Consider the following 115,343-nt stretch of genomic DNA (forward strand, 5'->3'; position numbering starts at 1 on the left):
TTCGCGGTCGACGAAGGGCCGGCCGAAGGCGAGTTTGCATACGGCAAACGTGCTGACTTCGTTGTAGCCGGTTTCGCTTTCGAGCCTCGGACGCCAGCCGCGTCGCTGTTTCTGCAGCCAGTCTTGCGCGGCGGGCAATGCTTCGCAGGAGGCGACCGGGTTGTCCCAGCGGCTGAGGCTGGCGCGCGGATAAGCGTGCAGCAGAATCGCGTCGTAACGCTGGCCGGCGTTCGCTTGCTCGACGGCTTGCTGCCAAGCGAGTTTGTCCGGACCGGGTTGGTCGGAGTGATAGGTGACGGTGCTGCCGGCCAGTACCAGATCCGCCGTCCACGCCGCAATGTTGCGCGACTCGGCGGAAGCAGGACGCGGGGCGACGCGCTGGCGATTGCTGCTGTCGTCGATGCTCAGGCAATCGCCGTTGCGCGTGGCGTTTTGCAGCAGATAGGTGCGGATCGCTACGGCCAGCGCTTTGGCGGCTTCGGCGGGTTGCGGTTTGGCTTCGCGCTCAAGGACGCGAGCGACATACTCCTCGCGATCAAGCCTTGCGACGAGTTTGTCGTTGAGCAGAAACAGTTCGCCGTCGCTGTGGATATCCAGCGCGTTGCCGTTGGCGAATTCGACGCGGTAATCGCCGCGCAATGGCCCGGACGTGGCAACACGATCCCCGGCCAGAACCTTCGAAACCGGATATTTCGAAAACAGCCCGACTTCCACACAGCGCCCTGCGTCCGCTGGCCAATCCGTCGGTAATACGCTGGCCAGCGCCTGAGCGTAATGACGCAGGACCATTTGACTGGTACCGCGCCCACCCGCCCAGATCGGCGCGCCGTCGGCGGTCCAGCCAGCGAATCCACCCTGGCGCGATTGTGCATCCTGGTCGCCGAGCCAGCTCCATGTTTTCACCCGCAGGCGCCCGCCCAACTCGCCGACGACATTGCCGTCCGCCGCGTTCAGTACGACATCGAGCAACACCCGACGCATCTGATCCTGCGCTGGCAGCAACGCCAGAACGCTCAACAACTCGGCAACTGAAACCCTTGTTGCCGGTTGCACGGCTGGCAAATCCAGCAACCACGACGGCGCCTGCCGCGCCTGCCAATACGCTCGCCAATCCGTCGCTGCGATGCCCAACCGCGCCGGTTCGAAATACAGACCGCAGGACTTCACCAGTGCCTGATCCCGCTCGATCCTGCCGCCCGCCGCGCAGCAATAAACTTCTTCTTTGGACTGCCCGCGACATTCATACGCCGGTTCCCGTGCACCGGTATCCACCAGCCACGCGTAGACGAACAACTTCCACAGACTGCCCAGCGGCGCATCCAGCGACGCTGGCAACGGTTCGCGCTTGATCAGTTGCGTCTGACTCAACGACAACAACTCGCCCTGATAGGCCACGCGCAATGGCTCGTCCTGCGCTGTCGCCAGCGCAGGCATCACACACATCAGCAGCCACAACAGCGGCCGGCGCATGTCAGTTGACCGTGACCTGACCGAGGGCGGCTTTCGCCTCCTGGGCCTGATGCTGCGGTGCATACACTTGCTTGAAGCGTACCGGTGGCAGATTGAACTGGCCCTTCTGCGAGAAGCGCACCAGATGACGCAGGCGCAACTCGCCACTCAGCGCGTCGACCGGCACCGCGTATGCCAACTGACCCGGTTCGAAACGCGCCTTCTCCAGCGCGGTCGGTTCGGTACCGTCCTTGCCCTGCAACTTGATGCCCCACGTCGTGCGCTCGACATCCGCGCCCGGTGGCAGCGGCACTTCAAGCATGCCGTAGCGCAGCGGTTTCGCTGCCTTGCTGGTGAGGATCACCTCGTCCAGGTACAGGCTGTCGCTGGACAGCGGCTTCGTGCCGACCGGCTCGAGTTTGAAGGTGAACGCTTCGTCGCCCGGCACCAGACGCGACAGGCGCCGGGTGATGGTCACGGCCATCGGATCGACCTGCGGCTGTTGAGTCTGGAAGCTCAGCGCCGCACGCAGCGGCCGCTCTTGCGTGCCGGACACGCTCAGCACATTCGGCAGCGGCGTTGCGCCTTGCCATGTCCAGTACATCTCGCCGCTGGCGCCGTAGTTTTTCTTCCAGCCCTCACCCGGCATCAACGCGATGGTTGGCGAGGCCTGAGCGATGCTGCGTTGCAGCCAGGTTAGCGCCAGTGCGCGTTCCAGCGTCGATTGCTGCGGCAGCAAGCGTTGCAGCAATGCCGTGGCGCGAGCCTGATCAAACGGTTGCAGCGACAGGTTCAGCGCTTCGACAAAAGGCTGCGAACTGGTCGCCAGACGTTGTTGCGCTGCGCCCAGTTGCCGATTGAACGCCTCCGGCAAAGCAACTTTCGCCTGCGTGGCCAACGATGCAGTGAGTACCCGCGCCGCCGCCAGACCGAGTGCCGAGGCCGGGTCGCCCATTACCAGACTGTCCTGGCCGTCATCAAGCAAGGTTTCGGCACTGCCTTCACCGGCCTTGACCAAATCGTCGATCAAACCGCTGAGCAGCGTGTTCACTGGCAACTGCATCTGTTTGGCGAACGACAGGATCAGCGCCCGTTGCAGCAACGGCGTGTTCGGCGCTTGCTTGGCGTACACCTCGAGTACCCGCTGCCAGTGTTCAGGCGGCAGGTTCAGCTCGAGTACGCGGCTGGCGTTCCAGTCGGCGTAATAGGCATAGGCGGTGAGAAATGCATCCGGCTCGCCGTCGTAGCCCCACCAGGTGAAGCTGGCCGACGGTCCGGCCATTTGCACCAGGCGCAGACGACTGTTCTGCATGATCAGACGCAAGCGATCGCGAGTCTGCGGGTTCGAGGCCAGCGATGGATAAGCGATGCTCAATGGCAACAAGCGACTGGCGGTCTGCTCGACGCCGCCGTACGGGTAGCTGAGCAGATCGTCGAGGGCGGAACGGAACAGCGCTTGCGGACTGTCATCCAGGCGCAGGCGAATATCCGTGGCATCCGCCGGCAAACTCAACGGCGTATCGCCGCTGGCCACGTCGAGGCTTTGCGTCTGAGTGACCTGCCAGCCGTCGCCGGTGGCACTCAAGCGCACAGCCAGGGCATCGGCCACTTTGCCGTCCTGCACCAGCTCCGCCGTCCACCCGCCAGAGGCCAAAGCGAACGCCGGCAGTGGCAGGTAATTGATGCCGCTGTTCAGGGTCACCGGCAGACGTTGTTCGGTACCGGCATAGTGAGTCACCAGTTCCGCCTTGACCGGTTTCTCCGCCTGACTGAACGCAAACACGCCCAGTTGCGGCTGGTCGCCCTTGCGGAATTTGCTCGGCCCGCTCCACTTCAGGTACAGCGGCTTTTCCGAACGGACAAACTGCTTCTTCTGCCCGACCTGACCGTCATCGGCAATCGCCCGCGCGGTGATGCGCCAGCGAGTCAGCGAGTCCGGCATTTTGAAGGTGAAGCGGGTTTTGCCGTCGGCGCCGGTCAACAATTCCGGCTGCCACGCAGCGGTGTCGACATCTTCACGGCGCGGACGCTCGAGCACTTTCACGCCGCGTTCGCTGCGATTGGCTTTACCGGGTGCGCCGGGGCTGCCCGGCAACGCCACGTCGTAACTAATAAACGACAGGCTGGCACTGGTACGCACGTTGTTGCGCCGTGGGTGATAGAAGAACTGGTCGATGGTCGGCGCGACTTCCGGTTGCAGCGCGTAGACCATTTCATCGACCACGCTGACCGTCAGATGCGCCGGAACGGCTTTGCCGGCGAACTGCGTGGTCAGGTCGACCGTCACCGTGTCGCCCGGCAGATACACAGCTTTATCGGTGCTGATCGCCACGTCGATTTGCGGCGCGACCACTTTGATCCCGGCGTTCTGGAAGCTGTACTGACCGCCCTTGGTGTAGAGCACGGAGAAGGTCAGGTTCGGCGCGAAGTTATCCTTCACCGCAATGCGCGCGCGGTATTGGGTGTCGCTGAGTTTTTCCAGCTTCAGCCAGTCGCCGCCCTTGGCCAACAGCGCGGTCGCTTCTACCTTGTCGCGCTCCAGCGACAGCAGTGCATCGCTGACCGGCTCGGGGAAGGTGATCAGCGCCAGCGCTTCTTCGCCCGCCTTGTACTCAGGCCTGTCGAGGACGATTTCCACGGTACCCGGCACCGCTTTCACACCGTCGCCGGTGACCGCATGGCCGGTGGCACCAAGAACACGACCGTGTTGATCTTTCAGCGTCAGGTTGTAGGTGCCCGGGCGCTCGAAGGCGAGGCTGAAGCCTTTATCCGTTGCGGCGAGTTTGCCTTCGCCAGTGCTCTGGTCCTCCAGGCGCACCCAGGCGTAGCTGCTCGGCGTCACGGCTTTGCTTTGTTCAGTGCCACCCTCGTTGGCGTAGCTGAAGGCAACCTTGTCGCCGACCGCGCTGAAACGCTGCGGTGCGCTCAAGCGAAAACTTGCCGCACCACGGTCGATGAGGATTTCCTTGGTGGTCTTGACCCGATACGCCGCGCCGTCGCTGGCGAATACGGTGAGCATGTAGCGGCTTGGCTTGTCGGCGGCTGGCAGGTCGAGGGTTGCGTTGCCCTTGCTGTCGGTGGTCAGTTCGGTGCTGGTCAGCTCCACCGGGAATTGCCCGAGGTATTGCAGCTCGTTGTCGACCATCGACAGTTGCTGGGCACGCAGGCTCAGGCTCAATTTCGCGTTGGCCACCGGTTTGCCGTCCGGGTAGAGCAACACCAGACTGCCTTTCACCGGCTCACCGGTGCGGTAATCCTGCTTGGCCAGATTCAGCGAGATTTCGAAGTGCGGCTTTATGTACTCAGCCACACGGAAAGCACTGCTGTAGGCCTGATCTTTGTAGTTGAAGCGGATTTCGTAACCACCGGCCACGGCGTTATCCGGTAACTGGAAACGGCCCTGGGTTCCTGCTTTCGAATCAAGCTTCAGATCGAGGGTTTGCAGTTCGGTCCCCGTGGCATCAAGCACGCTGACACTGACATCCGCCGCACCCGGCAGCACCGAATCACGGGCATTCTTGAACTCGCGACCGACGATTTTCAGCGACACCCAATCGCCCGGGCGATACAGCGGCCGGTCGGTGAAGGCATAGAGTTTGGTGTCGTAGATTTCACTGTCGTAGTAGAAGTTCTCCGAGACGAATACGCCGCCTTCTTCGTCCTCGCCGATGACAAACGAGCGCTCCGGGCTGACGTGTTTCAGACGCAGCAGACCGTCGGCATCGGTAGCTCCGCTGCTCATCACGCCGAGGCCATCGGTCCACAGCACATTGACCTTTGGCACCGAGCTGCCTTCATGCTTGCGTGCGGCCCAGACCAGCAGCTCATCACCGGCAATCTTGCTCACCGCGACGGTGTTGGAGACGAAAACCATGGTGGTCGCGCGGTACTTGCCGATCAGCGCTTCAACCAGATACAGCCCCGGTTTCAGGTTACCCAACGGGATGTACACGTTGCCCGGTGCGACGCTGACAAAGTCACTCGAAGACCCAGCCAGATTGACCCCGGCCGGTGGCTGGATCGGCTTGGCCTGCCACAGCGGATAGCGAAACTGGCTGACCACCGGCAAACCCGGAATCAAGGCAAATTGTGGCTGCGCGTCGTACGGCGTCGGCGCGGCCATGGCCTCGCCCATTTTCAGCTCAGGCACTTCTTCGGTGACCTGCTTGCGCGACTCGTAGGAGAACGCACGCTGCATCACCCGGCGGGATTTGCGATACCAGTTGTCCCACAGATACGCGAGGGTGTTGGACAAACCTTCACCCTTGAACTGGCCGTCACTGACGACGCGGTGCAGGTTCTTCTGGCGCTTGAGAAAGTCCAGCGGCTTGTCGATGCGATACACGCGGATGTCGGCGCCGCCGTACGGCTCCATGCGGAAACGCCGGTAGTCACGACCCGGGGCTTCGAGGCGGACCATCGCCGGCTCGTCGCTGGCAAAACTGCTGTCGGCGAGCAGGAAGAAACTCTCACCGGCCACCGGCGTGTAATTGCTCGGTTCCACCGAGTCTTCGGCGTTGACGCAGGTAAACGGTAGCAACAACGCCAACAGCAAGGAAATTCGCGAACAGATACGCAACATGCGGGCACCGGTCATTGGGAGAGAAAGTTCAGTCGATAGACGCCGATGAAGTTGGGGTTGGCTGCGTCGGGTATCCATCGGGTGTCCTTCCATGTCATGAGTTGCTGCAGGCTTGCCGAACGCATGCCGTTGTCAGTGGGGGTGGTGGTGCCGGTGTGATAGGCGATGTAGCGGCCCATCCAGATCATCAGGTGCTGGTCGTCGCCCTGATCGAAAAACATCAGGTCACCGGGCCGCGCCTGCGACACATCGCGGCCGACCAGATGGCTGTTGAACTGAATCAGTTTGATCGCGTTGACGTACGGCCCGATCTTGCCGCCGCCCTGCTGCCACTGTTGCGCGAGTTTGCGTTGCGCGTCGCTCAGCGCCAGTTCCGGCGGCAGATAGCGATTGGACAGACCATTGCTGCGCAGCCATTTGTCGTCATGGACTTTCAGCGCTTCGTTGGCGGCAAAGCGCACCAGCCCCGCGCAGTCCTGCTGATACCAGCGCGGGCTCGGGCCCTGGCTCAATTGCTCTTGAGCGATGCGCACAAACCAGGCGCGAAACACCTGGGATTGCGCCGGGTCGAGCGCTGGTGCTTCAACCGCACGGGCGCCTGCGCTCAGCAGCAACGCAAGCAGGCCGAGGCTGCGGATCAGTGCGCTCACAGCGCTTTCCATTCCAGCGGCAGCCATTGCCAGTGGCCGTCCGGCTCGCTGCCTTCGGGCAGGGTCAGGGCATATTTGCCGTAGCCGCCGAGGGTGCGCAGTTTCGGCATCAGGTAGGTTTGCGCAGCGTTGTAAAACACCGGTTCCATGTCCTGCGGCAGGCTGTCGAGGGTTTCGCGCTGCATCAGTTGCGCCATCGCGTCCGGGCCGAAGTAGATCGGCATCAGCACGTCTTTAGGCAGCACGTCGGCCATCGGCGGGAAGCGCTTGTCGAGGGTGCCGAGGGCTTTGTCGACGAGTTTGTCGTCGAGGGAAAACAGCAGCGTCGAGCCGTGACGGGCAAGGCTGACTTTCATGAACGCCTTGCCGGAAATCGCCTCCGGGTTCTCGGCGGTCTTCGCCGCGTACGGGCCGAAACTGGAACTGACCTGACGCTGCCAGACGTGGCTTTGGCCTTCCTGCTTGTCGATCACCGGGAACACGTTTTCGGCGACGTTGGCTTCGAACGCGCCGACCATCGAACCGAACAACTTGCCCAGATCAGCGTCGAGCTTGCTGCTGTCTTCGTCTTTGAGACTGGCAACCAGCAACGGCGTGTACAGCCGCGAATCGGCGTACCAGCACAGACCGGCCGCGCCAGCGACGTGTTCGGTCAGCGTTTGCGCAACAGCTTCATCGGCACCGAGTTTCATCAATATCGGTTTCTGCGGCTCGGCCGCCACCGGCAGGGTCACGCAAGCGCTCGCCCCCAGCGGCATCGCCTGCCAGACCGGTTTGAAATCGAAGTCCGGCTGGTTTTCCAGTTCATCCATGGCCAGATAGCTGTGCCAGCCCTTGTCGTCCATGTCGAAACGCAGGCCGGCGAAATTCGGGATGAAGCGCTGATAGCCCATGGCGAGCACGCTGGAATTGACCGACAGGCGCTGTTTGGTTTCCGGGCTCTTCGCTGGCAGGCCGAACGCTTCCGGAAAGAGTTTTTCACCGTTGAGCAACGCCGCCAGCGCTTGCGCGGAGACGCGGCCGGATTCTTCCGAGACGCCGCTCTCCGGGTCGTAGTACTTGGCTGGATTGGACAGCACCACCAGCTTTTCACCGCGCGACGCGAACAGCAGCGATTTGCTGGCGTTGTAGCTGAGTTGATACAGCGGCACGTCATCGCCGCCGACTTTGAGAGTGCCGAAGATGCTGAGCTGAGTGTCATCCAGCGCCACTTTCGCCAACGGCTCGAGCAGCTTGGCCAATCCGCCGCGATCCATCACCAGCAGGAAATCCTTCAAGCGGCCATCGGCGCCACGCCACAGCGCAACATCGGCCGGTTGATCGAAAAGCTGTTCGATCAGGCTGTCCTGCAACTTCAGGTCATGCTCGTAGATGATCCGCCGCAGGCTGCCGATCAGGCCAAGTCGGTCGGCGTGGGTTTCGTAATAGAAAACGAAATCCTCGGTGAGCGTGGCCTTGAGGAACGGCACCGTCAGCAGGTCCTTGGGCAACTGACTCAGCGAGCGGGTTTCGAGCAAGGCGTCCGGACGGCCGAGGCCGAGCTTGTCACTGGCAAGTGTCGCCGGCGGCGCTTTGGGCTTGAGCAGCAGCCAGCCGAAACCGCCCGCCACACCGGCCACCAGGCACAGGCCGAGCACGACCAGCGGCCAGCGCCGCGAAGGTTTGGCCGCCGGTGTCGCGGCAGTTGGAGTCACAGTGTTATCGCTCATGTTCACAACATCCGAGTTCATCCGTGGCGGGATGCTTAATAGTTGAAAGTCTTGACCAGCAACAGATCACCGATCGCCCGCAGGGGCACGATGAAGGTTTCGCGTTTTTCGTCGACGGTGTTTTCGTTGAGCACCAGGGTGATCTGCGAGGTGATCACCTCGTTCTGATTGCTGGTCTCCTCGAAGTTATAGCCACCATCGCCGTAGTTGCCCCAATAGTTGACGTAGACCAGATACGTGCCGTGCAGCGGCGCGGTCATGGTGAACATTTCCGGGCCGGGGCCGTCGACGCCATCCGGGTCGAGGCCGCCGCCATTGCTCAGCGCCGGCCGCGCCCAGAACGCATGCTGACCGTCGGGGGTGACAATATGCAGATCCAGTTCGGCTTTCGGGTCGTCCCATCCCAAGACAAGACGAATCTTCGCCGGCGTGCGCAGATTATTTGCTTCATAAAATTGCACGCGCTTGAGCGACTGGCCTTCGGCACTGATCACTTCAACGCTGTTGGAGCCGGCGCCGAACGCGTAAGGCCGGGCGAAGCGCCCCTGATCATCGGTGTACAGATTCAATGGATTGCCGTTGACGGCGAGGCTGTGCGGCGGGCGCATGTGCCCCAGAGCCTTGAGCTGGCCCTGGATCATCGTGCGATTGCGCTGGATGCCGCGATCGATCGGCGGCGTCGGGTAGGCGACCTGCGGATTTTCCGAACGATCGAGCAAGCCGTGATAACGCCAGCCGCCGACCGGCTCGGACAATTGCGCAGTCGGCGCGGCCCACAGCACAGGCGCGCAGGCGAAGCCGATCAGCAGCAAAAGAAATGAACGCATGTGACGCCTCCTGCCATGCCTTGAACGAAACCTCGCACCCGATCCTCGGTACTTCACAGCGGTGAACTGCGTTTCGTCTGAATGCCCCGCAACTGTCGGGGCCGTAGAAGCCGCGAAGATTAGCGATTCGGCAGTTTTTTAACAATCGGATACATGTGTGATTGCTGTAGGAATTGCGCTTTCGAGAGGGCGTGAGCCGAATAGCGAAGTTATTCGGCTCATAAAATGAGCCGAATAAGCCTCAGCCCCGAAACTTCTCATTAACTTTGTGACAAGGGGATTTATCCCAGCTCGGCTGCGCAGCAGTCGTAAAACCGGCGACTTCGATTTTCCTGAGAGTACCGGTTGTCTGGTTTTAGGGTTGCTACGCAACCCAGCGGGGATAAATCCCTCGCCACGGGGTCATGTGCGCGGCTTTGGGTGGGGCGTCTCATTTGCCCATACCCCCTATCTGCTAGTGTCGCGCCGGTTTAACGTCTACCGGAAATTGCCGCCATGGCCCGCAAAAAGCTGCACTGGATTTCGAACAATCCCTCGCCGACCTGCAAACACTGGTCGAGCGTCTGGAGAACGGTGAATTGTCGCTGGAAGACTCGCTGACCGCTTTCGAGCAGGGCATCGGTCTGACCCGTGACTGCCAGGCGGCGCTGGCCCAGGCCGAGCAGAAAGTGCAGGTGCTGCTGGAGCGCGATGGCGAGCTCGCCGAGGAACCCTTCGACGCGGATGAGCCAGAATGATCGCGGCGTATTCGGCGAGCAGTCAGGCCCGGGTCAACGCGGCGCTGGAGACGCTGTTCAACGCGCCGCTGCCGGAACTGGCGCGGCTCTACGAAGCGATGCGCTACAGCGTGATGAACGGCGGCAAACGCGTGCGCCCATTGCTGGCGTACGCCGCGTGCGAAGCCCTCGATGGCCAGGCTGAACAGGCCAGTGGCGCGGCGTGTGCGGTCGAATTGATCCACGCCTATTCGCTGGTGCATGACGATTTGCCAGCGATGGACGACGACGATCTGCGTCGCGGCCAGCCGACGACCCACAAGAAATTCGACGAAGCCTGCGCGATCCTCGCCGGTGACGGCTTGCAGAGCCTGGCCTTCAGCGCGCTGCTCGACCCGCGTCTGAGCGATTGCAGCAGCGAAATCCGTCTGCAGATGGTCACGGCGCTGGCCCATGCAGCCGGCCCGGCCGGCATGGTCGGTGGCCAGGCCATCGACCTCGGCTCGGTCGGTGTCAAGCTCGATCAAACAGCTCTCGAACAAATGCACCGGCACAAGACCGGCGCGCTTATTGAAGTCAGCGTCAGGCTCGGCGCCCTGGCCAGCGGCCACGCCCAACCCGATCAGCTACAGGCCCTGCAGACTTATGCACAGGCCATCGGTCTGGCCTTTCAGGTGCAGGACGACATCCTCGACGTGGAAAGCGATACCGCCACCCTCGGCAAACGCCAGGGCGCCGACATTGCCCGCGACAAGCCGACCTACCCGGCCCTGCTCGGTCTCGACGCCGCCAAGGCTTATGCGCTGGAACTGCGCGATCAGGCCCTGCAGGCGCTGCGACCGTTTGACGCGGCCGCCGAGCCGTTGCGGGAGCTGGCCCGGTATATCGTCGAGCGGCGCAACTGACGGCGTATCGGCCAAAAAAGACCAACGCGTGGGCAGGGGCCGATGCATCAGGTAAACTGCCGCATCTTTTATACCTATAACGATTCGCCTGATGCCCACGACGTTTCATGAGATTCCCCGCAAGCGCCCGACCACGCCCCTGCTCGACCGTGCGAACACGCCGGACGGCTTGCGCCGGTTAGGCGAAGCCGAGCTGGAAACCCTGGCCGATGAGTTGCGCCTGGAATTGCTCTACACGGTCGGCCAGACCGGTGGGCATTTCGGTGCCGGCCTGGGCGTGATCGAGCTGACCATCGCGTTGCATTACGTCTTCGACACCCCGGACGACCGTCTGCTGTGGGACGTCGGGCATCAGGCGTATCCGCACAAGATCCTCACCGGTCGCCGCGAGCGCATGGCCAGCCTGCGTCAGAAGGACGGCATTGCCGCCTTCCCGCGCCGCTCCGAGAGCGAGTACGACACCTTTGGCGTCGGCCACTCCAGCACCTCGATCAGTGCCGCGCTGGGCATGGCCATTGCCGCCCGCCTGCAGGATAGCGATCGCAAAGCCATCGCCGTGATCGGCGACGGCGCGTTGACCGCCGGCATGGCTTTCGAGGCGCTCAACCATGCGCCGGAAGTCAACGCCAACATGCTGGTGATCCTCAACGACAACGATATGTCGATCTCGCGCAACGTCGGCGGGTTGTCGAATTATCTGGCGAAGATCCTGTCCAGCCGCACCTATGCGAGCATGCGCGAGGGCAGCAAGAAAGTCCTTTCGCGCCTGCCCGGCGCCTGGGAAATCGCCCGTCGCACCGAAGAATATGCCAAGGGCATGCTGGTCCCCGGCACCCTGTTCGAAGAACTGGGCTGGAACTACATCGGCCCGATCGACGGCCACGACCTACCGACCCTGATCGCCACGCTGCGCAACATGCGCGATCTCAAAGGCCCGCAGTTCCTGCACATCGTCACCAAGAAAGGCAAAGGCTTCGCCCCGGCGGAAGTCGACCCGATCGGTTATCACGCCATCACCAAACTCGAACCTCTGGACGCCCCGGCCGCTGCGCCGAAAGTCGCCAGCGGGCCGAAGTATTCGGCAGTGTTCGGCGAGTGGCTGTGCGACATGGCCGCGGCTGACGCGCGTCTGGTCGGGATCACCCCGGCGATGAAGGAAGGCTCGGATCTGGTGGCGTTCAGCGAGCGTTTCCCCGAGCGCTATTTCGACGTGGCGATTGCCGAGCAGCACGCGGTGACGTTCGCCGCCGGCATGGCCTGCGAAGGCGCGAAACCGGTGGTGGCAATCTACTCGACGTTCCTGCAACGCGGTTACGACCAGTTGGTGCACGATGTCGCGGTGCAGAACCTCGACGTGCTGTTCGCCATCGACCGTGCCGGTCTGGTCGGCGAAGACGGCCCGACCCATGCTGGCAGCTACGACCTGTCGTACCTGCGCTGCATCCCGGGGATGGTCATCATGACCCCGAGCGATGAAAACGAACTGCGCAAGATGCTCACCACCGGCCACCTCTACAACGGCCCGGCGGCGGTGCGTTACCCGCGTGGCAGCGGGCCGAATGCAGTCATCGAAAAAGATCTCGAAGCGATCGAAATCGGCAAGGGCATCGTTCGTCGTCAGGGCAGCAAGGTCGCCATGCTGGTGTTCGGCGTGCAACTGAGCGAAGCCTTGAAAGTCGCCGAGAAACTCAACGCCACCGTGGTCGACATGCGGTTCGTCAAACCGCTGGATGAAGCGCTGGTGCGCGAGATCGCCGGTAGCCACGAGCTGCTGGTGACCATCGAAGAGAACGCAATCATGGGCGGCGCCGGCGGCGCGGTCAGCGAATTCCTCGCCCGCGAGAACATCCTCAAGTCGATGCTGCATCTGGGCTTGCCGGATATTTATGTCGAGCATGCGAAACCGGCGCAGATGCTCGCCGAATGCGGGCTCGATGAGGCCGGAATCGAAGCGTCGATTCGCCAGCGCCTGGCATTGCTCGCCCGCTAACTCGCTGAACACACAATACCTGTGGGAGCGGGCTTGCCCGCGAAGGCTTCGGCACATTCAACCTCGATGTTGAATGTACCGGCCTCTTCGCGGGCAAGCCCGCTCCCACAGTGTTTTGTGGAAGCATAAAATTTGTGTACATCTGCAATTTCTCACGGACCACCGATGAACCTCCGCCTCGCCCTGCCCTTCCTCCTGCTGCCAACCGCCAGCGCCCTCGCCGACACCTTCGAACGCGATCAGGCGCTGAAGCTGCCGGACACGCTGATCAGCGCCAATCGTCAGGTCGAAGCGCGCAACGACAGCAGCGCCGCCAACACCGTGTTCACCCGCGAAGACATTGATCGCCTGCAACCCAGCGACGTGCCCGATCTGCTGCGGCGCGTGCCCGGCGTGCAAGTGGCGCAGACCGGCGGGCGCGGCAGTCTGCCGGGGATCTACATTCGCGGCACACAATCGGCGCAGAGTCTGGTGCTGGTCGATGGCCAGCGCATCGGCAACTCGACTTCCGGCGACAGCAACCTGCAGCATCTGAACATCGAGCAGATCGAGCGCATCGAAGTGCTGCGCGGTTCGCGCTCGGTGATTTACGGCAGCGACGCGATTGGCGGGGTGATCCAGATCTTCACCCGGCGCGGCACCGAGCAAGGCTTGCAGCCACGCTTGCACCTCGGCTTCGGCAGTCAGCAGACATGGGAACGCAGCCTCGGCTTGTCCGGCGGCGACGAGAAAACCCGCTTCAACCTCGGTGCCAGCCTCGACGAAACGGCCGGGATCGACCGTACCCACGAGTCGTATCCAAGCGACCGCGACCATGATGCCTACCGCAACAAATCCCTCAGCCTGAGCCTCAGCCACGCGCTGACCGAAGACCTCGAAATCGGCGCCAATCTGCTGGATAACCGTGGCAGGAGCGAATTCGACAACCCGTTCGGCCGCTTCGATATGGACACTTTCGAGTCGGTGCAACAGCAGCCCTACAGTGATTTCAATGTCAGCAGCGTCAGCAGTTATGTCGATGCGCGGGTCAATGAAAGCTGGAAAACCCGCGTCGAATTCGGCCACAGCGAAAACCGCGAAAAGACCTTCGACAAGCTCAGCGACGAGCGCACGGTGTTCAACACCTATCGCGACTCGGTGAACTGGCAGAACGACCTGACGCTGGACGCGCGCAACAGCCTGATTCTGGGCGCCGACTGGTACGAAGACCGGGTCAACAGCAGCACCGCGTTTGACGAGGACAGCCGCTGGAACCGCGCAGCCTTCATCCAGCATCGCTACCAGGCGGACAGTTTCTCCACCGAGATCGGCCTGCGCCACGACGACAACCAGCAGTTCGGCAGCCAGAACACCTGGAGCGGCACCTTCACTTTGCCGCTGAATCCGGACAACGACGTGCTGCTGAGCTACAGCGAAGGGTTCCGTGCGCCGACCTTCAACGACCTGTACTACCCGGATTTCAGCAATCCCGACCTGAAACCGGAAACCTCGAAAAGCTACGAACTGCAATGGCGCAGCCAGTTGAGCGACAGCGCGCGGCTGGAAGCCTCGATTTACCGTACCGACCTGGAAGACGCGATCATCTTCGGCAGCAACTCCCGACCGCATAATGTTGCGTCAGCGCGGATCAATGGTTTTGAAGCGGCACTGAAGCAGGAGCTGTTTGGCTGGCAGAGCAATCTTGGCGTAGCAATCATCGATCCCCGTGATCGCGATACCGGGCATACCTTGGCGCGACGGGCGCGGCGCACGGCCAGTTGGGATGTGGATCGGCAATTCGATCGCTTGGGACTCGGCGCCAGTTGGCAGTTAGTCAGCAGCAGTTACGATGACTTGAACAACACCCAGTCGCTGGGCGGCTACGGCACGCTCGGGCTGCGCAGCAGTTGGGCGCTCAATCGTGAGATCAAGCTGGATCTGAAGGTGGATAACCTGCTGGACAAGGGTTACAGCCGGGCGAATTACAGCTATGACGGCGCGCAGTATGGCTATCGCGAGGAGGGCCGGGCGTGGATGTTCGGGGTGACGTGGACCCCTGAACTCTGAGCTGAGATCAGCGCTGTATCATCCGACCTCTTCGCGAGCAAGCTCGCTCCCACAGTTGATCTCTCTTGCACCCAGATTCTTGGTTAAAACCCGATCAAATGTGGGAGCGAGCTTGCTCGCGAATACAAGCACCACGGTTTCAACGGTCGGGCGCGATCGATTGGCAAAGCTTGGCGGTGGCGCTGATCATCTGCCCGCTCGGTCGCTCGAGGCCTTTGTCAGTGACCAATAGCAGTCTCCCCTGCCTGACTGCTGCCACCTGCGGCCATGCCTTCCACGCTTCAAGCTGCGCCTGATCACCGGCGACAATCGTCTCGGGATCACGCTGCAATACTGCCTCGATACTCACCTGCGGCGCTGGCAGATTCAGGTCGGCAAACACATTGCGCGCACCGCACACCTCAAGCGCATCGCTGATGATCTGCCCGCCACCGACGGTATACAGCGGCTTGTCCCAGACCTGATAGAACACCCGCAGCGGTTCATCACGACGATAACGCTGGCGCAGATCATTCAGCTGCTTGCGCAATTCGGCCGCTCGTTCCGCCCCACGTTCAGGACGCCCGAGCTGTTCGGCAATGGCTTCGATCTGCGCGGCGAGTTGCGTCAAAGTGTGCGGTTCGGCGACGAAGGTGGGAATGTTCAGGCGCTTGAGCTGATCACGCTGCCCCGCGCCAACACTTCCGGGCCAGAGCAACAACAAATCCGGTTTCAGGCTAAGCAAGCGCTCCATATCGAGCTGGCCATAGCGGCCTACTGATGGAACATCGGCAATCGCCGCCGGCCGCTCGCCGGCATCCAGCACGCCGACCAGCAGGTCGGCGGAATCCAGCTCAACGACGATTTCAGACAGCGACGGGGCGAGGCTGACCACCCGCAATGCAGCCAGCGCCGGGCTGCTCAGGGCGAGCAGCAGAAGCGCCAGCCACAGGCGAGGCATCAACCGAGTTGACGCGGAATACGGTAGAGGTAGAACAGCACGGCGGTGGACAGCGCCAGCAGCATCAACGGCACGGCTTCGAGGCCGATGAACACCGCCAGTGCGCCAATCCAGGCCGGCAAAGACGCCACCAGCAACGCCGCACGCCGACGCGCCGCAAGGGCGATCCAGGCAGCGGGTTCATCGGCGGTATCGAGGGCTTTTTGCGTGGCAATCAGTGCATGTTTGTAACGTGAGAAATACTTCAGGCTGACAAACATCGAGGCAACGCCGGCGATGAACAAAGGCATTGCCAGCACTGGCAACAGGCCCTGACCTTCACCGAACAACGCGTTGAGCACGAACAGCGGCAACAGCGCCAGCGCCAGGTATTGCCACCAGGCCACCGCCAACCGCCGCCGTACCTGGCCGCGGGTCACGCGCGGTCGACCTCGCCCTGATGTTCGTTGCCCATCATGTGGTCGAGCTTGCTGGCCTTGGTCGCCAAGTAGAGTTTGTTGTGCGGATTGTGCCCGGTGTGCAGCGGCACGCGCTCGGCGACGACGATGCCCATGTCGGTCAGCGCTTTGACCTTGCGCGGGTTGTTGGTCATCAGGCGCAGGGATTTCACGCCCAGATGTTCGAGCATCGGCAGGCACATGGCGTAGTCGCGCTGATCGGCGGCGAAGCCCAGACGTTCGTTGGCTTCCACGGTGTCGGCGCCGCCGTCCTGCAACTCGTAAGCGCGGATCTTGTTCAACAAACCGATGCCGCGCCCTTCCTGACGCAGGTACAGCAGCACGCCACGGCCTTCGCGGGCAATCGCCTGCAACGCGGCTTCCAGTTGCGAGCCGCAGTCGCAGCGCTGGCTGAACAAGGCATCACCGGTCAGGCATTCGGAATGCAGGCGACCGAGTACCGGGGCGCCGTCGGCAATTTCACCGAGGCTGAGCACGACGTGCTCACGCCCGGTGCTCTCATCGAGAAAGCCGTGCATGGTGAATTGCGCAAAAGGCGTTGGCAGCTTGGAAGCGGCGACGAAGACGACAGGCACCGATGTGCTCCTGATCTAGAAGACTGAAAATTCGCAGGCCGGCATTGTAACAGCAGGTTCCTGTAGACGCTTAGGCTGAATTATCGGGCATAACCATCAAAAAGTTTGATGACAGTTGCCATGCGCTCCCACAGGACATTGTGATCATTTTGGATCAAACGGATACGGCTGCTGCCACTTCTCGAAGACCGGCTTCAACTCTCCGCTCTTGACCAGCTCCGCCATGCGCCGGTCATACAGCGCCATCAACGCGCGAGCCTGTGGGGTATCGGCGAAACCGAGAAACAGCGGCAACTCAGCCAGATGCGAATAGCGATACTGCGCTGGATCCGCGGCATCGCGCACGACCGCTTCAATCTCGGTCAGCGCATCGATGTAGTAATCCGCCCGGCCCTGCTTGAGCATCAGCAGAATGCCGGTACGTCGTTCGATCTGGTTGAAGCGCTGGATGTTCGGCAAGTAGTTCTCGTAGCGGTAGCCGCGCACCCAGGCCAGACGATATTTGCCCAGGGTCGCCTGGGTCGGCGGCGGGCTGCTCGCCAGGCCCAGCGCGTAGATGTGATCAGAATCGAACTTCGATTGCGGGTACAGCACATGCTCGGCTTCGTCGCGGTAGGAGCCGACCAGTGCGTCGACCTCCTTCAACTGCACCAGCCCGATCGAACGGGTGTACGGCACCGTGCGAATATCCAGCTTGACCCCGGCCGGCTCGAACACTTTGCGCAACACGTCCCAGGCCAGACCACGGCCATCGGCGGCGGTGTAATCCTCCCAGTCTTCGCTGGCCAGATGGATGACCGCAGGCACAGGCGCGGCGGCCTGCGCGTGGGCGAACGTGCCCAGCAGAGCCAGAAGCAGCAGGGCCAACCCGCGTCGCAGCATTGCGTGTTTCCTCACGTGAGTCGAATCAGGCGAATACCCAGACCAGCCCTTGCATCGCCAGCCAGGCGAACACACCGGCCAGCACGTCGTCGAGCATGATGCCGACGCCGCCATGCACGTGCTTGTCGATCCAGCGGATCGGCCACGGCTTGAGAATATCGAAGAAGCGGAATACCAGAAAACCCGCGAGCAACCAGTACCAGCCTGCCGGCACCAGCCACAGGGTGATCCACATGCCGACCATTTCGTCCCAGACAATGCCTTCGTGGTCGTGCACACGCAAATCGTCAGCGACTTTGCCGCACAGCCAGAAGCCGAACAGCATGGTGATGCCGAGCATCAGCCAGTAGCCCCAGTCGGGCAGCATCTGCCACAACGGAATGAACGGCAGCGCCACCAGCGAGCCCCACGTGCCCGGCGCCTTGGGCAGGGTGCCGGAGCCGAAGCCGAACGCGAGGAAATGCCAAGGATTGCGCCAGACCGACGGAGGCACGAATTCGGCAGGGACCTGTTTCGGGTGATCTGTCACGGTGTCTCCTGAAAATGTTGGTAGCCGCGAATCTGCGGAGTGATGTCGCGCCCGTCGCGGTCCAGCAGTACCACGCCCTGGCCAGACGCCACGCGCCCGATCACATGGATCGGCCAGCCGTCGGCCAGCAGTGCCGGCAACCCGGCGGACGGCAAGGTGAAGGCCAGTACGTAATCATCACCACCGCTCAATGCCGCACGCTCGGCACCGGGCTGACCGAGAAATGCGACTAAAGCATCCGACAACGGTACACGCTCGCGTTCAATCTCAAGTCGCACCTTCGACGCCAGCGCGATATGCCCGCAATCGGCGAGCAAACCGTCGGAGATGTCCAGCGCCGCTGTGGCTTTGCCCCGCAAGGCCTGACCGAGGGCCAGTTGCGGCTGTGGCGACCAGTAATGATCGAGCAGCGGCTGGGCGATTTCGGCCGCGGCGTCGTGTTGCCCCAGCACCAGCGGCAGCGCCCCGGCGGCGTTGCCCAATTCACCGCCGACACAAAGCAGGTCGCCCGGTCGCGCGCCGCTGCGGGTCAACGCCTGGCCAGCGGGTACGCGGCCGAACACGGTGACCGTCAGGCTCAACGGCCCGCGCGTGGTGTCGCCACCGACCAGCGCGACGCCGCAGCTTTGCGCCATGCGGTTCAAACCACGGGCATAGGCTTGCAGCCAATCGGCAGTTACCGTCGGCAAGGTCAAGGCAAGGGTAAAGGCAACGGGCGCGGCGCCCATGGCGGCCAGGTCACTGACCGCGACGGCCAGCGAGCGCTGACCGAGCAGAAACGGATCGCAGGGGTCGGCGAAATGCACACCGGCCACCAGCGTATCGGTGGAAACCGCCAGCTGCTCCCCAACGGGAACCGCCAGCAAGGCGCAGTCGTCGCCGATCCCCAGAGCAACGCCTTCGCCGCCCTGCGCACAAGGCGCGGCGGCGAAGAAATTGCGGATCAGCTCAAACTCGCCCATGGCCGAGAAAAAGTATTCAAGCGCCGATCAGCGCTTGAACGCCTTCACTTCAGCTTCACGCAGGCGCGGGGCCAGCTTGTCGAGCACACCGTTGACGAACTTGTGGCCGTCGGTCGAACCGAACACCTTGGCCAGTTCGATACCTTCGTTGATCACAACGCGGTACGGCACGTCGACGCGCTTGAGCAGTTCCCAGGTCGACAGGCGCAGAACCGCCAGTTCAACCGGGTCGAGCTCTTCGATCGCCAGATCCAGGCACGGCGTCAGGGCGGTGTCGATTTCGGTCTTGAACTGCGGAACCCCGTGAAGGATTTCACGGAAGTAGGCGCCGTCGACATCGGTGAAATCGTTATCAACGCGAAACTGCGCTTCGATCTCGTTCAGCGATTGCCGGGCCATGTGCCACTGGTACAGCGCTTGAGTCGCGAGCTGACGGGCTTCACGACGCTTGGCGCTCTTCGACGGCTTGCCGGCATCCGCAGGTTTCGGATCGCGCGGGTTGAAACGATCGCTTTCGTCGCTAATCACTTGGCCTCCAACTGCGCCAGCAGGCTGACCATTTCCAGAGCGGACAGGGCAGCTTCGGCACCTTTGTTACCGGCCTTGGTGCCGGAACGTTCGATGGCTTGCTCGATGGAATCGACGGTCAGCACGCCGAAGGCGACCGGTACGCCGAATTCCATGGAGACCTGGGCCAGGCCTTTGGTGCACTCGCCAGCCACGTATTCGAAGTGCGGAGTACCGCCACGAATGACCGCGCCGAGGGCGATGATGGCTGCGAACTCGCCTTTCTGGGCAACTTTCTGCGCAACCAGCGGGATTTCGAAGGCGCCCGGTGCGCGGATGATGGTGATGTCGTTTTCGCTCACGCCGTGGCGAACCAGGGCATCAACGGCACCGCTGACCAGGCTTTCAACCACGAAGCTGTTGAAGCGGCCCACTACCAGAGCGTAGCGGCCTTTAGGGGCGATGAAGGTACCTTCGATGGTCTTCAGGGTCATTCGTCAGTTCTCTTAAAGAGCCGGGACGCGTCTGCTACGCGTCCCTCAGTGATTATTTGCCGCGAATTGGAGTCCGGAAACAGCCGGTCATTATTCGGAGGGCACGTATTCTACAACTTCCAGATCGAAACCGGATATCGCATTGAACTTCATCGGCGCCGACATCAAGCGCATTTTGCGCACGCCCAGGTCACGCAGTATCTGCGAGCCGGCCCCGACAATGCTGTAGGTGGTCGGCTTTTTCGGCGCTGCCTGCTCACCGGTTTCACGGATATGCGCCAGCAGCACGTCGCCATCGAGCGGGTGACCGAGCAGCAGCACCACACCGCTGCCGGCCTCGGCGACCGCAGCCATGGCGGCGCGCAGGCTCCAGCGACCGGGTTGCTTGACCATCAGCAGGTCGCGCAGCGGGTCCATGTTGTGCACGCGAACCAGCGTCGGCTCCTCAGCGCAGACAGTGCCCAGCGTCAGTGCCATGTGCACGTCGCCTTCCACCGAATCACGATAGGTCACCAGGTTGAATTGGCCCAGTTCGCTGTCCAGCGGCTGCTCGGCAATCCGCTGAACGGTACGTTCGTGGATCATCCGGTAGTGGATCAGGTCGGCGATGGTGCCGATCTTGATGTTGTGTTCGGCGGCGAATGCTTCGAGTTCAGCGCGACGGGACATGGTGCCGTCGTCGTTCATCACTTCGCAGATCACTCCGCTCGGCTCGAAACCGGCCATGCGCGCCAGGTCGCAAGCGGCTTCGGTGTGGCCGGCGCGAGCGAGGGTGCCGCCGGCCTGGGCCATCAGCGGGAAAATGTGGCCCGGACTGACGATATCTTCAGCCTTGGCGTCCTTGGCCGCAGCCGCTTGCACGGTGCGCGCACGGTCAGCGGCGGAGATGCCGGTGGTCACGCCTTCGGCAGCTTCGATCGAAACGGTGAACTTGGTGCCGAAACCGGAACCGTTGCGCGGCGCCATCAGGGGCAGCTTCAACAGTTCGCAGCGCTCGCGGCTCATCGGCATGCAGATCAGGCCACGGGCGTGCTTGGCCATGAAGTTGATGTGTTCGGCCTGGCAGCATTCGGCGGCCATGATCAGGTCGCCTTCGTTCTCGCGGTCTTCGTCATCCATGAGGATGACCATCTTGCCTTGGCGGATGTCTTCAACCAGTTCTTCGATGCTATTGAGCGCCACAAGGCACCCCTTCTTTTGAATTATTTAAGGTAGCCGTTTTGGGCCAGAAAGCTTTCGGTGATCGTGCTGCCGGCAGTCTTCTCGGCGGCCTTGTCACCCAGCAGCAGACGCTCCAGATAACGCGCCAGCAGGTCGACTTCCAGATTTACCCGGCGGCCCGGCTTGTACGCAGCCATGATGGTTTCGCTGAGGGTATGCGGAATGATCGTCAGCATGAATTCGGCGCCATCGACTTCGTTCACGGTCAGGCTGGTGCCATCGACGGTGATCGAGCCCTTGTGGGCGATGTACTTGGCCAGCTCTTTCGGCGCACGGATGCGAAATTCCACGGCGCGGGCATTGTCGCTGCGCGATACCACTTCGCCGACACCATCGACATGACCGCTGACCAGATGCCCGCCGAGGCGAGTGGTCGGGGTCAGGGCTTTTTCCAGATTGACCGGGCTGCCGCTTTTCAGGTCATTCATGGCGGTGCAATCAAGGGTTTCGCGGCTGACGTCGGCGGCAAAGCCGTCGCCCGGCAATTCGACGGCGGTCAGGCAAACGCCGTTGACCGCGATGCTGTCGCCGAGTTTGACGTCGCTCAGGTCGAGCTTGCCGGTTGCGACGTGAACCCGCACATCACCACCCTTTGGGGTCAGTGCGCGGATACTGCCGATGGATTCGATGATGCCGGTGAACATGCGGTTCTCCTTGAGAACGAGGCCAGCGCTAACGCGATGGCCGGGAATTATACGCGGGCTGCAGGGACAGGGATCGCAGTGACTCGCCAGTCATCGCCCACCGCGCGGATTTCAGTGATTTTCAGTTCCGGCGCATCTTTCATCTGCGCCAGCGGCCAGTCGAGCAGCGGACGCGCCGTGGAGCCGAGAAACTTGCCGGCAATGAAGATCACGAATTCGTCGACCAGCCCCAGTTGCGCAAAGGCTCCGGCCAGACGCGGGCCTGCCTCGATCAGCACCTCGTTGGTGCCACGATGAGCCAGTTCGATGAGTAATTGACGCAGATCGACCTGGCCGTCGTCACCCGGCACGATCAGGCATTCCGGGCCATTGGCGTATTGCTCTTCGACCGCGACACAGGTGGCGACCAGCGCCGGCCCGGCCTTGAAAAACGGTGCATCCAGCGGCACCCGCAGACGGCCGTCGATCAACACCCGCAGTGGCGGGCGACTCATGGCCAGCGCGGTTTGCTCGCCGTCCAGACCAAGCTCGTCCGCGCGTACGGTCAAGCGTGCGCCATCGGCCAGCACCGTGTCGGCGCCGGTCAGCACCACAGCCGCCTCAGCGCGCAAACGCTGTACCGCAGAACGCGCCGCCGGGCCGGTGATCCACTGGCTCTCGCCGCTTTCCATCGCTGTGCGGCCGTCGAGACTCATGGCCAGCTTGACCCGCACGAATGGCAAGCCATGCTCCATGCGTTTCAGAAAACCTTGATTGAGCTTGCGCGCTTCAGCCTCCAGCACACCACTTTCGGTGGCAATACCGGCCTCAGCCAGGCGCTGCAAACCGCGCCCGGCGACTTGCGGATTGGGATCACGCATCGCCGCCACGACGCGGGCAACGCCAGCGGTCACCAAGGCATCGGCGCACGGCGGCGTGCGCCCGTGATGGCTGCAAGGCTCGAGGGTCACGTACGCCGTGGCGCCCCGGGCCTGCTCGCCGGCGGCACGCAAGGCGTGGACTTCGGCATGGGGTTCGCCGGCGCGCTCATGCCAGCCTTCGCCGACAATCTGGCCGTCACGCACCACCACGCAACCGACTCGTGGATTGGGATGGGTGGTGTAGTGGCCCTTGCGCGCCAGTTCCAGCGCACGGGCCATGAAATGCGCGTCGAGGATCGCCTGCTCGGCGGCGGTGGTCATTCTTTCACCGGTTCGCGGGCGAGGCGGTCGATCTCTTCGCGGAATTCATTGAGGTCCTGGAAGCGTTTGTACACCGAAGCGAAGCGGATGTAGGCGACTTCATCAAGCTTTTGCAGCTCGGCCATCACCAGTTCGCCGACCACGAGGGACTTGACCTCGCGTTCGCCGGTGGCGCGCAGCTTGTGCTTGATGTGAACCAGAGAGGATTCGAGGCGCTCGACGCTGACCGGACGTTTCTCCAGCGCGCGTTGCATGCCGGCGCGGAGTTTTTCTTCGTCGAACGGTTGGCGGCTGCCGTCGGTTTTGATCAGGCGCGGCAACACCAGTTCGGCCGTCTCGAACGTCGTGAAACGTTCGCCGCAGGCCAGGCATTCACGCCGGCGGCGCACCTGTTCGCCCTCGGCGACCAGACGCGAGTCGATGACCTTGGTGTCGTTGGCACCGCAGAAGGGACAGTGCATGGTGGCTGGCAACAAAAAATGGGAGGGCCATGGTAGCGCATCCCCGTGGCAAGACAAGCCATAGGCTTTGCGGTATACAGAACGGCATGATCGTCTGATCCATGGAATTCATTCTGCCGGAGCCTCCAATGCCGTTACGTCCGCTCGTTCTGCTCAGTCTTTTCAGCCTGCTGGTGGCCTGTGGCAGCGACGCACCCAAGCCGCAACCGCCAACCCCGGGCCCCGCCCGCAGCAGGCGCAGAAAAAGCCAAAGAGGCCGCCGAACTGGGCCCGCTGCCCGCGCATCAGCGCGAACTGAGCGGCACCCTGCAAGGCGTGCCGGCCGGCGCCGAAGTCGAACTGGCGCTGCTGGTGATCGACGAAAAGGATCGCCCGCAACAATTGCTCGCCAGTTCCAGTCTGATCGGCAACAACCAGGTCCTGCCGTTTCACCTGCGCTTCAACCCCGAGGCATTTCCGGCCGGCGCACGGGTTGAGCTGCGCGGTCGCGCCAGCCAGTCCGGGCAGCTGATCCTGCACCTGCCGTCGCAGACCATCACGCAACCAACCACTCAGGCGTTGGGCCAGCTGCAATTCATCAAAGCGCCATGAAGGCACCGCTCGACCTGCAGCAGGCCTTGGGGAATTGCTCGGCGACGCCAGACTGAAAGCCTGCGCGTTGCCCGGCACTGATTTGCAGCTGTGGTTGATCGACGGCGACAACATGGCCCGCGAATTCAGCCAGGAAGAAACCCAGCGCATCCTGCATGAACCGCCCTATTGGAGTTTTTGCTGGGCCAGCGGCTTGGCCGTGGCGCGTTATCTGGCGCAGTTTCCCGACTGGGTGCGCGGCAAGCGCGTGCTGGATTTCGGTGCTGGTTCCGGGATCGCCGGCATCGCGGCGGTGAAGGCCGGAGCGGTGGAAGTGGTGGCCTGCGATCTCGATCCGCTGGCGATCGCCGCGTGCAAGGCGAACGCCGAGCTCAACGATGTGCAGATGAGCTATTCGACGGATTTCTTTGCCGAGGCCGATCGCTTCGATCTGATTCTGGTTGCCGACGTGTTGTACGACCGGGCGAACTTGCCGCTGCTCGACGCGTTTCTCAGTCGCGGACGCGAGGCGCTGGTGGCGGATTCACGGGTGCGGGATTTTCGTCATCCGTTGTATGAGCGAATTGAAATGCTCGAGGCGATGACCTTGCCGGATCTGGCCGAGCCTGAGGAATTCAGACATGTCAGCCTCTACCATGCACGGCGCTAGCTAAAGCTTCGCGGGCAAGCCCGCTCCCACAGGGTCTGAAGTCGTCCGCAGATTTTGCGTAATACCCAAAACACTGTGGGAGCGGGCTTGCCCGCGATAGCGTCCTTCCAGGCGACACATATCTCAAAACCCGCCCCGCTTCCGGCCACCCCCACCAAGCCGTATAGTTGCTCCATTCCAAGCTTCTTCGACGAGATCCCCCATGAGTCAGCAAACGCCGTACATCTTCGACGCCACGACTGCCGATTTCGACCAGTCGGTGATCGAAGCCTCCTTCAACAAACCGGTGCTGGTGGATTTCTGGGCCGAATGGTGTGCGCCCTGCAAGGCGTTGATGCCGATGTTGCAAGGCATTGCCGAGAGCTATCAGGGCGAGTTGCTGCTGGCCAAGGTCAACTGCGACATCGAGCAGGACATCGTCGCCCGCTTCGGCATTCGCAGCCTGCCGACCGTGGTGCTGTTCAAGGACGGTCAGCCGGTCGATGGCTTTGCCGGGGCACAACCGGAATCCGCCGTGCGCGCCCTGCTGGAACCGCATGTGCAGATGCCGCCACCGGCCGCTGCCGACCCGTTCGAACAGGCCCAAGCGATGTTCGACGAAGGTCACTTCGCCGAGGCGGAAGCGGTGCTGGTGACCATTCTCAATGAAGACAATACCAACGCCAAAGCGCTGATCCTTTACGCACGCTGCCTGACCGAACGCGGTGAGCTGGGCGAAGCGCAAACCGTGCTCGACGCGGTCAAGAGCGATGAGCACAAAGCCGCACTCGCCGGGGCCAAGGCGCAGATCCAGTTCCTCGGCCTCGCCCGCGACCTGCCGGACGCCGCCGACCTGAAGAGCCGCCTGGCGCAAAATCCGCAGGACGATGAAGCGGTGTATCAACTGGCGATCCAGCAACTGGCACGCCAGCAATACGAAGCGGCGCTGGACGCCCTGCTCAAACTGTTCATCCGCAACCGCAGCTACGGTGAAGGCCTGCCGCACAAGACCTTGCTGCAGGTGTTCGAACTGCTGGGCAATGATCATCCGCTGGTGACGGTGTATCGCCGCAAGATGTTTGCTGCGCTTTATTGAGAGCAAAAGATCGCAGGATGCCGCAGCTCCTACATCGGATCGGGTTCACCGCGTTTTTGTGGATGAACGCTGATTCGGTAGGAGCTGCCGAAGGCTGCGATCTTTAGCGGTTCACCCGATCCAGCTATAGAGCGGGGTATCCCCGCCGCTCGCCACTTTCACATCGGCACTGTGGCGCAAACGCACGAGCAAACGCTTGCCCGCCGCCGCACTACCGGTGAGCGCCTCCAACTGATCGAGCAGATCCGGCCCGCTAAGTTGCCCGGCGTTGCGCAACAAGTCTTTAGCCACCTGCCACAGCGCATCGTCCTGACTCACTGGCTTCGCCGCCGGAGCCGGCGCAACCGCCTCAGACTGCGCAATCGGCGCCTGCCCGCTTAGCGCGGAACCCAGCCTCGCCCAATCGCTGTCATCCAGCTCCACCGTCAAATCCACCGGCACCTCGCCGACCGTTCCGCGTATCCGCAACATCGAGTTCGCTCCTGCACTTTTCTGACCTGCATGCTCCCATGGGACTTGTGCAACGCCAAGTAAAGTCGTCCAGTGTGGCGGTTATCGGGCATTCATCTACAGTGTTCTTTTTCTCACAGCACCATGTAATGAAACGCCCTTATTCGCTCCTCCTCATAATTCCGTTTTTGCTCATCGTGGCATGGCGCATCTGGTTGCCTGCCGATCTTTCGGCTTGTCCCGCTGACGGGGAAACTGGAGGTCCACTGACCCTTGTTATTCGTGATTACTTTGAGCGCAATAGCCGGACCGACTGGCGAGACATGGATGATCGTTTCGACATACTTTCAACCCCCGAAGGCCAGAGCATAGCGAGTCAACCGAATTCACACACTTGCGAAGCATTGCGGGTACTGCAGAGTCCGGCGTTCAGTCAGAGTGAAAAAATCTTCACCATCGCACTGATGTTCAGACTGCCAATCGACCAGTACATGGCCCTGATGGATCGCAGTCATCAACTCTACACGCAGGGCAAAATGGATAAGGAGGTGCTGACTCTGGTGGTATTTCCGCGCGGAACAGCCATCAACTACTGGTGGCTTCCGGCTTGGCGACAGCGTTTCAGTCGCGATGCCCCGAGCGTGCTCGACGCAAATCTGATCAACGATGTTCTTTCGGGACACTATTGGTTCGACTATCCCGGCGCAGGCTTCTGATTCTGCAAGCATGACATCCAATCCCAGCACCGCCCGCGAACTCATCCCGGGCGGTGCTTAGCCATGTCTTGCGCAATCTCAAACGCACGGGCACACTCTGCGCACTTTCGTTATAAGATTACATAACAAACTTTTCATTTTTCGGAGTTCGTCATGCGTCGTTTGCTGCTTGCTTTGCCATTTGCCCTGTTGCCGCTGGCCGCTGCCCATGCGGTGGATGAGCACGATCACGATCATGAGCATGGCAGCCTCGGTGCGCATGAGCATGGTGTGGGCCGGCTGAACGCCGCGCTCGACGGGCAAACCCTGGAGCTGGAGCTGGAAAGCCCGGCGATGAATCTGGTAGGTTTTGAACACGCGGCCACGTCGGACGCCGACAAGGCCAAAGTCGCTGCCGCTCGCGCGCAGCTGGAAAAACCATTGGCCCTGTTCAGTCTGCCCGCTGCGGCCGGTTGCAAAGTGGTCAGCCAGGAACTGGAAAGCCCGCTGTTCGGCGACAAGCCGGACGCCGATGATCACGACGAAGATGAGGCAGACAAGGACGGTCACGAGCATCACCACGACCACAGCGAGATCCATGCGCATTACCAATTCAGCTGCGCCACACCGGGGGCGCTGAACACGCTGGATCTTGCGAACATCTTCAAGACCTTCCCGGCGACGCAGAAGATTCAGGTACAACTGATCAGCGCCAGCGGCCAGCAAGGTACCGAAGTGACGGCGAAATCGGCTGCACTGAAATTCTAGGATCCACCGAAATCCCTGTGGGAGCGAGCCTGCTCGCGAAGGCGGCGTGTCAGTTGACATGTGGGTGTCTGACCCAGCGCTTTCGCGAGCAGGCTCGCTGCCACAGGGTTATGTGTTCACTTCATGAAAATCGGTGCCATGACCCAAGCACTCATCGAACTTTCCGACCTTGGCTTCAACTGGCCCGGTCACCCGCCGCTGCTGGACATCCCGGCGTTTCGTCTGGAAGCCGGCGAAACCCTGTTTCTCAAAGGCCCCAGCGGCAGCGGCAAGACCACCCTGCTCGGCCTGCTCGGCGGAGTGCAGAAGCCCGGTCGCGGCAGCATTCGCCTCCTCGGCCAAGAGCTGACCGAACTCTCCGCTGGCGCCCGCGACACCTTCCGTGTCGATCACACCGGCTACATTTTCCAGCAATTCAACCTGCTGCCGTTTCTCTCGGTGCGCGAGAACGTTGAGTTGCCGTGTCACTTCTCGAAACTGCGTGCGCAACGGGCGAAACAGCGCCACGGCAGCGTCGATCAGGCCGCCGCCACCCTGCTCGCGCACTTGGGTCTGAAAGACGAAAGCATCCTCAGCCGCCGCGCCGACTCGCTGTCCATCGGCCAGCAACAACGGGTCGCTGCCGCCCGCGCGTTGATCGGCCAACCGGAACTGGTGATCGCCGACGAGCCGACCTCGGCACTGGATTACGACGCCCGCGAGAACTTCATTCGCCTGCTGTTTGCCGAGTGCCGCGAGGCCGGATCGAGTCTGTTGTTCGTCAGCCATGACCAGAGCCTGGCGCCGCTGTTCGACCGTCATCTGTCCCTGGCCGAACTCAATCGCGCCGCCACGTCCGCCGAGGTCTGAGATGTATCTGTTTCGTCTGGCCATGGCCAGCCTGGCCAACCGCCGCTTCACTGCATTGCTCACTGCTTTCGCCATTGCTCTTTCGGTGTGCCTGCTGCTCGCCGTCGAGCGCGTGCGCACCGAAGCCAAGGCCAGTTTCGCCAGCACCATCAGCGGCACGGACCTGATCGTCGGTGCCCGCTCCGGCTCGGTGAACCTGCTGCTGTATTCGGTGTTCCGCATCGGCAACGCTACCAACAACATTCGCTGGGACAGCTTCGAACACTTCGCCAACAATCCGAAAGTGAAGTGGGCAATCCCGATGTCCCTCGGCGATTCCCATCGCGGCTATCGCGTGATGGGCACCACCGAAGCCTACTTCGAGCACTATCAATACGGGCGCCAGCAGCACTTGGCATTGGCCGACGGTCGCGCGTTCGCGACCGATCCTTTGAAGTGGTGCTCGGCGCCGAAGTCGCCGAAGCGCTGCACTACAAGCTCGGCGACAAACTGGTACTGGCCCACGGCGTGGCGGCGATCAGCCTGGTCAAGCACGACGACAAACCCTTCACCGTGGTCGGCATCCTCCAGCGCACCGGTACCCCGGTGGACCGCACGTTGCACATCAGCCTCGGCGGTATGGAGGCGATTCACATCGATTGGCACAACGGTGTGCCGGCGCGCGGCAATGGGCGGATCAGCGCTGATCAGGCGCGCAACATGGACCTCACGCCGCAAGCGATCACTGCGTTCATGCTCGGCCTCAACAGCAAGATTTCCACCTTTGCCCTGCAACGCGAGATCAACGAATACCGTGGCGAGCCGATGCTGGCGATCCTCCCGGGCGTGGCGTTGCAGGAATTGTGGAGCCTGATGAGCACCGCTGAAAAAGCGCTGTTCGTGGTTTCGCTGTTCGTCGTGCTGACCGGGTTGATCGGCATGCTCACAGCGATTCTCACCAGCCTCAACGAGCGCCGCCGCGAGATGGCAATTCTGCGTTCGGTAGGCGCACGGCCGTGGCACATCGCAAGCCTGCTGGTGCTGGAAGCGTTCGCCCTGGCGCTGACCGGGGTGATTGCCGGGCTGGCGTTGCTGTACGTCGGCATCGCCGCTGCGCAAGGGTACGTGCAGGCCAATTACGGTTTGTACCTGCCACTTGCATGGCCGAGCGAGTATGAATGGACGCTGCTCGGTGGCATTCTGGCGGCCGCGCTGCTGATGGGCAGCGTGCCGGCCTGGCGCGCGTATCGCCAATCATTGGCCGATGGCCTGTCGATCCGTTTATGAGGATGTTCACCATGCCCCGCGCCCTGCTTGCGCTGCTGATGCTGGTCGCCCTGCCCGTGTGGGCGGCGGCGCCGAAAGACCTGACCTGGTCGGAAATGATCCCGCCGGACGCCGCGCCGGAAGTACCCAACATGACCCCGCTGCACGATCTGTCGAAGATGGGCGACGCGCTTTCCGCCGAGTCCGCGCCAGCGGCGAAGCAGGACATGCCCAATGCCCCGGTAGTGAAGAGCCTTGACGGGCAGAACATTCGCCTGCCCGGCTACATCGTGCCGCTGGAAGTCAGCGAGGAGGGGCGCACCACCGACTTCTTGCTGGTGCCGTATTTCGGCGCCTGCATCCACGTACCGCCACCGCCGTCGAACCAGATCGTCCATGTCAAAAGCGAACTCGGTGTGAAGCTCGATGAGCTGTATCAGCCGTATTGGGTTGAAGGACCGTTGCAGGTGAAAGCCTCGAGCAGTGAACTGGCCGATGCCGGGTATCAGATGGAGGCGGAGAAGATTTATGCGTATGAACTGCCGGAGTAAATACCGGTGGTTTTGTGCTGTTTGCAATGCCCCCTTCGCGAGCAAGCTCGCTCCCACAGGTTTCGGTGGTGAACATAAATTTTGTGGTCGACTCGATCACTGTGGGAGTGAGCTTGCTCGCGAAGGGGCCGGCAAGTGTTCCACAAAACCCCGCCCCTTACTGTTTCATTGAGCTGAGTCAAAACACCGTATCAGACGGCTTCGTACCCTAGGACATCGAATTTTTATGTCCTTTCGGAGCCCCCATGAACAAGTCCTTGCTCAGCGCCCCGCTGTTTGCCCTCGCGCTCGCAGCCCCGCTCGCCCACGCCCACGAAGCCGGTGACATCCTCGTGCGCGCCGGTGCGATCACCGTCAACCCGAAGGCCGACAGCTCCAGCGTCAAGGTCGATCAGGGCCCGCTGAGCGGCACCAATCTGGGCGGCAAGGCGACCATGAGCAGCGACACCCAACTGGGTCTGAACTTCGCTTACATGCTCACCAACAACATCGGCATCGAACTGCTGGCAGCCACGCCGTTCGAGCATGATGTCAAGCTCAAGGGCACCGCGCTGCCCGCCGCCAACGGCAAGCTCGGCACCCTGAAGCACCTGCCGCCGACCCTCAGCGTCGTCTACTACCCGCTGGATTCAAAATCGGCTTTCCAGCCCTATGTCGGGGGCGGCATCAACTACACCTGGATCTACGACGAACACGTCGGCAGCGAAGCCAGCGCCAACGGTTTCAGCAACTTCAAGGCGAAAAACTCCTGGGGTCTGGCCTGGCAGGTCGGCGCGGACTACATGATCACCGACAACATCATGCTCAACGCCCAGGTGCGCTACATCGATATCGACACCCGCGCGACCGTCGAGAACAACGCCGTCGCACCGGGCACCCGTGCACGAGTGAATGTGGATGTCGATCCGTTCATCTACATGGTCGGCCTGGGCTATAAGTTCTAAGCTGACTTTGACCGAACGTTCACGTGGTGGTGAATGAGGCCTGGTGGCGGGCAGGCTCAGACCTGACGACGACCGTACGCAGTTGATCGGGGATAACATTCCCTCGCCACAGGGATATCGATATTCCGGCCGTGAAAAAGGCGCCTTATGAAGGGCGCCTTTTTCATGTCCGAAAGCTTGTTTCATCCGCGCCCGAGCAAGCGCGCCAAGCCCACACTCATCGGCGTCTGCGGCGGCATTTCGAAGCGCTGCAGCAAACGTCGGTTATCCGCTCGCGAGTGGCGGATATCACCTGAACGCGCCGGCCCGTAGCTCACGGGCGGCAGTTCACCGACCACTGATTTCAATGCTTCGAGCATCTGCTTCAGACTCATCGCCTGATTCCAACCGACGTTGACCGCACCTTCCTGCACTTCAGGCTTTTCAAGCGCCTGCACCAGCAAATCGACCAGATCACCGACATAAAGAAAATCCCGGGTCTGCTCGCCATCGCCAAACACGGTGATCGGTAAACCTTTCGACGCGCGTTCGCTGAAAATGCTGATCACCCCGGAATACGGCGAGGACGGATCCTGGCGTGGGCCGAAGATGTTGAAGAAGCGAAAAATTGCCGGTTCCAGGCCATGCTGGCGACGGTAGAAATCGAAATATTGTTCACCGGCCAGTTTGTCCGAGGCATACGGAGTCAATGGCGCCTTCGGCGTGTCTTCGTCGATCGACTCGCCCTCGCCATTGTTGCCGTACACCGCCGCGCTGGAGGCGTACACCACACGCTTGACCCCGGTCAGGCGCATGGCTTCGCAGACATTCAGGGTGCCGATGAAATTGCTCTGATGGGTTTTCACCGGATCGTCCACCGAGGCCTGCACCGAGGCCACCGCCGCCAGATGCGCAACAGCGCTGCAGCCTTGCATGGCGCGGGCGACCAATGCGGCATCAGCGACATCGCCGACCACCAGTTCGACCTTAGGATTGTCCAGCGGCAGATTGCTGCGTTTGCCGGTCGATAGGTCGTCGAGCACACGCACCGCATAGCCCTTGGCGAGCAAGGCATCGCTCAGGTGCGAGCCGATGAATCCGGCGCCGCCGGTGATTAGAACCGTTCCTTCAGCCATGTCGGTAGAACCTGTCCAATAAGCCTGGGAGGGCGGCACGCCACGCGCGCGGCTTGATCCCGAAAGTGTGGAGAATTTTCTTGCAGGCCAGCACCGCGTGCTGCGGTTCTTCGGCGGCGTCCGGGCGCGCGGCGTGGGCCTGCGCGGTCGGTGCTTCGATCGCTAGCGGATGCAGGCTGCGTGCTTCGGTGAGAATCGCCTGGCCCAGCGCCAGCGGTGTGGTCGCTTCATGGCCGGCGTAATGGTAAGTGCCCCACAGCGGCGCGGCGCAGTCGAGTTGCTTGAGCACGGAGATGATCACCCGTGCGGCGTCATCGACCGGAGTCGGATTACCGCGACGATCATCGGCCAGCAACAACTCTTCGGGTTTTTCCGCACGGGCGAGGAAGCGTCCGAGAGTGCCGTCCGCGCTGTCATCGAGCAGCCAGCCGAAACGCAGCAGCACATGCTGCGGGCAGGTCGCGCGCACACTTTGCTCGATGCGCCACAAGGCCTGACCGCGCAGGCCCAGCGGCACCGGTTCGTCTTTTTCGCTGTAGGCCGTAGCACGTGAACCGTCGAACACGCGATAGCTCGACGGCTGCACGAGGACAATGTTGTGGTGCTGGCACAGTTCGGCCAGACGCTCGATGGCGCGTTCCTGGCCGGTCATGCGGCTTTCGCTGACACTTTCGGCCTGGAACCAGTCGAAATAGTAGGCGAGGTTGATCAACGCATCGGGACGGGTGTCGTCGAGCAATTGGGTGAGGCTCGCGGCATCCCAGCCGTTTTCGGGCGGGCGGGGGCGAGGAAACCGATGTCTTCTTCCGCACCGAGGCGAATCAGCGCCTGCCCAAGGGCATTTCCGCCGCCCAGTAACATAAGGCGCATTCGCATAGAGTCAGCAGGCCCAGTCTGATTGGAACGATGGCTTTAGCGACGGATCTCGTGGAACCGTCGTCGATAATTGCCGGAATCGTTGCATTTTGCGGGTTTAGTGCGCAACCGTCATCCGTAAAGTGTAGATGCGGGGATTTGTATTGAGGCAACCGGCCTCATCGCTGGCAAGCCAGCTCCCACAGGTTTTGTGCCAGGCATGAATCCTGTGGGAGTTGGCTTGCCGACGATAAGGGCCTGACTGTCTCTGAGATCCCCAGCGGTACTTGCATCTTCCCGCCCCCGCCCGCATAACTTCCGTCATGAATCTGCCCCTCCCTGCCAACAGCGCGCTGGCCGGCTTTCACCCCGCCGTCAGCGCCTGGTTCAACAAGACTTTCCCGGCGGTCACCGCCGCTCAGGCGCGTGCGTGGCCGTTGATTCGCCAGCGCCGGTCGACGCTGATCGCCGCGCCTACCGGCTCGGGCAAGACCCTGACCGCGTTCCTCGCCGTGCTCGATGAGCTCGTGCACCGAGGTCTGGAGCATCCTGACGGTCTGCCCGCTGAAACCCTGGTGGTCTATGTCTCGCCGTTAAAGGCACTGTCCAACGACATTCAGATCAATCTGCAGAATCCGCTCGCTGGCATTACGGCGCAGTTGCGCGAAATGGGCCTGCCGGAGCTGACCATCACCACCGCCGTACGCACTGGCGACACGCCACAGAAAGACCGCGCCGCGATGCGCAAGATCGCGCCGCACATTCTCGTGACCACGCCGGAATCGCTGTACGTGCTGCTTGGCTCGGAATCCGGGCGCGGGATGCTCGGCACCACGCGCACGGTGATCATCGACGAAATCCATGCGATGGCCGCCGGCAAGCGCGGCAGTCATCTGTCCTTGAGCCTTGAACGCCTGCAAGCGCTGTGCGCCGAACCGCTGACCCGCATCGGCCTGTCCGCCACGCAAAAACCGGTGGAAGCCGTGGCGCAGTTCCTGGTCGGTCACGATCGCCCCTGCGAAATCGTCGACATCGGCCACGCCCGCCCGCGAGACCTGGGCATTGAAGTGCCGCCGGTGCCGTTGTCGGCGGTGATGGCCACTGATGTCTGGGGACTGGTATATGACCGCCTCGCCGAACTCGCCCGCGAGCACCGCACCACGCTGATTTTCGTCAACACCCGACGCCTTGCCGAGCGCCTCAGCCGCCATCTGAGCGAGCGCCTCGGCAAGCAGGCGGTGGCGGCGCACCACGGCAGCCTCGCCAAAGAGTTTCGCCTCGACGCCGAACAACGGCTCAAGCGCGGCGAGTTGCAGGTGCTGATCGCCACCGCGTCGCTGGAACTGGGCATCGATATCGGTGAAGTCGACCTGGTCTGCCAGATCAGTTCGCCGCGCTCGATTGCCGCGTTTCTGCAAAGGGTCGGTCGCTCCGGACACCAGGTCGGCGGCACGCCCAAGGGTCGTTTGTTCGCCACCACCCGCGACGACCTGATCGAGTGCGCCGCCCTGCTCGACTGCGTGCGCCGGGGCGAGCTCGATACGCTGCACATTCCGGAAAAGCCGCTGGACGTGCTGGCGCAGCAGATCATTGCCGAGGTCAGTTGCCAGGAATGGTCGGAGGACGCCTTGCTGGCGATGTTCCGCCGTGCCTGGCCCTATCGCGATCTCGACGAAAAACACTATCAGGCCCTGCTGAGCATGCTCGCCGAGGGTTACAACGGCCGCCAAGGCATCCGCAGCGCCTACCTGCACCGCGACGCCGTCAGTCGCACCTTGCGTGGCCGGCGTGGTGCGCAGCTGACCGCCGTGACCAGCGGCGGCACGATTCCGGATAACGCCGACTACAGCGTGCTGCTCGAACCGCAGGGTTTGAACATCGGCAGCGTCAACGAAGATTTCGCCGTGGAAAGTATCGCCGGCGACGTGTTCCAGCTCGGCAATACCTCATATCGCATCCTGCGCGTGGAGAGCGGCAAGGTGCGCGTCGAGGATGCGCAGGGCATGCCGCCGACCATTCCGTTCTGGCTCGGCGAAGCGCCGGGGCGCAGTGATGAACTGTCGGCGGCCGTCGCGCGCCTGCAAGCGCAACTCGATGAGCTGCTCAGCGCCAGCCCCGGCAATCTGCAACCGGCGCTCGACTGGCTGACCACTACACTCGGCCTCAACCTCGCCAGCGCCGAGCAACTGGTCGAATATCTGGCGCGCGCACGGCAAACCCTCGGCGCCCTGCCCTCGCAGGACACGCTGTTGATGGAGCGGTTTTTCGACGAGTCCGGCGGCACCCAACTGATCATCCACACGCCGTTCGGCAGCCGCATCAACCGCGCCTGGGGTCTGGCCCTGCGCAAGCGTTTCTGCCGCACCTTCAACTTCGAGTTGCAGGCCGCCGCCAGCGAAGACGCGATCGTGCTGTCGCTGTCCACCAGCCACAGTTTCGAGCTCGATGAAGTCTGGCGTTACCTGCACAGCAACAGCGCCGAACACACGCTGATTCAAGCCGTGCTTGATGCGCCGCTGTTCGGCGTGCGCTGGCGCTGGAATGCCGGGGTGGCGCTGGCGTTGCCGCGCTTCACCGGCGGGCGCAAAGTCGCTCCGCAACTGCAACGGATGAAAAGCGAAGACCTGATCGCCAGTGTGTTTCCCGACCAGATCGCCTGCCTGGAAAACCTCGCCGGCGAGCGCGAAGTCCCCGAGCATCCGTTGGTGGAACAGACCCTCGACGATTGCCTGCACGAAGCGATGGACAGCGAAGGCTGGCTGACCCTGCTGCGGCGCATGGAGCGTGGCGAGGTGCGCCTGATCGCCCGGATTTGCCAGCGCCGTCGCCGCTGGCGGCAGAAATCCTCAGCGCCCGACCGTACACGTTTCTCGACGACGCGCCGCTTGAGGAACGCCGCACGCAAGCGGTGATCAATCGACGCTGGAGCGATCCGCAGTCGACCGATGACCTCGGCGCGCTCGATGCCGACGCGATCACCGCAGTGCGCGAAGAAGCCTGGCCGTCGCCCGATTCCCTGGATGAAATGCACGAGGCACTGATGAGCCTCGCCTGCATCAGCGACGCCGAAGCGCGTGCCAACCCAGGCTGGCCGGACTGGCTGCAAACGCTGATGGCCAGCGGCCGCGCCTGCCTGTTGCAGATCGACGCCGAGCATCAGTTGTGGCTGGCTCGCGAACGCTTGAGTTGCCTGCAGGCACTTTATCCACAGGCCACGTTGCTGACTGAGGCGGTGGCGCTGCCCGGCTTCGACGTCGCATGGGCATTCGACGAGGCGCTGGTCGAAGTGATCCGCGCCCGGCTCGGTGCGTTCGGGCCAACCCCGTTGCCGGCCATCGCCGAGCCGCTGGCCTTGCCAGCCGCGCAAGTCAATCAGGCCCTCGCGCAACTGGAACGCGAAGGTTATGTGTTGCGCGGCCAGTTCACGCCAAACGGCGCAATAGAAGAATGGTGCGAACGCCATCTGCTGGCGCGCATCCATCGCTATACGGTCAAGCGCCTGCGCCGGGAAATCGAACCGGTGGCATTACAGGACTTCATGCGCTTTCTGTTCGACTGGCAGCATCTGACGCCGGCCACCCAAGGTCAGGGCAGCGCGGTGCTGCCGGCGATTGTCGGCCAGTTCGAAGGCTACCCGGCGGCAGCTTCGGCGTGGGACAGCGACATCCTGCCGGCGCGCCTCAAGGACTATTCGCCGAGCTGGCTGGACGACCTGTGCCGCAACGGCAAACTGGTGTGGACGCGCATCAGCGCGCGGCAGAAGGTCGGCGGCTCGGCATTGCGCAGTACACCGATTGTGCTGCTGCCGCGTGGCCAAGTGGGTTTGTGGAGTGCATTGGCGGAACAGACGCCCGTAAGCGAGTTATCGCCGAAAACACAGAAAGTCTTCGAGGCGCTGAGCCAGCATGGCGCGCTGTTTTTCGATGAGTTGATTCATGAAGCGCGACTGCTGCGCAGCGAACTGGAAATCGCCTTGCAGGAACTGGTCGCCGCCGGGTTGGTGAACGCCGACAGCTTCGCCGGCCTGCGCGCGCTGATCACCCCGGCGAGCAAACGCCAGCAGCGCAGCAGTCGACGCGGACGCGGCGCGTTTATCGGCGGCATGGACGATGCCGGGCGCTGGGCATTGCTGCGCCGAGGTTCGTCAGCCGATGCCGCCGAGACGCTCGAACATGTCGCCATGACCCTGCTGCGCCGCTACGGCGTGGTGTTCTGGCGCTTGCTGGAACGCGAAGCCGACTGGCTGCCGAGCTGGCGGGAATTGCTGCGCACCTTTCATCGTCTAGAAGCGCGGGGCGAGATTCGTGGCGGGCGGTTTGTCAGTGGCTTGGCTGGCGAGCAATTTGCCTTGCCCGAAGCCATTCCCTTGCTGCGCGAAGTACGCCGACGCCCGCAGGACGGCAGCCTGGTGGCGGTGTGCGGGGTTGATCCGCTGAATCTCGCCGGGACGTTGTTGCCGGGTGCGAAAGTACCGGCGCTGGTGAGCAATCGGCTGGTGTATCGCGATGGGGTGCCGGTGGCGGCGATGGTTGCGGGCAAGCCGCAGATCTGGGGGGAATGGGATCAGGTGGTCGTTGAGCAGATAGGCAGGAAACTCATCCGCAATTGAGGGTGTCTGTTCTGGCCTCATCGCGGGCAAGCCCGCTCCCACAGGGTTTTTTGCGTTGTACACAAAACCAATGTGGGAGCGGGCTTGCCCGCGATGAGGCCGGGACATGCACCGCATAATTCAGATCAGGTCCGCGACTCGCGCGGCACCTCACCCGCAACCACCGCCCCCTCCTCCTGCCGCTTCGGCAACAGCACCTGCTGTGGATAAGTCTGCGCAAAATGCACATTCGGGGTGTTATCCACAAGCTTCTTCAAGCGCTGGTTGAACGCGCGGCTCACCGCATATTGCCCACCGGACACCGTGCGAAATTGCGCCGTCAACACCACGCCGTTGAGGTCCATCTTGTCCACCCCGAACACATCCAGCGGCCCTTGCAGGTTGTACTTGAGGAACGGGTCTTCGCGGATCGAATCGCCGGCCTCGCGGATCAGCTCGATGGCCTTGTCGACGTCGGTGTCGTAAGTGAACTGCACCGAGAAAAACGCGAAGGCGAACTGCCGTGATTGGTTGGTCACAGCCTTGATCTGACCGAACGGCACCGAATGCACAAAACCCTTGCCGTCACGCAGGCGCAAGGTGCGAATGGTCAGGCCTTCCACGGTGCCGGCGTGGCCGGAATCGAGCACCACCCAGTCGCCGATCGACAGGGTGTCTTCGATGATGATGAACAGGCCTGTAATCACGTCCTGCACCAGTTGCTGCGAACCGAAGCCGATGGCCAGACCGACCACTCCCGCACCGGCCAATAGCGGCGCGACGTTGATGCCGAGATTGGCCATGGTGGTGATCGCGCAGATCACCACGAGGATGATTTTGATCGCGTTGCGCAACAGCGGCAGGATGGTTTTCACTCGAGTGCTCGGCTGGCGTGCTCCGCGTTTGCTGACCGGTGGCTTCAGCGCTTCCTGAATCGCCGTGTCGAGCACCACCCACAGCAGCCACGTCACCAAAAGATCAGGCCGATGCTGCTCAAGGCATTGCTGATCGCTCGACCGACGGTGCTGCTCTGGGCGAAATCGAGCAACGACACGCCCCAGATCCGCCCGAGAATATCGATGAACACAATCGCCATGACGATCCGCAGCAACGCATGCAACAGGCTGAGAAAGCGTTCCTTGTAGGCACTGCTGCGCTGGATCGCCTCAGCTTTGCGCGACTTGAACAGGTGCTGCAACACGGTGCTGAGAAACACCGTGGCGATCAGCAGCACGGTGGTGAACAAGGCGCAGCGCAGGGCTTTCTGATTGTCCTCGCCGATGCCGATCAGGCTGACCGCCGAGACCAGCACCATCAGCACGATCGGCCAATACCACAGCCCGGAAAATATCCGCAGCGACTCCTGCAGCGACGGTTGTTTCAAACGCTGGGTCAACGGGCGATTGCGGATCAGGTGCGCCACCGGCCGGCGCAGGCGAATCACCAGCAAGCCGAAAATAACCGAGGCGATCAGCCCGGTGAACACGGCGATACTGCTGGTGATATTGCCGCCCAGTTGCCGGGCGATCTGCGGGCTGGTCAGGGCATCGCTGAGGGCGGCGAGAAAGCCGATCAGGAACAGCGGGCGCGGGCAGTATTCGCGGATGATTCGCGCGGCGGTGCGCTTGTGGCCGACGTTGAACATCACCACCACGCACAACAACATCGACGTGGAAAAATCCCGCTGCTGGTGGCGTAAGCCAGACACAGCGCCAGCGCCCGCCCCACCGAACCTTGCAGAAAATGGCTGACATACAGCGTCAGCGGCAAACAGATCAGTGCCGGCACGGTGTACGGCAGCACGTAGCCGAGCAGATCCTGACTGCGCTGGCGGGTGCGCAGCCAGCGCCCCTCACGCAGACGCTTGGCCAGCAAACTGCCGAGCACCGTCAGCAGGGCGAAACTGCCCAGCCATACGCCCGACAACGTGAGGAAATCCCCGGCCACGCTCCAGCCCGAGCGGTTCGATGGCTGCTTGACCAGCCTGTCGACCTCATCCGCCGCGCGGTCAGCGCGCAGACGCCAGGCATCGACCAGGTGTTCGTTGAGATCGAGTTTTTCCTGCACATCGTCGATGCTCGTACTGATCGCCCCGAGCAGACCACCCTGCACCAGCGGTTCCGGTTCGGCAGGTTTTTCCGCCGTATCGGCGGCGGCCGGAACGCCTGGTAGCGCGGCGGCTTGCGATGCGTTGACGCCGAAGCACAGCAGCGCTCCCAGCAGAATGGCGATCCTGAAATTGCGCAAAGCTCCGATCTCCCGTGGCTGACCCTGGTAAGGAACTGATCGGTAATTGCGCGGCAAGTTCAGCGACCAGAGCCACACACAGCCCCTGTGGGAGCGAGCCTGCTCGCGAAAGCGCTGGCTCAGTCAACGGATCATTTACCGACAGTCCGTATTCGCGAGCAGGCTCGCTCCCACAATGAGTCGCAAGCAATTCCCAATCGCGACCGTCCGTAACGCCACCGAAACTTTCCCGCCCCCGCCGCAGTCATCACAGAACATCGGCAACACGAGGACTTTCTACGGGAGGATGGGATGGCGACGATTCACATCGGTATTTCAGGCTGGCGCTACGCCCCGTGGCGCGGGGATTTCTACCCGAAGGGACTGGCGCAGAAGCGCGAATTGCAGTTCGCCTCCCGCGCAGTCAACAGCATCGAAATCAATGGATCGTTCTACGCTCTGCAACGCCCTGAACGTTACGCCCAGTGGTACGCCGAAACCCCCGATGACTTCGTGTTCAGCGTCAAGGCGCCGCGCTTCATCACCCATGTGCGCCGTTTGCGCGAAATCGAAAAACCGCTGGCGAATTTCTTTGCCTCGGGCGTGCTGGAGCTGAAGGAAAAACTCGGGCCGATCCTCTGGCAGTTTCCGCCGAATTTCAAATTCGACGCCGAGCGCTTCGACCAGTTTCTCGCGCAACTGCCCCACGATACCCAAGCCGCAGCCGCCCTCGCCCGCCAACACGATTCCCATCTGCCCGGCCACGCCAGCGTCAAAGCCTGGCGCAAAAAGCCGCTGCGCCATGCCGTGGAAATCCGCCATGAGAGTTTCATCGACCCGGAGTTCGTACGCCTGCTCCAGCGCCATAGCGTGGCGCTGGTGGTCGCTGACACCGCCGGCAAATGGCCGTACCGCGAAGACCTCACCAGCGACTTCGTCTACCTGCGCCTGCACGGCGCCGAAGAGCTCTACGCCAGCGGTTATTCCGAGCAAGCGCTCAAGCGCTGGGCCGAGCGCATCGACGCCTGGCATCACGGTAAACAGCCAGAGGACGCCCACCTGATAGCGCCACGCCTGAAACCCCGCGCACGCAAATCGCGCGAAGTGTTCTGCTACTTCGACAACGACATCAAAGTCCGCGCGCCCTACGACGCACGCAACCTGTTGCAGCGCTTCGACCTCGATAAAGACCTGGCCACGACTCCCGGGCAAGTTGCCGCAGAAGGAGTTCTGTCATGAGCATTCCCGAACCGGTCGGTTTCACCGACGAAGGCTCCGTGGTTGCGCCCTCGGTGCGCACCTTCACCGTACTGACGGTCAACACCCACAAAGGCTTCACTGCGCTGAACCGGCGTTTCATTCTGCCGGAGCTGCGTGAGGCGGTGCGCAGCGTCGCCGCCGACGTGGTGTTTCTGCAGGAAGTGCACGGCACCCACGAGCAGCATCCGAAACGCTACGACAACTGGCCGACGATGCCGCAATACGAGTTCCTCGCCGACAGCCTCTGGCCGCAGTTCGCTTACGGGCGCAACGCGGTGTACCCGGCGGGCGATCACGGCAATGCGCTGCTGTCGAAATTCCAGATCATCCGCCACGACAACCTCGACGTGTCGATCAGCGGCCATGAAAACCGCGGCTTGTTGCATTGCGTGCTGCGCCTGCCCGGTGACGGCACCGAAGTGCACGCGATCTGCGTGCATCTGGGCCTGCGCGAGAGCCATCGCAATGCGCAACTGGATTTGCTGATGCAACGCCTCGCCGAACTGCCCGACGATGCGCCGGTGATCGTCGCCGGCGACTTCAATGACTGGCGCCAGCGTGCCGATGCGCAGCTCAAGCCCTGTGGCCTGCGTGAAGTGTTCGCTGAACACCACGGCAAACCGGCGCGCAGTTTTCCCGCGCGGCTGCCAGCGCTGCGACTCGACCGCATCTACGTGCGCAACCTCAAGGCCAGCCGGCCAAAAGTATTGACCAACCGGCCCTGGTCCCATCTTTCCGACCACGCACCGTTATCGGTGGAGATTGAACTATGAACAGTGCGCCACTGGAGAAATCCGCCGTCGACCCGGTCACGCTGAACCCGCCGGTGCGCGAACCCGGCCACGTTGACGTCGAGTATCAATGGCACAGCAACAACCGCGTAGAGCTGCTGGAGAACGGCGAGGAATATTTCCCCGCGTGTTCGAAGCGATGCGCGCGGCCAAGAGCGAGATCCTGCTGGAGACCTTCATCGTCTTCGAAGACAAGGTCGGCGCCGAGTTGCAGCAGATCCTCATCGAAGCCGCCCAGCGCGGCGTGCGCACCACGGTCAGCCTCGACGGCTTCGGCTGCGGCGAGCTGAGCACCGGCTATCTGTCGGCCCTCAGCGATGCCGGCGTGCATTTGCAGATCTTCGATCCCGCGCCCAAGCACCTGGGCATTCGCACCAACTGGTTCCGCCGCTTGCACCGCAAGATCGTGGTGGTCGACGGTTTGATCGCGTTCATCGGCGGGATCAATTTTTCCGGCGATCATCTGGCCGACTTCGGCCCTGAAGCCAAGCAGGATTACTCGGTCGAAATCCAGGGCCCGGTGGTCGCCGATATCCACCACTTCGCCCTGCTGCAAAGCGGTCGCCCCGGACGCGCGCGGTTCTGGTGGCGACGCCGGCGCCAGCGTCTGGAGGAAATGGCCTTCACCGATCACGATGGCCAGGTACGCCTGGTGTTCCGTGACAACGATCAACACAACACAGATATCGAAGACGTGTATCTGCAGGTGCTGCGCAAGGCCAAGCGCCGGGTGATCATCGCCAACGCCTATTTCTTCCCCGGCTACCGTTTGCTGCGCGAGATCCGCAACGCCGCGCGCCGTGGCGTCGAGGTGCGGCTGATCCTGCAAGGCCAGCCGGACATGCTCGTCGCCAAACTGGCAGCGCGCATGACCTACGATTATCTGCTGCGTGCCGGCGTGCAGATTCACGAATACTGCCAGCGCCCGCTGCACGGCAAGGTCGCGCTGGTCGACGATGACTGGAGCACCGTCGGCTCGAGCAATCTGGACCCGCTGAGCCTGTCGTTGAATCTGGAAGCCAACGTACTGATCCGCGATCGCGCCTTCAATCAGCACCTGTACGAGCGTCTCGAAGACCTCAGCCGGAACCACTGCAAAGCCATGGATGCCAAGCTGTTGCCGCGTGGGCGCATCTGGCACATGACCGTGGGCTTTCTGGTGTTCCACTTCCTGCGGCACTTCCCGGCCATGGCCGGTTGGCTGCCGGCGCATAAACCGCGTCTGAAGCCTTTCCGAGGTGCGCGTCCATGAGTCATTTCGAAGTGCACTCCGATAACCATTCGGCACCAGCGGCGCCGTCGAAATGGAGCCGCTGGAAACGTCCGCTGACCCTCCTGTTTTTCCTCGCGTTGATCGTCCTGTTGACGATGTTCGCCACCCGCATCGAATGGGCCGAGGTGCTGGAGACCCTCGCCGATTTCAAAGTGCGCACACTGATCATCGCCGCCAGCCTGACCCTGCTGAGCTTTCTGGTGTACGCCAGTTTCGACCTGATCGGCCGCACTTACATTCGGCAAGATCTGACCTGGAAGCAGATCCTGCCGGTGGGCATCATCAGTTACGCCTTCAACCTCAATCTCAGCGCCTGGGTCGGCGGCATCGCCATGCGTTATCGCCTGTATTCGCGGCTCGGCGTAAGCAAAGGCAACATCGCCAAGATTCTTGGCTTGAGCTTGGCGACCAACTGGTTCGGCTACATGACCATCGCCGGCGTGGTGTTCAGCAGCGGTCTGGTGCGCATGCCGCCAGGCTGGAAACTGAGCAGTGATGCGCTGCAACTGGTGGGTGTGTTGTTGCTGTTGGTCAGCGCCGGGTATCTGGCGGCGTGCCAGTTTTCCAAACGTCGCGAGTGGTCGATACGCGGCGTGGAAATCAACCTGCCGTCGCTGCGCATGGCGGTCCTGCAATTGCTCTTGGGCGCGTTGAACTGGTCACTGATGGCGGCGGTAATCTTCACTCTGCTGCCAAGCAAACTGGATTATCCGCTGGTGCTGGGCGTGCTGTTGATCAGCGCGATTGCCGGGGTCATCACGCACATTCCGGCGGGGCTGGGTGTGCTTGAAGCTGTGTTTGTGGCGTTGCTGCAACACGAGGCATCGCGGGGCAGTCTGGTCGCGGGACTGCTGGCGTATCGGGCGATTTATTTCCTGCTGCCGCTGTTGATTACGGTGGTGATGTATCTGGTGGTGGAAGCCAAGGCCAAGGCGTTGCGCATCGAGAAGAAACCTTCCTGACCATGCATTGCTGCTGATGGCCCTTTCGCGAGCAGGCTCGCTCCCACATTTGAAATGCGCTCAACCTGTGGGAGCGAGCCTGCTCGCGAAGGGGCCGGTACATGCGAAACATCATCTGGATTGGATAATGCTCAACCGCTCCCCCACCACCATCTCGGTAATCCAGTCCACCAGGATAGAGGTATAGGCCTGCTGCGACACCGGATCACTCAAGGCGTGATCCGCGCCATCGATGATCCGGTGCGTCAACGAGTGAGTCTGCTGACACGCGGCGCGGTAACTCATGATCGTCGCGTGGGGCACGAAGTCGTCGGTTTCCGACTCCACCAGCAGCACGTCGCCAGTGAATTGCGAGCAGGCATGCAGGGCGCGATTGCTGTCGGCGCGTACCAGCGTGCTGCGGTAGTCACGCAGATCGGCTTTATCCAGATCGCGCTTGGGCGTGTGCCATTGCTCGTCGCGGTACAGCGCCGGCACGCGCAGCGCCAGCCAGCGCACCGGGCGCAATGACGTCAGGATCGAGGCCAGATAGCCGCCATAACTGGTGCCGACCACAGCGATCGCAGAGGTATCCAGCGCCGGGTGCGCCAACAGGCGATCATAAGCCGCCAGCAAGTCACGCAGATTGTCTTCACGGGTCACGCGGGTCAGCGGAATTCCGGTGCCGCCAGTGTGCCCGCGCAGGTCGAAGGTCAGGCAAACGCAACCCAGGCCGGCGATGCCTTTGGCCCGTTCCAGATCACGTTCCTGACTGCCGCCCCAACCGTGAACGAACAACACCCCCGGGACTTTCGATTTGGGACTGAGGAACGTCCCGCTCATCTGTTCGTCATCGATGTCGATTTGAATGCTTTCGCTTCTAGCCGTCATAGGATTGGACCGTTACGTATTTGAGAAGAAACGCGCTGTTTTCCGCCGGGCCGCGATAGACCTCGATGGCGTCCGCCGGCAGCGCCTGATCGGTATAGGTTTCCACCGACGACACGCGGATGGCGCGCATCTGTGGATCGTTGACGAAGCTTTGCAACGCGGCCACTTCAGCGCTGCTGGCGCCGCCCATGCGCCAGGATTGTTCGAGCACGCCGCTGCGCGGTTGCCGCTGGCGTCGAGGCCTTGGGCGATATCGTAATTGCGCCGCGAGGCGAAAAAGCGCGGGTAGGCTTCGTTGGCGGCGCTGTCGAATACCTGCGCCTGTTCGATGGCCAGACGCACATCATCAGGCAGATCCAGCGCGAGCAATTGGTCATAGCCGCCCTGCACCACCAGCAGATTCGAACCGCCGTAGACCTCTTCGCCCTGTCCGTCCTCGGTCAAGTACTGCTCGCCGCAGTAGCTCAACACCTTGCCGCCGATGAACGACTGGCCGACGCTGTGGGTGACGACGTTGCTCAAGTCCTGCTCCAGCACTACGCCGTCGCTGAACAGACTTTGCGCCTCGGGCCGCGCGAGGATCTCATCGAACGCGTCGAGGCTTTTGACCACTTCCTGACCGCGCCCGGCGCAAGCGTGAACCGGCTTCAGGCGAATCGGCCCGGCGTACAGCAGATGCTCGGCGGCGGGCCGCGCATCTTCCAGGGCGAATACGCTGAGACCGTCGAGCACAACGTTGCGCACCCGCTCCGAGAACAGCGGCGACCAGCCCTTCGGCGCGTGCGCCAAATGGCTGCGCAAGCCGTGGCTGATGGCTTTGGTGCAGATGAAATCGTATTCGACGTAACCGCCCCACAAGTCATCGGGGCCTTTGATTCCCAGCGCTTGAGCGTGGGCAGCGCCAACAATGGTTTGCGTTGGCAGCAGATACAGCTCGCGACCCTGATGTTTGGCCGGATCGTAACTGCCGCCGAATTTGCAACCGAGGATTTGCGCCAGCCAGCGCGCCAGGGCCTTGTTGGTCTCGACTTCATGTTGCGGTGCCTCGGTACGCACCGAATGAGCAACGACGATTTTCTTGCTGGGTGTCGGGGTCATGCGTTCCCCTTTTATCAGTCGATGGGTTCACTCAGGGAAAGTGCAGAGATCAGGCCAATCAACGATCCCCACGGACCGCCCGGTAATCGGGTGTTTGCCCCTGAAGTGCTGGCATCACGCCTGTTTCAAACTGCACGACGGCGCGCAAAACTCCGGCAAATTGCACGATCCGTGGTCCTGTGCAAAACCTGTGGGAGCTGGCTTGCCAGCGATGGCGGTGGATCAGTCACCTGTTTTGCAACTGATTGATCGCATCGCTGGCAAGCCAGCTCCCACAGGGTTACTCCAGTGCCCGGGCTACCGCGTCAACCCAAACCGCCCCCGGTACTCACTCGGCCCCAGCCCGGTAATCTTCTTGAAAATCGCACGAAACGCACCCGGATCCTGATAGCCCACCGTCCAGGCGATGTGATCGATCGTGCCATGGGTGAATTCGAGCATTTCTCGCGCCTTGCCAACCCGCAGATGCTGGCAATACTCGGTCGGTTTCAAGCCTGTGGCGGCGCGGAATCGGCGCAGGAAAGTGCGTTCTTCAAGGCCCGCGCGCTCGGCCATCGCGTTCAGCGAAACATCCGTCGCCCCGGTGCTTTGCAACCAGTGCTGGACCTTGAGAATCGCCGCGTCGCCATGACTGAGGATCGGCGCAAAATTGCTCCCGCATTCGCTGGCGCTGTCGCTGTGTTCCATCACCAGAAAACGCGCGGTCGCGGTGGCGATGCTCGGGCCGAGCAAGCGATCGACCAGGCGCAGTCCCAGCTCCGACCAGGCCATCAGCCCGGCCGTAGTGATCAGGTCACCGTCGTCGACAATCGGCGTGTCGGCGTTCAGTTTGATCTTCGGGTAACGCTCGGCAAAAGCCTGTGCCGAGGTCCAGTGGGTGGTGGCGCTGCGACCGTCGAGCAAGCCGCTTTCAGCGAGCATCAACGAGCCTACGCACACACCACCAAGGGTTGCGCCGCGGGCATGTTGATCGCGCAGCCATTGCGTCAGGCTCGGAGTCATCTGCGCCGCATCGAACCCGCCGAGGGACGGCGGAATCAGCACGGCGAGCAAAGCGTCTTCCGCACCGGGATGACTGTCGAAAACCCGCGTCGGCAGCTGCTCGCCCTCGACCTGCCAGTGACTGACTCGCAGCAACGGCAATTGCACTGCCTGATAGTCGGCGGCGATGCGGTTGGCCACGGCGAACAGATCGGTCAGACCGTGCACGGCCGCCAGTTGCGCGCCGGGGTAAATCAGCACGCCCAGTCCAGCAGTCGCGGCTTTTTGTGCAGCCATTGTCAGTTTTCCCCGTCTATTGTCGGTGCGGCCAATCCCCGAATCCTCGGCCAGCGCCGATACTGAGGCCACAACCAATCACTGCCTCGAGGACAATCCCATGGCCAAGCAAGCGCTCATCGTAGTCGATATCCAGAACGACTACTTCCCCAAGGCAAGTGGCCGCTGGTCGGCGCCGACGCCGCTGCGGACAACGCCGCACGGCTGATCGCAGCCTTTCGCGAAACGGGCAATCCGGTGGTGCACATTCGGCATGAATTCACCTCCGACGATGCGCCGTTTTTCACTCCCGGCTCCGAGGGCGCGAAACTGCATACGAAAGTGCTCAACCGCGCCGACGAGCCGGTGGTGCTCAAGCACTTCGTCAACTCGTTCCGTGAGACCGAACTGAAAGCGGTGCTCGACGAACAAGCCATTACCGATCTGGTGGTGGCCGGCAGCATGAGCCATATGTGCATCGATGGCATCACCCGCGCGGCGGCGGACATGGGTTACGGCGTCACAGTGATTCACGATGCCTGCGCCAGCCGTGATCTGGAATTCAATGGCCTGACGGTGCCGGCCGCCCAGGTGCACGCAGCATTCATGGCGGCGCTGGGTTTCGCCTATGCCAACGTGGTATCGACTGACCAGTTCCTGAGCAGCAACGCCTAGCAACAACTGCGCAATCCACAGGCCCGCCACGTTGCGGGCCTTTTTGCGTCTGTCATGAAAATCTCACGCGTGAGTCATTGATGGCACTTTGCATTGGTTGTAGTGTGGCCCACGCGTGAGATGTTCATAACCGGAAAACAGCCATGACAAGCCGCACTCAGACGACTGCCGCAGCCAGCCCCAAGGGCGAGCGCGGCAAGACGTCGGCGAAAAAACCGTCAAGCTTCTACATGAAGCAGATGCGCGCAGGCCTGGCCGCCGCCGGTTATGTGAAACACGAAACTTGGGTGCTTCCGGAAAACCGAAGCTTGCTCAAGCAAATGGAGCAACAGCTACGCCAACCGATTCTGGCTGGCTCTTTCATGTCGGAGAAATACATGAGCGCAGGCAACAACTGGACCATCGACAGCCTCTTCAATGCCCTCAAGGCGCTGGACGAGGTGGCTTCCCAAGAGATTTCGCTGTCCCTGATCCAGAGCTCCGAGCCGAGCATCAAGCTGGAAATGAACGAATTCGGCGGCCTGCCGATTCACATCGCCCTGGCCGGCCAGCAGATCATCGTCGACACCGTGCTGGTGGACATCGATTCGATCAGCAATGTCCAGGCGTTCAACGATGCCGTGCTGCGCAGCCGCGAGATGTTCCCGCTGTCGTCGATCGGCATCGAGTCGATGCCCAACGGCCAGACCGTCTACAACATGTTCGGCGCCCTCAGTGCTGATTCGAGCCTGACCAACGTCGTCACCGAGGTGAAAACCCTGGTCGACAACGTGCAGCGCGCCAGCGAAGCCTTCGAACACTTCTTCAAGTAATCAACAGGGAATATCCAATGACTCAGTCCATCTGGAGCAAGTTGTTCACCGCACTGCGCGGCGGCGCCAATGAAGTCGGCGAAGCCATCGCCGACCAGCAGGCGCTGCGCATCCTCGATCAGGAAATCCGCGACGCTGACACCGCGCTGTCCAATGCTCGCCGCGAACTGGTGACGATCATGGCCAAGCACAAACTCGCCGCCGACCGCGTCAGCGAATACGACGCCAAGATCAAGGACCTCGAAGCCAAGGCTGTGGCCGCGTTGAATGCCGGCCGTGAAGACCTGGCGCGGGAAGTGGCCGAAGCGATTTCGACCCTGACCAACGACCTCGCTGCCGAGAAGAAACTCAGCGATGAATTCGGCGCCTACGCCGACAACATGCGCAAAGACATCAGCAAAGCCGAATCGCGGATCAAGAGCCTGCGCCAGCAAGTGGACATGGCCAAGGCCCGCGACAGCGTGCAGAAAGCCCAGGTCAGCGCCTCGATTGCCAGCGGCGGCGCCAACGGCAAACTGGAAACCGCGGTCGGCACCCTGAACCGCCTGCAAGCCAAGCAGCAGCAACGCGCTGCCGAACTGAACGCCGCAGATGAACTGGCCGACGCCTCTACCGGCAACGACCTGGAACGCAAACTGCGCGACGCCGGCATCACGCCGAACGAAGGCAGCGCCAACGCGATCCTTGAGCGGCTGAAGCAGAAGTCCGCGCAGTAATCACTGAACGGTAACCTGTGGGAGCGAGCCTGCTCGCGAAAGCGTCGTGACAGTCAAAATTGATGGTGACTGACACGGCCCATTCGCGAGCAGGCTCGCTCCCACACGGTTTGCGGCGTGTCGTTCACCGCTTCGCCCGTTACACTACCGCCACTTTTTCACCCCCGAACACCTCCACCCGCTTCAAGGAACGTACCCATGGGATGGTTTAAAGACTTGCTCGGCACCAGCAATTGGCAGACCGCTGCGCCAACGAGCACCGGCGCCAGCGGTCCACTGGGCATGGCACAAGGCAAAGGCGTGCGCTTTGACACGACCCTGGCATTGCTGCTGGAAGGCTCGACTTCGGTGCGGGTGCCATTCGATCAAGCGGTGTGGAGCGCCGGTTGGGTCGATCTCGGCCAGTCCAACAAGCTGCACCGCTACTACATGAACGACGAGGATTTCTGGGTGCAGATCCACGTCACCGGCGATGATCAGGTCGAGTCGGTCACCCTGTTCAATTACCTCAGCTACGTGACGGTCAACAGTGATGCGGAACTGCAGCGTCTGGCCGGGCCGAACAGCCTGATCGGTCTGCCGACCTACAACCACGACGGTGTCGAATACACCCGTGAATGGGGCACCGAACTGCATCAGACCGAACTGGTGCCGATGACCGAACACGTAGTCAACCCGGACGAGTCCTACACCATCAAGCACCACGCCATGCTGTATGCCCGCGACACCGGCCTGACCGATCGCCGCGAACTGCTGCTGTTCTCCGTCGAACAGGATGAAGAAGGCACCGTCAGCCTGAGCACCTCGCTGGGCATCTCGCTGTACACGACTGATTTGAGCGCCATCTAAAAAGGAAGTTTTTCATGCTGGAAGTCTTGGCCGTTTCCTGAACAAAACCGCGCTGGTCGGTTTTGTCGTCTACCTGATCGGCGCCGTGTTGCTGTTCATGCTGTTTCAATTCGTCTACACGCGCGTCACCGCGCACAAGGAATTCGAACTGATCCGCGCCGGCAACACTGCCGCCGCCATTGCCCTGTCCGGGGCGATCATCGGTTTCGCCATTCCGGCGAGCAACGTGATCGCCTACTCGGTCAACGTGCTCGATTTCGTGCTGTGGGCTGTCATCGCTGCCGTTGTGCAGTTGCTGGCATTCGTCGCTACCGGGCTGGTGCTCAAGGGCACTTCCCAGCGCATCGCCAACGGCGAAGTCGCCGCCGGCATTTATGTCGCCGCCGTGGCGATCAGCGTCGGCATGCTCAATGCCGCGTGCATGACCCCGTCCCACTGACCGGCAGGAAGCCTCTCGATGAAACGCAGCAAATACGTGCAGTTGTCCCTCGCCGCGTCGGTGGCGATGGCGATCTCCGGTGAAGCAGCAGCGCTGGATCAGCCGCGCAATTTCCAGAGCGTTGAACAATGTGTCGACGCCGAAGTGGCCGCCGATCTCTGCTCCAGCGCCTACGTCGCCGCTCTGAACGAACATCGGCGCATCGCCCCGGCCTACACCGACAAGGCCAAGTGCGACGCAGACTTTGCCGCTGGCTGGTGTCAGAAAAATTCCGATGGTCGTTTTGTGCCGAAACTCGGCGGCTTCAAAGTGCCGGGCAATGCCGAGACGCCGCAGGATCTCGATGCCATCGCCAATTCGCAAATGCCGGCGGGGGACACCACCACCAGCAGCAGTGCCAGCCACGGCGGCTCGCATTATTCCGGTGGCTCAGGTGGCGGCGGCAATGGCTGGCTGACCGGCTGGCTGATCGGCAACGCAATGAGCAACAACGCCGAACGCACCGTTTACCGTGATCGCGAAACGCGCCAGCCGTACAACACCTCAACGCAGTACCGCCGAGCTGACACAACCTCGCGCAGCCAGGCGGATTACGAAAGCAGCAAGAGCAAACCGGTGAACGTTGCGTCGTCGACTTCGCGCGGCGGTTTCGGCAGTCAGTCCAGCGCCCGCAGCGGTTGGGGTGGCTGGGGCAGCAGTTCCGGACGCTCGAGCAGCTGACATGAAAAAGATCCACTGCGCCGAGCGCCCCGACTGGAAACACACCGCCGAAAGCCTCGGTTTCCTGTTCCACACCATCGACGACGAACCTTATTGGGACGAAAGCGCCTACTACCAGTTCAGCCTCGCGCAGATCGAAAACGATCTCGAAGATCCGACCACCGAACTGCATGAGATGTGCATGGATCTGGTTGATCGCGTGGTCAACAGCGAAGAGTTGCTCGATCGCTTGAGCATTCCGGCGGCGTACTACGACATGATCCGCACCTCATGGCGCGAAGGTCATCCGCATCTGTACGGTCGTATGGACTTTTCCTACAGCGGCAACGGGCCGGCGAAACTGCTGGAGCTCAACTACGACACACCGACCAGCCTCTATGAAGCGGCGGCGTTTCAGTGGGGCTGGCTGGAACAATGCATTGAGCGTGGCACGCTGCCGCCGCATGCCGACCAGTTCAACAGCATCGACACCAAGCTGCATCAGGCCTTCGCCGAATTGCAGTTGAAGCGGCCGTTCTACTTTGCCTCGATGAAGGACTCGGTCGAGGACAAAGGCACTACCGACTACCTGCGGCTGATCGCGGAAAAGGTCGGCATCGAATCACGCCACATCGACATCGAAGACATCGGCCTGACGGCTGAGGGCCGTTTCGTCGATCTGCAAGATCGCTGGATCCCGCATCTGTTCAAGCTGCACGCCTGGGAATTCATCTTCCACGAACCGTTCGGCGCGGCGATCGCCGAGTGCGATACACAGTTTTTCGAACCGGCGTGGAAGGCAATTCTGTCGAACAAAGGTGCGCTGCCGCTGCTGTGGGAATTGCACAAGGGACATCCGAATCTGCTCGCCGCGCACCTTGATCCGAATCCGCAGAGTGCGGTGCCGAAGGGCTGGGTGCGCAAGCCGTACTTTTCCCGCGAGGGCGCCAATATCGAACTGCAAACAGCGGAGGGGCTGATTGTCAAAGAGGACGGGCCCTACACCGATGCGCCATTCATCCTGCAGGAGTTCGCACCGCTGCCGAAGTTTGGCGACAGCTACACGCTGATTGGCTCGTGGGTGATTGGAGATGAGGCGGCAGGGATTGGTGTGCGTGAGGACAATAGCCTGATCACCAAGGACTCCAGCCGCTTCCTGCCGCATCTGATTCTGGATTAAGACGAAGTTACCTTGTGGGAGCGAGCCTGCTCGCGAAAGCGTCCTGTCAGTTACAGGTGCATCGACTGATCTGACGCATTCGCGAGCAGGCTCGCTCCCACAGGAGATTGTGAATAGCCAGGAATTTCCTGAACAAAAAAGGCCCGTCGCTCAAGCGACGGGCCTTTTCATTTAAAGCGGTTACCGCGGCGAATCAGAACGGAATATCGTCATCGAAGCTGTCGAAATCCGGAGCCGGTTGCGGTGCGGCCTGCTGTGGCGCTGGCGGAGCCGAACGCTGCTGCGGAGCCGACTGCTGCGGGCGTGGAGCCTGCTGACGTGGCGCCTGCTGCTGGTAGTTGTTGCCGCCACCTTGTTGGTCGCCCTGTTGTGGACGGCCGCCGAGCAATTGCATGGTGCCTTGCATGTCGACCACGATTTCAGTGGTGTAACGCTTGATGCCGTCCTTTTCCCACTCGCGGGTCTGCAGCTTGCCTTCGATGTACACCTGCGAACCCTTGCGCAGGTATTCACCGGCGATCTCGGCAACCTTGCCGAACATCGACACACGGTGCCATTCGGTCTTCTCGACCTTCTGACCGGTCTGCTTGTCGGTCCATTGTTCGCTGGTGGCCAGACTCAGGTTGGTCACGGCGTTACCGTTAGGCAGGTAGCGAACTTCGGGATCCTGGCCGCAAGTGCCGACCAATATGACTTTGTTAACCCCACGGGCCATAACGTTCTCCTAAGCGTCGCACGCAGCCCCGGCCGGGTTGTTGACCAAGCGTTCGAGGGTGGTGCGATCCACTAATTCTTTGTCCAGTTTGATGTAAACAGCCGCCTCTTCCGCGACTATCACTGCATCTGTTACCCCTACCAGGGCCTTGAGGCGCTCGACCAGACCCGCTTCGCGGATCGCTTCGGGCGACAACGGCAAGCGCAGGCTCGTCACGTAGGGAGGTTCGCGCATGGTAACAGCAAAGGCCAGCCAAAGTGCAGCCAGCGCGGCGCATCCAAGGAACACAACCGACAGACCGCCATGCTGGAACAACCAGCCGCCGAGTATCCCGCCGAGTGCCGAACCGAGGAACTGGCTGGTGGAGTACACGCCCATGGCCGTGCCCTTGCCGCCTGCCGGTGAAACCTTGCTGATCAGCGACGGCAACGAGGCCTCGAGCAGATTGAACGCGGTAAAAAACACCACCGTGCCGATCACCAGAGTGCGCAGGCTGTCGCCGAACTGCCAGAAGAATAGTTCAGTCAGCATCAGTGTCATGACGGCACCGAGCAAAACTCGTTTCATTTTGCGTCGCTTCTCGCCATAGATGATGAAAGGGATCATGGCGAAGAACGAAATCAGCAGCGCGGTCAGGTAAACCCACCAGTGCTGCTCCTTGGGCAAGCCGGCTTTTTCCACCAGTGCCAAGGGCAAGGCGACGAAGCTCGACATCAACATGGCATGCAAGACGAAGATGCCCAGATCGAGGCGCAGCAGATCCGGGTGCTTGAGCGTCGGCATCAGTGCCTGCCGGGCGACGCCAGACTCACGGTGCTGCAACGGCCCGGTGGACTGCGGCACCATGAACATGATGATCAGGATACCGACCAGCGCCATGGCGCCCGTGGCGAGGAACAGCCCCGACAGCCCGAACGCGCTGGTCAGTAACGGCCCGACCACCATGGCCACGGCGAACGACAGGCCGATGGTCATCCCGATCATCGCCATGGCTTTGGTGCGATGCTGTTCGCGGGTCAGATCGGACAGCAGCGCCATCACCGCTGCAGAAATCGCCCCGGCGCCCTGCAGGATCCGCCCGGCGATCACGCCCCAGATCGAATCGGCCTGGGAAGCCAGAACACTGCCGAGAGCGAAGACGATCAGGCCGAGGTAAATCACTGGCCGGCGGCCGATGCGGTCAGAAATGATGCCGAACGGAATCTGGAAAATTGCCTGGGTCAGGCCGTAAGCGCCAATCGCCAGCCCGATCAGGGCCGGGGTCGCTCCCGCCAGATCCATGCCATAGGTCGCCAGCACCGGCAACACCATGAACATGCCAAGCATACGGAAGGCGAACACCAGGGCCAGACCGCTCGCCGCGCGGGTCTCGCTGCCACTCATGCGTTCGCTGTGGGGATCGTGCATGGAAAAACCTCGTGTGAACCGGCGGCGATTCTACCAGTCCCATCGGAAGACGGGGTATATCGCGACGCTATGACGCGTATAGATGAAACTCTCTTCATGAACGGCAAAACGCCCTTCGTTTGATAGTGTGCATCCATCCAGTATTTGCCCGTATACTCCTACGTTTTCGACGCCCGCCGAGCGAGGCCACTTTGGACAAGATCCTGATACGTGGGGCCCGTACCCACAACCTGAAGAACATCGACCTGACCCTGCCACGGGACAAACTGATCGTCATCACCGGCCTGTCCGGATCCGGCAAGTCGTCCCTGGCGTTCGACACGCTGTATGCCGAAGGTCAGCGCCGCTATGTCGAATCGCTGTCGGCCTATGCCCGGCAGTTCCTGTCGATGATGGAAAAACCCGACGTCGACACCATCGAAGGCCTGTCGCCGGCGATCTCCATCGAACAGAAGTCGACCTCGCACAACCCGCGTTCCACGGTCGGCACCATCACCGAAATCTACGACTACCTGCGCTTGCTCTATGCCCGCGTCGGTACACCGCGCTGCCCGGATCACGACATCCCGCTGGAAGCGCAGACTGTCAGCCAGATGGTCGATCTGGTGCTGGCGCAGCCGGAAGGCAGCAAGCTGATGCTGCTGGCGCCGGTGATCCGCGAACGCAAAGGCGAACACCTGTCGGTTTTCGAAGAATTGCGTGCGCAAGGTTTCGTCCGCGCCCGGGTCAACGGACGCATTTGCGAGCTCGACGAGCTGCCGAAGCTGGATAAACAAAAGAAGCATTCGATCGATGTGATCGTTGACCGCTTCAAGGTTCGCGCTGATTTGCAGCAACGTCTGGCCGAGTCTTTCGAGACCGCGCTGAAACTCGCCGACGGCATTGCCCTGGTGGCGCCGATGGACGACGAGCCGGGTGAAGAAATGATCTTCTCCGCACGCTTCGCCTGCCCGATCTGCGGCCACGCGATCAGCGAGCTGGAACCCAAGCTGTTTTCCTTCAACAACCCGGCCGGCGCCTGCCCGACCTGCGACGGTCTGGGCGTGAAGCAGTTCTTTGATATCAAACGTCTGGTCAATGGCGAGCTAACACTGGCCGAGGGCGCGATACGCGGCTGGGACCGGCGCAACGTTTATTACTTCCAGATGCTCGGCTCACTTGCCTCGCACTACAAGTTCAGTCTGGACAAGCCATTCAACGACCTTAGCGCCGAGCAGCAGAAGTTCATCCTGCACGGCAGCGGCTCGCAGAATGTCGATTTCAAATACCTGAACGACCGTGGCGACATCGTCAAACGCTCGCACCCTTTCGAGGGCATCGTGCCGAACCTGGAGCGCCGTTACCGCGAAACCGAATCGGCGAGCGTGCGCGAAGAGCTGGCCAAGTTCCTCAGCCATCAGGCCTGCCCGGATTGCCGTGGCACGCGTCTGCGCCGCGAAGCACGGCACGTCTGGGTTGGCGAGAAAACCTTGCCGGCAGTGACCAACCTGCCGATTGGCGATGCCTGCGAATATTTCGGCGCGCTGAAGATGACCGGGCGCCGCGGCGAGATCGCCGACAAGATCCTCAAGGAAATCCGCGAGCGTCTGCAGTTCCTGGTCAACGTCGGCCTCGACTATTTGTCGCTGGATCGCAGCGCCGACACCCTGTCCGGTGGCGAGGCGCAACGGATCCGTCTGGCGAGCCAGATTGGCGCGGGCCTGGTCGGCGTTCTGTATATCCTCGACGAACCGTCCATTGGCCTGCATCAGCGCGACAATGACCGCCTGCTCGGCACGCTCAAGCATTTGCGCGATATCGGCAACACGGTGATCGTGGTCGAGCACGACGAAGACGCGATTCGTCTGGCTGACTATGTCGTCGATATCGGCCCTGGCGCCGGTGTGCACGGCGGGCAGATCGTTGCCGAGGGCACGCCGGACGAAGTCATGGCGCACCCGGATTCGCTGACCGGCAAATACCTGTCCGGCCGGGTGAAGATCGAAGTGCCGGCCAAACGCACGCCGCGCAACAAGAAGCTCAACCTCTCGCTTAAAGGTGCGCGTGGCAACAACTTGCGCAATGTCGATCTGGACATCCCGATCGGCCTGCTGACCTGCGTGACTGGCGTCTCCGGTTCTGGCAAATCGACACTGATCAACAACACGCTGTTCCCGCTGAGCGCAACGGCACTCAACGGTGCGACCACGCTGGAAGCCGCCGCGCATGACAGCATCAAAGGTCTGGAACATCTCGACAAAGTCGTCGACATCGACCAGAGCCCGATCGGCCGTACGCCGCGTTCCAACCCGGCGACCTACACAGGGCTGTTCACACCGATCCGCGAACTGTTTGCCGGCGTGCCCGAGTCGCGCTCCCGTGGTTACGGCCCGGGGCGTTTCTCGTTCAACGTCAAGGGCGGTCGCTGCGAAGCGTGCCAGGGCGATGGCCTTATCAAGGTGGAAATGCACTTCCTGCCGGACATCTATGTGCCCTGTGATGTGTGCAAGAGCAAGCGCTACAACCGCGAAACCCTTGAGATCAAATACAAGGGCAAGAGCATCCACGAAACCCTCGAAATGACCATCGAGGAAGCGCGGGAGTTCTTCGACGCGGTGCCGGCACTGGCGCGCAAGCTGCAGACGTTGATGGATGTTGGCCTGTCGTACATCAAGCTGGGGCAGTCGGCGACGACCTTGTCCGGTGGTGAAGCACAGCGGGTCAAGTTGTCGCGAGAACTGTCCAAACGCGATACCGGCAAGACTCTGTACATCCTCGACGAACCGACCACCGGCCTGCACTTCGCCGATATCCAGCAATTGCTCGACGTTCTGCATCGCCTGCGCGACCACGGCAATACCGTGGTGGTGATCGAGCACAACCTTGATGTGATCAAGACCGCTGACTGGCTGGTGGACCTCGGTCCTGAAGGCGGTTCCAAGGGCGGGCAGATCATCGCCACCGGTACGCCGGAAGAAGTGGCCGAGATGAAGCAATCTCACACCGGCCATTATCTCAAGCCGCTGCTGATCCGCGATCGGGCCTGACCGCCAGGCATGAAAAAGCCCCTGTCACCGTTGAAGTGACAGGGGCTTTTTTATAGCCGTTGCAATCAGGACGCGTGGGATTGCAGGTAGTTCTCGAGACCGATCAGTTTGATCAGGCCCAGCTGCTTTTCCAGCCAGTAGGTGTGATCTTCTTCGGTGTCATTGAGTTGAACCCGCAGAATCTCACGGCTAACGTAGTCCTTGTGTTGCTCGCAAAGCTCGATGCCTTTGCACAGCGCAGCGCGGACTTTGTATTCGAGGCGCAGATCAGCTTCGAGCATCGAAGGCACCGTGGTGCCGACATCCAGATCATCCGGACGCATGCGCGGCGTACCTTCGAGCATCAGAATCCGCCGCATCAATGCATCGGCGTGGCCGGCTTCTTCTTCCATCTCGTGGTTGATGCGCTCGTAGAGCTTGGTGAACCCCCAGTCCTCATACATCCGCGAATGAACGAAATATTGATCACGCGCGGCCAGTTCGCCGGTCAGCAACGTATTGAGGTAATCGATTACATCTGGGTGGCCTTGCATCGCCCTACATCTCCCTTCCTGAAAGTCTGTAGTTTGAACCAACATGACCGGAAGGTCACTCACGAAGCGCAATAAAAGCGAAGATATTCTGAGAAAAGCAGGCCAAATAACGCAAAAACCGCCCAAATGAGGGCGGTTCTGCTTCTCGTTTAGACTTCGTTAAGCTGTACGTTAAGCAGCTTTGCGATTGCTTCTCCATACGCCGGATCGGCTTTGTAGAAATGTTGCAGCTGGCGATCGACGACATCGCTGGAAACACCTGCCATGGCACCAGCGATGTTGCTGACCAGCAACGCCCTCTGCTCATCGCTCATCAAGCGGAACAAGGCACCGGCATGGCTGTAGTAGTCGGTGTCTTCCCGGTGATCATAACGATCAGCGGCACCGCTCAAGGCCAGCGCTGGTTCAGCGTAGTGTGGCGCTTGTTTCGGCGATTCAACGTAGCTGTTCGGTTCATAGTTCGGCGCCGCGCCGCCGTTGCTGCCGAAAGCCATGGAGCCGTCACGCTGATAAGTATTCACCGGGCTGCGCGGCGCGTTCACCGGCAATTGCTGGTGATTGGTGCCCACACGGTAGCGGTGCGCGTCAGCGTAGGCGAATACGCGACCTTGCAGCATGCGGTCCGGCGACAGACCGACGCCTGGCACCATGTTGCTCGGGCCAAATGCAGCCTGCTCGACCTCAGCGAAGTAATTCAGCGGATTGCGGTTCAACTCCAGTTCACCGACTTCGATCAGCGGGAACTCTTTCTGCGACCAGGTCTTGGTCACGTCGAACGGATTCTCGTAATGAGCCGCCGCCTGGGCTTCGGTCATGATCTGAATGCACACGCGCCATTTCGGGAATTCACCGCGCTCGATGGCCTCGAACAGGTCACGCTGCGCATAGTCCGGGTCGGTACCGGCCAAACGGGCAGCCTCGGCTGGTGCCAGGTTCTTGATGCCTTGCTGAGTCTTGTAGTGCCACTTCACCCAGTGACGCTCGCCTTTGGCGTTGATCAGGCTGTAGGTGTGGCTACCGAAGCCGTGCATGTGACGATAGCCGTCAGGGATGCCCCTATCAGAAAACAGAATGGTGACCTGGTGCAGCGCCTCAGGCGAATGCGACCAGAAATCCCACATCATCTGCGCGCTTTTCAGGTTGCTTTGCGGCAGACGCTTTTGCGTGTGGATAAAGTCAGGAAATTTCAGCGGATCGCGGATGAAGAACACTGGCGTGTTGTTGCCGACGATGTCCCAATTGCCTTCTTCGGTGTAGAACTTCAAGGCGAAACCGCGCGGATCGCGCTCGGTGTCGGCCGAACCACGCTCGCCACCCACGGTAGAAAAGCGCAGAAAGGTTGGCGTTTGTTTGCCTACCGACTCGAACAACTTCGCACTGGTGTATTCAGTAATGTCACGGGTAACGGTGAACGTGCCGTAGGCGCCCGAGCCTTTAGCGTGGACACGGCGCTCAGGAATGTTTTCACGGTTGAAGTGCGCGAGCTTTTCGATCAGATGGAAATCGTCGAGAAGCAGCGGACCGCGTGGGCCGGCGGAACGGGAATTCTGGTTATCAGCAACTGGCGCGCCACTCGCGGTTGTAAGCGTCTTGGTCTGGCTCATGCGGTCTTCTTCCTCTGTCAGTCTTGAACTGCCGGCTAATGGGCTTGGCGGGAAGTATTGATCATCGACGTTACAGCTACAAATTCATTAACTTGCAGGTATCGATAGATAATTACTAATTATGTTTTCCCGGCACATAGTGGCAGTTCAACCATGTCAGAAACTTGTACGGACGGCGCATTTCTTCCAGGCACAAAAAACCGGGCACTAGGCCCGGTTCTTTGTTTCAGACTGACGTCTTACTCGGCGGATACAGCTTCGCCAGCAGTAGCACGATCAACCAACTCGACGTACGCCATAGGCGCGTTGTCGCCAGCGCGGAAACCGCACTTGAGGATGCGCAGGTAGCCACCCTCACGGGTAGCGTAACGCTTGCCCAGGTCGTTGAAGAGCTTACCAACGATAGCTTTCGAACGAGTACGGTCGAAAGCCAGACGGCGGTTAGCCAGGCTGTCTGTCTTGGCCAGAGTGATCAGCGGCTCGGCAACGCGGCGCAGTTCTTTGGCTTTTGGCAGAGTAGTTTTGATCAGCTCGTGCTCGAACAGCGACACCGCCATGTTTTGGAACATGGCCTTGCGGTGCGAGCTGGTGCGGCTCAGGTGACGACCACTTTTACGATGACGCATGGTTCATTCCTTACCAAACACTACGTTCGGTGATTACGACGATCAGGCAGTCGCCTTGTCGTCCTTCTTAAGACTTGCAGGCGGCCAGTTGTCGAGGCGCATGCCGAGGGACAGACCGCGGGAGGCCAGAACGTCCTTGATTTCAGTCAAGGATTTCTTGCCCAGGTTCGGAGTCTTCAACAGCTCTACTTCGGTACGCTGAATCAGGTCGCCGATGTAGTAGATGTTTTCCGCCTTAAGGCAGTTAGCCGAACGTACAGTCAGTTCCAGATCGTCAACCGGGCGAAGCAGGATCGGATCGATCTCGTCTTCCTGCTCGACAACCAGCGGCTCACTTTCACCTTTGAGGTCGACGAACGCAGCCAGCTGCTGTTGCAGGATGGTTGCAGCGCGACGGATAGCCTCTTCAGGATCCAGGGTACCGTTGGTTTCCAGATCAATAACCAGCTTGTCCAGGTTGGTACGCTGCTCGACACGGGCGTTTTCCACCACGTAAGCGATACGGCGAACCGGGCTGAACGAAGAGTCGAGCTGCAAGCGACCGATGCTGCGGCTTTCGTCTTCATCGCTCTGACGCGAGTCGGCTGGTTCATAACCACGACCACGAGCTACGGTGAGCTTCATGTTCAGGGCGCCGTTAGACGCCAGGTTAGCGATTACGTGATCGGGATTAACGATCTCGACATCATGATCCAGCTGAATATCGGCAGCGGTAACCACCCCCGAACCCTTCTTCGACAAGGTCAGCGTAACTTCGTCACGACCGTGCAGCTTGATGGCCAGACCTTTAAGGTTCAACAGGATTTCAATTACGTCTTCCTGTACACCTTCGATGGCGCTGTACTCGTGGAGCACACCGTCAATCTCGGCCTCGACTACTGCGCAGCCGGGCATTGAGGACAACAGGATGCGGCGCAGCGCGTTGCCCAGGGTGTGGCCAAAACCACGCTCGAGAGGCTCGAGAGTGATCTTGGCGCGGGTTGGACTGACAACCTGCACATCAATGTGGCGGGGTGTCAGGAACTCATTTACCGAAATCTGCATGGATGCACCTATTTTCTAGCCCTTACTTGGAGTAGAGCTCGACAATCAGGCTTTCGTTGATGTCGGCGGACAGATCACTGCGAGCAGGAACGTTCTTGAAAACGCCCGACTTCTTCTCAGTGTCTACTTCTACCCATTCTACGCGGCCACGTTGGGCACACAGATCGAGAGCTTGGACAATGCGAAGTTGGTTTTTTGCTTTCTCGCGAACTGCAACCACGTCACCAGCACGAACCTGATACGACGGAACGTTTACGGTCTGACCGTTAACGCTGATCGACTTGTGCGATACCAGTTGACGGGATTCGGCACGAGTCGAACCAAAGCCCATACGGTATACAACGTTGTCCAGACGGCATTCGAGCAGTTGCAGCAGGTTTTCACCGGTTGCACCTTTCTTGCCAGCAGCTTCTTTGTAGTAGCCGCTGAACTGGCGCTCGAGAACGCCGTAGATACGACGGACCTTCTGCTTTTCACGCAGTTGGGTGCCGTAGTCGGACTGGCGACCGCGGCGTTGGCCGTGGATACCAGGTGCTGCTTCAATGTTGCACTTCGATTCGATCGCGCGCACGCCGCTCTTCAGGAAGAGATCGGTGCCTTCGCGACGAGCGAGTTTGCATTTTGGACCAATGTAACGAGCCATTCTTTACAATCTCCTGGATTACACGCGGCGCTTCTTCGGCGGACGGCACCCGTTGTGCGGGATTGGCGTCACGTCGGTGATGCTGGCGATCTTGTAGCCACAGCCGTTCAAAGCGCGGACTGCGGATTCACGACCTGGACCTGGACCCTTGACGTTGACGTCGAGGTTTTTCAGGCCGTATTCCAGCGCAGCTTGACCAGCACGCTCAGCAGCTACTTGAGCAGCGAACGGGGTGGACTTGCGGGAACCGCGGAAACCCGAACCACCGGAGGTAGCCCAGGAAAGAGCGTTACCTTGACGGTCGGTAATGGTCACGATGGTGTTGTTAAAAGATGCATGGATGTGGGCGATGCCATCAACCACTGTCTTTTTAACTTTTTTACGAGGACGAGCAGCAGGTTTTGCCATGATTAAATTCCTGTCGATTCGCTGGGGCGATTACTTGCGGATCGGCTTACGCGGACCTTTACGGGTACGCGCGTTGGTCTTGGTACGCTGACCGCGTACTGGCAGACCACGACGATGACGCAGACCGCGATAGCAACCGAGGTCCATCAAGCGCTTGATTTTCATGTTGATTTCGCGACGCAGGTCACCTTCAGTGGTGAACTTCGCCACTTCGCCACGCAGCTGTTCAATTTGCTCGTCGCTCAGATCTTTGATCTTTGCTGCTGGGTTTACCCCAGTCACTGCACAGATCTTCTGCGCAGTAGTGCGACCAACACCATAGATGTAGGTCAGCGAGATAACAGTATGCTTGTTATCTGGAATGTTAACGCCTGCAATACGGGCCATTCAGTGGGACTCCAATTGACAGCTACCTACGCCCCGGAAGCCAAGAAATAGGGCGCGAGATAATATCGCTGTAATAACAAATAATCAACCCGGTAGCGCACTAGCTACCGGGCTTGAAGCACAATCACACTCAGCCTTGGCGCTGTTTGTGACGCGGTTCCGCGCTGCAAATTACTCGAACAACACCTTCGCGGCGAATAATCTTGCAGTTACGGCACAGCTTTTTCACCGATGCACGAACTTTCATCACCAACTCCTCGAACCTTATGGGTACTCAGCGCAACATGCCGCTGCCGTAACCCTTCAGGTTGGCTTTCTTCATCAGGGATTCGTACTGGTGCGAAACGAGGTGCGATTGTACTTGGGACATGAAGTCCATCACAACCACGACCACGATCAGCAACGAGGTCCCGCCAAGGTAGAACGGAACGTTTGCTGCAACCACCAGGAATTGGGGCAACAGGCACACGGCCGTCATGTAAAGAGCACCGAACAGGGTCAAGCGGGTCAGAACGCCATCAATATAGCGCGCAGACTGCTCACCTGGACGGATGCCCGGAATAAAGGCACCGGACTTCTTCAGGTTTTCCGCTACGTCTTTCGGATTGAACATCAACGCCGTATAGAAGAAGCAGAAGAAAATAATCCCTGCACTAAACAGCAGAATATTCAACGGCTGACCAGGAGCGATCGACTGCGAGATGTCCTGCAACCAGCCCATACCTTCAGACTGACCGAACCAGGCACCCAACGAAGCCGGAAACAGCAAAATGCTGCTCGCGAAAATAGCCGGAATAACACCGGCCATGTTCACCTTCAGCGGCAAGTGGCTTGTCTGCGCCGCAAAACCTTTCGGCCCTGCTGACGCTTGGCGTAGTGAACAGCGATACGACGCTGGCCACGCTCAATGAACACCACGAAACCGATAATCGCTACTGCCAGCAAACCGATGGCAACCAGGGCGAAGATGTTGATATCACCCTGACGCGCAGACTCGAAAGACTGCCCGATTGCTCTCGGAAGACCGGCGACGATACCCGAAAAAATCAACATCGAGATACCGTTGCCAACACCACGCTCAGTAATCTGCTCACCCAGCCACATCATGAACATCGCACCAGCCACAAATGTGGTTACCGCGACGAAATGGAAGCCAAAGTCACCAGTGAACGCGACGCCCTGCCCGGCCAGACCAATGGACATGCCAATAGCCTGGACCAGAGCGAGAGCGACGGTGAGGTAGCGGGTGTACTGGCTAATCTTTCGACGGCCAGCTTCACCTTCCTTCTTCAACTGCTCCAGCTGCGGGCTGACGGCGGTCATCAGTTGCATGATGATCGATGCCGAAATGTACGGCATGATCCCCAGTGCAAAGATGCTCATCCGTTCCAGCGCGCCGCCGGAGAACATGTTGAACAAGCTAAGAATGGTCCCCTCATTCTGTCGAAACAGGTCTGCGAGTCGGTCCGGGTTGATACCTGGAACCGGGATGTGTGCGCCTATTCGGTAGACGATAATCGCCAGGAACAGAAAACGCAGACGAGCCCAGAGTTCAGACATACCGCCTTTGCCGAGCGCAGAGAGAGCACCTTGCTTAGCCATTTATTCCTCGAACTTGCCGCCAGCTGCTTCGATAGCCGCACGCGCACCTTTGGTGGCGCCGATTCCCTTGCCGATAGTGACAGCGCGAGTCACTTCACCGGACAGCATGATTTTCACACGCTGTACGTTGACGTTGATCACGTTGGCATCTTTCAGGGACTGCACAGTAACGACGTCGCCTTCCACTTTGGCCAGCTCGGACAAACGCACTTCTGCGCGATCCATGGCTTTCAGGGAAACGAAACCGAACTTAGGCAGGCGACGATGCAGCGGCTGTTGACCGCCTTCAAAGCCTGGAGCGATGGTGCCACCGGAGCGGGAGGTCTGACCTTTGTGACCACGGCCACCAGTCTTGCCCAAACCACTACCGATACCACGGCCCGGACGATGCTTTTCGCGACGGGAACCCGGCGCTGGACTCAGATCATTGAGTTTCATCGATTAACCCTCGACACGCAGCATGTAGTAAGCCTTGTTGATCATCCCGCGATTCTCGGGAGTATCCTGGACTTCTACAGTGTGACCGATGCGACGCAGACCCAGACCCTTAACGCACAGTTTGTGGTTAGGGATGCGGCCGGTCATGCTTTTGATCAGCGTAACTTTAACGGTAGCCATGATTACTTGATCTCCTCAACACGCAGGCCACGCTTGGCAGCGATGGACTCAGGAGACTGCATAGCCTTCAGACCCTTGAAAGTGGCGTGAACCACGTTTACCGGGTTAGTCGAGCCGTAGCACTTGGCCAGAACGTTCTGAACGCCAGCAACTTCGAGGACAGCACGCATAGCGCCGCCAGCGATGATACCGGTACCTTCAGAAGCAGGCTGCATGTACACCTTCGAAGCGCCGTGAGCGGACTTCATTGCGTACTGCAGGGTGGTGCCGTTCAGGTCAACTTGAATCATGTTGCGGCGAGCAGCTTCCATTGCCTTCTGGATCGCAGCAGGCACTTCACGTGACTTGCCACGGCCGAAGCCAACACGCCCTTTACCATCACCAACCACGGTCAACGCGGTGAAAGTGAAGATACGGCCGCCTTTAACGGTTTTGGCTACGCGGTTAACTTGAACCAGCTTCTCGATGTAGCCTTCGTCGCGCTTTTGGTCGTTATTTGACATAACTTAGAACTCCAGCCCAGCTTCACGAGCAGCATCAGCCAGCGCTTTAACGCGGCCGTGGTACTTGAAGCCAGAGCGGTCGAAAGCCACTTGCGATACGCCAGCGGCCTTAGCACGCGTAGCGACCAGCTGGCCAACCTTTGTGGCCGCGTCGATGTTGCCAGTGGCACCATCACGCAGTTCTTTATCCAAAGTCGAGGCACTTGCCAGGACCTTGTTGCCGTCGGCCGAGATGACCTGGGCGTAGATGTGCTGCGACGAGCGGAACACGCAGAGACGCACGACTTCGAGTTCGTGCATTTTCAGGCGTGCTTTGCGAGCGCGACGCAGTCGAGTAACTTTTTTGTCGGTCATTTGCTATGCCCTACTTCTTCTTGGCTTCTTTACGACGGACGACTTCGTCCGCGTAGCGCACACCTTTGCCTTTGTACGGCTCTGGTGGACGGAAGTCGCGGATCTCGGCGGCCACTTGACCTACCAGCTGCTTGTCGATGCCCTTGATCAGGATATCGGTCTGGCTAGGAGTCTCAGCGGTGATGCCTTGCGGCAGTTCGTAATCCACTGGGTGCGAGAAGCCAAGAGCCAGGTTCAGAACCTGACCTTTTGCTTGCGCTTTGTAACCAACACCGACCAGCTGGAGCTTGCGCTCGAAGCCTTGGCTTACGCCCTGGACCATGTTGTTTACCAACGCACGCGTGGTACCGGCCATTGCGCGAGTTTGTTGATCGCCATTGCGAGCAGCGAAACGCAGCTCACCAGCTTCTTCAACGATCTCAACGGACGAATGGATGTTCAGTTCAAGAGTGCCCTTGGCACCCTTCACCGAAAGCTGTTGGCCTGCGAATTTGACTTCGACACCGGCTGGCAGCTTAACGGGGTTCTTAGCGACGCGAGACATGCTTATCCCCCTTAGAACACAGTGCAAAGAACTTCGCCGCCGACACCGGCAGCGCGCGCAGCACGATCCGTCATCACACCTTTGTTGGTGGAGACGATAGACACGCCAAGACCGCCACGAACTTTCGGCAGATCTTCAACGGACTTGTACTGACGCAGGCCTGGACGACTAACGCGCTTCACTTCTTCGATAACCGGACGGCCTTCGAAGTACTTCAGCGAGATGGACAGCGACGGCTTGGCGTCGGTGGTGATCTGAAAATCCGCGATGTAACCTTCGTCCTTCAGGACTTTTGCTACAGCTGCCTTCAACGTGGAAGACGGCATGCTTACGACAGACTTTTCAGCCATCTGGGCATTACGGATTCGAGTTAGCATGTCCGCTAACGGGTCCTGCATACTCATGGGCTAGACGCTCCTAATACAAAAAATTAGCCTTGCGGCTACTACTTGTCGCCGAGAACTTCCGGGCAGAAAAACACGGGCTCAGGCGAGCCGGTCATTCTAGACACACCCAGAAATGAATCAAGCCCCAAAAGGGGCTTGATTCAGATTCAAAGCCACCGATGGTCAGGTTCTTGCGAACCCGAACATCGAGACTTTGACAACTATTACCAGCTGGCTTTAACCAGACCTGGCACGTCACCACGCATTGCAGCTTGACGCAGCATGTTACGGCCGAGGCCGAACTTGCGGTACACGCCGTGCGGACGACCAGTCAGGCGGCAACGGTTACGCATGCGCGAAGCGCTTGCGTCACGTGGTTGCTTCTGCAGTGCTACGGTAGCTTCCCAACGCGCTTCTGGACTTGCGTTCAGATCGACGATGATAGCTTTCAGCGCTGCACGCTTGGTGGCGTACTTGGCAACGGTGAGCTGACGCTTCAGCTCACGGTTCTTCATGCTCTTCTTGGCCATTTTCCTACTCCAATCAGTTGCGGAACGGGAATTTGAAAGCACGCAGCAGAGCGCGGCCTTCATCATCGTTCTTGGCAGTGGTGGTCAGGGTAATGTCCAGACCGCGGAGAGCATCGATCTTGTCGTAGTCGATTTCCGGGAAGATGATCTGCTCTTTCACGCCCATGCTGTAGTTGCCACGACCATCGAAGGACTTGGCATTCAGGCCGCGGAAGTCGCGAACCCGAGGCAGGGAGATCGACAGCAGACGATCCAGGAACTCGTACATACGCTCACGGCGCAGGGTCACTTTGACGCCGATCGGCCATCCTTCGCGGACTTTGAAGCCAGCGATGGATTTACGAGCGTAGGTCACAACGACTTTCTGGCCGGTGATCTTTTCCAGGTCAGCAACAGCGTGCTCGATGACTTTTTTGTCGCCGATCGCTTCGCCCAGACCCATGTTCAGGGTGATTTTGGTAACGCGCGGAACTTCCATCACGTTCGAAAGCTTAAGTTCTTCCTTAAGTTTCGGAGCGATTTCCTTCCGGTAAATCTCTTTTAGTCGTGCCATGGTCTTCTACCTAGCAGTGTTCAAGCATCAACCGCTTTTTGGGTCGACTTGAAGACACGAATTTTCTTACCGTCTTCTACTTTGAAACCAACGCGGTCAGCCTTGTTGGTTTCGCCGTTGAAGATGGCGACGTTGGAAGCGTGCAGTGGCGCTTCTTTCTCGACGATACCGCCCTGTACGCCCGACATCGGGTTAGGCTTGGTATGACGCTTGACCAGGTTCAGACCACCAACAACCAGACGGTTGTCAGCAAGAACCTTCAGCACCTTACCGCGCTTACCTTTGTCTTTGCCGGCGATCACGATGATCTCGTCGTCACGACGAATCTTTTGCATGTCGGATCTCCTTACAGCACTTCTGGGGCGAGCGAGACGATCTTCATGAACTTCTCAGTACGAAGTTCACGGGTCACTGGCCCAAAGATACGGGTGCCGATCGGCTCTTGCTTGTTGTTCAGAAGAACAGCAGCGTTGCCATCAAAGCGGATAATGGAGCCATCAGCACGACGTACGCCGTGACGAGTGCGGACTACAACAGCAGTCATCACTTGGCCTTTTTTCACCTTACCGCGAGGAATTGCTTCCTTCACGGTAACTTTGATGATGTCACCGATACCAGCGTAACGACGATGGGAGCCACCCAGCACCTTGATGCACATAACACGGCGAGCGCCGCTGTTATCGGCCACATCGAGCATGGATTGAGTCTGAATCATATAATTTCTCCGACCCCTAGCCCTTAGACTTCCACAGCGCGTTCGAGAACATCAACCAGCGCCCAAGACTTGGTCTTGGCCATCGGACGAGTTTCACGAATAGTGACTTTGTCGCCGATGTGGCACTGATTGGTTTCGTCGTGCGCGTGCAGCTTAGTCGAACGCTTAACGTATTTACCGTAGATCGGGTGCTTTACGCGACGCTCGATCAGAACGGTGATGGTTTTGTCCATCTTGTCGCTGACAACACGGCCAGTCAGCGTACGGACAGTTTTTTCGGCTTCAGCCATGATCACTTACCTGCCTGCTGGTTGAGCACAGTCTTCACGCGAGCGATGTCACGCTTAACTTGCGAGAGCAGATGAGACTGCCCCAACTGGCCAGTTGCTTTCTGCATGCGCAGATTGAACTGGTCGCGCAGCAAGCCGAGCAGTTGCTCGTTCAGCTGCTGTGCGGATTTTTCACGAAGTTCATTCGCTTTCATCACATCACCGTCCGTTTAACAAAGGAGGTGGCGAGCGGCAGCTTTGCAGCAGCCAGGGCGAAAGCCTCACGCGCCAGCTCTTCAGAAACACCCTCGATTTCATACAGGACTTTGCCTGGCTGAATCTGGGCAACCCAGTACTCCACGTTACCCTTACCTTTACCCATACGAACCTCGAGAGGTTTCTTGGAGATCGGCTTGTCCGGGAATACACGGATCCAGATCTTGCCGCCACGTTTTACGTGACGGGTCAGAGCACGACGCGCTGACTCGATCTGACGAGCGGTGAGACGACCACGAGCAACAGACTTCAGCGCGAACTCGCCGAAGCTGACTTTGCTACCGCGCAGTGCCAGACCACGGTTGTGGCCGGTCATCTGCTTGCGGAACTTCGTACGCTTTGGTTGCAACATTTGGCGTACCCTTACTTAGCAGCTTTTTTACGAGGCGCTGGTGCTTGTGGTTTCAGTTCTTCTTGGCGACCACCAATAACTTCGCCTTTGAAGATCCAAACCTTTACACCGATCACACCGTAAGTGGTGTGAGCTTCGTAGTTGGCATAGTCGATGTCGGCACGCAGGGTGTGCAGTGGCACACGACCTTCGCGATACCATTCAGTACGTGCGATTTCAGCACCGCCGAGACGACCGCTCACTTGGATTTTGATGCCTTTGGCACCAATGCGCATGGCGTTCTGTACAGCGCGCTTCATAGCGCGACGGAACATTACACGACGCTCCAGCTGCTGAGCTACGCTCTGCGCAACCAGCATACCGTCGAGCTCCGGCTTGCGGATCTCTTCGATATTGATGTGCACAGGCACACCCATTTGCTTGGTCAGGTCCTGACGCAGTTTCTCAACATCTTCACCTTTCTTCCCGATAACGATACCTGGACGAGCGGTGTGGATGGTGATGCGTGCAGTTTGGGCCGGACGATGGATATCGATACGGCTTACGGACGCGCTTTTTAGTTTGTCTTGGAGATACTCACGCACTTTCAGATCTGCGAACAAGTAGTCCGCATAAGTCCGACCGTCTGCGTACCAGACGGAGGTGTGCTCCTTGACGATTCCCAGGCGAATGCCAATGGGATGTACTTTCTGACCCATCTCTTCGACTCCGTTACTTGTCAGCAACCTTGACAGTGATATGGCAAGACCGCTTGACGATGCGATCAGCACGGCCTTTGGCACGTGGCATGATGCGCTTCAGCGAACGCCCTTCGTTGACGAAAACGGTGCTGACCTTCAGGTCATCAACGTCTGCGCCTTCGTTATGCTCGGCGTTGGCTACGGCCGACTCCAGCACTTTCTTCATGATCTCGGCGGCTTTCTTACTGCTGAAAGCCAACAGGTTGAGCGCTTCGCCCACCTTCTTCCCGCGGATCTGGTCGGCGACCAAGCGGGCTTTCTGGGCGGAGATTCGAGCGCCCGACAACTTAGCGGCTACTTCCATTTCCTTACCCCTTAACGCTTGGCTTTCTTGTCAGCCACGTGCCCGCGATAGTTGCGGGTACCGGCGAACTCGCCCAGTTTGTGGCCGACCATGTCTTCGTTAACGAGAACTGGGACGTGCTGACGACCGTTGTGTACTGCGATGGTCAGACCGACCATTTGTGGCAGGATCATCGAACGACGCGACCAGGTTTTAATTGGTTTGCGATCGTTCTTTTCCGCCGCCACTTCGATCTTCTTCAGTAGGTGAAGATCAATAAAAGGACCTTTTTCAGAGAACGTGGCACTGTCGTATCCCTCTATTTACTTGCGACGACGGACGATCATTTTGTCGGTACGCTTATTACCACGAGTCTTCGCGCCCTTAGTCGGGAAGCCCCATGGCGATACCGGATGACGACCACCAGAGGTACGACCTTCACCACCACCATGTGGGTGGTCAACCGGGTTCATGGCAACACCACGAACGGTTGGGCGAACGCCACGCCAGCGTTTGGCACCAGCTTTACCCAGCGAACGCAGGCTGTGCTCGGAGTTCGAGACTTCACCCAGGGTCGCACGGCATTCAGCCAGGACTTTACGCATTTCACCGGAACGCAGACGCAGGGTCACGTAGACACCTTCACGAGCGATCAGCTGAGCCGAAGCACCAGCGGAACGAGCGATCTGTGCACCTTTACCTGGCTTCAATTCGATGCCGTGTACGGTAGAACCGACTGGAATGTTGCGCAGCTGCAGAGCGTTGCCTGGCTTGATTGGAGCCAGAGCGCCTGCGATCAGCTGGTCGCCAGCACTCACGCCTTTAGGGGCGATGATGTAGCGGCGCTCGCCGTCTGCGTAGCAGAGCAGTGCGATGTGAGCAGTACGGTTTGGATCGTATTCAATACGCTCGACAGTGGCGACGATGCCATCTTTGTCGTTGCGACGGAAATCGACCATACGGTAATGCTGCTTATGACCACCACCGATGTGACGAGTGGTAATACGGCCATTGTTGTTACGACCACCAGACTTCGATTTTTTCTCGAGCAGCGGTGCGTGAGGAGCGCCTTTATGCAGCTCCTGGTTGACCACCTTGACCACAAAACGGCGGCCAGGGAAGTCGGTTTGCATTTAACGATTGCCATGATGCACCCCTTCCTTACTCAGCACTGCTGCTGAAATCGAGATCTTGGCCTGGCTGAAGGGAGATAACTGCCTTCTTCCAGTCATTACGCTTGCCCAGACCGCGAGCAGTGCGCTTGCTCTTACCCAGAACGTTCAGGGTAGTGACGCGCTCTACTTTCACGCTGAACAGGCTTTCGACGGCCTTCTTGATTTCCAGCTTGGTTGCATCGGTAGCAACCTTGAAAACGAACTGGCCTTTCTTGTCTGCCAGAACCGTAGCCTTCTCGGAAACGTGCGGGCCAAGCAGAACTTTAAATACGCGTTCCTGGTTCATCCCAGCAGCTCCTCGAATTTCTTCACGGCCGACACGGTGATCAACACCTTGTCGTATGCGATCAGACTAACTGGATCGGAACCTTGCACATCACGTACATCTACGTGCGGCAGGTTGCGAGCAGCCAGGTACAGGTTCTGATCAACAGCGTCCGACACGATCAGAACGTCGGTCAGGCTCATGTTGTTCAGTTTGCCCAGCAGATCTTTGGTTTTCGGAGTTTCAACAGCGAAATCCTGAACCACGACCAGACGATCAGTACGCACCAGCTCAGCAAGGATGGAACGCATTGCTGCGCGATACATCTTCTTGTTCAGCTTCTGGGAGTGATCCTGTGGACGAGCTGCGAAAGTGGTACCGCCGCCACGCCAGATTGGGCTACGGATAGTACCGGCACGAGCACGGCCAGTACCTTTCTGACGCCATGGGCGCTTGCCGCCACCACGAACGTCGGAACGGGTCTTCTGCTGCTTGCTACCTTGACGGCCGCCGGCCATGTAGGCCACGACTGCTTGGTGAACCAGCGTCTCGTTGAATTCGCCGCCAAATGTCAGTTCGGAAACTTCGATCGCTTGAGCGTCATTTACATTTAATTGCATGTCAGCTTCCCCTTAACCGCGAGCCTTGGCTGCTGGACGTACAACCAGGTTGCCGCCAGTAGCGCCAGGAACAGCACCCTTGACCAACAACAGATTGCGTTCAGCGTCCACGCGCACTACTTCCAGGGACTGCACGGTCACGCGCTCAGCGCCCATATGACCGGACATTTTTTTGCCCTTGAATACACGACCAGGAGTCTGGCACTGGCCGATAGAGCCTGGGACGCGGTGGGATACGGAGTTACCGTGGGTGTTATCTTGCCCGCGGAAATTCCAACGCTTGATCGTACCCTGGAAGCCTTTACCCTTGGACTGACCGGTTACATCAACCAGTTGACCAGCGGCGAAGATTTCAGCGTTGATCAGATCGCCTGCCTGGTACTCGCCTTCTTCAAGGCGGAATTCCATGGTGGTGCGACCAGCGGCAACGTTCGCTTTAGCGAAGTGGCCAGCCTGAGCTGCTGTTACACGCGAAGCGCGACGCTCGCCGACAGTGACTTGCACTGCACGATAGCCATCGGTCTCTTCAGTTTTGAACTGGGTGACGCGATTCGGCTCGATCTCAATGACCGTGACCGGAATGGAGACACCTTCTTCGGTGAAAATACGGGTCATACCGCATTTACGACCGACTACACCAATAGTCATGTTGTAAACCTCATGAGTGTACGGGGCTTTCACCCGCTATGGCCGCCCATTTCAGAGCGTTACACGACCAAGACCGAGTCTTAGCCGAGGCTGATCTGCACTTCCACACCGGCCGCAAGATCAAGCTTCATCAGCGCATCAACGGTTTTATCCGTTGGCTGGACGATGTCCAGAACACGCTTATGAGTGCGGATCTCGTACTGGTCACGCGCGTCTTTGTTGACGTGCGGGGAAACCAGAACGGTGAACCGCTCTTTACGGGTAGGCAGTGGAATTGGACCACGCACTTGAGCACCAGTACGTTTCGCGGTTTCCACGATTTCCTGGGTTGATTGGTCGATCAGGCGATGGTCAAAAGCCTTCAACCTGATACGGATTTGCTGATTTTGCATTGGATTTCAGACTCCGGCTGCTATTCCCACCGGGCGCAATACGCCCGTTAAAAGGAGGCGCAATTCTATAGACGCCCCCGATAGGTGTCAACCCAATAAAAAAGCCCCCGCTGAGCGGGGGCTTTTTCAATCCATCAAGCTGACTTTAAAAGCCTTACTCGATGATTTTGGCTACGACGCCAGCGCCGACGGTACGACCGCCTTCACGGATAGCGAAACGCAGACCGTCTTCCATCGCGATGGTTTTGATCAGGGTAACAGTCATCTGAATGTTGTCACCTGGCATTACCATTTCAACGCCTTCTGGCAGCTCGCAGTTACCAGTCACGTCAGTAGTACGGAAGTAGAACTGTGGACGGTAGCCTTTGAAGAACGGAGTGTGACGACCGCCTTCTTCCTTGCTCAGAACGTAAACTTCTGCGGTGAACTTGGTGTGCGGCTTGACCGAACCTGGCTTGACCAGAACCTGGCCACGCTCAACGTCGTCACGCTTGGTACCGCGCAGCAGAACGCCGCAGTTCTCGCCAGCACGACCTTCGTCGAGCAGTTTGCGGAACATCTCAACACCGGTGCAGGTGGTGGTGGTGGTGTCACGCAGACCAACGATTTCCAGCGCGTCCTGAACGCGAACGATACCGCGCTCGATACGACCAGTCACAACAGTACCGCGACCCGAGATCGAGAACACGTCTTCGATTGGCATCAGGAATGGCTTGTCGATCATACGAACTGGTTCTGGGATGTAGGTATCCAGAGTTTCAACCAGTTTACGAACGGCAGTGGTGCCCATTTCGTTGTCGTCTTTGCCTTCCAGCGCCATACGAGCCGAACCGATGATGATCGGAGTGTCGTCGCCCGGGAAGTCGTAGGTCGACAGCAGGTCACGAACTTCCATCTCAACCAGTTCCAGCAGCTCAGCGTCGTCTACCAGGTCAGCCTTGTTCAGGAAAACCACGATGTACGGAACGCCTACCTGACGGGACAGCAGGATGTGCTCACGGGTTTGCGGCATCGGACCATCAGCGGCCGAGCAAACCAGGATCGCGCCGTCCATCTGAGCAGCACCGGTGATCATGTTCTTCACGTAGTCAGCGTGACCTGGGCAGTCAACGTGAGCGTAGTGACGAATAGTCGAGTTGTACTCAACGTGAGCGGTGTTGATGGTGATACCGCGAGCTTTTTCTTCTGGTGCGCTGTCGATCTTGTCGAATTCAACGACGGCCGAACCGAAAACTTCGGAGCAGACGCGAGTCAGAGCAGCAGTCAGAGTGGTTTTACCGTGGTCAACGTGACCAATGGTGCCAACGTTGACGTGCGGTAGGGAACGATCAAATTTTTCTTTAGCCACGACAATTAACTCCTAGCCTAAAGGGGCTGAATCAGCCTTGTTTTTTGGTTACGGATTCGACGATGTGCGACGGAGCCGTATCGTATTTTTTGAATTCCATAGAGTAGCTTGCGCGACCCTGGGACATGGAACGAACGTCGGTCGCATAACCGAACATCTCACCCAGTGGAACCTCGGCACGGATAACCTTGCCGGACACTGTGTCTTCCATACCCTGGATCATGCCGCGACGACGGTTAAGGTCGCCCATCACATCACCCATATAGTCTTCAGGCGTAACAACCTCTACCGCCATGATCGGCTCGAGCAACTCACCACCACCCTTCTGGGCCAGTTGCTTGGTCGCCATGGAAGCAGCCACCTTGAACGCCATCTCGTTGGAGTCGACGTCGTGGTAAGAACCATCGAACACGGTAGCCTTCAGGCCGATCAGCGGATAGCCGGCAACAACGCCGTTCTTCATCTGCTCTTCGATACCCTTCTGGATAGCCGGGATGTATTCCTTAGGAACCACACCACCTACAACTTCGTTCACGAATTGCAGACCTTCCTGACCTTCGTCAGCAGGAGCAAAACGGATCCAGCAGTGACCGAACTGGCCGCGACCACCGGACTGACGAACGAACTTGCCTTCGATTTCACAGTTCTTCGTGATGCGCTCACGATACGAAACCTGAGGCTTGCCGATGTTGGCTTCGACGTTGAACTCACGGCGCATCCGGTCAACCAGGATGTCCAGGTGCAGCTCGCCCATGCCGGAGATGATCGTCTGACCAGTCTCTTCATCAGTTTTAACGCGGAAAGACGGGTCTTCCTGAGCGAGCTTGCCCAGAGCGATACCCATTTTTTCCTGGTCATCCTTGGTCTTAGGCTCTACGGCAACCGAAATAACCGGCTCCGGGAAGTCCATGCGAACCAGGATGATTGGCTTGTCAGCGTTGCAGAGGGTTTCACCGGTGGTGACGTCCTTCATGCCGATCAGGGCCGCGATGTCACCAGCGCGTACTTCCTTGATCTCTTCACGGGCGTTTGCGTGCATTTGCACCATACGACCCACGCGCTCTTTCTTGCCTTTGACCGAGTTGATCACGCCGTCGCCGGAGTTCAACACGCCCGAGTAAACGCGGACGAAGGTCAGAGTACCCACGAATGGGTCGGTAGCGATCTTGAACGCCAGAGCCGCGAAAGGCTCATTGTCGTCTGCATGACGCTCCATCTCTTCTTCCTCGTTATCAGGGTTGGAACCCTTGATAGCAGGAATGTCGGTCGGAGCAGGCAGGTAGTCGATAACGGCGTCGAGAACCAGGGGAACGCCCTTGTTCTTGAACGAAGAACCGCAAACGGCCAGAACGATTTCGCCGGCGATAGTACGCTGACGCAAAGCAGCCTTGATCTCTTCGATCGACAGCTCTTCGCCTTCCAGGTACTTGTTCATCAGCTCTTCGTTGGCTTCGGCAGCAGCTTCAACCATATTGTTGCGCCACTCTTCAGCCAGCTCTTGGAGCTCGGCAGGAATGTCCTTGCGAACAGGGACCATACCTTTGTCGGAGTCGTTCCAGTAGACAGCTTGCATGTTGATCAGATCGATCTGACCCTGGAAGTTGTCTTCGGAACCGATGGCCAACTGGATCGGCACCGGAGTGTGACCCAGACGCTGCTTGATCTGACCGATCACGCGCAGGAAGTTGGCGCCGGCACGGTCCATCTTGTTTACGTAAACAAGACGTGGAACGCCGTATTTGTTGGCTTGACGCCATACGGTTTCCGACTGCGGCTCAACACCCGAAGTACCGCAGAACACAACGACAGCGCCGTCGAGTACGCGCAGGGAACGCTCAACTTCAATGGTGAAGTCAACGTGGCCCGGGGTATCGATTACGTTGAAACGGTGCTCGTGAGAGTACTGCTTCTCGGAACCTTTCCAGAAGGCGGTAATGGCAGCAGAAGTAATGGTAATACCACGCTCCTGCTCCTGAACCATCCAGTCTGTGGTCGCGGCGCCATCATGCACCTCGCCCATTTTGTGACTTTTGCCGGTGTAAAACAGTACGCGCTCGGTGGTGGTGGTTTTACCAGCATCCACGTGAGCGACGATACCGATGTTACGGTAGCGGCTAATCGGAGTAGTACGAGCCATAAAGCCCTCGCAAAATTAGTGAAGCTAAAATTAGAAGCGGTAGTGCGAGAAAGCTTTGTTAGCTTCGGCCATACGGTGCACGTCTTCACGCTTCTTAACAGCAGCACCTTTACCTTCAGCAGCATCCAGCAGTTCGCCAGCCAAACGCAGAGCCATAGACTTCTCGCCGCGCTTACGGGCGAAGTCTACCAACCAGCGCATTGCCAGAGCGTTACGACGGGAAGGACGAACCTCGACCGGAACCTGGTAAGTAGCACCACCAACGCGGCGCGACTTCACTTCGACCAGCGGAGCGATGGCGTCGAGTGCTTTTTCGAAGAGTTCCAGGGGATCGGTGCCAGCCTTACGGGCCGCAACGGTTTCCAGGGCACCATAAACGATACGCTCGGCAACGGCTTTCTTGCCGCTTTCCATAACGTGGTTCATGAATTTGGCGAGGATCTGGCTTCCGTATTTCGGATCGTCCAGAATCTCACGCTTTGCTGCTACGCGACGTCTTGGCATGATAAGCCCTCAAGCGGTCTTCAGGTTAGCTCGGGACAGATCCAGAGGATGCGTGCCCGACCTTACTCTTATCGACTCAATAAAATAAAAATCTGCAAAACGGCCGATTACTTCGGACGCTTGGTACCGTACTTCGAACGACCCTGGTTACGGCCTTTAACGCCGGAAGTATCCAAGGAGCCGCGAACGGTGTGGTAACGAACACCTGGCAAGTCCTTTACACGACCGCCGCGGATCAGTACCACGCTGTGCTCTTGCAGGTTGTGGCCTTCACCACCGATGTACGAGGAAACCTCGAAACCGTTGGTCAGACGCACACGGCATACTTTACGCAGTGCCGAGTTAGGTTTTTTCGGCGTGGTGGTGTACACACGGGTGCACACGCCACGACGTTGCGGGCAGTTCTGCAGCGCAGGTACGTCGGATTTCTCGACGATACGCTTACGCGGCTGACGTACCAGCTGGTTGATAGTTGCCATCTACTAGCTCCACTGTTGTCTTGCGACGCTATTGTCTTGCAAGAAAAGCAAAATGGCAGGAACGAATTCCCGCCAAATTTAGGGGATCAAGAGTCTAAAGAGGATCTTGATTCCAGTCAAGGCAAGGCCCCGACCTCCCCACCCATCGAACCTCGACTAAATGTCTCGATTCGACGAACGGAGCGATCAGGGCCTCACGCTCGTTTATCGCAGAACTCAGTTACCGCTCGAGTTCAGCGCTTCGGTCAGTGCAGCTTCCACTTCACTGGCGCTTACGCGCAACGGCTTGTCGGCATCACGGCGACGCTTGCGCTCGCTGTGATAGGCAAGACCGGTACCGGCCGGGATCAGACGACCCACGACTACGTTTTCTTTCAGGCCGCGCAGGTAATCGCGCTTGCCGGTGACTGCCGCTTCGGTCAGTACGCGGGTGGTTTCCTGGAAGGAAGCCGCCGAGATGAACGATTCGGTGGACAGCGACGCCTTGGTGATACCCAGCAGAACGCGAGTGAACTTGGAGACAAACTTGTCTTCCGCACTCAGACGCTCGTTCTCTACCAGAACGTGAGTCAGTTCCATCTGGTCGCCCTTGATGAAGCTGGAATCGCCGGACTCGGAGATCTCAACTTTACGCAGCATCTGACGCAGGATGGTCTCGATGTGCTTGTCGTTGATCTTCACGCCTTGCAGACGATAGACGTCCTGGATCTCGTTGACGATGTACTTGGCCAGCGCGCTTACACCCAGCAGACGCAGGATGTCGTGCGGATCGCTTGGACCGTCGGAGATAACTTCGCCGCGGTTTACCTGTTCGCCTTCGAAGACGTTCAGGTGACGCCACTTCGGAATCAGCTCTTCGTACGGATCGCTACCGTCGTTCGGGGTAATGACCAGACGGCGCTTGCCCTTCGTCTCTTTACCGAACGCGATGGTGCCGCTGACTTCAGCCAGAATCGACGCCTCTTTCGGACGACGGGCTTCGAACAGGTCGGCAACACGCGGCAGACCACCGGTGATGTCACGGGTCTTCGAAGTTTCCTGCGGGATACGAGCGATAACATCACCGATCGCAATCTTCGCACCGTCAGCCACACCGACCAAGGCGTTGGCTGGCAGGAAGTACTGAGCGATAACGTCAGTGCCTGGCAGCAACAGATCCTTGCCGTTGTCGTCGACCATCTTAACTGCTGGGCGGATTTCCTTACCGGCAGCTGGACGATCTTTCGCATCGAGTACTTCAATGTTGGTCATACCGGTCAATTCGTCAGTCTGACGCTTGATCGTGATGCCTTCTTCCATGCCCACGTAGGTCACGGTACCTTTCATTTCGGTAACGATCGGGTGAGTGTGTGGATCCCACTTGGCCACGATTGCGCCAGCGTCGACCTTGTCACCTTCCTTAACCGAAATCACAGCACCGTACGGCAGCTTGTAACGCTCGCGCTCACGACCGAAGTCGTCCGCGATTGCCAGCTCACCGGAACGGGACACAGCAACCAGGTGGCCATCCACTCGCTCAACGTGCTTCAGGTTGTGCAGACGGACGGTACCGCCATTTTTCACCTGAACGCTGTCAGCTGCGGAAGTACGGCTTGCCGCACCACCGATGTGGAACGTACGCATGGTCAGCTGAGTACCCGGCTCACCAATGGACTGGGCAGCGATAACGCCGACCGCTTCACCGATGTTCACCTGGTGACCACGAGCCAGATCACGGCCGTAGCACTTGGCGCAGATGCCGTAGCGGGTTTCGCAGCTGATCGGCGAACGCACGATCACTTCGTCGATGCTGTTCAGCTCGATGAACTCGACCCACTTCTCGTCAACGAGAGTGCCGGCAGGAACGATAACGTCCTCGGTACCTGGCTTGAATACGTCACGGGCAATGACACGACCCAATACGCGCTCACCCAACGGCTCTACAACGTCACCGCCTTCAATGTGCGGAGTCATCAGCAGACCGTGTTCGGTGCCGCAATCGATCTCGGTTACTACCAGATCCTGCGCCACGTCTACCAGACGACGAGTCAGGTAACCGGAGTTAGCGGTTTTCAACGCGGTATCCGCCAGACCTTTACGAGCACCGTGAGTCGAGATGAAGTACTGAAGTACGCTCAGACCTTCACGGAAGTTCGCAGTAATCGGCGTTTCAATGATGGAACCGTCCGGCTTGGCCATCAGACCACGCATACCGGCCAGCTGACGAATCTGTGCTGCGGAACCCCGCGCACCCGAGTCGGCCATCATGTACATCGAGTTGAAAGACTCTTGGTCGACTTCGTCGCCGTGACGGTCGATGACTTTCTCTTTCGAGAGGTTGGCCATCATCGCCTTGGAAACTTCGTCGTTCGCTTTCGACCAGAGGTCGATCACTTTGTTGTACTTCTCGCCCTGGGTTACCAGGCCGGAGGCGTACTGGCTCTCGATCTCTTTCACTTCGTCGGTGGCTGCACCGATGATGCGGGCTTTTTCATCCGGGATAACGAAGTCGTTAACACCGATGGAAACGCCGGAGATGGTCGAGTAAGCGAAACCGGTGTACATCAACTGGTCAGCGAAGATCACGGTCTCTTTCAGACCAACCACGCGATAGCACTGGTTGATCAGCTTGGAGATCGCCTTTTTCTTCATCGGCAGGTTGACGACGTCGAACGACAGACCTTTCGGCACAACCTGGAACAGCAGCGCACGGCCGACAGTGGTGTCGACGATACGGGTACCGCTCACGCTGTTGCCGTCACGGTCGTTTACGGTTTCGTTGATACGAACCTTGACCTTGGCGTGCAGTGCGGCTTCGCCGGCACGGAACACACGGTCGACTTCCTGCAGATCCGCGAACACACGACCTTCGCCCTTGGCGTTGATCGCTTCACGGGTCATGTAGTACAGACCCAATACAACGTCCTGCGACGGAACGATGATCGGCTCACCGTTGGCTGGCGACAGAATGTTGTTGGTCGACATCATCAACGCACGCGCTTCGAGCTGGGCTTCCAGCGTCAGCGGTACGTGCACGGCCATTTGGTCGCCGTCGAAGTCGGCGTTGTACGCGGCGCAGACCAGAGGGTGCAGCTGGATAGCCTTACCTTCGATCAGTACCGGTTCAAACGCCTGGATACCCAGACGGTGCAGGGTTGGTGCACGGTTGAGCAGGACCGGGTGTTCGCGAATCACTTCAGCGAGAACGTCCCAAACCTCTGGCAGCTCGCGCTCGACCATTTTCTTGGCCGCTTTGATGGTAGTCGCCAGACCGCGCATTTCCAGCTTGCCGAAAATGAACGGTTTGAACAGCTCGAGAGCCATCTTCTTCGGCAGACCGCACTGGTGCAGACGCAGGGTCGGGCCTACGGTAATTACCGAACGACCGGAGTAGTCAACACGCTTACCGAGCAAGTTCTGACGGAAACGACCTTGCTTACCCTTGATCATGTCAGCCAGGGATTTCAGAGGACGCTTGTTGGAACCTGTGATAGCGCGGCCACGACGACCGTTGTCGAGCAGTGCATCGACCGCTTCCTGCAACATACGCTTTTCGTTGCGCACGATGATGTCCGGAGCGGACAGATCCAGCAGACGCTTCAAACGGTTGTTACGGTTGATCACTCGACGATACAGATCGTTGAGGTCGGAGGTCGCGAAACGACCGCCATCCAGCGGGACCAGTGGACGCAGATCTGGCGGCAGAACCGGCAGAACGGTCAGCACCATCCACTCTGGCAGGTTGCCGGAACCCTGGAAGGCTTCCATCAACTTCAGACGCTTGGACAGCTTCTTGATCTTGGTTTCCGAGTTGGTTTGCGGAATCTCTTCGCGCAGACGGCCAATCTCGTGTTCCAGGTCGATAGCGTGCAGCAGTTCACGGACAGCTTCGGCACCCATGCGGGCGTCGAAATCGTCACCGAACTCTTCCAGCGCTTCGAAGTACTGCTCGTCGTTCAGCAGCTGACCTTTTTCAAGGGTGGTCATGCCTGGATCGATAACGACATAGCTCTCGAAGTAGAGAACGCGTTCGATATCACGCAGGGTCATGTCCATCAGCAGGCCGATACGCGACGGCAGCGATTTCAGGAACCAGATGTGGGCAACCGGCGAAGCCAGTTCGATGTGCGCCATGCGCTCACGACGAACCTTGGCCAGTGCAACTTCAACGCCGCACTTCTCGCAGATCACACCACGGTGCTTCAAGCGCTTGTACTTACCGCACAGGCACTCGTAATCCTTTACCGGGCCAAAGATCTTGGCGCAGAACAGGCCGTCACGCTCGGGTTTGAACGTACGGTAGTTGATGGTTTCCGGCTTTTAACTTCACCGAACGACCACGAACGGATCATCTCCGGCGAGGCCAATCCGATACGGATGGCGTCGAACTCTTCGACTTGACCCTGGTTTTTCAGCAAATTCAGTAGGTCTTTCAAGGCCTTTCCTCCTGGCGGAGCAGAGAGCGGGCAATCCTGCCCCGCTCTCGATTCGCGTCACGTGTTATTCGGTTTCCAGATCGATATCGATGCCGAGGGAACGAATTTCCTTGATCAACACGTTGAAGGACTCGGGCATGCCCGGCTCCATACGGTGATCGCCATCCACGATGTTCTTGTACATCTTGGTACGGCCGTTCACATCGTCCGACTTCACTGTGAGCATTTCTTGCAGAGTGTAAGCAGCACCGTATGCTTCCAGTGCCCAGACCTCCATCTCCCCGAAACGCTGACCACCGAACTGCGCCTTACCACCCAGCGGCTGCTGGGTAACCAGGCTGTAAGAACCGGTAGAACGCGCGTGCATCTTGTCGTCTACCAAGTGGTTCAGCTTCAGCATGTACATGTAGCCAACGGTAACTGGACGCTCGAACTTGTTGCCGGTACGGCCGTCGGTCAGCTGCATCTGGCCGCTTTCCGGCAGGTCTGCCAGTTTCAGCATGGCCTTGATTTCGCTTTCCTTGGCGCCGTCGAACACTGGAGTGGCCATTGGAACGCCGCCACGCAGGTTGTTCGCCAGATCGAGGATTTCCTGATCGGAGAAGCTGTCCAGATCTTCGTTACGACCGCCGATCTGGTTGTAGATCTCGTCCAGGAAGGTGCGCAGTTCAGCGACTTTACGCTGCTCTTCGACCATCCGGTTGATCTTCTCGCCCAGACCTTTGGCCGCGAGGCCCAGGTGGGTTTCGAGGATCTGACCAACGTTCATACGCGAAGGTACGCCCAGCGGGTTGAGGACCACGTCGACCGGGGTGCCATTGGCATCGTGCGGCATGTCTTCAACTGGCATGATCACGGAGACCACACCCTTGTTACCGTGACGACCGGCCATCTTGTCGCCCGGCTGGATGCGGCGACGGATTGCCAGGTAAACCTTGACGATTTTCAGCACGCCTGGAGCCAGGTCATCGCCCTGCTGCAGTTTGCGCTTCTTGTCTTCGAACTTGTCGTCCAGCAGACGGCGACGATCAACGATGTAGGCCTGAGCCTTCTCGAGCTGCTCGTTCAGAGCATCTTCAGCCATGCGCAGCTTGAACCACTGGCCGTGCTCAAGACCATCGAGTACTTCGTCGGTGATGTCCTGACCTTTCTTCAGGCCGGCGCCGCCTTCGGCCTTGTGGCCTACCAGTGCGGAACGCAGACGTTCGAAAGTCGCGCCCTCAACGATGCGGAACTCTTCGTTCAGATCCTTGCGGATCTCGTCCAGCTGAGACTTCTCGATCGACAGTGCACGCGCATCACGCTCAACGCCGTCACGGGTGAAGACCTGTACGTCGATGACCGTACCTTTGGTGCCGGTTGGCACGCGCAGGGATGTGTCTTTAACGTCGCTGGCTTTTTCACCGAAGATTGCACGCAGCAGTTTTTCTTCCGGAGTCAGTTGGGTCTCGCCTTTCGGAGTGACCTTGCCAACCAGGATGTCGCCTGCGCCTACTTCAGCACCTACGTAAACGATACCGGCTTCGTCCAGTTTGTTCAGTGCAGCTTCACCCACGTTCGGGATGTCCGCAGTGATTTCCTCTGGGCCAAGCTTGGTGTCACGGGCCACACAGGTCAGTTCCTGAATGTGGATCGTGGTGAAACGGTCTTCCTGAACCACACGCTCGGACAGGCAGATGGAGTCTTCGAAGTTGAAGCCGTTCCATGCCATGAACGCGATGCGCATGTTCTGACCCAGCGCCAGTTCACCCATGTCGGTGGACGGGCCGTCGGCCATGATGTCGCTACGCTGAACGCGATCGCCTTTACGCACCAGCGGACGCTGGTTGATGCAGGTGTTCTGGTTCGAGCGGGTGTACTTGGTGAGGTTGTAGATGTCGACACCGGCTTCACCGGTTTCCACTTCGTCATCGGCAACACGAACCACGATACGGCTGGCATCGACGGAATCGATCACGCCACCACGACGAGCCACGACGCAAACGCCGGAGTCACGGGCTACGTTACGCTCCATGCCGGTACCTACCAGCGGCTTGTCAGCGCGCAGAGTCGGTACAGCCTGACGCTGCATGTTCGAACCCATCAACGCACGGTTGGCGTCGTCGTGCTCGAGGAACGGAATCAGCGACGCTGCAACCGATACAACCTGCTTCGGCGAAACGTCCATCAGGGTGACGTCTTCCGGCGCCTTGACGGTGAATTCGTTCAGGTGACGTACGGCAACCAGTTCGTCGATCAGGACTTTCTGCTCGTTCATGGTCGCCGAAGCCTGCGCGATCACGTGATCGGCTTCTTCAATAGCGGACAGGAACACGATCTCGTCGGTGACCACACCCTCTTTCACCACGCGGTACGGGCTTTCCAGGAAGCCGTACTGGTTGGTGCGAGCGTACGCAGCCAGGGAGTTGATCAGACCGATGTTCGGACCTTCCGGCGTTTCAATCGGGCAGACACGACCGTAGTGAGTCGGGTGTACGTCACGGACTTCAAAGCCTGCGCGCTCACGAGTCAGACCGCCAGGGCCGAGTGCAGAGACACGACGCTTGTGGGTGATCTCGGACAGCGGGTTGTTCTGGTCCATGAACTGCGACAGCTGGCTGGAACCGAAGAACTCTTTCACCGCCGCAGCCACTGGCTTGGCGTTGATCAGGTCTTGCGGCATCAGGCCTTCGCTTTCAGCCATCGACAGACGCTCTTTGACCGCACGCTCAACACGTACCAGGCCAACGCGGAACTGGTTCTCGGCCATTTCGCCTACGCAGCGAACACGACGGTTACCCAGGTGGTCGATGTCATCGACGATACCTTTACCGTTACGGATGTCGACCAGAGTCTTCAGTACCGCGACGATGTCTTCCTTGCACAGCACGCCCGAACCTTCGATCTCGGTACGACCGATACGACGGTTGAACTTCATCCGGCCGACCGCAGACAGGTCATAACGCTCAGGGCTGAAGAACAGGTTGTTGAACAGGGTTTCGGCAGCGTCTTTGGTTGGCGGCTCGCCTGGACGCATCATGCGATAGATCTCGACCAGCGCTTCCAACTGGTTGCTGGTGGAGTCGATCTTCAGCGTGTCGGAGACGAAAGGACCGCAGTCGATGTCGTTGGTGTACAGGGTCTCGATGCGAACGACCTGAGCCTTGGCGATTTTTGCCAGGACTTCAGTGTTCAGCTCGGTGTTGCATTCGGCCAGGATTTCGCCGGTAGCCGGGTGCACGATAGCCTTGGCGGTGGTGCGGCCGAGGACGTAGTCCAGTGGCACATCCAGCGTCTTGATACCGGCTTTTTCGATCTGGTTGATGTGGCGCGCGGTAATACGGCGGCCTTGCTCAACAATGACCTTGCCCTTCTCGTCCTGGATGTCCAGAACCGCAACTTCACCACGCAGACGCGATGGCACCAGTTCCAGGCTGAGGGTTTCGCCGCTCAGGTGGAATACGTTGGTGGTGTAGAACGCGTCCAGCACTTCTTCGGTGGTGTAACCGAGCGCGCGCAGCAGTACCGAGGCCGGCAGCTTGCGACGACGGTCGATACGCACGAAGACGCAATCTTTCGGGTCGAATTCGAAGTCCAGCCACGAACCGCGGTAAGGAATGATGCGAGCCGAGTACAGCAGTTTGCCGGAGCTGTGCGTCTTGCCGCGGTCGTGGTCGAAGAACACGCCCGGGGAACGGTGCAGCTGGGAAACGATAACACGCTCGGTACCGTTGATTACGAAGGTACCGTTCTCAGTCATCAGGGGATTTCACCCATGTAGACTTCTTGCTCTTTAATGTCCTTGATCGCTTTGTTCGACGATTCTTTGTCGAAAATGATCAGGCGCACTTTTACCCGCAAAGGTACGGCGAAAGTTACACCGCGCAATACGCATTCTTTGACATCAAATGCCGGTTCGCCCAGGCGATAACCGACGTACTCCAGCGCAGCATTGCCGGAGTAGCTGATGATCGGGAAAACGGATTTGAAGGCCGCATGCAGGCCCACGTCGCGGAACTGATCTTTAGTCGCTCCCGCTTGCAAGAATTCACGATACGAATCCAGCTGGATGGCCAGGAGGTAAGGCACATCCATGACGTCCGGCAACTTGCTAAAGTCCTTGCGGATACGTTTTTCTCAGTATATGAGTAAGCCATCAGCGTTCCCCAGCTTGGTCACCTGCTTGTTTGGCCCCTCCCGACGGGAGCAGCCAGAAAATCGTGCAAACCCCATGGTTTGCGCCACCGCATCGGGTGGTTACAGCGCCTTTATCGACACCGACCCAGTCGGCTGCCAATAACGGAAAAAGGCCGGTGGCAAGAGCCACCAGCCATCAGCCTGTCGCTTGACGCTCGGGCTGGAGGAGCAAAGTCGATGCTTACTTCAGCTCGACTTTAGCGCCTGCTTCTTCCAGCTTCTTCTTGGCGTCTTCAGCCGCTTCTTTCGAAACGCCTTCAGCTACAACCTGAGGAGCGCCGTCTACTTTCTCTTTGGCTTCTTTCAGGCCCAGACCGGTCAGTTCACGAACTGCCTTGATCACGTTAACCTTCTTCTCGCCAGCTTCCAGCAGAACAACGTTGAACTCGGTTTGCTCTTCAACAGCAGCAGCAGCTACAGCTGGGCCAGCCGAAGCGGCAGCAGCGGTAACACCGAAGGTTTCTTCCATCGCTTTGATCAGCTCAACGATTTCCACTACGGATTTCTGGCCGATTGCTTCGATGATTTGTTCGTTAGTCAGAGACATGACTCAATTCCTGAATTGGGGGACGGCCTACGCGACCATCGAAATAAACAAAAAACGCGAGAAGTGACGAGCCTTAGGCTGCGGCAGCTTCTTTCTGGTCGCGAATTGCCGCCAGAGTACGAGCCAATTTGCTGGTAGCGCCTTGAATCACGCTCATCAGCTGGGAAATTGCTTCGTCACGGGTCGGCAGAGTTGCCAGTACGTCGATCTGATTAGCTGCGAGGAACTTGCCCTCGAACGCAGCTGCCTTGATCTCGAACTTGTCCTGACCCTTGGCAAACTCTTTGAAGATACGGGCAGCAGCGCCCGGATGTTCGTTCGAGAATGCAATCAGGGTCGGGCCGGTGAACACGTCGTTGAGGACACTGTATTGAGTGTCAGCAACAGCGCGCTTGAGCAGGGTGTTACGTACAACACGTACGTAAACGCCAGCTTCACGAGCCTCTTTACGGAGTCCGGTCATTGCGCCTACTGTTACGCCACGTGCATCAACCACGACAGCGGACAGAGCGACTTTGGCAGCCTCGTTGACTTCAGCGACGATGGCCTTCTTGTCTTCGAGATTAATTGCCACGGGTTTAACTCCTGCTTGTTACCGTTTCATTCGATCGGAACCGAATGTCGTTTTGGTGTCTGATTCGGTAAGGAACCGGGAGCACCATCTGCGTAGGCTTGAGGTTTAAGGCTTGCGCCGCCTACGGTCTTGGATAGCCCCCGCCAGGCAGGGACCCCAATCTTTCAATTGGCGCGGCAATCCGCGCCAACCTTTGTCTTACGCGTCGAGCGAGCTCTGATCGATAACCAGACCTGGGCCCATGGTGGTGCTCAGGGTAACGCGCTTGACGTAAATGCCTTTCGAGGAAGCTGGCTTGATACGCTTCAGATCAGCGATCAGGGCTTCAACGTTTTCCTTCAGCTTGACGGCGTCGAAGCCCATCTTGCCAACGGAAGTGTGGATGATGCCGTTTTTGTCGGTGCGATAACGAACCTGACCAGCCTTGGCGTTCTTGACCGCGTTGGCTACGTCTGGAGTTACGGTGCCGACTTTCGGGTTAGGCATCAGGCCGCGTGGACCGAGGATCTGACCCAACTGACCTACAACGCGCATGGCATCCGGGGATGCGATCACTACGTCATAGTTCAGGTCGCCGCCTTTCATTTCGGCAGCCAGGTCGTCCATACCTACACGGTCAGCGCCGGCAGCCAGAGCGGCCTCAGCAGCTGGACCCTGGGTGAACACAGCAACGCGAACGGTCTTGCCAGTGCCGTGTGGCAGCACAGTAGCGCTACGAACAACCTGGTCGGATTTACGCGGGTCTACACCCAGGTTTACAGCAACGTCGAACGACTCGCTGAACTTGACAGTCGACAGCTCGGCCAGCAGAGCAGCGGCGTCTACAATGTTGTAGGCCTTGCCTGCTTCGATTTTGCCGGCGATAGCCTTTTGACGCTTGGTCAGCTTAGCCATTACACACCCTCCACATTAAGGCCCATGCTACGAGCAGAACCGGCGATAGTACGCACGGCTGCATCCATATCAGCTGCAGTCAGATCCGCGTTTTTGGTTTTCGCGATTTCTTCCAGCTGAGCACGGGTAACGGTGCCAACCTTAACGGTGTTCGGACGAGCGGAACCGCTGGTCAGACCGGCCGCCTTCTTCAGCAGAACCGAAGCAGGGGTGGATTTGGTTTCGAAAGTGAAGCTACGGTCGCTGTAGACAGTGATGATCACTGGAGTCGGCAGACCTGGCTCAAGACCCTGAGTACGGGCGTTGAAAGCCTTGCAGAATTCCATGATGTTCACGCCGTGCTGACCCAGAGCAGGACCAACCGGTGGACTTGGGTTAGCCTGAGCGGCCTTCACTTGCAGCTTGATGTAAGCGGTAATCTTCTTGGCCATGAGGCACTCCAATTACGGGTTCGAACGCCTCGAAAGGCTCCCCGGTTACTTGCGCGTTTATCCCAGTGACGACAAAACCCCACAGCCTAAGGCTGCGGGGTTGGGATTGCTTGTCCAGTTAGACCTTCTCGACCTGACTGAACTCGAGCTCCACCGGAGTAGAGCGACCGAAAATGAGCACCGCCACTTGGATCCGGCTCTTTTCGTAGTTAACTTCTTCCACAACGCCATTGAAATCAGCGAATGGACCGTCATTGACACGTACCGTCTCGCCTGGCTCGAACAACGTCTTCGGCTTCGGCTTGTCGCTACCGTCAGCAACGCGACGCAGAATCGCTTCTGCCTCTTTATCGGTAATTGGCGCAGGCTTGTCAGCGGTACCGCCGATGAAACCCATCACTCGAGGAGTATCCTTGACCAAGTGCCAGGTACCCTCGTTCATATCCATCTGGACCAGCACATAGCCCGGGAAGAACTTGCGCTCGCTTTTGCGCTTCTGGCCGTTACGCATTTCAACCACTTCTTCAGTGGGAACCAGAATCTCGCCGAAGCCATCTTCCATGCCAGCCAGCTTTACGCGCTCGATCAGCGAGCGCATCACATGCTTCTCGTAACCCGAGTAAGCATGCACAACATACCAACGCTTAGCCACGGGACACCCTTAGCCGACAATCAAGGAAACAAGCCAGCCGAGCAGGGAATCAAGACCCCACAACAGCAACGCCATAACCAGAACAACAGCCACGACAATCAGCGTGGTCTGCGTGGTTTCTTGGCGAGTTGGCCACACGACTTTACGAATCTCGGTGCGAGCTTCCTTAACCAGTACAAAGAAAGACTTGCCCTTCGCAGTCTGCAGGCCTACAAAGGCAGCTACAGCAGCAATGGCAAGCAAAGCGAGTACACGGTACAGGATCGGCGAAGCAGCGTAATACTGATTGCCAACAACGCCAACAACTACCAAAGCGACTACTACAAGCCACTTGAGCAGATCGAAGCGAGAGCCTTGAGCTTCAGCTTTAGGAGTCATCTATGAAGATCCTGTGAAAAGAAAGCCAGACACACCAAGTGAATCTGGCAGGTCAGGAGGGAATCGAACCCCCAACCTACGGTTTTGGAGACCGTCGCTCTGCCAATTGAGCTACTGACCTAAAACAAAATCAGGCCGACCATTATGCCGGCCCGAAAAATACATTACAACCGCTTATTCGATGATTTTGGCTACGACGCCAGCGCCGACGGTACGACCGCCTTCACGGATAGCGAAACGCAGACCGTCTTCCATCGCGATGGTTTTGATCAGGGTAACAGTCATCTGAATGTTGTCACCTGGCATTACCATTTCAACGCCTTCTGGCAGCTCGCAGTTACCAGTCACGTCAGTAGTACGGAAGTAGAACTGTGGACGGTAGCCTTTGAAGAACGGAGTGTGACGACCGCCTTCTTCCTTGCTCAGAACGTAAACTTCTGCGGTGAACTTGGTGTGCGGCTTGACCGAACCTGGCTTGACCAGAACCTGGCCACGCTCAACGTCGTCACGCTTGGTACCGCGCAGCAGAACGCCGCAGTTCTCGCCAGCACGACCTTCGTCGAGCAGTTTGCGGAACATCTCAACACCGGTGCAGGTGGTGGTGGTGGTGTCACGCAGACCAACGATTTCCAGCGCGTCCTGAACGCGAACGATACCGCGCTCGATACGACCAGTCACAACAGTACCGCGACCCGAGATCGAGAACACGTCTTCGATTGGCATCAGGAATGGCTTGTCGATCATACGAACTGGTTCTGGGATGTAGGTATCCAGAGTTTCAACCAGTTTACGAACGGCAGTGGTGCCCATTTCGTTGTCGTCTTTGCCTTCCAGCGCCATACGAGCCGAACCGATGATGATCGGAGTGTCGTCGCCCGGGAAGTCGTAGGTCGACAGCAGGTCACGAACTTCCATCTCAACCAGTTCCAGCAGCTCAGCGTCGTCTACCAGGTCAGCCTTGTTCAGGAAAACCACGATGTACGGAACGCCTACCTGACGGGACAGCAGGATGTGCTCACGGGTTTGCGGCATCGGACCATCAGCGGCCGAGCAAACCAGGATCGCGCCGTCCATCTGAGCAGCACCGGTGATCATGTTCTTCACGTAGTCAGCGTGACCTGGGCAGTCAACGTGAGCGTAGTGACGAATAGTCGAGTTGTACTCAACGTGAGCGGTGTTGATGGTGATACCGCGAGCTTTTTCTTCTGGTGCGCTGTCGATCTTGTCGAATTCAACGACGGCCGAACCGAAAACTTCGGAGCAGACGCGAGTCAGAGCAGCAGTCAGAGTGGTTTTACCGTGGTCAACGTGACCAATGGTCCCAACGTTGACGTGGGGCAGGGAACGATCAAATTTTTCCTTAGCCATCGATATCACCCTCTACAGAAGAAATTAGACAAACAATATCAACCATTAAAACAAAGGCAGATATTTTCATATCTGCCTTGTTATATGGAGCTCTTGAGCGGATTTGAACCGCTGACCTCACCCTTACCAAGGGTGTGCTCTACCAACTGAGCTACAAGAGCAAAACCCTTTTGCACAACCTGCAAACTTGGAGCGGGTAGCGGGAATCGAACCCGCATCATCAGCTTGGAAGGCTGAGGTTCTACCACTAAACTATACCCGCGGAGCCTGCAGCTCACGCTTAAATCTGGTGGAGGGAGAAGGATTCGAACCTTCGAAGTCGTAGACGTCAGATTTACAGTCTGATCCCTTTGGCCGCTCGGGAACCCCTCCTAATCAGGCCGGCATTCTATATCATACCAAACCCCTGTCAAGCATTTTCTCATTTAAAAACCTGAGGTTAGCTGCGTTGACACGCTCTACTTCGAATTCCGTTTAAGGTGTTCGCTGTGGAGCGGGCGCCATTCTATGCAAACTATTGAGTGGGTGCAACCCCTTCACACAGCATTATTTTATGTTTTAACTCATTGAATTCCTTGGAAAGGTTTTGCAACTGTTGATCGCCCAACAAACGCTGGCCGTCCGGAGCAACCGCCAGCCAGTAACCGCTTCCGGCAGCATCTTTCGGCACGGATTGCACACTGACCCTCATCGTCCCCAGACGCTGCTGCAACTTGGCAATTGAATCCTCATCAGAAAACCCACCAAGGAACAGACACTGCTGACGCGCAGCACCCTCCATCCTGCGCCCATCACCGGCTGTTTCACTAAGCAAACGAATATCCTGCTGCGAACCGCGATACAGGTTCAGAGGCGTTACGTCTTTGGCTCGCAAGGGCGCCTCCTGCTGATGCCAGACATAATAGAAGCCGTTGAGAACTACGAGGAGCAGGAACAACCAACGCATATAAACCTCAGGACAAGGGACACGCCATGGCCAAGCCGACGAAAACAAGATCGGGTACAACCCGAGCATCAGGCACGACGCCACCAACCAGATCAGCATCCCCTCCCGTAATGAAAACGAGGTAGTTTTCGCCCCAATATGCTTGAGCCAGCTCTAATTGAGTGAGCACGAAGCCCCTCAACATCAACGAACACCCGCGCTCCACCGCTTCTGCGGTAGTCCGCCCCGGCACATGACTGGAGAGGGCGCGCTCCGCCGCCTGATCCCCGTAGCGAATTTTACGAGTATGAGTGCGCAGCTGGTTTCGCATCAAAGGCAAACCAGGACAGATGAACCCACCGAGATGCTCACCGTCAGCCGCAACAAAATCAGCAGTGACCGCTGTACCAAAGTCGAGAATCAGGCAAGCATCGCCGGCAGCCAGGTGAAAACCCCCAAGCATCGCTAGCCAGCGATCAAGCCCTAGACGCTCATAATCCTCGTAGCCGTTACGAACGCCGGACATCTCACGAGCGGATTTTGCACATACGACAGGTATCGTGAATTCACGCTCAATAAGATCGATTAACGCGCCTGTTTCTTCGTCAGTCCTAACGCTGACCAAACGACAGTTGCGCAGTGACAGCGCATTTATGATGCGCAGGCTCTCAATCAAAGCCAGATCGGAATCTACCACCCTTCCGAGACCACTTCGCACGCCAAGCCATTGAGCACGCGCCACTTTATAAAACTGTTGCCGCAGTCAAGCTCAAGAATCATCACGCAACCTCAGGCTGAGCTCTCCGCCACTAAAGACTTGTTCAACACCGCCTACCATCAAGCGCAACCCGCCCTGATTATCGATGCCGAGCACAACCCCTTCGATATGACTGTTACCCGCAATCAATGAAACAGTGCGACCCTGCCACAAATGATTTTCCGCCCATTCTGCTTGCAAACCAGCGAATCCATGGGTTTGGTGCCTACGGATATAGGTGTTCAGCTGATTGCTAAGCTCAACCACCAAAGCGTTGCGATCACAGGCCTGCCCAGACTCAAGCCTTATGGAAGTCCACTGCTGGTCGACCTCTTGTGCAACCTGCATATTCACATTGATTCCTACACCCAGCACAACATGACAGACATCTGCCGGATCTCCGACGAGCTCAAGTAGGATCCCGGCAATCTTCTTGTTTCCCACCAAGACATCATTGGGCCATTTCAAACCGGCGTTCGACACCCCCGAGCTTCGCAAGGTCTGCATGACGGCCAAGCCAACAACAAGGCTCAGCCCTTCAAGCTGGCGCATTCCGCCGTCGATACGGAGCACAAGGCTGTAATAAAGGTTTTCCGCAAATGGGCTTACCCACTTACGACCTCGACGACCACGGCCTGCCAATTGTCGCTCCGCGAGCAGCAAAAACGGCGCGGGGGCACCGTCATTGATGGAGCGCAGAGCTTCGGCATTTGTCGAGTCGACAGAGTCGAACACACGCACCGGCCATGGAGGCATCTTCTTGGTTATTTCAAGAGGATCAAGGAGCGTCAGAGGCGTCGACAATTGATATCCACGACCGCGAACTTTATGGATCGACAGGCCAAGTTCAGCTTCAAGCTGTTGTAGCTGCTTCCATACAGCACTTCGGCTAATTCCCAAGGCAACGCCCAAGTCCTGTCCGGAATGGAATCGTCCATCCTTCAGTAGATTCACCAACGTCAGCATGCAGGTATCGCCTCACAATGAGGTCCGCATAATAGCCATGCCCCGGGCCGTTGCATAGAAATCAAGCGGACACATTTCTCGCAGGCAAAACAAAACCCCAACTGCTTTCGCAATTGGGGTTTCGGAATTTAATCTTGACGATGACCTACTCTCACATGGGGAAACCCCACACTACCATCGGCGATGCATCGTTTCACTGCTGAGTTCGGGATGGGATCAGGTGGTTCCAACGCTCTATGGTCGTCAAGAAATTCGGGTACTGACTCGTGACCAGATGGTCTCGCTTCAGCAAATTGGGTATGTGACAGCTGGTGTTTGTGCGTTTCGAACTTTCGGTTCGTTTCGTCTTCACACACCGCAATCTGGTGCCTTCTCAGGTCAGCAAATTGCTTGGGTGTTATATGGTCAAGCCTCACGGGCAATTAGTATTGGTTAGCTCAACGCCTCACAGCGCTTACACACCCAACCTATCAACGTCGTAGTCTTCGACGGCCCTTCAGGGAACTCAAGGTTCCAGTGAGATCTCATCTTGAGGCAAGTTTCCCGCTTAGATGCTTTCAGCGGTTATCTTTCCCGAACATAGCTACCCGGCAATGCCACTGGCGTGACAACCGGAACACCAGAGGTTCGTCCACTCCGGTCCTCTCGTACTAGGAGCAGCCCCTCTCAAATCTCAAACGTCCACGGCAGATAGGGACCGAACTGTCTCACGACGTTCTAAACCCAGCTCGCGTACCACTTTAAATGGCGAACAGCCATACCCTTGGGACCGGCTTCAGCCCCAGGATGTGATGAGCCGACATCGAGGTGCCAAACACCGCCGTCGATATGAACTCTTGGGCGGTATCAGCCTGTTATCCCCGGAGTACCTTTTATCCGTTGAGCGATGGCCCTTCCATACAGAACCACCGGATCACTAAGACCTACTTTCGTACCTGCTCGACGTGTCTGTCTCGCAGTCAAGCGCGCTTTTGCCTTTATACTCTACGACCGATTTCCGACCGGTCTGAGCGCACCTTCGTACTCCTCCGTTACTCTTTAGGAGGAGACCGCCCCAGTCAAACTACCCACCATACACTGTCCTCGATCCGGATAACGGACCTGAGTTAGAACCTCAAAGTTGCCAGGGTGGTATTTCAAGGATGGCTCCACGCGAACTGGCGTCCACGCTTCAAAGCCTCCCACCTATCCTACACAAGCAAATTCAAAGTCCAGTGCAAAGCTATAGTAAAGGTTCACGGGGTCTTTCCGTCTAGCCGCGGATACACTGCATCTTCACAGCGATTTCAATTTCACTGAGTCTCGGGTGGAGACAGCGCCGCCATCGTTACGCCATTCGTGCAGGTCGGAACTTACCCGACAAGGAATTTCGCTACCTTAGGACCGTTATAGTTACGGCCGCCGTTTACCGGGGCTTCGATCAAGAGCTTCGCGTTAGCTAACCCCATCAATTAACCTTCCGGCACCGGGCAGGCGTCACACCCTATACGTCCACTTTCGTGTTTGCAGAGTGCTGTGTTTTTAATAAACAGTCGCAGCGGCCTGGTATCTTCGACCGGCATGAGCTTACGGAGCAAGTCCTTCACCCTCACCGGCGCACCTTCTCCCGAAGTTACGGTGCCATTTTGCCTAGTTCCTTCACCCGAGTTCTCTCAAGCGCCTTGGTATTCTCTACCCAACCACCTGTGTCGGTTTGGGGTACGGTTCCTGGTTACCTGAAGCTTAGAAGCTTTTCTTGGAAGCATGGCATCAACCACTTCGTCACCCAAAGGGTAACTCGTCATCAGCTCTCGGCCTTAAGATCCCGGATTTACCTAAGATCTCAGCCTACCACCTTAAACTTGGACAACCAACGCCAAGCTGGCCTAGCCTTCTCCGTCCCTCCATCGCAATAACCAGAAGTACAGGAATATTAACCTGTTTTCCATCGACTACGCTTTTCAGCCTCGCCTTAGGGACCGACTAACCCTGCGTCGATTAACGTTGCGCAGGAAACCTTGGTCTTTCGGCGTGGGTGTTTTTCACACCCATTGTCGTTACTCATGTCAGCATTCGCACTTCTGATACCTCCAGCAAGCTTCTCAACTCACCTTCACAGGCTTACAGAACGCTCCTCTACCGCATCATCCGAAGATGATACCCGTAGCTTCGGTGTATGGTTTGAGCCCCGTTACATCTTCCGCGCAGGCCGACTCGACTAGTGAGCTATTACGCTTTCTTTAAAGGGTGGCTGCTTCTAAGCCAACCTCCTAGCTGTCTAAGCCTTCCCACATCGTTTCCCACTTAACCATAACTTTGGGACCTTAGCTGACGGTCTGGGTTGTTTCCCTTTTCACGACGGACGTTAGCACCCGCCGTGTGTCTCCCATGCTCGGCACTTGTAGGTATTCGGAGTTTGCATCGGTTTGGTAAGTCGGGATGACCCCCTAGCCGAAACAGTGCTCTACCCCTACAGTGATACATGAGGCGCTACCTAAATAGCTTTCGAGGAGAACCAGCTATCTCCGAGCTTGATTAGCCTTTCACTCCGATCCACAGGTCATCCGCTAACTTTTCAACGGTAGTCGGTTCGGTCCTCCAGTCAGTGTTACCTAACCTTCAACCTGCCCATGGATAGATCGCCCGGTTTCGGGTCTATTCCCAGCGACTAGACGCCCTATTAAGACTCGCTTTCGCTACGCCTCCCCTATTCGGTTAAGCTCGCCACTGAAAATAAGTCGCTGACCCATTATACAAAAGGTACGCAGTCACAGAACAAAGTCTGCTCCCACTGCTTGTACGCATACGGTTTCAGGATCTATTTCACTCCCCTCTCCGGGGTTCTTTTCGCCTTTCCCTCACGGTACTAGTTCACTATCGGTCAGTCAGTAGTATTTAGCCTTGGAGGATGGTCCCCCCATATTCAGACAAAGTTTCTCGTGCTCCGTCCTACTCGATTTCATGACTAAGAGATTTTCGCGTACAGGGCTATCACCCACTATGGCCGCACTTTCCAGAGCGTTCCGCTAATCTCAAAGCCACTTAAGGGCTAGTCCCCGTTCGCTCGCCACTACTAAGGGAATCTCGGTTGATTTCTTTTCCTCAGGGTACTTAGATGTTTCAGTTCCCCTGGTTCGCCTCTTGCACCTATGTATTCAGTACAAGATAACCATCTTATGATGGCTGGGTTCCCCCATTCAGACATCTCCGGATCAAAGTCTGTTTGCCGACTCCCCGAAGCTTTTCGCAGGCTACCACGTCTTTCATCGCCTCTGACTGCCAAGGCATCCACCGTATGCGCTTCTTCACTTGACCATATAACCCCAAGCAATCTGGTTATACTGTGAAGACGACATTCGCCGAAAATTCGAATTTCTCAACTAAGAGAACTCACAAATTTTACCTTAGCCTGATCCGTTACCAGTGAAAGTAACGTTCAGTCTATCTTTCTATCACATACCCAAATTTTTAAAGAACGATCTAGTCAAAGACTAGAAATCAACATTCATCACCGAACCGGTGGAATGCTCATTTCTAAGCTTTCAAACTTCAGAAGCAGTAGTGGTGGAGCCAAGCGGGATCGAACCGCTGACCTCCTGCGTGCAAGGCAGGCGCTCTCCCAGCTGAGCTATGGCCCCGTATTTCTACAGGCGTTTCCCACACAAAATTGGTGGGTCTGGGCAGATTCGAACTGCCGACCTCACCCTTATCAGGGGTGCGCTCTAACCAACTGAGCTACAGACCCAATTTCGGGCTGCTTCTATCGTCTTCTTCAATGAATCAAGCAATTCGTGTGGGAGCTCATGCAGCAGCTGATGTCGTCGATTAAGGAGGTGATCCAGCCGCAGGTTCCCCTACGGCTACCTTGTTACGACTTCACCCCAGTCATGAATCACACCGTGGTAACCGTCCTCCCGAAGGTTAGACTAGCTACTTCTGGTGCAACCCACTCCCATGGTGTGACGGGCGGTGTGTACAAGGCCCGGGAACGTATTCACCGCGACATTCTGATTCGCGATTACTAGCGATTCCGACTTCACGCAGTCGAGTTGCAGACTGCGATCCGGACTACGATCGGTTTTATGGGATTAGCTCCACCTCGCGGCTTGGCAACCCTTTGTACCGACCATTGTAGCACGTGTGTAGCCCAGGCCGTAAGGGCCATGATGACTTGACGTCATCCCCACCTTCCTCCGGTTTGTCACCGGCAGTCTCCTTAGAGTGCCCACCATTACGTGCTGGTAACTAAGGACAAGGGTTGCGCTCGTTACGGGACTTAACCCAACATCTCACGACACGAGCTGACGACAGCCATGCAGCACCTGTCTCAATGTTCCCGAAGGCACCAATCCATCTCTGGAAAGTTCATTGGATGTCAAGGCCTGGTAAGGTTCTTCGCGTTGCTTCGAATTAAACCACATGCTCCACCGCTTGTGCGGGCCCCGTCAATTCATTTGAGTTTTAACCTTGCGGCCGTACTCCCCAGGCGGTCAACTTAATGCGTTAGCTGCGCCACTAAGAGCTCAAGTCTCCCAACGGCTAGTTGACATCGTTTACGGCGTGGACTACCAGGGTATCTAATCCTGTTTGCTCCCCACGCTTTCGCACCTCAGTGTCAGTATCAGTCCAGGTGGTCGCCTTCGCCACTGGTGTTCCTTCCTATATCTACGCATTTCACCGCTACACAGGAAATTCCACCACCCTCTACCATACTCTAGCTTGCCAGTTTTGGATGCAGTTCCCAGGTTGAGCCCGGGGATTTCACATCCAACTTAACAAACCACCTACGCGCGCTTTACGCCCAGTAATTCCGATTAACGCTTGCACCCTCTGTATTACCGCGGCTGCTGGCACAGAGTTAGCCGGTGCTTATTCTGTCGGTAACGTCAAAATTGCAGAGTATTAATCTACAACCCTTCCTCCCAACTTAAAGTGCTTTACAATCCGAAGACCTTCTTCACACACGCGGCATGGCTGGATCAGGCTTTCGCCCATTGTCCAATATTCCCCACTGCTGCCTCCCGTAGGAGTCTGGACCGTGTCTCAGTTCCAGTGTGACTGATCATCCTCTCAGACCAGTTACGGATCGTCGCCTTGGTGAGCCATTACCTCACCAACTAGCTAATCCGACCTAGGCTCATCTGATAGCGCAAGGCCCGAAGGTCCCCTGCTTTCTCCCGTAGGACGTATGCGGTATTAGCGTTCCTTTCGAAACGTTGTCCCCCACTACCAGGCAGATTCCTAGGCATTACTCACCCGTCCGCCGCTGAATCCAGGAGCAAGCTCCTTTCATCCGCTCGACTTGCATGTGTTAGGCCTGCCGCCAGCGTTCAATCTGAGCCATGATCAAACTCTTCAGTTCAAACATCTTTGGGTTTTTAAGAAACCCTAAACTTGGCTCAGCAATCATTGGTTACATCTTTGATTTCTCGCGGAGTAACTTGTGATGCTGATAATCTTGTTGACTATCAGTCTGACTGCACAAGCACCCACACGAATTGCTTGATTCAGTTGTTAAAGAGCGGTTGGTTAAGATCTTTCGTCTCAACCGAGGCGCGCATTCTACAGCAGCCTCATTTGCTGTCAAGTGATTATTTTCAGAAGTTTTCGAAGAATTCTTCAACAACTTCAACCACTTGCGCTTCCGATCTCTCGTTAGCGGGAGGCGAATTCTACAGCGTTAATCGCTGCTGTCAACACCTCTTTTTCTCCGCTTTCGACCGAGAAGATCGAACCGTTAAAAGAGCCAAACATCACCACCCTTTCAACTCCTTCCAGGCTTCGATGATCTGAAGCAAGCCACTGTCGAAAACTGCTTAACTCTTTGAATCTCAAGGAGTTTTCCGTTTCGACTGCGCCGGAAGTGGGGCGAATTATAGACCTCTAAAATTCGCCGTCAACCCCTAATTCCAACTTTATTCAGATTTCAGTGTGATGCGTGCAAAAGCCTTCTTGCCGGCCTGGCAAACGTGAGTCGCGCCCAGTACATATATAAAGGAGCGATCAACCACTTCACCATCAACGCGCACCCCACCCGCCGCCAACAGATCACGCGCCGCCGCCGAGTTCTTCACCAGGCCAGCCTTATTAAGGACGGCAGCGATTGGCATGTCTTCAGCCGAAGCCAGCTCAACCTCAGGCAAGTCATCTGGAAGCTCGCCATCTTTCATGCGGTTGCCAGCGCCACGGTGAGCATTTGCCGCTGCCTCTTCACCATGAAAACGCGCAACGATCTCTTCAGCCAGCTTGATCTTGATATCACGCGGGTTCGCGCCAGCCTCAACGTCAGCCCGGAATGAGTTGATCTCATCCATCGAGCGGAAGCTGAGCAACTCGAAGTAACGCCACATCAGCGCATCCGGAATGGAAACCAGCTTGCTGTACATGACGCCCGGCGCCTCCTGGATACCGACGTAGTTGCCCAGCGATTTGGACATCTTCTTCACGCCATCCAGACCTTCCAGCAATGGCATGGTGAGAATGCACTGAGCTTCCTGACCATAACCACGCTGCAGCTCGCGCCCCATCAGCAGGTTGAATTTCTGATCGGTACCGCCCAGCTCGACATCCGCGCGCAGCGCGACCGAGTCATAACCCTGAACCAACGGATAGAGAAACTCGTGAATAGCGATTGGCTGGTTGGTGGTGTAACGCTTGTCGAAGTCATCGCGCTCAAGCATGCGGGCCACGGTGTATTGCGAAGTCAGACGAATGAAATCCGCCGGCCCCATCTTGTCCATCCAAGTGGAGTTGAAGGCAACTTCGGTTTTCGCCGGATCAAGAATCTTGAAAACCTGAGTCTTGTAGGTCTCGGCATTTTCGAGAACCTGCTCACGTGTCAGCGGCGGACGCGTGGCGCTCTTGCCACTCGGATCACCGATCATCCCGGTGAAGTCACCTATAAGGAAGATCACCTGATGCCCCAGCTCCTGAAACTGACGCAGCTTATTAATAAGCACCGTATGACCCAGATGCAGGTCCGGAGCGGTAGGGTCGAAACCAGCCTTGATACGCAGCGGTTGGCCGCGCTTGAGCTTCTCGACCAGCTCGGACTCGACCAACAGTTCTTCCGCACCACGTTTAATCAGCGCTAGCTGCTCTTCAACCGACTTCATAACAGACCCGCAAGGCTCAGATTCAAAGGGAACCAACCATACAAGAACGCGCACCAATTACAAGTTTTGCCCGGCGCACGGACACCAATCCACAGACCCGAGGTCTGTAGACTTGCTTCAGCGATGATTTGGTTATATTTTATACAGTTATTTCATCTTCATCATGTCATTCATCTTTTCCAATTCATCTATTTCAAAGTCAAAAATTACCTATGACCACTGAACCGTCTAAAGCGCCCCTGCTTTACCCGAAGACCCACCTGCTCGCCGCAAGTGGAATCGCCGCCCTTCTCAGCCTGGCGCTGCTGGTATTTCCCTCCAGCGATGTTGAAGCCAAAAAGACGACTCTGAGTCTTGAACTGGAAAGTCCTGCTGAACAACTGACACAAGATCAAGACGCTGCTGATGCGGCTCAAGCCACAAACGAGCCCGTAGCTTCGCCGTTCGCACAAATCGAAAACAGCGACGAAAACGCCGCGCAAACCGCTGAAACCGCGCCGGCACCTGTAGCGCCTGCTGAGAAACCAAAAGAACCCGGCCACCGTGAAGTCGTGGTTTCCAAAGGCGATACGCTGTCTACCCTGTTTGAAAAGGTCGGTCTCCCAGCAGCCTCCGTGCACGAAGTACTGGCAAGCGACAAGCAAGCCAAACAGTTCAGCCAGCTCAAGCGTGGTCAGAAACTCGAATTCGAACTGAATCCGGAAGGCCAGTTGACCAGCCTGCACAGCAAGGTCAGCGACGTTGAAACCATCACCCTGACCAAGAACGACAAGGGCTATTCCTTCAACCGCATTACCGCCAAGCCAACCGTGCGCACCGCGTACGTTCACGGCGTGATCAACAGTTCACTGTCGCAGTCGGCTGCGCGCGCCGGCCTTTCTCACAGCCTGACCATGGATATGGCCAGCGTCTTCGGCTACGACGTCGACTTTGCCCAGGACATTCGTCAGGGCGACGAATTCGATGTGATCTACGAGCAGAAAGTCATCAACGGCAAAGCGGTCGGCACCGGCCCGATCCTGTCCGCGCGCTTTACCAACCGCGGCAAGACCTACACCGCCGTTCGCTACACCAACAAACAAGGCAACAGCAGCTACTACACGGCTGACGGCAACAGCATGCGCAAGGCCTTCATCCGTACGCCGGTTGACTTCGCCCGCATCAGCTCGAAATTCTCCATGGGCCGCAAACACCCGATTCTCAACAAGATTCGCGCCCACAAAGGCGTCGACTATGCAGCGCCACGGGGCACGCCGATCAAGGCTGCCGGCGACGGCAAAGTGTTGCTGGCCGGCCGTCGTGGTGGTTATGGCAATACCGTAATCATTCAGCACGGCAACACTTATCGTACGCTCTATGGCCATATGCAGGGCTTCGCCAAAGGCGTGAAAACCGGCGGCACCGTCAAGCAGGGTCAAGTCATTGGCTACATCGGTACCACCGGCCTCTCCACCGGCCCGCATCTGCACTATGAGTTCCAGGTCAACGGCGTTCACGTCGATCCGCTGGGCCAGAAGCTGCCGATGGCCGATCCGATCGCCAAGTCCGAACGCGCACGCTTCCTTGCGCAAAGCCAGCCGCTGATGGCGCGCATGGACCAAGAGAAGGCCACGATGCTGGCTTCGAGCAAGCGCTAAGTCATGGCCCTGTATATCGGTGTGATGTCCGGAACGAGTCTCGACGGGCTGGACATCGCCCTGATCGAGCAGACCTCGGCGATCAAACTGATCGCCACCCACTACCTGCCAATGCCTGAATCCCTGCGCGCCGAGCTGCTTGGCTTGTGCGCCAGCGGCGCCGACGAGATCGCCCGCTCGGCGATTGCCCAGCAACACTGGGTTGAACTTGCCGCGTCAGGTATTCACGCCCTCCTCGCGCAACAACAACTCAAGCCCGATGCCATCCGTGCCATCGGCAGCCACGGTCAGACCATTCGCCATGAACCGGCGCGTGGGTTTACCGTGCAGATCGGCAATCCAGCTCTGCTGACTGAGTTGACCGGTATTACCGTCGTCAGTGATTTCCGCAGCCGCGATGTTGCGGCGGGAGGCCAAGGTGCGCCTCTGGTGCCAGCGTTTCACGAAGCGTTGTTTGAAGAGCGTAGCGGTAACCAGGCAGTCTTGAATGTCGGCGGATTCAGCAATCTCAGCCTGATTGAGCCAAGCAAACCTGTAGCCGGTTTCGACTGCGGCCCGGGAATGTTCTGATGGACGCCTGGATTCACCGGCAACGCGGCGAAAACTATGACCGGGACGGCAAATGGGCAGCGACCGGCAAGGTTGAACCAGCCCTGCTCACGGCACTGCTAAGCGACCCGTTCTTCGTGACCAAAGGCCCGAAAAGTACCGGCCGGGAAGTCTTCAATCTGCCATGGCTGGAACAGCATCTTTCGAACCTGCCAACCTTCGCAGCCGAAGACGTTCAGGCCACGCTGCTCGAATTGACGGCGCTGACCATCGTCGAGTCGCTACAAAGTGCTCAATCGGACACGATGGAACTGCTGGTCTGCGGCGGCGGCGCGCATAACGCCACGTTGATGAAGCGCTTGGCGGATCTACTGCCGGACACAAAGGTCGCCAGCACCGCAACTCACGGCGTGGATCCGGACTGGGTAGAAGCCATGGCCTTCGCCTGGCTGGCTCATTGCTGCCTCGAAGGCATCGCTGCTAACCGGCCAAGCGTCACCGGTGCTCGCGGCCTGCGCGTACTCGGCGCCATCTACCCGGCATAAGCTTCAGATACAAAAACGCCGCAAAACCGAAAGGTTCTGCGGCGTTTTGTTGTGTGCAGTGAAGTGCGATCAGATCGAGAACGACGACCCGCAACCACAAGTCGTTGTGGCATTCGGGTTTTTGATCACGAAGCGCGAACCTTCCAGACCTTCCTGATAATCCACCTCGGCACCGGCCAGGTACTGGAAGCTCATCGGATCGACCACCAGGCTCACGCCTTCGCGCTCGACAATGGTGTCGTCATCGGCCACGTCTTCATCGAAGGTGAAACCGTATTGAAACCCTGAACAACCGCCGCCCGTAACGAATACGCGCAGCTTCAAGCGATCATTCCCCTCTTCATCGACCAGGCTCTTCACCTTGTGCGCAGCACCTTGAGTGAATTGCAAAGCCGTGGGGGTGAAGGATTCGACGCTCATGCTGACTATCTCCCGGCGTTACGCCGCCATAATGCGTGATGACGCGCATTATCCGCTTGTCCTAGAAAATTGGTCAACTATTAGAGGAGCAGCGGCAAGCTTCAAGCGGTGAGCTTCAAGCTTGCCTCTGATCTCTTGTCGCTTGTGACTTGAAGCTCGTAGCTGCTTTTAAGGCAGCATGCCGGCGTGGGACAGGCCGAAGCGCTCGTCCAGGCCGAACAGGATGTTCATGTTCTGCACCGCTTGGCCCGAGGCGCCCTTGACCAGATTGTCGATCACCGAGAGCACGACTACGAGGTCGCCATCCTGTGGACGATGCACGGCGATGCGGCAGACGTTGGCGCCGCGCACGCTACGGGTTTCCGGGTGACTGCCGGCTGGCATGACATCGACGAACGGTTCGTTGGCATAGCGCTTTTCGAACAGTGCCTGCAGATCAACCGAGCGATCCGCTACTGTCGCGTAGAGCGTGGAGTGGATACCGCGAATCATCGGCGTCAGGTGCGGGACGAAGGTCAGACCAACATCCTTGCCCGCTGCGCGACGCAGGCCCTGGCGAATTTCCGGCAGGTGGCGATGACCTTTTACCGCATAGGCCTTCATGCTTTCCGACGTCTCGGAGTACAAAGAACCTACAGCCGCACCACGCCCGGCACCACTGACACCGGATTTGCAGTCGGCGATCAAACGCGATGCGTCGGCCAGACCGGCTTCCAGCAATGGCAGGAAACCCAACTGCGTTGCGGTCGGATAGCAACCCGGCACCGCGATCAGGCGCGCTTTCCTGATTTGCTCGCGATTGACTTCCGGCAGACCATAGACCGCTTCGTCCAGCAATTCCGGGGCGCCGTGTGGCTGACCGTACCACTTGGCCCACTCATCAGCATCTTGCAGACGGAAGTCGGCGGACAGGTCGATGACCTTGGTACCCGCCGCCAGCAGCTCGCCTGCCAAGGCGTGAGCCACACCATGTGGCGTGGCGAAAAACACCACATCGCAAGCGCCGAGGGTTTTCACGTCCGGCACGCTGAACGCCAGGCCGTCGTAGTGGCCACGCAGGTTCGGGTACATGTCAGCCACGGCCAGACCGGCCTCGGATCGGGAAGTGATGACGACCACTTCTGCCTGCGGATGCTGTGCCAACAGACGCAGCAGTTCGACACCGGTGTAACCCGTGCCGCCGACGATACCGACCTTGACCATAAACCTGCCCTCAACGAACCCACTGGAAAGCCGTCGATAATAGGGGCCGCGCGCGCCTGCGACAACCGCCAAGGTGACGCGCGGACGCTCAAGCCTCTACTATCTGGCTACCGTGAATGAGGGAATAACCAAAAATGCTCTATCTATGGCTCAAAGCGTTTCACATTGTCAGCATCGTCTGCTGGTTTGCCGGGCTGTTCTACTTGCCCCGCCTTTTCGTTTACCACGCGCAGAGCGCAGACACGATCAGCCAGGAACGCTTCAGTGTCATGGAGCGCAAGCTGTACCGCGGCATCATGGGCCCGGCGATGATCGCCACGCTGATCTTTGGTGGCTGGCTGATCTACCTCAACCCAAGCCTTTTCAGCCAGGGCGGCTGGATCCACGCCAAACTGACCCTGGTCGTGCTGCTGATCGGTTACCACCATATGTGTGGCGCGCAGGTAAAACGCTTTGCCCGTGGCGAAAACACCCGCAGCCATGTCTTTTATCGCTGGTTCAATGAAGTGCCGGTTCTGATATTGCTGGCTATCGTAATTCTGGTCGTGGTCAAGCCGTTCTAACTTCAATCGATACAGATCCCTGGGGGTTCACAATGTCGCTGCCCGCTCTGCTCGAACAACGTCTGCGTCTGCCCGTAGTAGCAGCGCCGATGTTTTTGATCTCCAATCCGGAACTGGTGCTCGCCTGCTGCCGCAACGGCGTGGTCGGCAGTTTTCCGGCTCTGAACCAACGCGAAAGCAGCGGGTTCAAAGCCTGGCTGGAACAGATCGAGGCGGGCCTGGCGACGATGAAAAATCCGGCCCCTTATGCGGTGAACCTGATCGTTCATCACAGCAACCCGCGACTGCAGGCGGATCTGGACATCTGCGTCGAGCACAAGGTACCGATTGTTATCACCAGCCTCGGCGCAGTGAAGGAACTGGTCGACGCGGTGCACAGCTACGGCGGTCTGGTGTTTCACGACGTGACCACGCGGCGCCATGCCGAGAAAGCTGCCGAAGCCGGTGTCGACGGGCTGATCGCCGTCGCGGCCGGCGCCGGCGGGCATGCTGGCACCTGGAGCCCGTTTGCGCTGATTGCCGAGATCCGCGAGTTTTTCGACAAGACGCTGTTGCTTGCAGGATGTTTGAACCACGGCCATGAGATTCTCGCCGCGCAGCTGCTCGGCGCGGATCTGGCCTACTTCGGTACGCGATTTATCGGCACCAGCGAAAGTCACGCGCCTGACGCTTATAAAGAGATGCTGCTGACAGCCAAGGCTGCCGACATCATTCATACTCCAGCGGTGTCGGGAGTGCCGGCCAGTTTCATGCGCCAGAGTCTGGAGGCGGCCGGTTTCGACATGGCAGCCCTGCAAGGCAAAGGCGAGGTGAATTTCGGCGACAAGCTCAAGCCGATCAACGATGAAGCCAAAGCCTGGAAGACCGTGTGGTCGGCAGGCCAGGGCGTGGGACAGATTGACGACCTGCCGAGCGTCGATCAGTTGATCGCAAGGCTGGACGCTGAATATCGTCAAGCTCAAACGCGCGCCGCACAGCTGCCACAACGCTGGCCGCGCTGAAGATACCCCGGCCAGTCGCTGGCAGACTGGCATTGAACTGAATACAGCAAACCCAATCGCGACAAGGATGCCTCGGCCATGAGCGACACCCGTTACAAGATCGTCTTCGACGGCGCGCTGCAACCCGGCGTCGACCTCACCACCGCCAAACTGAATCTGGCGGATCTGTTCAAGAGCGATGTGGCTGCCATCGAGCGCCTGTTCAGTGGCCGCGCCGTCGCCCTCAAGCGTGATCTGTCCCACAGCGATGCGCAGACGTATCTGCAAGCGTTGAACAAAACCGGGATCGACGCACGGATAGAAGCGGAAACGGCCATCGAGCTCAATCTGGCGGATGTTCACGACAACCCGGCAGCTGTGGCTGAGCCGGACTCGCCTTACGCCCCACCGCGCGCCAATGTCGGTGAAACTCTGCCGCCGTTCGCCACGCTCAAGCCATTCAGCGTCGAAGGCCGGATCGGTCGCCTGCGCTTTCTGGCCTGGACCATGGTCTTGAGTCTGGTGACCCTGCCCATCGTCGGTGTGTTTGCCTTGATTGCCTTGGGTCTGGTCAGTGGCGACTCGACCACCGGGCTGATCCTCGGTGGGATCCTGGCGGTCTTCCTGTTCATTGGCTTCATGATCGTCAGCATTCTGTTCAGCGTTCAGCGCCTGCACGATATCGGCTGGTCGGGCTGGCTGTGGCTGTTGAATCTGGTGCCGTTCGTGGGCAGCTTCTTCCCACTGGTGATCATGGTTGTTCCCGGCAATACCGGCGCCAACCGCTATGGCCCACCACCTCCGCCGAACAGCACGGCGGTCAAAGTGCTGTGCTCGTTGTGGATCGTATTCTTCGCACTGATTTTTGCCGCAGGCCTGCTTGGCGGTTTCTCGGCCGTGCAGGAAGAATATGAAAGCAATCTGGAGAGCAGCTATGACAGCGGCTCGGTGATCACCGACGAAGTTGAGGTCGTCGAACCGCCAGCGATTTCCGCCGACGAGGCAGCCGAACCGGCGCAGGCCCCTGTAGACTCTGCGCAAGAATGAACAGCGCTCTTCGCCGCGACAACCGCGTCGCCGGCGCGGAGCTGTTGCGATGGAGAACTGCATGACCCGTTACGCTCTGATCACTGGCGCTTCCAGCGGCATCGGCCTGGCCATGGCCGAAGCACTGGCCCGGCGCGGCCGCAGCCTGATTCTGGTGGCACGACAGCGTGATCAGCTGGAAAGTATCGCCATCGAGCTGACCCAGCGCTTCGATGTCGAAGTGTTGTTTCGTGCCTGCGATCTCGGCGAACCGTTACGCCTGTCCGGCTTTTGCTGGAGTTGGAAGAAGGCGACCGGCAGATCGATCTGCTGGTCAATTGCGCCGGCATCGGCACCTGCGGGCCCTTTCTCGCGCAAGACTGGATGACCGAGCAGGACCTCATAGAGGTCAATATCCTCGCCCTCACCCGCCTCTGCCATGCGCTGGGTAACAGCATGGCGCTGCTGGGCGGCGGGCAGATTCTCAACGTCGCCTCGGTGGCCGCGTACAGCCCCGGCCCGTGGATGAGCACGTACTACGCCAGCAAAGCGTATGTGCTGCATTTTTCCGAAGCCTTGCGCGTGGAGCTCAAACAAAGCGGCGTGAAAGTCTCGGTACTGTGCCCCGGGCCCACGCGCACACCGTTCTTCCGTACGGCGCAGATGACTAGCGAAAAGATCGAAAGCAGCCACTCGCTGATGAGTCCGGAAGAAGTGGCGCTGCATGCCGTACGTGCATTGGAAAAAACCGCGCGATCATCATTCCGGGACGACGCAACCGCTGGCTGGCGTTCCTGCCGCGACTGGGTTCGCGCTGGCTTAACCGGACGATTGTCGGCATGGTCAATAAAGCTTACTGCCCCCGCTAGCAAGACAACTTCGCAGCGGTACACTCATTTCAGCCCAACTCAACGGAGAAACAGCAGTGGATACTCTGTTCACCAAGATCATCAACCGGGAAATCCCGGCGAAGATCATTTACGAGGACGACCAGGTTCTGGCCTTCCACGACATCGCCCCCAGGCTCCGGTGCACTTTCTGGTGATCCCGAAGAAACCGGTGCGCACGCTCAATGACCTGACCGAAGACGACAAGGCGCTGGCCGGGCACATCCTGTTCACCGCCCAGCGCCTAGCGCTGGAGCTGGGTTGCGAAGAAGGCTTCCGCGTGGTGATGAACTGCAATGAACTTGGCGGGCAGACTGTCTATCACATTCATATGCACGTGCTGGGGCAGCGCCAGATGAATTGGCCGCCGGGCTGATTGGCGACAACTAACTGTGGGAGCGAGCCTGCTCGCGAAGGCGCCGATACATTCAACACTTCAGTATCCGATAATCCGCTTTCGCGATCAGGCTCGCTCCCACAAAAAACCTGACCGCCCAGCAAGTGACCCAGCACAAACCCTCGCCGGCCGATTCGGTTAAACTGGCCGCCGAGATTCTTCCCGGAGGTCAGCATGACTACCCAACGTCACTACTCGCCCATAGACCGTCTGCTGCTGCAAGCCGATGCCGCGATGCGCACGCTGTTGCCCTTCAGTGGCCAGCCGTACCGCCCGTCGCCGGCGATTCTGCAGCCGGATACGCAGATGAGCGATGAAGACACCCGCCATGTCGCCGGTCTGATGCGCATCAACCACACCGGTGAAGTTTGCGCCCAGGCGCTGTATCAGGGCCAGGCGCTGACGGCCAAGTTGCCGCAGGTACGCGAAGCCATGGAGCACGCGGCTGAAGAAGAGGTCGATCATCTGGTCTGGTGCGAGCAGCGCATCCATCAGCTGGGCAGCCACACCAGCGTGCTGAATCCACTGTTTTACGGCATGTCGTTCGGCATCGGCGCGGTGGCCGGGCTGATCAGTGACAAGGTCAGTCTTGGTTTCGTTGCGGCGACCGAGCATCAGGTGTGCAAGCACTTGAACGAACATTTGGAGCAATTGCCGGCCGAAGACGAAAAGTCCCGGGCGATTCTCGAGCAGATGCGCATCGATGAAGAACACCATGCGGAAAGTGCCCTGGATGCGGGCGGGTTTCGTTTTCCGGCGCCGGTGAAATTCGGCATGAGTTTGTTGGCGAAGGTGATGACCAAGAGTACTTATCGGATCTGATATCTGTGATGGGGCTGATGACCTCTTCGCGAGCAGGCTCGCTCCCACAGGGGTTTTGTGTGAGGCATGAAAAAGGCGACCAGGAGGTCGCCTTTTTTGTGTCCGGTAATCTTAGGTCGGCATGTTGCGCGCGTAGAAGATTTCCAGCATTTCGTGTTTCACACGGTCGGTCACCTGGGCACGTTGCTCGGGCGAGAGGTTGCTGGTCGCGTCGCCGAACAGGTAGTTGTCCAGTTCGAAGTTCTTCAGCAGCATTTTGGTGTGGAACAGGTTTTCCTGGTACACGTTCACGTCGGTCATCTGGTACGCGTCGCGGGTGTCTTCGGAGAGGTAGTTCTGGATCGAGTTGATCTCGTGGTCGATGAAGTGTTTGTTGCCTTCAACGTCACGGGTGAAGCCGCGCACACGATAATCCACGGTCACGATGTCCGAATCGAACTGGTGAATGAGGAAGTTGAGCGCTTTGAGCGGTGAAATGACACCACAGGTCGACACGTCGATATCCACACGGAAGGTCGCAATACCGTCGTCCGGATGGATTTCCGGATAGGTGTGCACCGTGATGTGGCTCTTGTCGAGGTGGGCCAGAATGATTTCGGGCAACGGGCCCGGCGATTCTTCGATCTGGCTGTCAGTCGGGGTCACCGGCTCTTCCGAAATCAGAATCGTGACGCTGGCGCCCTGGGGTTCATAGTCCTGACTGGCGATGTTCAGGATGTTGGCACCAATGATCTCGACAACTTCTGTGAGAATCTGCGTCAGGCGTTTCGCGTTGTACTCTTGATTGATGTACTCGACGTAAGCCTGCTGGTCTTGCGGGGTCTCCGCGTAGCAGATGTCATAGATGTTGAAGCTCAAGGTCTTTGTCAGGTTATTGAACCCGTGGAGCTTGAGTTTGCTTTTCACCGTTAAAAACTCTCTATGTATGCGGCGCGGCCGCGTGATCAAGCATGCCCGTCAAGTGCGAACAACGCACCTGCGTAGGACGGTTAACACCTCTTCGCGATGGCGATTTTGGTTATCTGTTCAGGCGGATGACCAATCGGCTGACCGATCACTGCCCTGAAAAAAGTGGCGCATTATGCAGACGTCAGCGGGGATCGCCAGAGTCTGCACTGCTTTTATGATAGTTGAATGTCGGTTCAGCCGAGTTCAACGATTTCATAGTCGTGGGTAATCGCCACGCCAGCCGCGCCGAGCATGATCGACGCCGAGCAATACTTCTCGGCCGACAGCTCGATGGCGCGCTTGACCTGAGCTTCCTTCAGACCGCGGCCCTTGACCACGAAATGCATGTGGATCTTGGTAAAGACCTTGGGATCTTCAGTCGCACGCTCGGCGTCGAGGAAAGCCTCGCAGCTTTCAACGGCCTGACGCGACTTCTTCAAGATGCTGACCACGTCGAAGTTGCTGCAACCGCCGACACCCAGCAAAAGCATTTCCATCGGACGAACCCCGAGGTTACGGCCACCGGCGTCCGGCGGGCCGTCCATCACCACGACATGACCGCTGCCGGATTCGCCGAGGAACATGGCTTCGCCAGCCCATTGGATGCGTGCCTTCATCGCCCAGACTCCACTGTAAAAAAGGGTCGCCAGCTTAGCACAGCACTTTGTCCCGACAGGAACGACGTCCTAGGACGGATGCTTTCTGGCTGTAGGTAATTTCTCGAATTTTCGACGAAGTGTCTGGTAAGCTGGCGCCAATTCGCTGGCGCCCATTCGTCAGCCCTGTAGCGACCGCCTTCAGCGCCTCATAAAAACTCAAACATCACCGTGCAGTCTTTTCGGGATACAACCATGGTTGCTATTACCCCCACACCCAAAATCAAGAACATCGACAAGCTGTTGATGCATTGCCAGCGCCGGCGTCACGCGGCCAAGAGCAACATCATCTGCGCCGGCGATCGCTCGGACACGCTGTACTTCATCATCAAGGGTTCGGTGACCATCCTCATCGAGGACGACGATGGTCGCGAGATGATCATCGCCTACCTCAACGCCGGGGATTTCTTCGGCGAATTGGGTCTGTTCGAGCAGGCAGGTCAGGAGCAGGAACGCAGCGCCTGGGTGCGGGCCAAGGTCGAATGTGAAACCGCAGAAATCAGTTACGCCAAGTTCCGCGAACTGTCGCAGCAGGATCCAGACATTCTTTACGCGCTCAGCGGACAAATCGCACAGCGCCTGCGCAATACCACGCGCAAAGTCGGTGACCTCGCATTCTTCGACGTCACCGGTCGAGTCGCCCGCTGTCTGTTGGAGTTGTGCAAACAGCCGGACGCCATGACTCACCCGGACGGCATGCAGATCAAAGTCACCCGTCAGGAAATCGGTCGAATCGTCGGTTGTTCGCGAGAGATGGTCGGCCGCGTGCTCAAGGATCTGGAAGAACGCAATCTGGTCGACGTGAAGGGCAAGACCATGGTGGTCTTCGGCACGCGTTGAGCCCGTGAATCAAGGGCTGTAAATCTGCGCCAGCATCAAACGAAACAATTCATCGAGACGCGCCAGCGCCTGTGGCGCGTTGAATTTTTCATGCAGGGCGATATGGCTTTGCGCCCTCACCCGCTGCTCCAGGCCGCAGGCTTCATTGAAACGATTGACCGCGGCGACCATTGACTCGCGTTCGTCTTCCATCAGCATCGCCCCATGCACCAGGCCCACCGGACGTTGTCCGCCCTGGCTCTGACGCCAGCGCTGGGCGGTGCCGACCATCTTGCGACCGTCGAGATTGACGTTGAAGCGGCCATCGCAGAACGCACCGTCGATTTCTCCCACCGACGACGTGCCACCCAACTCATCCAGCAACTGACAGATCGGATCGCACAGACGGCGGTAGCCGGTTTCGATGCGGTTCAGATCGCCTTCACTGCGAGGCGGGGCATACACCAAGGCAATGTTGATGGTCGCAGCGGATTGCGGGACGGGCTCACCGCCGGTCTCGCGCAACAGCACCGGCCAGCCAGCGGCAGCGGAGACTTCGCAGGCGTGGTCGAATTGCGCGAGACGGTTGAGGCGGCGCGGCATGACCAGGGCGCGGTCGGTGGGTTGCCAGAACAGCAGGCCAAATTCGGCGTCGCCAGAGCAGACCGAGGCCAGCAAGTCCTGTTCGGCTTGCAGGCCGGATTCGATGGTCAGAGGGGTTGGCAGCGACATCGATAACTCCGGAAGATCTGGAATCTTTAGAGGTTATGAGGACGTCTTCGCGAGCAAGCTCGCTCCCACAGGGAAATGCATTCCAAATGTGGGAGCGAGCTCGCTCGCGAAACGGTCGACTCGGTCTGAAAGAATATCAGTCGAGGGTCGACCCGCTGATCGGCACACCACGCTCCGGAAAGAACAAGCGCTGCAATTCAACGCCAGGGTTTTCCGCGCGCATGAACGCTTCGCCGACCAGGAACGAGTACACATCGCTGATTTCCATCAGCTCGACGTCGGCCCGATTGAGGATGCCGCTCTCGGTGATCACCAGGCGATCGCGCGGGATGCGCGGCAGCAGGTCGAGGGTGGTTTCCAGGCTGACATCAAAAGTATGCAGGTTGCGGTTGTTGACCCCGACCAGCGGCGTGTCGAGGGTTTTCAACGCGCGCTCAAGTTCGTCACCGTCGTGCACTTCCACCAAGACGTCGAGACCGACGCCTTTGGCCACCGCGGCCAGCTCGGCCATCTTCACGTCGTCCAGCGCGGAGACGATCAGCAGCACGCAATCGGCGCCCAGCGCGCGGGCTTCAACGATCTGGTACGGATCGATCATGAAGTCCTTGCGGATCACCGGCAATTTGCAGGCGGCGCGCGCCTGTTGCAGGTAGGCATCGGCGCCCTGAAAGTAATCGATGTCGGTCAGCACCGACAGACAGGTCGCCCCGCCCTTCTCGTAGCTCTTGGCGATGTCGGCCGGCACGAAGTCTTCGCGGATTACGCCTTTGCTCGGCGAGGCCTTTTTGATTTCAGCAATCACGGCCGGTTGCTTCTTCTTCGCTTGCGCCAGCAAAGCCTGGGCAAAACCACGGGGTGCATCGGCCGCCTTGGCCAGACTTTCCAGCTCGCTCAGGCTGACCCGGGCGCTGCGCTCGGCGACTTCCTCAACCTTGCGCGCCAAAATGTTTTCCAGAACCGTCGGTACACTCATCCTTCATTCTCCACTTTGAATACCGCGGTAAAGGCACCCAGCTCCTCGAGCTTTTCTCGAGCGAGGCCGGTGTGCAGCGCGTCGTGCGCCAGCTCCACACCCTGTTTCAGACT

Annotated in this window: 98 protein-coding genes, 6 tRNA genes, 3 rRNA genes and 18 pseudogenes (2 of these 125 only partly in view); 35 read left to right on the forward strand and 90 right to left on the reverse strand. The window is 58.9% G+C overall.

Features of this window, described 5'->3' with window-relative positions:
• The 5 genes and pseudogenes from LJU32_01110 to LJU32_01130 all read right to left on the reverse strand — a co-directional run.
• Positions 1 to 1,470, reverse strand: a pseudogene (locus tag LJU32_01110) (DUF2300 domain-containing protein); it reaches 149 nt to the left of the window's first position.
• Position 1,471: 1 nt separating this feature from the next.
• On the reverse strand, positions 1,472 to 6,046 hold the full coding sequence (locus LJU32_01115; protein WKV89133.1) for an alpha-2-macroglobulin family protein: 4,575 nt from the start codon (positions 6,044 to 6,046) through the stop codon (positions 1,472 to 1,474).
• Positions 6,043 to 6,693, reverse strand: a complete 651-nt coding sequence (locus LJU32_01120; GenBank protein ID WKV89134.1) for a DUF1175 family protein — start codon at positions 6,691 to 6,693, stop codon at positions 6,043 to 6,045. The genes LJU32_01115 and LJU32_01120 overlap by 4 nt, the downstream gene beginning before the upstream one ends.
• Positions 6,678 to 8,390 (reverse strand): DUF2138 domain-containing protein, encoded by a 1,713-nt coding sequence (locus LJU32_01125; protein ID WKV89135.1) that lies wholly within the window; start codon positions 8,388 to 8,390, stop codon positions 6,678 to 6,680. Before LJU32_01125 ends, LJU32_01120 begins: the two co-directional genes overlap by 16 nt.
• A gap of 35 nt (positions 8,391 to 8,425) precedes the next feature.
• Positions 8,426 to 9,217, reverse strand: coding sequence for a DUF2135 domain-containing protein (locus LJU32_01130; GenBank protein ID WKV89136.1), 792 nt, complete (start codon positions 9,215 to 9,217; stop codon positions 8,426 to 8,428).
• 515 nt (positions 9,218 to 9,732) lie between these two features.
• On the opposite strand from LJU32_01130, the gene LJU32_01135 reads away from it, so the two are divergent.
• From LJU32_01135 to LJU32_01150, 4 genes are all read left to right on the forward strand, one after another.
• Positions 9,733 to 9,954 (forward strand): exodeoxyribonuclease VII small subunit, encoded by a 222-nt coding sequence (locus LJU32_01135; protein WKV91015.1) that lies wholly within the window; start codon positions 9,733 to 9,735, stop codon positions 9,952 to 9,954.
• Positions 9,951 to 10,838, forward strand: coding sequence for a (2E,6E)-farnesyl diphosphate synthase (ispA, locus tag LJU32_01140; GenBank protein WKV89137.1), 888 nt, complete (start codon positions 9,951 to 9,953; stop codon positions 10,836 to 10,838). The genes LJU32_01135 and ispA overlap by 4 nt, the downstream gene beginning before the upstream one ends.
• Positions 10,839 to 10,929: 91 nt before the next feature.
• Complete coding sequence (dxs, locus tag LJU32_01145) at positions 10,930 to 12,828, forward strand: 1-deoxy-D-xylulose-5-phosphate synthase (GenBank protein ID WKV89138.1); 1,899 nt, start codon at positions 10,930 to 10,932, stop codon at positions 12,826 to 12,828.
• 165 nt (positions 12,829 to 12,993) lie between these two features.
• Positions 12,994 to 14,874: a TonB-dependent receptor gene (locus tag LJU32_01150; GenBank protein WKV89139.1), complete on the forward strand. Its 1,881-nt coding sequence runs from the start codon at positions 12,994 to 12,996 to the stop codon at positions 14,872 to 14,874.
• A gap of 139 nt (positions 14,875 to 15,013) precedes the next feature.
• Here LJU32_01150 and LJU32_01155 read toward each other — a convergent pair whose 3' ends face one another.
• The 12 genes from LJU32_01155 to nrdR form a co-directional block, all read right to left on the reverse strand.
• Positions 15,014 to 15,814, reverse strand: a complete 801-nt coding sequence (locus LJU32_01155; GenBank protein ID WKV89140.1) for a cobalamin-binding protein — start codon at positions 15,812 to 15,814, stop codon at positions 15,014 to 15,016.
• Positions 15,814 to 16,233, reverse strand: a complete 420-nt coding sequence (locus LJU32_01160) for an MFS transporter (protein ID WKV89141.1) — start codon at positions 16,231 to 16,233, stop codon at positions 15,814 to 15,816. Before LJU32_01160 ends, LJU32_01155 begins: the two co-directional genes overlap by 1 nt.
• Positions 16,230 to 16,847: a GTP cyclohydrolase II gene (ribA, locus tag LJU32_01165; protein ID WKV89142.1), complete on the reverse strand. Its 618-nt coding sequence runs from the start codon at positions 16,845 to 16,847 to the stop codon at positions 16,230 to 16,232. The genes LJU32_01160 and ribA overlap by 4 nt, the downstream gene beginning before the upstream one ends.
• A gap of 144 nt (positions 16,848 to 16,991) precedes the next feature.
• Positions 16,992 to 17,729 carry a transporter substrate-binding domain-containing protein gene (locus LJU32_01170; protein WKV89143.1) on the reverse strand — a complete coding sequence of 246 codons (738 nt, stop codon included), beginning with the start codon at positions 17,727 to 17,729 and terminating at the stop codon, positions 16,992 to 16,994.
• Between the two features lie 25 nt (positions 17,730 to 17,754).
• Entirely contained in the window at positions 17,755 to 18,258 is a 504-nt protein-coding gene (locus tag LJU32_01175; GenBank protein ID WKV89144.1) for a phosphatidylglycerophosphatase A, read from the reverse strand.
• On the reverse strand, positions 18,255 to 19,220 hold the full coding sequence (gene thiL, locus LJU32_01180; GenBank protein ID WKV89145.1) for a thiamine-phosphate kinase: 966 nt from the start codon (positions 19,218 to 19,220) through the stop codon (positions 18,255 to 18,257). Before thiL ends, LJU32_01175 begins: the two co-directional genes overlap by 4 nt.
• A gap of 27 nt (positions 19,221 to 19,247) precedes the next feature.
• Positions 19,248 to 19,748, reverse strand: coding sequence for a transcription antitermination factor NusB (nusB, locus tag LJU32_01185; GenBank protein WKV89146.1), 501 nt, complete (start codon positions 19,746 to 19,748; stop codon positions 19,248 to 19,250).
• Complete coding sequence (ribE, locus tag LJU32_01190; protein WKV89147.1) at positions 19,745 to 20,221, reverse strand: 6,7-dimethyl-8-ribityllumazine synthase; 477 nt, start codon at positions 20,219 to 20,221, stop codon at positions 19,745 to 19,747. Before ribE ends, nusB begins: the two co-directional genes overlap by 4 nt.
• Positions 20,222 to 20,311: 90 nt before the next feature.
• The gene (locus tag LJU32_01195; GenBank protein WKV89148.1) at positions 20,312 to 21,403 is read right to left on the reverse strand and encodes a bifunctional 3,4-dihydroxy-2-butanone-4-phosphate synthase/GTP cyclohydrolase II; all 1,092 of its coding nucleotides are present in this window, start codon (positions 21,401 to 21,403) and stop codon (positions 20,312 to 20,314) included.
• Between the two features lie 20 nt (positions 21,404 to 21,423).
• Entirely contained in the window at positions 21,424 to 22,086 is a 663-nt protein-coding gene (locus LJU32_01200; GenBank protein WKV89149.1) for a riboflavin synthase, read from the reverse strand.
• Between the two features lie 47 nt (positions 22,087 to 22,133).
• The gene (gene ribD / locus LJU32_01205; protein WKV89150.1) at positions 22,134 to 23,267 is read right to left on the reverse strand and encodes a bifunctional diaminohydroxyphosphoribosylaminopyrimidine deaminase/5-amino-6-(5-phosphoribosylamino)uracil reductase RibD; all 1,134 of its coding nucleotides are present in this window, start codon (positions 23,265 to 23,267) and stop codon (positions 22,134 to 22,136) included.
• The gene (gene nrdR / locus LJU32_01210; GenBank protein ID WKV89151.1) at positions 23,264 to 23,728 is read right to left on the reverse strand and encodes a transcriptional regulator NrdR; all 465 of its coding nucleotides are present in this window, start codon (positions 23,726 to 23,728) and stop codon (positions 23,264 to 23,266) included. Before nrdR ends, ribD begins: the two co-directional genes overlap by 4 nt.
• A 128-nt stretch (positions 23,729 to 23,856) precedes the next feature.
• Between nrdR and LJU32_01215 the strand changes: the two are divergent.
• The 3 genes and pseudogenes from LJU32_01215 (at position 23,857) to trxA (ending at position 26,043) form a co-directional block, all read left to right on the forward strand.
• Positions 23,857 to 24,319 (forward strand): annotated as a pseudogene (locus LJU32_01215) (YbaY family lipoprotein).
• Positions 24,316 to 24,968 (forward strand): annotated as a pseudogene (locus LJU32_01220) (50S ribosomal protein L11 methyltransferase). The pseudogenes LJU32_01215 and LJU32_01220 overlap by 4 nt, the downstream one beginning before the upstream one ends.
• A 202-nt stretch (positions 24,969 to 25,170) precedes the next feature.
• Positions 25,171 to 26,043: a thioredoxin gene (gene trxA / locus LJU32_01225; protein WKV89152.1), complete on the forward strand. Its 873-nt coding sequence runs from the start codon at positions 25,171 to 25,173 to the stop codon at positions 26,041 to 26,043.
• Between the two features lie 111 nt (positions 26,044 to 26,154).
• Here the strand turns inward: trxA and LJU32_01230 are convergent, their stop codons facing one another.
• A complete protein-coding gene (locus tag LJU32_01230; protein WKV89153.1) occupies positions 26,155 to 26,514 on the reverse strand; it encodes a hypothetical protein in 360 nt (119 codons plus the stop codon).
• A gap of 128 nt (positions 26,515 to 26,642) precedes the next feature.
• On the opposite strand from LJU32_01230, the gene LJU32_01235 reads away from it, so the two are divergent.
• From LJU32_01235 to LJU32_01260, 6 genes and pseudogenes are all read left to right on the forward strand, one after another.
• Positions 26,643 to 27,209 carry a hypothetical protein gene (locus LJU32_01235; protein ID WKV89154.1) on the forward strand — a complete coding sequence of 189 codons (567 nt, stop codon included), beginning with the start codon at positions 26,643 to 26,645 and terminating at the stop codon, positions 27,207 to 27,209.
• 153 nt (positions 27,210 to 27,362) lie between these two features.
• The gene (locus LJU32_01240) at positions 27,363 to 27,956 is read left to right on the forward strand and encodes a DUF2796 domain-containing protein (GenBank protein ID WKV89155.1); all 594 of its coding nucleotides are present in this window, start codon (positions 27,363 to 27,365) and stop codon (positions 27,954 to 27,956) included.
• A gap of 138 nt (positions 27,957 to 28,094) precedes the next feature.
• Positions 28,095 to 28,805: an ABC transporter ATP-binding protein gene (locus LJU32_01245; GenBank protein WKV89156.1), complete on the forward strand. Its 711-nt coding sequence runs from the start codon at positions 28,095 to 28,097 to the stop codon at positions 28,803 to 28,805.
• Between the two features lies 1 nt (position 28,806).
• Positions 28,807 to 30,071 (forward strand): annotated as a pseudogene (locus LJU32_01250) (ABC transporter permease).
• An 11-nt stretch (positions 30,072 to 30,082) separates the two neighbouring features.
• On the forward strand, positions 30,083 to 30,601 hold the full coding sequence (locus LJU32_01255) for a DUF3299 domain-containing protein (GenBank protein WKV89157.1): 519 nt from the start codon (positions 30,083 to 30,085) through the stop codon (positions 30,599 to 30,601).
• Between the two features lie 245 nt (positions 30,602 to 30,846).
• Positions 30,847 to 31,545 carry an outer membrane beta-barrel protein gene (locus LJU32_01260; protein ID WKV89158.1) on the forward strand — a complete coding sequence of 233 codons (699 nt, stop codon included), beginning with the start codon at positions 30,847 to 30,849 and terminating at the stop codon, positions 31,543 to 31,545.
• A 182-nt stretch (positions 31,546 to 31,727) separates the two neighbouring features.
• On the opposite strand, the gene LJU32_01265 is transcribed toward LJU32_01260, so the two are convergent.
• The gene (locus LJU32_01265) at positions 31,728 to 32,660 is read right to left on the reverse strand and encodes an NAD-dependent epimerase/dehydratase family protein (protein WKV89159.1); all 933 of its coding nucleotides are present in this window, start codon (positions 32,658 to 32,660) and stop codon (positions 31,728 to 31,730) included.
• Positions 32,653 to 33,536: pseudogene (locus LJU32_01270) on the reverse strand (NAD(P)-dependent oxidoreductase). Before LJU32_01270 ends, LJU32_01265 begins: the two are co-directional and overlap by 8 nt.
• Before the next feature lie 302 nt (positions 33,537 to 33,838).
• On the opposite strand from LJU32_01270, the pseudogene LJU32_01275 reads away from it, so the two are divergent.
• A pseudogene (locus tag LJU32_01275) lies at positions 33,839 to 38,124 on the forward strand (DEAD/DEAH box helicase).
• A gap of 125 nt (positions 38,125 to 38,249) precedes the next feature.
• Here the strand turns inward: LJU32_01275 and LJU32_01280 are convergent.
• Positions 38,250 to 40,350 (reverse strand): annotated as a pseudogene (locus LJU32_01280) (mechanosensitive ion channel).
• Positions 40,351 to 40,641: 291 nt separating this feature from the next.
• On the opposite strand from LJU32_01280, the gene LJU32_01285 reads away from it, so the two are divergent.
• The 4 genes and pseudogenes from LJU32_01285 to LJU32_01300 all read left to right on the forward strand — a co-directional run bounded on the left by LJU32_01285 (position 40,642) and on the right by LJU32_01300 (position 44,615).
• Positions 40,642 to 41,568 (forward strand): DUF72 domain-containing protein, encoded by a 927-nt coding sequence (locus tag LJU32_01285; GenBank protein WKV89160.1) that lies wholly within the window; start codon positions 40,642 to 40,644, stop codon positions 41,566 to 41,568.
• Entirely contained in the window at positions 41,565 to 42,362 is a 798-nt protein-coding gene (locus tag LJU32_01290) for an endonuclease/exonuclease/phosphatase family protein (GenBank protein ID WKV89161.1), read from the forward strand. The genes LJU32_01285 and LJU32_01290 overlap by 4 nt, the downstream gene beginning before the upstream one ends.
• Positions 42,359 to 43,632 (forward strand): annotated as a pseudogene (gene clsB / locus LJU32_01295) (cardiolipin synthase ClsB). Before LJU32_01290 ends, clsB begins: the two are co-directional and overlap by 4 nt.
• A complete protein-coding gene (locus LJU32_01300; GenBank protein ID WKV89162.1) occupies positions 43,629 to 44,615 on the forward strand; it encodes a lysylphosphatidylglycerol synthase domain-containing protein in 987 nt (328 codons plus the stop codon). Before clsB ends, LJU32_01300 begins: the two are co-directional and overlap by 4 nt.
• Positions 44,616 to 44,726: 111 nt before the next feature.
• Here the strand turns inward: LJU32_01300 and LJU32_01305 are convergent, their stop codons facing one another.
• From LJU32_01305 to LJU32_01315, 3 genes and pseudogenes are all read right to left on the reverse strand, one after another.
• The gene (locus LJU32_01305; GenBank protein ID WKV89163.1) at positions 44,727 to 45,485 is read right to left on the reverse strand and encodes an alpha/beta fold hydrolase; all 759 of its coding nucleotides are present in this window, start codon (positions 45,483 to 45,485) and stop codon (positions 44,727 to 44,729) included.
• Positions 45,475 to 46,583, reverse strand: a pseudogene (locus LJU32_01310) (DUF3182 family protein). Before LJU32_01310 ends, LJU32_01305 begins: the two are co-directional and overlap by 11 nt.
• 297 nt (positions 46,584 to 46,880) lie before the next feature.
• Entirely contained in the window at positions 46,881 to 47,861 is a 981-nt protein-coding gene (locus LJU32_01315) for a GlxA family transcriptional regulator (protein ID WKV89164.1), read from the reverse strand.
• Positions 47,862 to 47,961: 100 nt separating this feature from the next.
• On the opposite strand from LJU32_01315, the pseudogene LJU32_01320 reads away from it, so the two are divergent.
• The 7 genes and pseudogenes from LJU32_01320 (at position 47,962) to LJU32_01350 (ending at position 53,210) form a co-directional block, all read left to right on the forward strand.
• A pseudogene (locus LJU32_01320) lies at positions 47,962 to 48,515 on the forward strand (cysteine hydrolase).
• Positions 48,516 to 48,745: 230 nt separating this feature from the next.
• On the forward strand, positions 48,746 to 49,327 hold the full coding sequence (locus LJU32_01325; GenBank protein WKV91016.1) for a YjfI family protein: 582 nt from the start codon (positions 48,746 to 48,748) through the stop codon (positions 49,325 to 49,327).
• 17 nt (positions 49,328 to 49,344) lie between these two features.
• Positions 49,345 to 50,043 carry a PspA/IM30 family protein gene (locus LJU32_01330; GenBank protein ID WKV89165.1) on the forward strand — a complete coding sequence of 233 codons (699 nt, stop codon included), beginning with the start codon at positions 49,345 to 49,347 and terminating at the stop codon, positions 50,041 to 50,043.
• 198 nt (positions 50,044 to 50,241) lie between these two features.
• Positions 50,242 to 50,892: a YjfK family protein gene (locus LJU32_01335; GenBank protein WKV89166.1), complete on the forward strand. Its 651-nt coding sequence runs from the start codon at positions 50,242 to 50,244 to the stop codon at positions 50,890 to 50,892.
• Positions 50,893 to 50,929: 37 nt separating this feature from the next.
• Positions 50,930 to 51,331, forward strand: coding sequence for a DUF350 domain-containing protein (locus LJU32_01340; protein WKV91017.1), 402 nt, complete (start codon positions 50,930 to 50,932; stop codon positions 51,329 to 51,331).
• Positions 51,332 to 51,349: 18 nt separating this feature from the next.
• A complete protein-coding gene (locus LJU32_01345; protein WKV89167.1) occupies positions 51,350 to 52,051 on the forward strand; it encodes a DUF1190 domain-containing protein in 702 nt (233 codons plus the stop codon).
• 1 nt (position 52,052) lies between these two features.
• Positions 52,053 to 53,210: a glutathionylspermidine synthase family protein gene (locus LJU32_01350; GenBank protein WKV89168.1), complete on the forward strand. Its 1,158-nt coding sequence runs from the start codon at positions 52,053 to 52,055 to the stop codon at positions 53,208 to 53,210.
• Positions 53,211 to 53,403: 193 nt separating this feature from the next.
• Here the strand turns inward: LJU32_01350 and LJU32_01355 are convergent, their stop codons facing one another.
• Positions 53,404 to 53,925, reverse strand: a complete 522-nt coding sequence (locus tag LJU32_01355) for a single-stranded DNA-binding protein (protein ID WKV89169.1) — start codon at positions 53,923 to 53,925, stop codon at positions 53,404 to 53,406.
• 9 nt (positions 53,926 to 53,934) lie between these two features.
• A complete protein-coding gene (locus tag LJU32_01360; protein WKV89170.1) occupies positions 53,935 to 55,332 on the reverse strand; it encodes an MFS transporter in 1,398 nt (465 codons plus the stop codon).
• Between the two features lie 191 nt (positions 55,333 to 55,523).
• Between LJU32_01360 and uvrA the strand changes: the two genes are divergently transcribed.
• The gene (gene uvrA, locus LJU32_01365; GenBank protein WKV89171.1) at positions 55,524 to 58,358 is read left to right on the forward strand and encodes an excinuclease ABC subunit UvrA; all 2,835 of its coding nucleotides are present in this window, start codon (positions 55,524 to 55,526) and stop codon (positions 58,356 to 58,358) included.
• 65 nt (positions 58,359 to 58,423) lie between these two features.
• On the opposite strand, the gene bfr is transcribed toward uvrA, so the two are convergent.
• The 57 genes and pseudogenes from bfr to tyrS form a co-directional block, all read right to left on the reverse strand.
• A complete protein-coding gene (gene bfr / locus LJU32_01370; GenBank protein WKV89172.1) occupies positions 58,424 to 58,891 on the reverse strand; it encodes a bacterioferritin in 468 nt (155 codons plus the stop codon).
• A gap of 149 nt (positions 58,892 to 59,040) precedes the next feature.
• Positions 59,041 to 60,495, reverse strand: coding sequence for a catalase (locus tag LJU32_01375; GenBank protein ID WKV89173.1), 1,455 nt, complete (start codon positions 60,493 to 60,495; stop codon positions 59,041 to 59,043).
• A gap of 239 nt (positions 60,496 to 60,734) precedes the next feature.
• Positions 60,735 to 61,121, reverse strand: coding sequence for a 50S ribosomal protein L17 (rplQ, locus tag LJU32_01380; GenBank protein ID WKV89174.1), 387 nt, complete (start codon positions 61,119 to 61,121; stop codon positions 60,735 to 60,737).
• 42 nt (positions 61,122 to 61,163) lie between these two features.
• Complete coding sequence (gene rpoA / locus LJU32_01385) at positions 61,164 to 62,165, reverse strand: DNA-directed RNA polymerase subunit alpha (protein WKV89175.1); 1,002 nt, start codon at positions 62,163 to 62,165, stop codon at positions 61,164 to 61,166.
• A gap of 22 nt (positions 62,166 to 62,187) precedes the next feature.
• Positions 62,188 to 62,808: a 30S ribosomal protein S4 gene (rpsD, locus tag LJU32_01390; GenBank protein ID WKV89176.1), complete on the reverse strand. Its 621-nt coding sequence runs from the start codon at positions 62,806 to 62,808 to the stop codon at positions 62,188 to 62,190.
• A gap of 18 nt (positions 62,809 to 62,826) precedes the next feature.
• Positions 62,827 to 63,216 (reverse strand): 30S ribosomal protein S11, encoded by a 390-nt coding sequence (gene rpsK / locus LJU32_01395; GenBank protein WKV89177.1) that lies wholly within the window; start codon positions 63,214 to 63,216, stop codon positions 62,827 to 62,829.
• 30 nt (positions 63,217 to 63,246) lie between these two features.
• Complete coding sequence (gene rpsM / locus LJU32_01400; protein ID WKV89178.1) at positions 63,247 to 63,603, reverse strand: 30S ribosomal protein S13; 357 nt, start codon at positions 63,601 to 63,603, stop codon at positions 63,247 to 63,249.
• Between the two features lie 130 nt (positions 63,604 to 63,733).
• Positions 63,734 to 63,850: a 50S ribosomal protein L36 gene (rpmJ, locus tag LJU32_01405; protein WKV89179.1), complete on the reverse strand. Its 117-nt coding sequence runs from the start codon at positions 63,848 to 63,850 to the stop codon at positions 63,734 to 63,736.
• 27 nt (positions 63,851 to 63,877) lie between these two features.
• Positions 63,878 to 65,205: pseudogene (gene secY / locus LJU32_01410) on the reverse strand (preprotein translocase subunit SecY).
• Positions 65,206 to 65,643 (reverse strand): 50S ribosomal protein L15, encoded by a 438-nt coding sequence (gene rplO / locus LJU32_01415; GenBank protein WKV89180.1) that lies wholly within the window; start codon positions 65,641 to 65,643, stop codon positions 65,206 to 65,208.
• A gap of 3 nt (positions 65,644 to 65,646) precedes the next feature.
• Positions 65,647 to 65,823, reverse strand: coding sequence for a 50S ribosomal protein L30 (gene rpmD / locus LJU32_01420; GenBank protein ID WKV89181.1), 177 nt, complete (start codon positions 65,821 to 65,823; stop codon positions 65,647 to 65,649).
• A 2-nt stretch (positions 65,824 to 65,825) separates the two neighbouring features.
• Positions 65,826 to 66,326: a 30S ribosomal protein S5 gene (gene rpsE, locus LJU32_01425; protein WKV89182.1), complete on the reverse strand. Its 501-nt coding sequence runs from the start codon at positions 66,324 to 66,326 to the stop codon at positions 65,826 to 65,828.
• A 3-nt stretch (positions 66,327 to 66,329) separates the two neighbouring features.
• On the reverse strand, positions 66,330 to 66,680 hold the full coding sequence (gene rplR / locus LJU32_01430) for a 50S ribosomal protein L18 (GenBank protein WKV89183.1): 351 nt from the start codon (positions 66,678 to 66,680) through the stop codon (positions 66,330 to 66,332).
• 10 nt (positions 66,681 to 66,690) lie between these two features.
• Positions 66,691 to 67,224, reverse strand: a complete 534-nt coding sequence (rplF, locus tag LJU32_01435; protein ID WKV89184.1) for a 50S ribosomal protein L6 — start codon at positions 67,222 to 67,224, stop codon at positions 66,691 to 66,693.
• 11 nt (positions 67,225 to 67,235) lie between these two features.
• Positions 67,236 to 67,628, reverse strand: coding sequence for a 30S ribosomal protein S8 (gene rpsH / locus LJU32_01440; GenBank protein ID WKV89185.1), 393 nt, complete (start codon positions 67,626 to 67,628; stop codon positions 67,236 to 67,238).
• A gap of 206 nt (positions 67,629 to 67,834) precedes the next feature.
• Entirely contained in the window at positions 67,835 to 68,140 is a 306-nt protein-coding gene (gene rpsN / locus LJU32_01445) for a 30S ribosomal protein S14 (protein WKV89186.1), read from the reverse strand.
• Positions 68,141 to 68,153: 13 nt separating this feature from the next.
• Positions 68,154 to 68,693 carry a 50S ribosomal protein L5 gene (gene rplE, locus LJU32_01450; GenBank protein WKV89187.1) on the reverse strand — a complete coding sequence of 180 codons (540 nt, stop codon included), beginning with the start codon at positions 68,691 to 68,693 and terminating at the stop codon, positions 68,154 to 68,156.
• 20 nt (positions 68,694 to 68,713) lie between these two features.
• Positions 68,714 to 69,028 (reverse strand): 50S ribosomal protein L24, encoded by a 315-nt coding sequence (gene rplX, locus LJU32_01455; GenBank protein WKV89188.1) that lies wholly within the window; start codon positions 69,026 to 69,028, stop codon positions 68,714 to 68,716.
• Between the two features lie 11 nt (positions 69,029 to 69,039).
• Positions 69,040 to 69,408 (reverse strand): 50S ribosomal protein L14, encoded by a 369-nt coding sequence (rplN, locus tag LJU32_01460; GenBank protein ID WKV89189.1) that lies wholly within the window; start codon positions 69,406 to 69,408, stop codon positions 69,040 to 69,042.
• A 23-nt stretch (positions 69,409 to 69,431) separates the two neighbouring features.
• The gene (gene rpsQ / locus LJU32_01465; GenBank protein ID WKV89190.1) at positions 69,432 to 69,698 is read right to left on the reverse strand and encodes a 30S ribosomal protein S17; all 267 of its coding nucleotides are present in this window, start codon (positions 69,696 to 69,698) and stop codon (positions 69,432 to 69,434) included.
• 2 nt (positions 69,699 to 69,700) lie between these two features.
• Positions 69,701 to 69,892, reverse strand: a complete 192-nt coding sequence (rpmC, locus tag LJU32_01470; GenBank protein ID WKV89191.1) for a 50S ribosomal protein L29 — start codon at positions 69,890 to 69,892, stop codon at positions 69,701 to 69,703.
• On the reverse strand, positions 69,892 to 70,305 hold the full coding sequence (gene rplP, locus LJU32_01475) for a 50S ribosomal protein L16 (GenBank protein WKV89192.1): 414 nt from the start codon (positions 70,303 to 70,305) through the stop codon (positions 69,892 to 69,894). Before rplP ends, rpmC begins: the two co-directional genes overlap by 1 nt.
• An 11-nt stretch (positions 70,306 to 70,316) precedes the next feature.
• Positions 70,317 to 71,003, reverse strand: a complete 687-nt coding sequence (rpsC, locus tag LJU32_01480; GenBank protein ID WKV89193.1) for a 30S ribosomal protein S3 — start codon at positions 71,001 to 71,003, stop codon at positions 70,317 to 70,319.
• Between the two features lie 13 nt (positions 71,004 to 71,016).
• A complete protein-coding gene (rplV, locus tag LJU32_01485) occupies positions 71,017 to 71,349 on the reverse strand; it encodes a 50S ribosomal protein L22 (GenBank protein WKV89194.1) in 333 nt (110 codons plus the stop codon).
• Positions 71,350 to 71,360: 11 nt separating this feature from the next.
• Entirely contained in the window at positions 71,361 to 71,651 is a 291-nt protein-coding gene (rpsS, locus tag LJU32_01490) for a 30S ribosomal protein S19 (protein ID WKV91018.1), read from the reverse strand.
• A pseudogene (gene rplB, locus LJU32_01495) lies at positions 71,652 to 72,475 on the reverse strand (50S ribosomal protein L2).
• Positions 72,476 to 72,489: 14 nt separating this feature from the next.
• Positions 72,490 to 72,789: a 50S ribosomal protein L23 gene (gene rplW / locus LJU32_01500; protein WKV89195.1), complete on the reverse strand. Its 300-nt coding sequence runs from the start codon at positions 72,787 to 72,789 to the stop codon at positions 72,490 to 72,492.
• Positions 72,786 to 73,388: a 50S ribosomal protein L4 gene (gene rplD, locus LJU32_01505; GenBank protein WKV89196.1), complete on the reverse strand. Its 603-nt coding sequence runs from the start codon at positions 73,386 to 73,388 to the stop codon at positions 72,786 to 72,788. Before rplD ends, rplW begins: the two co-directional genes overlap by 4 nt.
• Before the next feature lie 12 nt (positions 73,389 to 73,400).
• The gene (gene rplC, locus LJU32_01510; GenBank protein ID WKV89197.1) at positions 73,401 to 74,036 is read right to left on the reverse strand and encodes a 50S ribosomal protein L3; all 636 of its coding nucleotides are present in this window, start codon (positions 74,034 to 74,036) and stop codon (positions 73,401 to 73,403) included.
• A gap of 80 nt (positions 74,037 to 74,116) precedes the next feature.
• A complete protein-coding gene (gene rpsJ / locus LJU32_01515) occupies positions 74,117 to 74,428 on the reverse strand; it encodes a 30S ribosomal protein S10 (GenBank protein ID WKV89198.1) in 312 nt (103 codons plus the stop codon).
• Positions 74,429 to 74,582: 154 nt separating this feature from the next.
• A complete protein-coding gene (gene tuf / locus LJU32_01520; GenBank protein ID WKV89199.1) occupies positions 74,583 to 75,776 on the reverse strand; it encodes an elongation factor Tu in 1,194 nt (397 codons plus the stop codon).
• A 31-nt stretch (positions 75,777 to 75,807) separates the two neighbouring features.
• Positions 75,808 to 77,913 (reverse strand): elongation factor G, encoded by a 2,106-nt coding sequence (gene fusA / locus LJU32_01525; protein ID WKV89200.1) that lies wholly within the window; start codon positions 77,911 to 77,913, stop codon positions 75,808 to 75,810.
• Positions 77,914 to 77,943: 30 nt separating this feature from the next.
• Positions 77,944 to 78,417 carry a 30S ribosomal protein S7 gene (gene rpsG / locus LJU32_01530; GenBank protein ID WKV89201.1) on the reverse strand — a complete coding sequence of 158 codons (474 nt, stop codon included), beginning with the start codon at positions 78,415 to 78,417 and terminating at the stop codon, positions 77,944 to 77,946.
• A 107-nt stretch (positions 78,418 to 78,524) separates the two neighbouring features.
• Positions 78,525 to 78,896 (reverse strand): 30S ribosomal protein S12, encoded by a 372-nt coding sequence (gene rpsL, locus LJU32_01535; protein WKV89202.1) that lies wholly within the window; start codon positions 78,894 to 78,896, stop codon positions 78,525 to 78,527.
• A gap of 216 nt (positions 78,897 to 79,112) precedes the next feature.
• Positions 79,113 to 83,311, reverse strand: a pseudogene (gene rpoC, locus LJU32_01540) (DNA-directed RNA polymerase subunit beta').
• 64 nt (positions 83,312 to 83,375) lie between these two features.
• Positions 83,376 to 87,447: pseudogene (gene rpoB / locus LJU32_01545) on the reverse strand (DNA-directed RNA polymerase subunit beta).
• Positions 87,448 to 87,668: 221 nt separating this feature from the next.
• Positions 87,669 to 88,034, reverse strand: coding sequence for a 50S ribosomal protein L7/L12 (gene rplL, locus LJU32_01550; GenBank protein WKV89203.1), 366 nt, complete (start codon positions 88,032 to 88,034; stop codon positions 87,669 to 87,671).
• Between the two features lie 73 nt (positions 88,035 to 88,107).
• A complete protein-coding gene (gene rplJ / locus LJU32_01555) occupies positions 88,108 to 88,608 on the reverse strand; it encodes a 50S ribosomal protein L10 (protein ID WKV89204.1) in 501 nt (166 codons plus the stop codon).
• A 198-nt stretch (positions 88,609 to 88,806) separates the two neighbouring features.
• Positions 88,807 to 89,502, reverse strand: coding sequence for a 50S ribosomal protein L1 (gene rplA, locus LJU32_01560; protein WKV89205.1), 696 nt, complete (start codon positions 89,500 to 89,502; stop codon positions 88,807 to 88,809).
• On the reverse strand, positions 89,502 to 89,933 hold the full coding sequence (gene rplK / locus LJU32_01565) for a 50S ribosomal protein L11 (protein WKV89206.1): 432 nt from the start codon (positions 89,931 to 89,933) through the stop codon (positions 89,502 to 89,504). The genes rplA and rplK overlap by 1 nt, the downstream gene beginning before the upstream one ends.
• Before the next feature lie 118 nt (positions 89,934 to 90,051).
• The gene (gene nusG, locus LJU32_01570) at positions 90,052 to 90,585 is read right to left on the reverse strand and encodes a transcription termination/antitermination protein NusG (GenBank protein ID WKV89207.1); all 534 of its coding nucleotides are present in this window, start codon (positions 90,583 to 90,585) and stop codon (positions 90,052 to 90,054) included.
• Positions 90,586 to 90,594: 9 nt separating this feature from the next.
• Complete coding sequence (gene secE, locus LJU32_01575; protein WKV89208.1) at positions 90,595 to 90,963, reverse strand: preprotein translocase subunit SecE; 369 nt, start codon at positions 90,961 to 90,963, stop codon at positions 90,595 to 90,597.
• A gap of 45 nt (positions 90,964 to 91,008) precedes the next feature.
• Positions 91,009 to 91,084, reverse strand: a tRNA-Trp gene (locus LJU32_01580).
• 53 nt (positions 91,085 to 91,137) lie between these two features.
• The gene (gene tuf, locus LJU32_01585; GenBank protein WKV89209.1) at positions 91,138 to 92,331 is read right to left on the reverse strand and encodes an elongation factor Tu; all 1,194 of its coding nucleotides are present in this window, start codon (positions 92,329 to 92,331) and stop codon (positions 91,138 to 91,140) included.
• An 85-nt stretch (positions 92,332 to 92,416) separates the two neighbouring features.
• Positions 92,417 to 92,492: transfer RNA gene (locus tag LJU32_01590), tRNA-Thr, on the reverse strand.
• Positions 92,493 to 92,519: 27 nt separating this feature from the next.
• Positions 92,520 to 92,593: transfer RNA gene (locus tag LJU32_01595), tRNA-Gly, on the reverse strand.
• Positions 92,594 to 92,618: 25 nt separating this feature from the next.
• Positions 92,619 to 92,703, reverse strand: a tRNA-Tyr gene (locus tag LJU32_01600).
• 142 nt (positions 92,704 to 92,845) lie between these two features.
• Positions 92,846 to 93,277 (reverse strand): hypothetical protein, encoded by a 432-nt coding sequence (locus LJU32_01605; GenBank protein ID WKV89210.1) that lies wholly within the window; start codon positions 93,275 to 93,277, stop codon positions 92,846 to 92,848.
• Between the two features lie 7 nt (positions 93,278 to 93,284).
• Positions 93,285 to 94,036, reverse strand: a pseudogene (locus LJU32_01610) (pantothenate kinase).
• Positions 94,026 to 94,979 (reverse strand): bifunctional biotin--[acetyl-CoA-carboxylase] ligase/biotin operon repressor BirA, encoded by a 954-nt coding sequence (gene birA / locus LJU32_01615; GenBank protein WKV89211.1) that lies wholly within the window; start codon positions 94,977 to 94,979, stop codon positions 94,026 to 94,028. The pseudogene LJU32_01610 and the gene birA overlap by 11 nt, the downstream one beginning before the upstream one ends.
• Before the next feature lie 132 nt (positions 94,980 to 95,111).
• Positions 95,112 to 95,227 (reverse strand): 5S ribosomal RNA (rrf, locus tag LJU32_01620).
• A 153-nt stretch (positions 95,228 to 95,380) separates the two neighbouring features.
• Positions 95,381 to 98,273 (reverse strand): 23S ribosomal RNA (locus LJU32_01625).
• A 247-nt stretch (positions 98,274 to 98,520) separates the two neighbouring features.
• Positions 98,521 to 98,596, reverse strand: a tRNA-Ala gene (locus LJU32_01630).
• Positions 98,597 to 98,626: 30 nt separating this feature from the next.
• A tRNA-Ile gene (locus tag LJU32_01635) sits at positions 98,627 to 98,703 on the reverse strand.
• A gap of 81 nt (positions 98,704 to 98,784) precedes the next feature.
• Positions 98,785 to 100,320: ribosomal RNA gene (locus LJU32_01640) — 16S ribosomal RNA — on the reverse strand.
• The 16S, 23S and 5S rRNA genes sit together here with 2 tRNA genes alongside, the layout of an rRNA operon.
• Before the next feature lie 293 nt (positions 100,321 to 100,613).
• Positions 100,614 to 100,793, reverse strand: coding sequence for a hypothetical protein (locus LJU32_01645; GenBank protein ID WKV89212.1), 180 nt, complete (start codon positions 100,791 to 100,793; stop codon positions 100,614 to 100,616).
• An 80-nt stretch (positions 100,794 to 100,873) separates the two neighbouring features.
• Positions 100,874 to 102,073 carry a tyrosine--tRNA ligase gene (gene tyrS, locus LJU32_01650; protein ID WKV89213.1) on the reverse strand — a complete coding sequence of 400 codons (1,200 nt, stop codon included), beginning with the start codon at positions 102,071 to 102,073 and terminating at the stop codon, positions 100,874 to 100,876.
• 212 nt (positions 102,074 to 102,285) lie between these two features.
• Here tyrS and LJU32_01655 point away from each other — a divergent pair, with 212 nt between their 5' ends.
• Both LJU32_01655 and LJU32_01660 read left to right on the forward strand, forming a co-directional pair.
• Complete coding sequence (locus LJU32_01655; protein WKV89214.1) at positions 102,286 to 103,710, forward strand: peptidoglycan DD-metalloendopeptidase family protein; 1,425 nt, start codon at positions 102,286 to 102,288, stop codon at positions 103,708 to 103,710.
• 3 nt (positions 103,711 to 103,713) lie between these two features.
• Positions 103,714 to 104,804, forward strand: a pseudogene (locus tag LJU32_01660) (anhydro-N-acetylmuramic acid kinase).
• A 69-nt stretch (positions 104,805 to 104,873) separates the two neighbouring features.
• On the opposite strand, the gene erpA reads toward LJU32_01660, so the two are convergent.
• The gene (gene erpA, locus LJU32_01665; GenBank protein WKV89215.1) at positions 104,874 to 105,224 is read right to left on the reverse strand and encodes an iron-sulfur cluster insertion protein ErpA; all 351 of its coding nucleotides are present in this window, start codon (positions 105,222 to 105,224) and stop codon (positions 104,874 to 104,876) included.
• A gap of 168 nt (positions 105,225 to 105,392) precedes the next feature.
• Entirely contained in the window at positions 105,393 to 106,427 is a 1,035-nt protein-coding gene (argC, locus tag LJU32_01670) for an N-acetyl-gamma-glutamyl-phosphate reductase (protein WKV89216.1), read from the reverse strand.
• Positions 106,428 to 106,561: 134 nt separating this feature from the next.
• Here argC and hemJ point away from each other — a divergent pair, with 134 nt between their 5' ends.
• The 6 genes and pseudogenes from hemJ to coq7 all read left to right on the forward strand — a co-directional run bounded on the left by hemJ (position 106,562) and on the right by coq7 (position 111,102).
• Positions 106,562 to 106,990: a protoporphyrinogen oxidase HemJ gene (hemJ, locus tag LJU32_01675; GenBank protein WKV89217.1), complete on the forward strand. Its 429-nt coding sequence runs from the start codon at positions 106,562 to 106,564 to the stop codon at positions 106,988 to 106,990.
• Positions 106,991 to 107,022: 32 nt separating this feature from the next.
• The gene (locus LJU32_01680) at positions 107,023 to 107,991 is read left to right on the forward strand and encodes a nitronate monooxygenase family protein (protein ID WKV89218.1); all 969 of its coding nucleotides are present in this window, start codon (positions 107,023 to 107,025) and stop codon (positions 107,989 to 107,991) included.
• A gap of 78 nt (positions 107,992 to 108,069) precedes the next feature.
• Positions 108,070 to 109,017 (forward strand): DUF805 domain-containing protein, encoded by a 948-nt coding sequence (locus LJU32_01685; protein ID WKV89219.1) that lies wholly within the window; start codon positions 108,070 to 108,072, stop codon positions 109,015 to 109,017.
• A 61-nt stretch (positions 109,018 to 109,078) separates the two neighbouring features.
• A pseudogene (locus LJU32_01690) lies at positions 109,079 to 109,865 on the forward strand (SDR family oxidoreductase).
• 56 nt (positions 109,866 to 109,921) lie between these two features.
• Positions 109,922 to 110,259, forward strand: a pseudogene (locus tag LJU32_01695) (histidine triad nucleotide-binding protein).
• Between the two features lie 195 nt (positions 110,260 to 110,454).
• A complete protein-coding gene (coq7, locus tag LJU32_01700) occupies positions 110,455 to 111,102 on the forward strand; it encodes a 2-polyprenyl-3-methyl-6-methoxy-1,4-benzoquinone monooxygenase (GenBank protein WKV89220.1) in 648 nt (215 codons plus the stop codon).
• A gap of 111 nt (positions 111,103 to 111,213) precedes the next feature.
• Here coq7 and speD read toward each other — a convergent pair whose 3' ends face one another.
• Together speD and LJU32_01710 are read right to left on the reverse strand one after the other, a co-directional pair.
• Entirely contained in the window at positions 111,214 to 112,008 is a 795-nt protein-coding gene (gene speD / locus LJU32_01705) for an adenosylmethionine decarboxylase (GenBank protein WKV89221.1), read from the reverse strand.
• 236 nt (positions 112,009 to 112,244) lie between these two features.
• On the reverse strand, positions 112,245 to 112,667 hold the full coding sequence (locus tag LJU32_01710) for an OsmC family protein (protein WKV89222.1): 423 nt from the start codon (positions 112,665 to 112,667) through the stop codon (positions 112,245 to 112,247).
• Positions 112,668 to 112,901: 234 nt separating this feature from the next.
• Here LJU32_01710 and crp point away from each other — a divergent pair, with 234 nt between their 5' ends.
• A complete protein-coding gene (gene crp / locus LJU32_01715; protein ID WKV89223.1) occupies positions 112,902 to 113,546 on the forward strand; it encodes a cAMP-activated global transcriptional regulator CRP in 645 nt (214 codons plus the stop codon).
• A gap of 9 nt (positions 113,547 to 113,555) precedes the next feature.
• Here crp and LJU32_01720 read toward each other — a convergent pair whose 3' ends face one another.
• The 3 genes from LJU32_01720 to trpD all read right to left on the reverse strand — a co-directional run.
• Positions 113,556 to 114,257 carry a lipoate--protein ligase family protein gene (locus tag LJU32_01720; GenBank protein WKV89224.1) on the reverse strand — a complete coding sequence of 234 codons (702 nt, stop codon included), beginning with the start codon at positions 114,255 to 114,257 and terminating at the stop codon, positions 113,556 to 113,558.
• Between the two features lie 136 nt (positions 114,258 to 114,393).
• On the reverse strand, positions 114,394 to 115,230 hold the full coding sequence (trpC, locus tag LJU32_01725) for an indole-3-glycerol phosphate synthase TrpC (GenBank protein ID WKV89225.1): 837 nt from the start codon (positions 115,228 to 115,230) through the stop codon (positions 114,394 to 114,396).
• Positions 115,227 to 115,343, reverse strand: partial view of an anthranilate phosphoribosyltransferase gene (gene trpD, locus LJU32_01730; protein ID WKV89226.1) — the end only. Its footprint extends 933 nt past the window's final position; only the last 117 of its 1,050 coding nucleotides appear in the window; the start codon falls outside the window, past its right edge; it ends in the stop codon at positions 115,227 to 115,229. The genes trpC and trpD overlap by 4 nt, the downstream gene beginning before the upstream one ends.

Origin of the sequence: Pseudomonas sp. B21_DOA, from assembly GCA_030544685.1 — a bacterium.
GTDB classification, from domain to species: domain Bacteria; phylum Pseudomonadota; class Gammaproteobacteria; order Pseudomonadales; family Pseudomonadaceae; genus Aquipseudomonas; species Aquipseudomonas fluorescens_AO.

What these genes read in the sequence shown, in the direction of transcription:
- rpsE (WKV89182.1), bottom strand. Translation starts at nt 66,326, where the DNA reads ATGTCAAATAACGACCAAAAGCGCGACGAAGGCTACATCGAGAAGCTG.
- LJU32_01685 (WKV89219.1), top strand. Translation starts at nt 108,070, where the DNA reads ATGAGCGACACCCGTTACAAGATCGTCTTCGACGGCGCGCTGCAACCC.
- LJU32_01330 (WKV89165.1), top strand. Translation starts at nt 49,345, where the DNA reads ATGACTCAGTCCATCTGGAGCAAGTTGTTCACCGCACTGCGCGGCGGC.
- nrdR (WKV89151.1), bottom strand. Translation starts at nt 23,728, where the DNA reads ATGCACTGTCCCTTCTGCGGTGCCAACGACACCAAGGTCATCGACTCG.
- LJU32_01290 (WKV89161.1), top strand. Translation starts at nt 41,565, where the DNA reads ATGAGCATTCCCGAACCGGTCGGTTTCACCGACGAAGGCTCCGTGGTT.
- LJU32_01720 (WKV89224.1), bottom strand. Translation starts at nt 114,257, where the DNA reads ATGTCGCTGCCAACCCCTCTGACCATCGAATCCGGCCTGCAAGCCGAA.
- LJU32_01350 (WKV89168.1), top strand. Translation starts at nt 52,053, where the DNA reads ATGAAAAAGATCCACTGCGCCGAGCGCCCCGACTGGAAACACACCGCC.
- trxA (WKV89152.1), top strand. Translation starts at nt 25,171, where the DNA reads ATGAGTCAGCAAACGCCGTACATCTTCGACGCCACGACTGCCGATTTC.
- dxs (WKV89138.1), top strand. Translation starts at nt 10,930, where the DNA reads ATGCCCACGACGTTTCATGAGATTCCCCGCAAGCGCCCGACCACGCCC.
- LJU32_01285 (WKV89160.1), top strand. Translation starts at nt 40,642, where the DNA reads ATGGCGACGATTCACATCGGTATTTCAGGCTGGCGCTACGCCCCGTGG.
- LJU32_01360 (WKV89170.1), bottom strand. Translation starts at nt 55,332, where the DNA reads ATGCACGATCCCCACAGCGAACGCATGAGTGGCAGCGAGACCCGCGCG.
- rpsG (WKV89201.1), bottom strand. Translation starts at nt 78,417, where the DNA reads ATGCCAAGACGTCGCGTAGCAGCAAAGCGTGAGATTCTGGACGATCCG.
- LJU32_01125 (WKV89135.1), bottom strand. Translation starts at nt 8,390, where the DNA reads ATGAGCGATAACACTGTGACTCCAACTGCCGCGACACCGGCGGCCAAA.
- LJU32_01235 (WKV89154.1), top strand. Translation starts at nt 26,643, where the DNA reads ATGAAACGCCCTTATTCGCTCCTCCTCATAATTCCGTTTTTGCTCATC.
- rpsL (WKV89202.1), bottom strand. Translation starts at nt 78,896, where the DNA reads ATGGCAACTATCAACCAGCTGGTACGTCAGCCGCGTAAGCGTATCGTC.
- LJU32_01305 (WKV89163.1), bottom strand. Translation starts at nt 45,485, where the DNA reads ATGACGGCTAGAAGCGAAAGCATTCAAATCGACATCGATGACGAACAG.
- trpC (WKV89225.1), bottom strand. Translation starts at nt 115,230, where the DNA reads ATGAGTGTACCGACGGTTCTGGAAAACATTTTGGCGCGCAAGGTTGAG.
- LJU32_01130 (WKV89136.1), bottom strand. Translation starts at nt 9,217, where the DNA reads ATGCGTTCATTTCTTTTGCTGCTGATCGGCTTCGCCTGCGCGCCTGTG.
- rplX (WKV89188.1), bottom strand. Translation starts at nt 69,028, where the DNA reads ATGCAAAAGATTCGTCGTGACGACGAGATCATCGTGATCGCCGGCAAA.
- LJU32_01150 (WKV89139.1), top strand. Translation starts at nt 12,994, where the DNA reads ATGAACCTCCGCCTCGCCCTGCCCTTCCTCCTGCTGCCAACCGCCAGC.
- rpmC (WKV89191.1), bottom strand. Translation starts at nt 69,892, where the DNA reads ATGAAAGCGAATGAACTTCGTGAAAAATCCGCACAGCAGCTGAACGAG.
- rplF (WKV89184.1), bottom strand. Translation starts at nt 67,224, where the DNA reads ATGTCTCGCGTCGCTAAGAACCCCGTTAAGCTGCCAGCCGGTGTCGAA.
- LJU32_01255 (WKV89157.1), top strand. Translation starts at nt 30,083, where the DNA reads ATGCCCCGCGCCCTGCTTGCGCTGCTGATGCTGGTCGCCCTGCCCGTG.
- birA (WKV89211.1), bottom strand. Translation starts at nt 94,979, where the DNA reads ATGCTGACGTTGGTGAATCTACTGAAGGATGGACGATTCCATTCCGGA.
- LJU32_01605 (WKV89210.1), bottom strand. Translation starts at nt 93,277, where the DNA reads ATGCGTTGGTTGTTCCTGCTCCTCGTAGTTCTCAACGGCTTCTATTAT.
- LJU32_01265 (WKV89159.1), bottom strand. Translation starts at nt 32,660, where the DNA reads ATGGCTGAAGGAACGGTTCTAATCACCGGCGGCGCCGGATTCATCGGC.
- bfr (WKV89172.1), bottom strand. Translation starts at nt 58,891, where the DNA reads ATGCAAGGCCACCCAGATGTAATCGATTACCTCAATACGTTGCTGACC.
- LJU32_01230 (WKV89153.1), bottom strand. Translation starts at nt 26,514, where the DNA reads ATGTTGCGGATACGCGGAACGGTCGGCGAGGTGCCGGTGGATTTGACG.
- rplO (WKV89180.1), bottom strand. Translation starts at nt 65,643, where the DNA reads ATGAAACTCAATGATCTGAGTCCAGCGCCGGGTTCCCGTCGCGAAAAG.
- crp (WKV89223.1), top strand. Translation starts at nt 112,902, where the DNA reads ATGGTTGCTATTACCCCCACACCCAAAATCAAGAACATCGACAAGCTG.
- rplD (WKV89196.1), bottom strand. Translation starts at nt 73,388, where the DNA reads ATGCAATTAAATGTAAATGACGCTCAAGCGATCGAAGTTTCCGAACTG.
- argC (WKV89216.1), bottom strand. Translation starts at nt 106,427, where the DNA reads ATGGTCAAGGTCGGTATCGTCGGCGGCACGGGTTACACCGGTGTCGAA.
- LJU32_01260 (WKV89158.1), top strand. Translation starts at nt 30,847, where the DNA reads ATGAACAAGTCCTTGCTCAGCGCCCCGCTGTTTGCCCTCGCGCTCGCA.
- rpmJ (WKV89179.1), bottom strand. Translation starts at nt 63,850, where the DNA reads ATGAAAGTTCGTGCATCGGTGAAAAAGCTGTGCCGTAACTGCAAGATT.
- LJU32_01655 (WKV89214.1), top strand. Translation starts at nt 102,286, where the DNA reads ATGACCACTGAACCGTCTAAAGCGCCCCTGCTTTACCCGAAGACCCAC.
- rpsQ (WKV89190.1), bottom strand. Translation starts at nt 69,698, where the DNA reads ATGGCTGAAGCCGAAAAAACTGTCCGTACGCTGACTGGCCGTGTTGTC.
- fusA (WKV89200.1), bottom strand. Translation starts at nt 77,913, where the DNA reads ATGGCTCGTACTACTCCGATTAGCCGCTACCGTAACATCGGTATCGTC.
- rplL (WKV89203.1), bottom strand. Translation starts at nt 88,034, where the DNA reads ATGTCTCTGACTAACGAACAAATCATCGAAGCAATCGGCCAGAAATCC.
- LJU32_01120 (WKV89134.1), bottom strand. Translation starts at nt 6,693, where the DNA reads ATGGAAAGCGCTGTGAGCGCACTGATCCGCAGCCTCGGCCTGCTTGCG.
- rplK (WKV89206.1), bottom strand. Translation starts at nt 89,933, where the DNA reads ATGGCCAAGAAGATTACCGCTTACATCAAGCTGCAAGTGAAGGCCGCT.
- LJU32_01680 (WKV89218.1), top strand. Translation starts at nt 107,023, where the DNA reads ATGTCGCTGCCCGCTCTGCTCGAACAACGTCTGCGTCTGCCCGTAGTA.
- rpsJ (WKV89198.1), bottom strand. Translation starts at nt 74,428, where the DNA reads ATGCAAAATCAGCAAATCCGTATCAGGTTGAAGGCTTTTGACCATCGC.
- rpsC (WKV89193.1), bottom strand. Translation starts at nt 71,003, where the DNA reads ATGGGTCAGAAAGTACATCCCATTGGCATTCGCCTGGGAATCGTCAAG.
- ribE (WKV89147.1), bottom strand. Translation starts at nt 20,221, where the DNA reads ATGACCCTGAAGACCATCGAAGGTACCTTCATCGCCCCTAAAGGCCGC.
- LJU32_01300 (WKV89162.1), top strand. Translation starts at nt 43,629, where the DNA reads ATGAGTCATTTCGAAGTGCACTCCGATAACCATTCGGCACCAGCGGCG.
- ispA (WKV89137.1), top strand. Translation starts at nt 9,951, where the DNA reads ATGATCGCGGCGTATTCGGCGAGCAGTCAGGCCCGGGTCAACGCGGCG.
- tyrS (WKV89213.1), bottom strand. Translation starts at nt 102,073, where the DNA reads ATGAAGTCGGTTGAAGAGCAGCTAGCGCTGATTAAACGTGGTGCGGAA.
- rpsN (WKV89186.1), bottom strand. Translation starts at nt 68,140, where the DNA reads ATGGCCAAGAAGAGCATGAAGAACCGTGAGCTGAAGCGTCAGCTCACC.
- secE (WKV89208.1), bottom strand. Translation starts at nt 90,963, where the DNA reads ATGACTCCTAAAGCTGAAGCTCAAGGCTCTCGCTTCGATCTGCTCAAG.
- LJU32_01155 (WKV89140.1), bottom strand. Translation starts at nt 15,814, where the DNA reads ATGCCTCGCCTGTGGCTGGCGCTTCTGCTGCTCGCCCTGAGCAGCCCG.
- rpmD (WKV89181.1), bottom strand. Translation starts at nt 65,823, where the DNA reads ATGGCTACCGTTAAAGTTACGCTGATCAAAAGCATGACCGGCCGCATC.
- LJU32_01200 (WKV89149.1), bottom strand. Translation starts at nt 22,086, where the DNA reads ATGTTCACCGGCATCATCGAATCCATCGGCAGTATCCGCGCACTGACC.
- LJU32_01115 (WKV89133.1), bottom strand. Translation starts at nt 6,046, where the DNA reads ATGACCGGTGCCCGCATGTTGCGTATCTGTTCGCGAATTTCCTTGCTG.
- hemJ (WKV89217.1), top strand. Translation starts at nt 106,562, where the DNA reads ATGCTCTATCTATGGCTCAAAGCGTTTCACATTGTCAGCATCGTCTGC.
- LJU32_01355 (WKV89169.1), bottom strand. Translation starts at nt 53,925, where the DNA reads ATGGCCCGTGGGGTTAACAAAGTCATATTGGTCGGCACTTGCGGCCAG.
- LJU32_01170 (WKV89143.1), bottom strand. Translation starts at nt 17,729, where the DNA reads ATGCTGCGACGCGGGTTGGCCCTGCTGCTTCTGGCTCTGCTGGGCACG.
- rplC (WKV89197.1), bottom strand. Translation starts at nt 74,036, where the DNA reads ATGACTATTGGTGTAGTCGGTCGTAAATGCGGTATGACCCGTATTTTC.
- LJU32_01710 (WKV89222.1), bottom strand. Translation starts at nt 112,667, where the DNA reads ATGAAGGCACGCATCCAATGGGCTGGCGAAGCCATGTTCCTCGGCGAA.
- coq7 (WKV89220.1), top strand. Translation starts at nt 110,455, where the DNA reads ATGACTACCCAACGTCACTACTCGCCCATAGACCGTCTGCTGCTGCAA.
- rplW (WKV89195.1), bottom strand. Translation starts at nt 72,789, where the DNA reads ATGAACCAGGAACGCGTATTTAAAGTTCTGCTTGGCCCGCACGTTTCC.
- rplE (WKV89187.1), bottom strand. Translation starts at nt 68,693, where the DNA reads ATGGCACGACTAAAAGAGATTTACCGGAAGGAAATCGCTCCGAAACTT.
- LJU32_01375 (WKV89173.1), bottom strand. Translation starts at nt 60,495, where the DNA reads ATGAGCCAGACCAAGACGCTTACAACCGCGAGTGGCGCGCCAGTTGCT.
- rplA (WKV89205.1), bottom strand. Translation starts at nt 89,502, where the DNA reads ATGGCTAAGCTGACCAAGCGTCAAAAGGCTATCGCCGGCAAAATCGAA.
- LJU32_01240 (WKV89155.1), top strand. Translation starts at nt 27,363, where the DNA reads ATGCGTCGTTTGCTGCTTGCTTTGCCATTTGCCCTGTTGCCGCTGGCC.
- LJU32_01335 (WKV89166.1), top strand. Translation starts at nt 50,242, where the DNA reads ATGGGATGGTTTAAAGACTTGCTCGGCACCAGCAATTGGCAGACCGCT.
- rplP (WKV89192.1), bottom strand. Translation starts at nt 70,305, where the DNA reads ATGTTGCAACCAAAGCGTACGAAGTTCCGCAAGCAGATGACCGGCCAC.
- tuf (WKV89209.1), bottom strand. Translation starts at nt 92,331, where the DNA reads ATGGCTAAGGAAAAATTTGATCGTTCCCTGCCCCACGTCAACGTTGGG.
- thiL (WKV89145.1), bottom strand. Translation starts at nt 19,220, where the DNA reads ATGGGCGAGTTTGAGCTGATCCGCAATTTCTTCGCCGCCGCGCCTTGT.
- rplN (WKV89189.1), bottom strand. Translation starts at nt 69,408, where the DNA reads ATGATTCAGACTCAATCCATGCTCGATGTGGCCGATAACAGCGGCGCT.
- erpA (WKV89215.1), bottom strand. Translation starts at nt 105,224, where the DNA reads ATGAGCGTCGAATCCTTCACCCCCACGGCTTTGCAATTCACTCAAGGT.
- rplV (WKV89194.1), bottom strand. Translation starts at nt 71,349, where the DNA reads ATGGAAGTAGCCGCTAAGTTGTCGGGCGCTCGAATCTCCGCCCAGAAA.
- rpsK (WKV89177.1), bottom strand. Translation starts at nt 63,216, where the DNA reads ATGGCAAAACCTGCTGCTCGTCCTCGTAAAAAAGTTAAAAAGACAGTG.
- LJU32_01245 (WKV89156.1), top strand. Translation starts at nt 28,095, where the DNA reads ATGACCCAAGCACTCATCGAACTTTCCGACCTTGGCTTCAACTGGCCC.
- LJU32_01325 (WKV91016.1), top strand. Translation starts at nt 48,746, where the DNA reads ATGAAGCAGATGCGCGCAGGCCTGGCCGCCGCCGGTTATGTGAAACAC.
- rpsH (WKV89185.1), bottom strand. Translation starts at nt 67,628, where the DNA reads ATGAGTATGCAGGACCCGTTAGCGGACATGCTAACTCGAATCCGTAAT.
- LJU32_01345 (WKV89167.1), top strand. Translation starts at nt 51,350, where the DNA reads ATGAAACGCAGCAAATACGTGCAGTTGTCCCTCGCCGCGTCGGTGGCG.
- rplR (WKV89183.1), bottom strand. Translation starts at nt 66,680, where the DNA reads ATGACCGACAAAAAAGTTACTCGACTGCGTCGCGCTCGCAAAGCACGC.
- LJU32_01315 (WKV89164.1), bottom strand. Translation starts at nt 47,861, where the DNA reads ATGGCTGCACAAAAAGCCGCGACTGCTGGACTGGGCGTGCTGATTTAC.
- rplQ (WKV89174.1), bottom strand. Translation starts at nt 61,121, where the DNA reads ATGCGTCATCGTAAAAGTGGTCGTCACCTGAGCCGCACCAGCTCGCAC.
- rpoA (WKV89175.1), bottom strand. Translation starts at nt 62,165, where the DNA reads ATGCAGATTTCGGTAAATGAGTTCCTGACACCCCGCCACATTGATGTG.
- ribD (WKV89150.1), bottom strand. Translation starts at nt 23,267, where the DNA reads ATGACCACCGCCGCCGAGCAGGCGATCCTCGACGCGCATTTCATGGCC.
- rpsM (WKV89178.1), bottom strand. Translation starts at nt 63,603, where the DNA reads ATGGCCCGTATTGCAGGCGTTAACATTCCAGATAACAAGCATACTGTT.
- rpsD (WKV89176.1), bottom strand. Translation starts at nt 62,808, where the DNA reads ATGGCTCGTTACATTGGTCCAAAATGCAAACTCGCTCGTCGCGAAGGC.